Raw genomic sequence first — 113,590 nt, 5'->3', positions numbered from 1 at the left:
ATCACGCAGGGGCGGGAGGCGATGCACTCCTCGAAGACCTGTCGTACGGGGTCGATGCCCACGACCTCCTTGGCCTCCTCGTCGGTGAGGCGCATGTTGAGAAAGCCCTCGCCGCGAAGGGAGTTGAGGAGGAACCGGTTCTGGGCGACGGTGAGCAGGACGGACATCGGGTCGGGGAGCCGAGACTTCACCTTCAGGCCGAGGACGACGTCCTGGAGGTGTGCGCCCTCCAGCGAGTAGATGGACGTGTCGGCCTGGCCGAACTTCTCGGCGAAGTGCTCGCGGGTCCGGGAGCGGCCGCCCTCGCAGATGGCGAGGACGTGGTCCCCGGTCATGTGCTTCGCGTGCTCGACCGGGTCGAATCGCTCGGGGACCAAGCGGATGCGGCCCGTCTTCTCGTTGGCCAGCTCCAGGAGCGTGTCCTCCACGTAGGAGATCCGGATGTTGCGCGGATTGTGGCCGCGGATGGAGTCGGGGCCCGCGGGCCACATCTCGCTGTACGCGCCCTCCTTGAACAGCTTGTCCTGGACCTCCTGGGGCAGGCCCAGGTACTGGCGGCTCTGGACCGTGACGACCTGCATGCGCCGGACGTTGCCCTGCGTCGCGTCCTTCCAGACGATCTTGTCGCCGTCCCGGGTCCAGCGGCCGTCGTGGACGGTGATGAGGGCCCTGGGGCCGAGCAGCGACTCCAGGAGCAGGGCGAACGCGAGGCCCACGGGCCCGCCGCCCGACACGGTCACCTTGAGCACCGGGACGGACTGTTCGACCGGAGGCGGGGTGAGGGCCTCCAGGACGGAGAGGTCCATGATGGTCTCCATCGGACCGGCCGCCTCGAAGCTGAATGTCTCCTCACCGATCTCGATCACGTCGCCGGGCTGGAGCACGCGGGAGTTCATGCGCTCCCCGTTGACGAAGGTCCCGTTGCTGCTTCCCAGGTCGTACAGCATGAATCCGTGGCCCTCGCGGCGGACCTCGGCGTGGAACCGCGAGATGCTCACGTCGCGGATCACGACGTCGTTGGCCGCCTTGCGGCCGAAGGTGAGGGGCTTCGTCCCGATGCCGAACCGCTCTCCGGCCAGGGAACCTTGACGACCGACCATTTCAGGAGGCATGAGTCCTCGGATTCCGTTCGCGGAGTCAGCTCAGGACGTACGTCCGTCAAAGCTAGACGCGTCCGTGGAATCGGGAACCCTCGGCGGGCAAACCGGTCACCGCATACGACGAAGTGACTGATTGTGTGCCGCGCCTCAGCACTCGATGATGTTCACCGCGAGGCCGCCCCTCGCCGTCTCCTTGTACTTCACGTTTACGGATGCGGTCGCGTTCGTACCCGGCTTGACCTGCTCGTATGCCTTCCAGGTGATCTTGGGAGGGGGCTCTGGGGAGTATCTGGGGAGAATCGAAGGGCGGGGAGTCTCGAACCACCCGTTCATGACCTTCAGGCCGCGCGAGCCGGCCTCCGGCATGAAGTGCGCGTAGTGCCGCAGGGTGATCTCGGGGGAGGCGTGGCCGAGCCATTTGGAGACGGTGACGACGTTCTCGCCGGCTTCGAGCAGAGTGCTGGCGAACGTGTGGCGTAGGACGTGGAAGCCGTCGGCGCGGGACGTGTCGTAGACCGGGTAGCGGCGGATTCGGCCGCCGTGGCTCTGTTCCTTGTGCCGGAGGATCTTGAGTATGCCCGCTGCGGCGAGAGCGGGGTGCCAGGTGCGCTCGTTCCACGTGCGGTAGTAGATCCGGTTCCCTTGGGTGGTGGTGAGGAGGAGCGGGACCGTGACCGGGCGGCGCTGGCGTTCTTCGAGGTCGGTGGTCGGCGCCTCAGGGTTGAGCCAGGGCAGCGTGCAGTGGACTGCGGGGAACTTTTCGAGCGCCTGCGCTATGCGGTTCAGAAGGAGCGGCGGCGCTGGCACCTCTCGTGTCTTCGCTCCTTTCGGCAGGGAGAAGTACGGCCGCCCCTTGTCGTTCCATCGGAGTTGGCGTCTCACATGGACGATGCCTGCCGTGACATTGATGTCCTCCGTTCCCAGGCCGAAGACCTCGCCCTGGCGGAGCCCCAGGCCGACTCCCAGGTCGATGGCTACGCGATAGCGTTCCTGCACTGCGTCGCGTACTGCGTCGACGCGCCCGCGGTCCCACGGGACGGCCTTCGAGGTCGTGTTCTTCGGGGGCTTGATGCTCCGGTGGGCGCGACAAGGGTTCTTGGGTATCCGCTCGTCCTCGACGGCGGATTCGAGGATCGAGGAGAGGTGTCCCCAGATCACCTCGGCGGTGGACCCTTCCACGCGGGTGAGGAGTCCGGCCTTCCAGGTGCGCAGCGTGTCCGCGTTGATGGCGCGCAGGGGCTGGGAGCCGATCTGCGGAATGACGTGGTTCCATATGCGGCTTCGCATGGGGCCGCGGGACGAGTGCGCGACGATGCGGGTCGGCCACCAGTGCTGCTCGACGTACTCCTTGAGCGTGATGGCGCCGCGGCGAGGGTCGACGAAGTCGCCCTTACGGGCCTCGTGTTCTGCCTTCGCCTTCCACGTCTTCGCATCGGCGAGTGTCTCGAAGGTCCGGGAGCGGACTCCCGGGATGCCGGCGACCTTGTAGCGGTCGCCCTTCCCGTAGCGGGCGGTGCGCTTGCGTTTGCCGGTCTCGGGGTCGGGCCGTTTGTTCAGCCACCGGTCCTCGATGTATCCAGCCACTCAAGTTCCCTTCTGCGTATGCGGAGCCGGACGCGGAGCATGTGCTCGGTGACGCCCAGCTCGTGGGCGGCTTCCTCGCGGGAGGTCGCCCACACCAATGCCTCTTCGAGGTCCACGACGGGGATGAGCTTGCGGGCCGCTCCCTCGTCGGCGCGGATTTCCTGTCGTCGAGCCAGGACGGGGCTGATGAGCGAGGCGTTGCGACATTCGGTGTCCTTGTTCCGGGCGTGCTCGACCTCGTGCGCGAGGGCGCACCGTTCCTGTACCTGCGTGAGCCGGTCGGCCATGACGATCAGGCGATGCGCCGGCACCCACCAAGCCCAGGAGTCGCGCAGCGGGCCGTAGCGGATGTGGAGTTCGAGCTCCTCGGCCGCGTCCCAGGGGTTGTACGGAAGGTTCATGTGGGGGGTCTCGCGGCGCTCGATGGACGGGAGTCGGGTGCGCGGGGTTGAAGTTGAAGGGGATTGAGAGGTCCGGCAGGTGGTGGGGGTTGCCATGGCTCTCAGTGTCTCAGGGATTCGAATTTTTGTTCGAGTCAATGGGTGTGGCTATGCCGGGTGTGGGGTGCGGCGGCGTGTGGCGGGGTGGCTAATCCGTGTGCTGCTCCGCGCGGAAGCGTCGTACGACGTCGTCGACCACGGCGCGGTCGGTGTCGGGGCCGCCGTCGCTGCGTGGGGAGTGGGCCACGGCGGCGAAGTGGTCCTGGCCGAGGCCGGCCGCGCGCGCCTGGGCGGTGACCGCCGAGGAGAGGAGGGCTTCGGCGGCGGCGTCGAAGGCGGCGAGGCTGGCGGCATCGGCGCCCATCTCGGCGCAGATGCGGCTGAACTCGGTGGCCTGGCGTAGTGCGGCGACCGCGCGGCCGGTGGTGTCAGGGCGAGACGGGGTGAATCCCTGATTGCTCTCCGCTGCGGCCTGCGAGGGGAGCGGGTCGCCGCCTTCGAGGATGGCGTTCACGCTGCCGTCGGCCCAGCCCAGGGCGCGGGCGATGCGGTCCAGCGACGGGGGCATGCGGGTCGGCGGCTTGCCCGACTCGGCCGTGAGGGCGCTCTTGGTCGAGATGCCGGCGTGCTGGGCCAGTTCGGCCTGGCTCCAGCCCTTGCGTCCGCGATGCGCGCGGATCATCTCGCTGAGGCGTTGCCATGCGGCGGGATCGTGCTTCACCTGGGCTCCCAATCGGTGGAGTACCTCGCCCGTGTTGCTGCCGTGTGCGAGGCGTTGGGGTAGGTCCCGATGAGTGTGCAGCACTCTGACGCAAGATGCAACGCAGTGAAACGGCGGCCGTGAGGGAAGTGTAGTGAAGCGTTGTTTCGCTTCATCTTGCTGCCTAGTGTTGGCCTCTCGTTACGCATCGGCATATGCCGTTGCGGGTTGGGAGGGAGTTGCATGTCCGCACCGACACCCATGGCCACGCGCGAGCGGGTGCCCCAGCATCGGGCCGTCCCTGCGCTGTACAGCACGAAGGAGGCCGCCGCCTACCTCGGCGTCGCGGTCGCCACGATGCGTACCTGGCGACACCGTCGTCGCGGCCCGAAGTCCTTCCGTATGGAGGGGCGCATTGTGTATCGGCGGGTGGCGCTGGATGAGTTCATTGATGCGTGCGAGTCCGCGGACTCGCGGTCGAACCCGGCGCTCAACCCCTTGAACCGAGAGGTGGAGCGCAGTCTCGGGCGGAGTGTGGCGCAGCCGGTGGGCGGTGGTGTGCGATGACGTTGGAGCGGATCGAGACGGCGCGCGGTCACCGGTACGTACTGGACGGGGCACCGGTGATGGGCGTGACCACGCTCATCGGGGGCGGGCTGCCGAAGCCCGCACTCGTGGGGTGGGCGGCGAAGCGGGCCGCCCGGTACGCGGTGGACAACTGGCGTGGCCTCGCGCCGATGGTCGCCTCGGGTGAGGTCGAGGCGGCGTACGAGGAGATCCGTAAGGCGCCGTTTCGGGAGCGGAACCAGGCTGCGGCGCGGGGCACCGAGGTGCACCGGTTCGCCGACGCGCTGTCGCGGGACGCGGAGACCGAAGTGCCGGCGGAGCTGTATGGGTACGTCGCGGCGTGCGCGGACTTCCTCGACGAGTGGGGCGTGCGGCCGGTGCTCGCCGAGGCGGTGGTCGGGTCGCGGGAGCACGGGTACGCGGGGACGTTGGACCTGGTGGCCGAGCTGCCCAGCGGGCGGATGGCGTTGTTCGACTACAAGACGTCGGCGTCGGGGATCTGGCCGGAGACCGCGTTGCAGGCGGCGGCCTACCGGTACGCGGACTTCTACCTGGACGCGACCGGCGGCGAGGTGGCGATGGCGGGGCTCGGGATCGACGCCGCATACGGCGTGCACCTGCGGGCCGATGGGTTCGCCGTGCATCCGCTGGAGGCGGGCGAGCCGGAGGCGTTCCGGGGCAAGCCGCACGAAGTGACCGCGGCGATTTTGACGGGCAACGAGATGGGGCTCTCGCCGATGGCGGCGCTGCGCTCGTTCGACCTGATCAAGGGCACCCCGGCGATGCGGGCGCACGCCTTGCGCGCGCTGCTTCAGTCGCACGGGCACGCGGTCTGGGAGGAGGAATCCACCGCCGTACGTGCGGTGGTGTGTGGCCGGCGCGCGGGTGAGGCGGAGGTGCACCGCTCGGAGTGGACCATCGAGCGCGCGACGGATGCCGGGCTGAGTGGCAAGGACAACTGGAAGCGGCAGCCGCAGGCGATGCTCCTGGCCCGCGCGACCGCGGAAGCCTGCCGGCTGACCGCCGCCGACGTACTGCACGGCGTCCCGTACGCGGTCGAAGAGCTCGCCGACGGCGGCGCGATGGGGGAGACGCGGACGGTGCGGCGTCGGCGCAAGGCGGCGGCCGAGGAGCCGCCCGGGTCGGGTTCGGAGTCGGGCGCGACGCTCGCCGAGGCGGGCGGGCCGCTGTGGAGCGACGGCGCCACCACCGACGGCTGATCAACGCAGGGGAGGCGACGTCGTGAGTCAGGAAGCCATGGAGTGGGTGTGGGAGCAGTCCCGCGCCCGCGGCGTGGCGCGGTTGGTGTTGCTGGCCATCGCCTACCGGATGCCGGACGGCGGCGGCACCGTGTACGCCGGCACCACGATGTTGGTCCGTCGGACCGGGGCGTCGCGCTCGTCGGTCGTACGGGCCGTCGACTCGCTTGTTTCGGCTGGGGAGTTGGCGGTCGTGGACGGGCGGTGCGGGCCGCGTGGGGAGACCTGCTACCGGATCCCCGACCTTGCTACCGGTGGCGTTGTCGGCGGTCCCACTACGCCACCGGTAGCAGGATCGGACCCCCGACCTTCGGACCCCAGGGGTAGCGCCATGGGACCGGAGGGGTCTCACGGTGACACCGGTAGGGGTAGCACCACGACACCCCCAAGACAGATAGCTGATGAAGAAGAGGGAGAGATCAACAGCTCCCCCGCGCGTACGACGCCGACCAGCGGCGCCGCCGCGGCCCGGATACCGGCCGAGGCGCAGCCACTGATCGACGCCCTTCAGCGTGAACGGATCGCGGTCACCTGGGCGTTGGCGCCGAGCGAGTGGGCGCTGGTGCTCGCCGCGATCAACCGGTGGGGCGTGGAGGCCGTGGCCCGGGTCGCGGTCGAGAAGACCGCCGGGCGGGAGATCCGTTCGGCCCGCTACCTGCTCGCCATCTGGCGCGACGCCGCCAACTTCGGCCCCGCACCGAACTCGTGGGGGACTGTCGTCCCGCTGCGGCGGGCCCCGGCCCCCTCGTACACCGACAACCTCGCGGTCGGCCTGGCCCTGCTCGAAGGACGGGAGACGAACCACCGATGAACCCACGCGAGACCGCCGCCCTGCTGCGCCTGCTCGCCGCCCTGGACGGACGCCTGCGCCGCGCGATGGCCGACCCGCAGCAGGCCGCGCGCACCATCGACGAGTGGAACGAGGCCACCGCCCACATCCCTGCCGTCACCGCGGACGGCACTTGGGACGCCTCGCAGGCCGTGCGCCGCTTCTACGAGCAGCGGCGCGGCGACCACACCGCCCGGTACTTCGCGTACGAGCCGCACCACCTGCTCGCGGCCTGGGCCGAGCACCGCACGGAACGCATGGAGCGGCACACCGATCCGCTGCCGGCAGCCGACCCCAACGACGTGCATGCCTACCGGGCCGAGCTCGCCGCGACCCGTGCGGAGGTCGCGCATGGCCTGCGGGCGCCGGCTCCGTACCACCGCGCGATCGATACAGCCGGGCGGCGCCAACTCGGCCCGCTGGCGGACCGGATCGGCGCAATGCCGACAGCGGAGCCCGGGCCGTACATGCCGCCGCAGGTACGGGCCGAGATCTCGCCCCACCTGCCGGGCCTGCGGGCCCGACTGCCCGCGCTGAACGTCGCCTGCCCCGTCGAGGTCTGTCGGGCCGGAGCACGGCATCTGTGCACGTCCTCGCGCGGCAGAGAACTCCACACCGTGCACGGACGCCGGCGCGACGCCTGGGCGGTGACCACCGCGAACTGCCCGGAGTGCGGCGCCCTACTGGGGCAGCCGTGCACCGCCGCCCGTGATCCGCACGCGGCCCGGATACAAGCCGCCGAGACCGCCCAGGGGGCGCCCGCATGACCCACATCCCCGACGCGCACGGCCGAGCTGACTTCGGCGCCGGACAGGACGCGATCACCATCGGTGCGGGCTGGGCCGTGGCCGAGATCCTCGCTCACCTCGCCGTCGCGGACGCGCGGGCCCACAAGGGCGACGCCTTCCCGTACTACGGACCCGATCCCACGCCCGCCGCCACCGGGCACCGCATCATCGGTCGACTCCTGGACGCCGGGTGGCGACCACCGGACGACTCCCACGTGCTCGACCCGTGCGACGCCATGCACGCCGGCACCGACACGGCGAACGCGCCGACCCGAGGGAGCCGTTGGCGCCGAACCCTCTCGCGCACGTGGGGCGCCCGCGACCGGTCGCGCGGTCCCGCACGCCCCACCCTGAAGATCACTCTCGAAGGGGAGCGAACCCTCATGACGCCAGACCTCGACGACGCGGCCTGCCCGCACTGCGGCGAGCGCGACCTCCGGATCGAATTTCGGCTCACCGCGCGGCTGGACGCCGCGCTCGCCGGGACGCAGCCCAAGCTCGCGGCGGCGCCGTGGCCGTGGCTCGTCTGCGGTAACTGTCGTGCCGAGAGCCGCGGGAAGCCCGCCTGAACAAGCAGAAGGGGCGCGCCTGTTCGTCTGGCCGGACAGCCGGGCGCGCCCCTCGAGTGCCTCCACCGTACCGCCGGACAAACGGGAGCACTTGGAAAATGACCCGCCCCCTCGATGCCCTCCGCCACGAGACGGCCGGAGCTCTGCGATGCATCCGCACCCACTGGGGAACCCTCCGGCTCACCGTCGAGAGCCCGCCCGTAGACGTGTGGCCCCCGCGCCACCTCGCCGCCCTCCTCGCACCGGGACGCGACACAGCGGAGCCACTGCTGGAGAAGGCGCCGCTGACCCTGCGCGAGCACCCCGCGCCCCTCAACCTGGACGCCCTGGACACGAAGGTGGCCATCGAAGAGGCCCTCTACGAGCTCGCCGACGTGCTCGCCGCCGACGTACAACGGGCCGAGGCCGGCGACCCCTGGCGCTGGAACTTCCCCACCGCCACCGGCCCGGGCAGCCGCGCCCAGGGCCCGCACTGGGCCGCCCTCTACATCGAGCGCCGCGTACGCGACACCGACACCGAACCCGAGCAGCGCGAGGACGGAACCTGGGGACCGGCACCCTTCGGCCGACTCCCGGAGGCGCGACTGCGCGAAGCGCACCGCGTCGCCGGCGCCTGCGAGCGACGGCTGCTGCGCACCCTCGGCATCGACCAACGCTCTACGCCGATCCCGGACCGGCCGTGCCCCTGGTGCACCGGACAGCTCGTCCTCCACCAGCCCGACCCCGACGAGCCGCCCACGATCACGTGCGATACCGGACCGAGCTGCACCGCCCCCGTCATCACCGACGAGCGGGGGCGCCGCACCTGGCGCTGGCGCGACCTGCCGGCCCTCGCTGAGGCGCTGGAGGCAGGAGAGCGACGCGCTGCACCCAACTGGACGCAAATTAACTGAAGTTGCAGGCCATCAGGGCTCGCAGACCTCCAATGCAGTCATTACGGTTCCAGCCGCTGTAGGAGCTACGGCGCCGGACGCAACCCGGCATCCCTACGAGCCATAGGAGTATCCCTGTGCGCTACGCGACCACGACCGAGCACAACGAGCGACTGCACCGCCAGGACAGCGGCAACACCACCACGTACTGCGACATCCAGGCCCTCTACGACGTCGACCACGACACGGCGACCTTCGGCCTGATGGCCGGCACCCTGCACACCTGCCGGAGGTGCGACACGGTGGCCGTCCGCCGCAACGGGGCGCACGGCTACCGGCCCCAGCACGCCGGCAACGACGACGTGCGGGCCGCGGCCCGCATCCTGGCTCAGGCCGGCCACGAGCCCGCCCGCACCCTGGACGAACTCGGCGGGGCGACCGGCTACCTCGTCGAACCGTTCCGGCCCGGCTGCGTCCTGGTGACCCGCCTGACCCACGGCACGGTCGCCATCGCGGCCGATGCCCAGCCGGTCCTGCGCGCCTACAGTCGCACCCTGGCCAGCGCCGGATGGGACACCCGCGGCCACCGCGGGCGCAGCCTGAGCGGCAAGGACCGCGCGTTCACCGCGCAGCGCCCCGAGAGCGACGAACCCAGCGCCAACGTCATGTCCGACGAGCCCGATGGGCAGCGCGTCGCCTGAACTGCCGCCGCGCGGGCCGGACTCCGAGGTTCGGCCCGCGCCCGACCCCGATACGAGGAGCAGCCGCCCGATGGTCCACGTCGAACCGCCGCAGTACACCTTCGACGACGCGGTACGCATCCGCCGTGAGGCGAAGGCCCTTCAGCCGCAGGTGGGGCGCATCGTCACGGAGGCCCGCGCCGCCGGTCGCCGCGCCACCGAGATCGCGTACGAACTGGGCATGGTGGAAAGCCGCGTTCACCAGATCCTGCGCGCCCATCGCGCCACCGGAACGTCCCGCTAATGGATGGGCCCGCCTCAGCGACGCAACCGCTGGACGGGCCCTGACCGATCCGAGGAGTACCCCTCGCATGGCTATCGCCTACCGTACTGCGCCGCTTCCTGCGGCTGGTGTCCCGGGGCTGGCTCGTTGGCTTCCCCTATTCGCGTCGGCAACGATCACCACGGCCTTTGCCGTTCTCGCTTTCCGCCTCTCCTTTGCCGCCTTGACCGACCTCGCCGTGCAGCACGGCGTCGCGTCGGACGCGGCCTGGATGTTCGCTGCCCTTGTCGACGGCGGGGCTGTCGTCGGCACCGTGGGCGTGGTGGCCGCCGAGTGGTCGAGCCGTCGCGCCTGGCCGTACTGGCTCACGGTCGTGGCGTTCGCGTCCCTGTCGCTCGGTTTCAACATCGCGCACAGCGACGGCAGTACGGCCGGCGTCTTCATCGCGATCACGCCGCCGGCGGCGCAGCTCGTGGCGACGGAACTCCTCGTCCGGCTCCTGCCGACTCCGCAGCACGCCACGCCCGCCCCGGGCGCGGTGGACGTAGCTCCGCCGGAACCCGCACCGCTTGCAGCGACGGAAGAGTCCGACGGGGAAGCGGAGTTGCCGGGCAGGCCGGACTTGACGGCGCTCCTTGCCGCAGCCGAGGCCGAACCCGCCCTCCCGGCCGTGTTCGCTCCAGCGCGCGCCGAGCTGGAGGGGCCGCCCGAGCTGCCGATGACGGCCACGTTCAGCGCGCCGCCTGTCACCCCGGTGCCACAGTCCGCGGAGGCTGAGTCGACGGAATCCGGCGGCGCGGAGGAGGCGCCGCCCGAGGCGGTGACCGCCTACCTCAAACTGTGCGAGCAGTCCGGACGCCGCCCCACGGCCGAGGAGTTCGGCGCCGTCCTGGGCGTACGCCGCAGCCGCGGCGGCGAGTTGCGGCAGCTCGTCGAGGCGAACCTGGAAAACAACCCTTGCACCGTTACCGTTCCGTGACCTAAAGTCGGAGGCGCTTTCGGCATGCCCGGAAACAGCCCATCAACTCCATACGCCGGCCCCGCCACGCATCCCCCGTCGTGGCGGGGCTTCGCTTTGCCCTTTTGCCTTGGGAGGTGATCGCATGCCGACCAACTCCCAGGCCCTCTTCGACGAGTCCGCGCCTGCTCCGCGCACGCAGGGGCCGTTGCCCGGCATCCACCCGTTCTCGATTCTCCGAACCGACCTCGGCCCGTGGCGCCAGCGCCGCCGCTCCTGGCACGAGTTGGGCATGACCAGCCGCTCCGGGCGCGAGCACGTGACCACGTACGCCAGCAGCGGCCGGTTCGCCCAGGAGAAGCTCACCGCGATCAACGACGGGCTCTCCACCTTCGACCCGGTCCTGGCCGAGGCGTCGTACGAGTGGTACTGCCCCGAGGGCGGCCAGGTCCTCGACCCCTTCGCCGGTGGCTCCGTACGCGGCCTCGTGGCGGGCAACGGCGGATACCACTACACCGGCGTCGACCTGTCCCCGTCCCAGGTCGACGCGAACGAGGACCAGGCCGAAGCCTGGCGCGCGGCCGACCTCCTCGCCGCGTCCCCGTCGTGGGTCGTCGGGGACGCGGCCGAGGTGCTGCCCCGGCTCCCGGACGGCGGCTTCGACTACGTCTTCACCTGCCCGCCGTACTTCAACCTGGAGAAGTACTCGGACCACCCGGCGGACCTGTCCGCGATGAAGTGGAAGGAGTTCGCCGACACCTACCGCGAGGTCATCGCGGAGTCGGTGCGCTGCCTGAACGAGGACCGGTTCGCCACCTGGGTGGTCGGCGAGGTCCGCAACACCGCCGGCGCCATACGCGGCCTCATCCCACTCACGATCGCCGCGCACGAGGCGGCCGGCGCCAAGCTCTACAACGACGCCGTCCTGATGAACACCCTCGGCACCGTCCCCCTCCGTCTGGACAACCAGTGGCGCGCATCGAGGAAGATGGGCCGCCACCACCAGTACGTCCTGACCTTCGTCAAGGGCGACCCCAAGCGCGCCACCGCCCGCATCCGCGGGCAGGAGCGCGCGGCGTGAGGGGCCTCGACCTGCTTGCCCGCGCGCTCGCGGTGCCGGACTTCACCCCGCACGTGACGCCGATCGAGGAACACGACGGGGTTCTGGCCAAGCGGGAGGACGCCTGGGTGCGCGGCGGTGCCTCGGGCGCCAAGGCGCGCGCCCTGTTCACCGCCGCCGAGGACGCGGTGGGGCTGGTGAGCGCCGGCGCCCGCATCAGCCCTCAACTCGAACGCGCCGCCCTCGTCGCCCGCGCCCTGGACATCCCGGCCCGCCTGCACACCGGCTACGGGGCCGACACCGCGGAGACCGCACTTGCCGCCGCGGCCGACGCCACGGTGCTGCGCCACCGCCCTGCGCGCGTGTCGGTGATCCGCGCCCGCTACCGGATCGACGCCGAGACCCTGGCCGAACAGGGCTGGGCGGGCATGCCGTTCGGCATGGAACACCCCGCCTACCTCGAACAGGTCGCCGAACAGGCCGCCCAACTCCCGCGCGACATACGGCGGATCGTCGTCCCGGTCGGCTCCGGCATCACCCTCGCCGCGATCCTGCGCGGCCTGCACCGCGCCGGAAACCCCACCCCGGTCCTCGGCGTGCGCGTCGGCGGCGACCCCACCCGCACGCTGGGCCGCCACGCGCCCGGCTGGGCCGCCCACACCACCCTGGCCACCAGCCCCGCCGCGTACACCGACACCGTCCCCAACCGGCTCGGCAACCTCGCCCTCGACCCGCACTACGAGGCCAAGACGCTCCCGTGCCTGCGGCCCGGCGACCTGCTCTGGACGGTCGGCGTGCGCGCCTCCGCCCTCGCATAGGACCGGCACCAACCCGTGATCCACGGACCACGGAAACGAGTTCCTGCCACGGGGGCCACTGAGCTAACGTCCAGGTCAACGCCACCGGCACCCCCCATGACGCGGGAAGCCGCCGGGGCCAGCCCGCACGACCCCGAAAGGGGACGCGCACATGTACGTCACGTTCAACAGCGACCTGCACGCCTACGTCGCCGACATGACCGGCCAGGACCTCGCCGTCCTCCGCGACAGCGACAACGACGCGGACCGGCGCCTGATCGCCTACCTGGACACCGTCGCCGACCACCTGGACACCCTCATCCTCAACGGGGTCCCCGCCACGGCGCCGGCCGCCCGCCACTACCTGGACACCGTCGAGGGCACCATCGTGCACGTCGTCAACCAGTGGATCGCCGGCACCCTCGGCGACAAGGGCTTCGGACCGACCTGAACCACCCTCCGCACGGCCCCACCCGAGGCCGTGCGGTAGGCGCTGCTCCTCGTCGCCGAGCCGTTACCGGAGTCGTTACGGCAGCCCCTCGCAGACCCGCCGGCCTCTCCCTACTGTCACAGCTGCCACCAGGGCAAACACCCAGGTAGGCGCCTTGAAAAGTCAACAGAGGGAGACAGCGCGATGGACTTCACCGTGATCGCCGCATTCGAGATCGGCGCCAGGGAACTGCACGTCATGGTCGCCATACCCGGCGACCTGAAGGACGTCAATGAGCAGCACGACGAGCCCGTCATGAACGAGGGCCTGGTGCCCGTATGGACCACCGTCGCCGCCCGCACCGCCGACGAGGCCGCCGAGCGGTTCAAGGAACTGTTCTGGGCCATGAAGGCCGACGAACTCTGAGCGGGATCACGATCAGACGGCCCGCCCCTGAAGGAAGCAGGGGCGGGCCGTACCGCTGAGCATGCCACGCTCTGAGGCATTCTTACTCAGGTGACATGTAATCGAGTATGTCTTGCGGTTCGACTGGCCTGTCATCAGCGGCTTGTTGCCGTGCACGCGAGCGCTCAACTTTTCGCCATCGCATTCAAAAGCGCTTACCCGTACCGCCGAGCTTGAGTGGAGGAGTGTCTGATGGGGTGAAGTTCTTCTGTGGCAGCTCCCCGTCCGTTGTGCCAAGAGCGTGACAGACAGCTGCATGGAGGTCGGACTCCAGTGTCGAGAGATCCGCATCGTCGTGCGGTGTGGCACCCCCGTACGTGCTTGGCCATAGGCCGTCGACTACGTCATTTGCCCAGCTCAGCATCCACTCGAATACTTCCCTGGCTGCGTAGAAGCAGTCGCTGTCTTGGAGCATAACGAGGGCGCGATTGGCTCCGGCGCCAAGGTCTGAACAGCGTGCGACGAGCTCTCGGCGAGCCGCGTAGTCGCTCGCCTCGTACCCTGCCGTGCAATCGTGAGACGCGATGGTCCGGATGCTGATCTCCCAGGATTCGCGTGCGCTTTGAAAATATCGATAGGCGTCTAGCGTTCTGCTGTGCTGGAGGAAGCCGCTCTCTTCTACTGTGTCCAGCGGGAAGAGGCGAAGATTCACCTTGTACTGAAGCATCGCCTTTCGGTCGATTTCCCCTTTGTCGAATCTGGTGTGGCAGTTTGGGCAAAGCGCGATCAGATTCTCAAATTCGTGTTGGCGAACCTGGCGCCACGGGGTGATGTGCGCGATCTCGAGGGTTGTGGCTCGGCAGGTTGGAATGGCGCACCGATGGCCGGCCTCGACGAGGATGGACCTCGCCAACTCCCTTGGGATTGCAGGGCGGTTGTTGGGCATGGTGTGAGGCTACTAAATGTCCCTGACAATCGTGGTCTGCTCGTCAGTCAGTGCTGGAGGGGGCACGCTCAACTTGCAGTCGAGATCACGGCCGCACTGTCCGACGCACGCGGTGCTATCGGCTGACGCCTGTGGTGCGGGGCCACTCTGTGCCTGTAACCGGGTCCGGCCGAAGCTCCCATCCTGGGGGCGCCGTCGAGCGGCGGGCATCGACGAGCGGCTGGACGGGCGAACCCGCGTCTCCTCTGACTCAAGGAGCTGGCTCCCATGGTCGACCCTGTTTCGGACGCCGACCGCGAACAGGTGCGTCGCCTGCACGCCCAGGGCCTGACCCGTAACGCCGTCGCCCGGCAGATCGGCCGCAGCGCCTCCACCGTCACCAAGATCGCGAAAGCCGAGGGGCTCCGCTTCGACGGCGGCGCCCGGATGACCGGAGCGGCGACCGAAGCCCGCCGCCAGGACCTCGCCGCCGTGCGCACGGAGGCCCAACACCGCCTGTACACCCGCGCCCTGGCCAACCTCGCCCGCGTCGAGGCCAGCCACTACGTACGGGTCGAGCTGCTGCCCACCGGCCAGACCGTCGATGTCGTCAGCGACGACCCGCCCGCGCACGACGAGCGTCATCACGCCCAGGCCATCGCCTCCTATCTGGCCACCGCGCAGCGCCTGGCCGAGGTCGACGCCGGCCGTGACACGGACGGCGTGCGCTCCGCCCTTACCGACCTCGGCTCCGGTATCCGCCGGCTCCTGGCTCGCCCGCCCGACGATGACGAACGGCCGGCTGGGGACGGGTAATCCGAAGGGAGGCGAGCGTCTCTGTCGACCGGCCTCGACGCCCTCCCGCTGTCCCGCAAGCAACTTGTCTCGATCGCGCAGGCCACCGCGCGCATCAACCTGTGGCATGGCGCGGTCCGCAGCGGCAAGACCATCGCGAGCCTCCTGGCCTGGTTGATCGCCGTCGCGGACGCACCACCCTCCGGGCTCGTCGTTGTCGTCGGTCGCAGCCTTCAGACGATCGAGCGCAACGTCTTCGAGCCGCTGCAAGACCCCGTGCTCTTCGGCCCGGCCGCCGCCCAGATCCGCCACACCCGCGGTGCGACCACCGCCACCGTGCTCGGCCGCACCGTCCACCTGATCGGTGCCGCCGACGCCCGCGCCGAGGGCCGCCTCCGCGGTCTGACCGCCTCGCTCGCGTACGTGGACGAGGCCACCCTGCTCCCGGAAGGTTTCTGGACCCAGCTCCTGGCCCGCCTCTCGGTCCCCGGTGCGCGACTGTTCGCGACGACGAACCCCGACAGCCCGCGCCACTGGCTGAAGACCGGCTACCTCGACCGCGCCCACGAACTCGACCTCGCCACCTGGCACTTCAAGCTGGCCGACAACCCCTCGCTCACCGACGCGTACGTGAACGCCCTCGCCGTCGAGTACGTCGGCCTGTGGCGCAAGCGCATGATCGACGGGGCATGGGTCGTGGCCGAGGGCGCCGTCTATGACATGTGGGACGAGGAACGCCACGTCGTCGACACGCTGCCCGCGATGCGCCGGCACTGGGTGGGCATCGACTACGGCACCACCAACCCCTTCGCCGCGCTCCTCCTCGGCCAGGGCACCGACGACCGCCTGTACGTAGTCGCCGAGTGGCGCCACGACTCCCGCGCCGCGCACCGGCAGATGACCGACGCCCAGTACGCCACTGCCGTCCGCACGTGGCTCGACAATCTCGACGTCACCCCGGCGTGGACCTTCGTGGACCCTTCGGCCGCCTCGTTCATCACCCAGCTGTGGGCCGACGGACACCCCAACATTGCCCGCGCCCACAACGAGGTCCTCGACGGTATCCGCACCACCGCCACCGCCCTCGACTCCGGCCTCTTGTATGTCCACCGCTCCTGTACCGGTCTGCTGGACGAGATTCCCGGTTACGCCTGGGACCCGGACGCCTCGGACAAGGGCGAGGACAAGCCCCTCAAGCAGGACGACCACAGCGTCGACGCCCTGCGCTACGTACTGCACTCCACCCGACACGAGTGGCCCCACATCCGCCCGGCGCCCGGTCAGGAGGTCAGCGATGCCCCTGCCTGACCTCAACACCCCCTGGCCCCCGCCCCAGTACGCGGCCGAGCACGCCGCAATGCGCACGGACGACGCCTGGTACTCCGGCGACCGCACCCGACTCGACACGGCCCACGCCAGCGCCGGGGCACGCCGCCTGGACGGACCACGCCGCCTGTGGGGTCGACGCTCATCGTCTCCGGGCCGGCGCGACGAGCGCTTGCACATCCCACTGCCCGCCGACATCGCCGGCACCTCCGCCGCGCTGCTGTTCTCCGAACCACCCGTCTTCACCATCCCCGACGCCGCCACGCAGGACCGGCTCGACGAGCTCACCGAGGCCAACGGCCTCGCCAACACACTGCTCGAAGCGGCCGAGATCGGCGCGGCACTGGGCGGGGTGTACCTACGCGTCACCTGGGACACGACGCTGGCCGCGCGCCCACTGCTGACCGCCGTGCACGCGGACACCGCCGTACCGGAGTTCCGCTTCGGCATCCTGACCGCTGTTACCTTCTGGCACGAACTGCCGTCCGACACGGCCACGGTCTGGCGCCACCTGGAACGCCACGAACCCGGCGCCATCCTGCACGGCCTCTACCAGGGCGACCGCGACCGCCTCGGCGTCCGCGTCCCGCTCACCGAACACCCCGAGACCGCACCGCTCGCCGCCTCCATGACGGCCCCCGGCGACGCGATCCCCACCGGCCTCGACCAGCTCACCGCCGCGTACGTACCCAACATGCGCCCCAACCGGCGCCATCGCGGCAGCCCACTCGGCCGCTCCGACTACCAGGGCAGCCACGACCTCTTCGACGCCCTCGATACGACCTGGACGTCGTGGATGCGCGACATCCGCCTGGCCCGCGCCCGCCTGATCGTCCCCGACGGCTACCTTCGCGATCGCGGCCCCGGCCAGGGCGCGAGCTTCGACGCCGACCGGGAGATCTGGCAGACCCTGAACATCCCGCCCACCGAGAACGGCGCCGGCATCACCCTGTCCCAGTTCGCCATCCGCGTGGAAGAACACCGGGCCAGCGCCGAGGCCCTCGTACGCCAAGCGGTCGAGGCGGCGGGCTACTCCGCCCAGACCTTCGGACTCGGCGACACCGCCGCCGTCACCGCCACAGAGGTCACGGCCCGCGAACGCCGCTCGATGATCACCCGCGACGTCAAGGCCCGCTACTGGGCACCCGCCCTGGCCGACATGCTCCTGGCGATGCTGCGCCTGGACCGCGCCCTGGGCTTCTCGAACATCACCGCGACCGAGCGCCCGCAGATCCAGTTCGGCGACGCCGTCTCCGAGGACCCCAAGACCACCGCCGAGACCCTCGCCCTGATCACCCAGGCCGAAGCCGCCTCCACTGACACCAAGGTGCGCCTCCTGCACCCGGACTGGGCCGACGACCAGGTCGCCGCCGAAGTCGCTCGGATCCGCGACGAGATCGGGACCTCTGTCCCCGACCCAGTGCTCAGAGCGTCCGGACGGTGAACCGCGCTCAGGCCGAGTCTCGTTCACGCCTTGACCACACGCCCCCAAGGAGGCCGCACTTGTCCACGTGGTCCATCGCCTGGCTCTCCTGGCTCGCCGCGTTCCTGCTACTGGAAGCCGCCGCCCTGTTGTGGGGGCCTCATGGCGCGAGCCTGAGCATGCACATCTGGGAATGGTTCGGGTTCCACGACCACGGCCCGTGGGCCGCTGCACGCCGCGCCGCTTTCGGCGGTCTCCTTGGCTGGTTGGTGCTGCACTTCCTCACCCACGGCCGCGTATGAGGTGCCGACGCACGCCTCCGTCAGAAGACCAGGGCGATCTTCCCTGCCAGACCGCCCTGAAAGTAGCGGGCGTGCGCGGCTTGGATCTCGTGGAGGCCGAAGCTGGCGTGCATGCGCAAGCGCAGGGAGCCGTTGTCTACGAGCTTGGTCAGCTCGTCGAGTCCGGTGCCGTCCTCGCGTACCTGATTGACGGTGGTACGGACGCCACGCGAGGACAGATCGGGCACCGGGCCGGCCTGCGTGGCGACAGACGCGTACCGACCGCCGTCAGCTACCGCGTCGGTGACGAAGGCTCCGAAGGTGTCAAAGACCGCGTCATAGTGACGGGGTGCCAGCGCGCCGGCGTCGGTGGTGACGAAGTCGGCCCCGTGGCTGCGGGCGAAGTCGACCTGCGCGTCTCGGGAGACCAACGCGTCCACCGTGACACCCCTGGCGCGGGCGATCTGGAGCGCCAGCCCACCAACTGCCCCTGACGCGCCCGCGATCAGCAGTCGTTCCCCGGACGTCACCGCGAGCCAGTCCAGGGTCTGCCAGGCGGTCAGTCCGGGAAGCGGCAGGGTTGCCGCCTCCACGAGACTGACTGTCTGCGGTGCGGCGCCTACCGTGTGCGCCGGGAGCGCGACCAGGTCGGCCCATGTACCGCGGCCGGAGCTGAGCTGATGCGACATAGCGACCACGCGCTCGCCGGCGCGCAGGCCGCTGCCGCCCCCGTCGACCACCACGCCGGCCAAGTCCCAGCCGAGCGTCATCGGTAGCGTTGGAGTTCCCTCACCGATGGCCCCTTCCCGCGTCTTGTCATCGACGGGGTTGATGCTGGTCGCCACTGCGCGTATCAACACCTCACCCAGCGCCAGCTCGGGCCGGGGAACGTCGACGAGGCCGAGGACGTCGGGAGTGCCGAATCGATCGATCTGGATGGCGCGCACGGAGAGCCCTTCTCACAACTGCTGTACTGCTGCTGACGATCCGCGCAACCGGTGCGGCGATCATGAAATTCCCGCCCGCCCAGAACCCCTAACGGCGTGCCGTCGTCTCGCCGTCCGCTTCCTGCGGGTGCGGCCCGGCCGCATACGCCAGTGGGGGTGCGATTGCTTGAACATCCGTCCCCTCGCCGAGCCACAGGGCGATGAACAGCGCGGCGGTCGCCTCCAGGAGCCCCGCACGGTCGATACCGCCGCTGGCCACCGGCTCGCAGCCCACGTCCCGCACCAGATCGCGTACACACGCGAGGGCGGTTTCCTCGTCCCCGCAGATCGGAACGGCCAGTGGCCGCCCATCGAACACGGGCGGTCGCATGCGCCACACGTCTTCGTGGCAGAGGTTGAAGGCCTTGACCACGTGGGCTCCCGGTGCCGCCGCGGCAAGCCGCTGAGCAGCTGAAGACCCTCCTTCCGTCATCAGCCGGAACCCCGGCCCGACCGGGTTTGAGCAATCGATCAGTACTTTTCCCTCCAGGGCGGTACGCAGGTCCCGCGCCACGTCCGCGCCCACTCCGAACGGCAGCGCGGCCAACACCACCTGGCCGGACTCGGCCGCCGCGCGCAGGCTGGCGGGCCTGGCGCCGCCGCCGATGCGCGTCGCGAGCCGACGCGCCTTGTCCACGTCACGCCCGCCGATGATCACCTCGTGCCCGCCTCGTACCCAATGGGTGGCGAGCGCCTCGGCCATGCCAGCTGTTCCCCATACTCCGATGCGCATCACATGTGTCCTCTCCGCGCCTGCTTCGAGCGTTCACACCGACGCTAGGAGGCCGTTCGGGCACCATTTGGTACGTGACGACCGACGCCTTCCTCGCCGACTGCCGCGCCCGCCTCGCCTTCGACCTGCTCTCCAACACCTGGAACGCCGTGGTGATCTGGGCACTGCGCGACGGCCCCCGCCGCCCGGTCGAACTCCGAGAACGGATCGGGGGCATCAGCTCCAAGGCCCTCACCGAAACCCTGCGTCGGCTGCAGTCCAACGGGCTCGTCGCGCGGCACACGGACGTCGGCCATCCGTCCCGGGTCGAATACCAACTCACAGCCCTGGGACGGACCTTGCTCGCCCCCATCGATGCCGTCGGCGCCTGGGCCTTCGAACACGGCGATGCGGTCATGGCAGCACAGGAAGCAGCATGCACACCCGACCTGCAGGCCCCCGAGTAACCGGCCGCGCCGGCCGACCCCCAGCGAGACCGTGAGTGACGTCGATCAATTCAAGGTCCACAGCTGGAGAGGAGCGGAGTCTTGCCCGTGTCGCCCGAGCTGGTGGAAGACCTGTCGGCCTCAGTGCGCGACCTGTACGCGGGCGCCGAGGAACGGCTGCTTGGCCTCATCGCGCGGCAACTCGCCGACGGGTTCGAGGCGCCCGGTTGGGCGCGGCGCAAGCTCGCCGCGATCCAACCGCTACGCCGTGCGGCGCAGGCTGTCATCGACGAGCTAAGACGGGCCGTGTCGCTTGAGGTCTTCGACGTCGTGGCCGAGGCGTACAACCGCGGCCACCGAGCGGGCGTCGCCGAGCTCGGCGCGCTGCCGGACAGCGCGCGGCGGCTGGTCGAGGAGGTCATCCCGAACGCGCAGGCCGTCGACCGGCTCGCGGCCGAGGCCGTGCAGCTGGTGACCGCCACGCATCGCGGCATCCTGCGGGCCGTCGTGGACATCTACCGCGGCGTGGTCGCGCGCGTCACCGCGCTGCCCCTGCTGGGGGTGGCCTCACGCCGCCAGGCCACGCAGCAGGCGATGGGGTACTTCGCCGATCGCGGGATCTCGGGGTTCACGGACCGGGCGGGGCGGCGCTGGCAGTTGACCTCGTACGCGGAGATGGCCGTGCGCACCGCGACGGCCCGCGCGGCCACCGAGGCGCACGCCCGCACGTTGGCCGAGGCCGGCGTCGAGTTGGTGCGGGTCTCCGACGCTCCGCGCGAGTGCCCGCTGTGCCGTCCCTGGGAGGGCGCGGTGCTCGCCCTCGACGGGCCGGACGGACGCCGCACGGTCCGCGCCGAACGGGCCACCGAGGACGGTCGGATGGTCGACGTCCTTGTGGCGGGCACCCTGGACGAGGCGCGCCGCGCGGGATTCCAGCACCCCAACTGCCGCCACTCCGTCTCCGCCTACCTGCCCGGCGTCACCCCGCTCCCGGAGCCGGACACGTCTCAGCGCGGGGAGTACGAGGCCGGGCAGCGGCAGCGCGAGATCGAGCGGCACATCCGCAAGTACAAGCGCCGTGCCGCCGCCGCGCTCGGCGACGAGGACCGCAAGGTCGCGAACGTCAAGGTGCGCGCCTGGCAGAAGCGCATGCGCGAGCACCTTCACGCCCACCCCTACCTGCGCCGCGACCGCGTCCGCGAACAGCTCGGCGCAGGCAACCTGCCGTCGACCGACGCCACCCCGGCGGCCTGAACCGCCGCCCCGACTCCGGCACCCCACCCGACCCGTACGAGGAGACGCCCATGCCCGAATCCATCCTGCCTACCTGTCCGCGCACGGGGGTGCGCGCGCTCGGCCGGCGCCGTGATGGCCGCCCGATCTGGCCGATTCGAGGCGGCTCCGGTGCCGCCGACACCGGAGATTCCGGGCAGTCCACGCCGGCGGCGCCGCCGGAGGAGCAACTCACGCCGACCCGTGAAACCGGCGGCACCGCCACGCCCGAACCATCGGCCCCGGTGGACGACCGCGCCCGCGCCGATGCCGAGGAGCGCACCGCACAGGTGGTGGAGGAGCGGGACCGGCTGCGCTCCGCCCTGGACGCGGTGCAGCAGGCTCTCACCCCGGACAAGCCCGGCAGCGCAGCGGCGGACCCGGCGGCGCTCGCCGCCGCCATCGCCGACCGCGACGCCCAGGTGACCACCCTCGCGGAGCAGCTGCGCACCGCGCGGGTCGAACTGGCCGCGCACAAGGTGGCCGGCGAGCACGGTGCCCGCGCCGAGCGGCTCCTGGACAGCCGCGGCTTCCTCGACGCCCTGGCCAACCTCGACCCCGACGGCCCCAAGTTCGCCACCCAGCTCACCGAGCAGATCAAGGCGGCGGTGGAGGCCGACCCGGAACGCTTCGCCACGGCATCAGCCGGACCATCGCGCGGGGGAGCGGAGTTCAACGGCCCACCCACCACCGACAAGCGCCCGGCCACACTCCGCGAGGCCGTCGCCGCCCGCCTCGGCACCTGACCAACCCACCCGTGATGGAAGGAGGCCGACCGGATGGCGATCACGCTCGCCGACGCGAAGCTGAACACCCTCGACGACATCGACCTCACGGTGATCGACGAGTTCCGCAAGTCCAGCTGGCTGCTGGACAACCTGACCTTCGACGACGCCGTGAACCCGGCCGGTGGCGGCGCCACCCTCACCTACGGCTACACCCGCCTGGTCCTGGAGCGCGGTGCTGCTTTCCGCCCCTACAACACCGAGTACGGAGTCGAACAGGCCCACCGCGCCCGCTACACCGTCGACCTCGCCCCACTCGGTGGCGCCTTCGAGGTAGACCGCGTCCTGGCCGCCCTCGGCCCGGCCGCGACCAACGAGGTCGCCCTCCAGATGAGCCAGACCATCAAGTCCGCCCGCGCGTTCTTCGCCGACCAGGTCATCAACGGCCTGCGCTCGCGCGAACCGGGCCGCGAACATGGTTTCGACGGCCTCGACCTCGCCCTGGCCGGCTCCTCCACCGAGCTCGGCGTCGGCGAGGTCACCGACTGGACCGGCCCCGGCCTGGACGAACGCCGCGAAACCCACGAGGCGTTGGACCTCCTCGACGCGTTCATCGAGACCCTGGACGACACCCCCACCGCCCTGCTCGGCAATCAGCGCACCATCGCCCGTATCCGCTCCCTGGCCCGCCGCTCCGGGTACTACACCCGCTCCGAGGACGCCTTCGGCCGCACCGTCGAGTCGTACGCGAACATCCCGTTCGTCGACCTCGGCGCGAAGGCGGGCAGCAGCGAGCCGGTCATCCCCGTACAGGACCGCCTCATCACCCCTGACGCCGACGGCACGGGCACGACGGTCTCCGGCCTGTCTGACCTGTACGCGGTACGGCTCGGCCTGGACGGCTTCCACGGAGTCACCACTGCCGGCGGTCAGCTCGTACGCCAGTGGCTCCCCGACTTCGACACCGCCGGCGCTGTCAAGCGCGGCGAGGTCGAACTCGGCCCCGTCGCCGTCGCTCTGAAGGCGACCAAGGCCGCAGCGGTCCTGCGCAACATCAAGGTCAAGTAGAGGAGTCACGCCATCACTTACCGCATCACCGCCCCCACCCGCACGCTGTGCGGCGAGGTCGTCCCCGGCGTCCACTTCGCAGAAGGCGTCGCTGAATGCGTGCTCCCCGTCCCGCTCGGGGTGATCGAGTTCTTCCGCCGCCACGGCTACGACGTCGTCCACATCAACACCGAGACCGTGACGACGGTCGTCGACGTCGCGACGCCCGAACCGAAACCCGCCACGCGTCGCACCGGCAAGCATGGCGCCACGACCAACGAGACATAGAGCAGGGGGAGCCCCATGGCCTACGCCACCCCCGGACGGCTCGCCGAGTGGACTGGCCGCCCCGCCCCGCCCGACGTCGCCCGCCTGCTGGCCAGGGCGAGCGAGGACATTGACGCCGCCCTGCTCACCGCCGTCTACGAACCGGCCGCCGTGGCGGCCGCGTTGGCGGACGCGGTGTGTGCCCAGGTGGAGTACTGGCTGGCCACCGGCAGCGATGGCATCACCACTACCGACGTCTGGGACTCCGTATCCATCGGCCCCGTCTCCCTGTCCGGCCGCACCGGCGAGTCAACATCACCAGTGATTATCGCGGGAGTTGAGCTCGCACCCCGCGCCTACCGCACCCTGCGCCGTGCCGGTCTCCTGCCGGGGGAGGTGAGCGACGCCTGGTAACTCGCGTTCCTGGATGGCTTCTTCGGCACCGCGTCGCGATCGCCCCGTACCGCGGCGACACAGCGTACGGCCCGTCCTTCGATCCACAGGGTGTGGATATTCCGGCGCTGGTGGCCGCGGTGCGCAAGCAGGTCACCGACGGCGAAGGCCGCGCAGTGCTCGCAACCGCCCAGATCATTGCGGCCCCCGGCCTCGACTGCCCGCCCGGCTCGCGCGTCACCCTCCCCGACGGCCGTACCGCCACCGCCGTCAGCGTCGCCGAGCACACCGCACCCGGCCTGCCCGTCCCGGCCTGCACGGAGGTGATGTGCCAGTGACCGCACGCTCCCGCCTGCGCTGGAACGGCAACGCCGCGCTGCGCGGCACCCGCGAGGGCGCGGCGCGCGGCCTGCGCCTGGCCGCCGAGCACGTCCTCGGCGTCTCCCGTGCCCAAGTCCCCATCCGGGAGGGCACCCTGGAGCGCTCCGGCACGGCGAGTGTGGACGAGGTGGACCTGACGGCGGCGGTGTCGTACGACACCCCGTACGCGGTGCGTCAGCACGAGGAGACCACTTACCGTCACGATGCGGGCCGTAAGGCGAAGTATCTGGAAGATCCGCTGAACGAGCAGGCCGGCACGGTCGCCGAGTTGATCGCCGCCGAGGTGCGGAGGTCGTTGCGTGGCTGACGTGCCCGACTACCTCGACGCGCTCGCCCGCTACCTGCACGCGCGCGGCCTGCTCGTCTACGACCTGACCGGTACGCGAGGCGACTGCTTCATCGAGACCCTGCCGCCCGCGCCCGACGAGGCCGTCTGCCTGTCGTTGTACGGGGCCGGCGCGGTCGATGCCCGCAACGGCTGGGACGAGCGCAGCGTGCAGGTCCGCGTACGCGGCACCACCGATCCGCGTGTCTCCCGCCGCCGCTGCGAGCTCGTGTACTCCGCGCTGCACGGGCTGGCCGGCACCAGTCTGCCGGGCGGGATCTGGCTGGTGCTGGCCGCCGCGACCGCGGCCCCGGCCTCCATGGGGATCGACGAGCGCGGGCGGCACGAGCACGTCGTGAACCTACGCCTCGACATCGAGGCCCCCACCCTCAACCGACCCTCATAGCAGGGCAGAAGGGAAGTCATGCCGATGAACGGTCGCCCCATCGACGCCCGCGGCTGGATCTTCGAAGTGCTCGACCAGTCCCGCCCAGACGGCCGGTGGCTGCCACTGGAGAACCTCACCTCGTGGAAACAGAGCCTTTCCGAGAACGAGGAGACCGCCGAGACCATGCACTTCGGTTCCGGCGGCTGGTACGAGCAGGACGTGATGCAGCGCGGCGGACAGATCGAACTCGAAGCCCAGTGGGCCCTCGACCCCGTCACCGGCCGACAGGTCGAAGGGCAGGCCTACGTCGATTCGTACTGGGGCCAGCGCCTCGGCATCGACTCACGCAACCTCGTGCGCTGGCGCCACGAATCGCAAGACACATGGGTGATCTGGGAAGCCACCTGCACCCCCGACGAATCATCGGGCGAGGTCAACGACAAGGCCACCTGGACCGCGAGCTTCACGCAGTGCGGACCGCCCCGGTTCGAGCCCGTCTACCAAACCGCGAAGGGGCGTGAGGCCGCGTGAGCACCGACCACCAGGACGAGCCCGAGGTCGCCGACTTCGACGCGTTCTTCGCCGAGCAAACCGCACCGCGCTTCGGCGCGACGCTGCGCCTGTACGGCCGCGACTACCACCTGCCCTCGTCGCTCCCGCTGCTGTTCACGCTCCAAATGGAACGCGTGAAGAACAGCGAGGACCCCGACGATATCCGCCGCCTGCTCTCGTCACTGTTCGGGCCGCGCGCTTTGGACGAGTGGGCCGAGCACGGCATGACCGACAAGCAGCTCGGCGTCGTACTGCTGTGGGCCGCGGCCAACACCCGCGAGCCGGGCAGCCTCACCATCGCCGGCGCCGTCGCGCTCTACGACGAGCAGGAAGCCGACAAGGAAGCGGGCGGGGAGGGAAAAGACCAGGCGCCGACCCCGAAGACGATCGCGAACGCTTCTGGCGGACGATCCTGAACCACTGGGGCGTGGTCGAATCCGACCTCGCCCGCGCCTACGGCCTGACCGCCGAGCAGCTCGCGACCGTGAGCACTCGGCGGTTTCTCGTGCTGTTGTCCGGTCTGCCGCCCGAGTCGGCGTTTGTGCGCGCGTGGGCGCGCACGCCCCGCGCGGTCACGGACGCCAGCGAGATCGCCGCACTGACCGGCATCCGACAGCCGGACCGCGCACGGCCATAACCGCACCACAACTGCACAGGGGGTGAGTACGTGGCCCTCACGATCGGCGAACTCGTCGGGTACATCGACCTCGACGCCGACGGGGCCCGCCGCGGTGTCGACCAGACCGAGGGCGAACTGCGCCGACTGCAACGGCAGATCGCGAGCGCGGGCAACGCGTCGGGGGCGTCGCTGAGCGCGGGGATCTCCAGTGGCGTGGCGACGGCCGTTTCCGCGCTCGCCTCGCTCGGTCCGGCGGTGGGTGCCGCGGCCGCGGTCCTGTCCGTGGGCGCGCTCGCTACGGGCGGGGCACTGGCCGTGGTGCCCGCGCTGTTCGCGGGCATCGGTATTGCCGCGGCCAAACAGTCCGCCCAGGTCCAAGGGGCGTTCGGCGGGCTGAAGGACCATGTCGTCAGCCAGGTACGGGGCATGGTCGGGCCGATCGAGCAGCAGCTCGTCCACGTCGCGGGCACGGCGCGCGGCACGTTCGACCAGATCGCACCGGCGCTGTCGTCGGCGTTCGCGGCGGTGGCCCCGCAGATCGGTACGCTGGCCGACGGGGTGCTCGGCATGGTCGCTCAGCTCGCTCCTGCGCTCTCGCGCGCGGTGTCGGCCGCGGCCCCGGTCACGGACGCGATAGCGGGCGGCCTGGTGAAGCTCGGCGCGGGGCTCGCCGGGTTCTTCGACCACCTCTCGTCCGGCGCCGCCGGTGCGGCGGCCGGCCTGTCCGGCCTGTTCTCCGGACTCGCCTCGATCCTGTCCTCGCTCGGCTCACTGTTCGGCACGCTCGCCCAAGCCGGCGGCCCTGTCCTGGCAGCCCTCGCCACCACCCTGGCCGGGCTCGTACGGACCCTGGCCGGGGCCCTCGGCCCAGCCCTCGCCAAACTTGGCGGACCACTCAAGACCCTGGTCACCGCCCTGGGGGCCGGCCTACAGCCGATCATCGCGGCCCTGGGACCGGTCCTGTCGGCCGCGGCGAGCTCGGTCGGAGCGCTGATCTCCGGGCTCGCTCCGCTGCTACCCATCGTCGGGCAGCTTGCCGCCGCCCTACTGCCCGCGCTGACACCGATCCTCGCCGCGATCGGGAACCTCTTCCGGCAACTCGCGCCGGTCGTACAGCAACTCGCGTCCACGCTCATGACCGCTCTGGCGCCGGTGCTCGCTCAGCTCCCCGCGATCACGAAACCCCTGGTCGGTATCCTGTCGATGTTGATCTCCGCGGTGCTGCCAGTGCTGTCCAGCCTGATCACCGCCCTGTCGCCGGCGATCGCCACCCTGGGCCAGGCGTTCGGTCAGATCCTCGTCGCGCTCGGACCGCTGCTGACCGCGCTCGGCCAGCTCGTCGGCGGCGTGCTGCGCTCGCTCCTGCCGATCCTGACGCCGGTCATCGCGGTGATCGGCAAACTCGCCGGCATCCTGGCCACGGTCCTCGCCCGGTACATCACCGGCATCGTCGTCCCCGCCGTCAAGATCCTGACGAATCTGATGCGCGGCAACTTCTCCACCGCGTGGATACAGACGCAGGCCCTGGTCTCCAAGGTCGGAACCTTCCTGCGCGGCCTGTTCCTCAAGCTGGGCGTGTGGGCGGCCGTCGGCATCGCCAAGGCCGTGGCATGGCTGCAATCCCTGCCGGGTCGGGCCCGCGCCGCGCTCGTCGCCCTCGCACCCATCCTGCGCGCCGCCGCGGTGGCGGCCCTGGCCCGCTTCCGCGCGGCAGTCATCGCCGGTGCTCTACGGGCGGTCGCGTGGCTGCGCACAGTGCCGGCCCGCATCACGACCGCGCTCGCAGGCCTGGGTGCGTTGCTTGTCGGGAAGGGGCGGGCCCTGGTCACCGGGCTGTGGTCCGGCATTCGTTCGATGGGCTCATGGATCAGATCCAAGATCACCGGATGGGCCAAGTCCATGATCCCCGGCCCCATCGCGAAGGCACTCGGCATCCACTCCCCATCGCGCGTGATGGCACGGGACGTCGGCCGGTGGATTCCCGCCGGCATCGCCTCCGGGATCACCGGCGCGCAGGGCGCGGTCGCCGGCGCCATGCGAGGGCTCGTCCCCACACCCGCGCTCCCCGCCATCACCCCGCCCACCGTCGCCGCCCTCGCGCCGAATGCTGGACCCACAGCGAACAGGACACGGAGGCAGGGCGGTTGGGGCGAGTCGGGCATCCGCGGTGCGGGCCCGCTGGTGCACATCGGCACCTGGAACGCGGGCAACGCCAGTCCCGACCAGACCGCCGCGGCCCTGGCCTGGCGGATGAAAGCGAGGGGATAACCCGCATGGACAGAACCCTGGTCGACGTCACCGACGCGGCAGCGGGCATGCGGCCCGGACACATCCGGTTCGGGCCGCTGTTGCTCGGCCCCGGCACCCCGTACCGGTGGACGAAGTTGACCGGCTGGGAAGCCCTCCCGGAAGTCGACTCCGGGGACGTGCCACGCCCGGCCGCGCACGGGGCATGGCCTGGCCAACTCCTCTCCCAGTCCCGCACGCTCACGCTCGAGAACCTGATCATCCGCGCCCCTGCCGCCCAGTTCGGCGCGGTCATGGACGCGCTCACCGCGGCGACCGCGCTCGGCGAGGACGAGATACCGCTGCTCGTCAGCCTCGACGAGCGCGGACCGCTACTGAGCTGGGCCCGCGCCACCAAGCGCGACGTCCCCGCGAACGTGGGCTACGCGCTCGGCGTCGTCACCGAGGCCGCTCTCGAACTCACCGCGACCGACCCGCGCCGCTACATACCAGCCGTACAGACCACGGTCGTTGGCCTGCCCGAGCCATGCCTGCCCTGGCACCGAGACCACGGCCACGGGCCGCGCGGCATCCCCGCCTCCACCGGCGACGCTGTCGTGCGCAACCTCGGCGGCGCGCCCACGCACCCCGTCATCGAGCTGTGGGGACCCGTGGACACACCGCGGCTGGTGAACGAAACGACCGGCGCCGTCCTTGAGTACGAGCTTCTGCTCGACCCCGGCGAGCGCCTCACCATCGACACGTTCGCCGGTACAGCTCAGCTCGACAGCGGCGAGGGCCTGCTCACCGCCGCGAGCGGCGCCTCGTGGCCCGAACCGGCGTTCACGCTTGCCCCCGGCCGGAACGAGATCACGTTCCGGTCCGGCGACACGAGCCCCGATCCACGCGCTGCCGCCGCGCTGCGGTGGCGCTCCGCGCACTGGTAGTCGTCTATCCGACCTCGGCCACGACGAGCGTCGCTGTCTCTGTGTCGGCCTCCGCCAGCAACGCCCCGCCCGGAGCCCAGACAGAGGAACGGCCGCAGCCGGTCCACGGCCCTGCGGCGCCGACGTGGTTGGCCAGCACGACGTACGCGTTCACGTCCTTGGCGATGCTGGGGTAGACCGTCGTGAGTTCCTCAACTCCACCAGCCGTGCCGTACAGCGAGCTGGCGAGGTGCACCTGGCACCCGTCCGCGGCGCCGCGAGTGGTGAGGTCGGGGAAGTGGTTGTCGTAGCACGTGGCGAGCGCGAAGCGCAGCCCTCCGTACGCGAAACGCCCATCGTGCTGACCCGCCGCGAACGCCTCCTGCTCGTGCTGGAACAGGCGCTGCTTCTGATAGGTGGTGAGCAGCTCACCGTCGGCCCCGAAGACCAACGTCTCAATCGCGGGCCGCGGCCCGTTGGTGACTGCTACGCAGTTCACGACGGTGGCGAGGCCGCTCTCCCGGATCGGGTCCAGGCGCGGGTCGTCCGCCGCCGCCCACAGGCTCGGATCAGCGAGAACCTTCTCAAGTTCGTACCCGGTCAAGGCAAGCTCGGGGAACACCACCAGCTCTGCACCCCGCGCCTTGGCTTCGTCGGCGAGAAGAGCCATCTGCCGGACATTGCCGGCCACATCAGTCGGAACGCAGGTGAACTGACCTGCCGCGATCTTCATGAGGTTCCATCCTGCCACCCACAGTTTCCCGGCTCGCAGAGGGTGAAGCGCGCCGATCAGCAGGGCTGACACATCCTCCGATTCCGCGGCCACCATCTCCCGCAACTGTCCCGAGAGGGCCTCTACCTTGACTGCCTCCTCCTACCGGGTCCTCGTGTGCGACCTGCGCTCCGACCGCCTCCTCGACGTGCTGCCGCTGCACGAGGTCACGATCGAGGACTACATCGGCAAGGCCGGCAGCTTGCAGGGCACGGTGCCGATCCCGAACCGCGAACTCGCCGCCCGCGCCCGCGCCGCCCTCGCCCCGGCCCGCACCGCCCTGTGGGTCGAGCGAGACCGGCAAATTTGGTGGGGCGGCGTGCTCTGGTCGGTCAACCCCAAGACCGACGAACGCGGCAACATCACGGTCGAGGTGCAGGCCGGCACCTTCGACACCTACCTCGACCACCGAATACTGCGCACCGACCACAAGGCGCAGCGCGTGGACCAACTCGACATCGCACGGGACCTCGTCGACTACGCCCAAGCCCAACCCGGCGGCGACATCGGCATCCGCTACGACACCCACACCTCGGGCGTGAAGCGGTCTCGAAGGTTCTCAGCCTCGGATCAGCCGACGATCCGGGACCTGCTCGACAAGCTCGCCGGCGCCGACAACGGGTTCGAGTGGCGGGTCCGCTGCTCCCGAGACCTGGCCTCGGGCGAGCGCGTCAAGCTGCTCGACCTCGGCCATCCCAAGCTGCTCCGCAGCGGTGGCGACGTAGTGATCACTCACCCCGGCCGCGTGCTCACCTACAGCTTCGCGGCGGACGGCACGACCGTGGCGAACGTGTGGCAGGCCCGCGGCGCCACCAACAACCGCAACCAGGCCGCGGCGAGCAAGCCCCTTCTCTCCCCACTGCTCGTCGCCGACGACGATCTCGACGACGGGTGGCCCCGCCTGGACGGCATCAGCGATCACCAGAGCATCGACGATCCCGAGCAACTCGCCGAGCACGCCCGCGCCGAGGCCGCCCTGGCCCGCCGCCCGCAGGTGATCCCGGAAATCACCGTGCACCTGGACGACGAGATCAGCCCCGATCTGCTCGGCCGCCACGCGCGTATCCGCATCCGCGACCACTGGTTCGCCAACGGCCTCGACCAGCGGCACCGCATCGTCGGCATCTCCGTCACGCCCCCACAGCGCGGCGCCGGCGAGTCCGTGAAACTCACCCTCGAAACCCCGGAGAATCCAGCCGATGGCAACAGTCCGCAATGACCTCCTCGACCGCATCCGCAGCCTGGAACGACAGGTCAAGGAACTCGCCGGCCGAAGCCAGTCCCGACCCCCGCTCGACCAGATCCGCGACGGCGACGTACGCATCAGCGAAGGCGGACAGCTCGCCGTCGTCCCGCCCCACAAGGACTTCGCCACGTTCACCGTCGGCGCCTGGCCCGGAGGCGCCTACGGCACGGTCGCCCGCCGCATGGACGGCTCCTACGCGCTCACCATCGAGGGCGAGAAGGCCGACCGCGGCACCTGGCGCCTGTGGAGCCGGGACACCGCCGAACCCGACCGCGTGCTGCTCATGGACGACAAGCACAGCCCGCGCCACCTGGGCCGACCCTGGCTGCCGCTCCAACTCCACCCAACCGCGAACGCATCGACGAACGCGACGAGTTGGCAGCCCGCATGGGTCGGCATCACCCCCGTGCACAACCCCGTCGCGCACATCGAACTCACCAGCTACGCCGCTGCCGGCGGACGTGTCCGCGTGCGCATGCGCGTCGAGGGCGGCACCGCAACCACGCTCGACGAATGGGAGGTGCCCGAGGATGAGTGGACCGCCCACACCATCGAGGCCCCGCTCGACCGCGCCGGATTCCTCGACGACTTCGCACTGCAAGTCGAGCACTACACCCACGGCCCCCGGAAACCGATCGAAACCCGCCTCCTGACCGCGTACGCGCGCAACACCTACAGCGCCGACGAAGCACCCGAAGCCCCCGACGGCCGCGGACGCGACACCGGCCACCCCGACCCCACGCTGCCCATCGAGACCGACGACGGCGACCAGGACGACGACAGCGACACCTGACGAAGGGGGGCGCCGTGGCCCGACCCATCACCGCCCGCGTCCTCGTCGCCGCGCTCAAGGCCGAGGGCGTCAAGGTCAAGAACGAACGCTCCTGGCGCAGCCACAACCGCAACCACCGCGGCGCGTGGGGACCCGTCCACGGCGTGATGATCCACCACACCGCGACCCACGGCGCCGATCAGACCGTGCGCCTCTGCTACGACGGCCGCCCCGACCTCCCCGGCCCCCTCGCCCACGGCGTGATTACCAAGAACGGCACAGTCCACCTCATCGGCCACGGCCGCGCTAACCACGCCGGCACCGGCGACGACGACGTACTCGCCGCCGTCATCGCCGAACGTGCCCTCCCCGCCCCGAACGAGAACAACACGGACGGCAACCGCTCCTTCTACGGCTTCGAATGCGAAAACCGCGGCGACGGAACCGACCCCTGGCCCGAAGCCCAACTCGACGCCATCGAGCGGGCCTCGGCCGCGCTCTGCCGTCATCACGGCTGGCACGCCGCCTCCGTGATCGGCCACCTGGAATGGACGAACCAGAAGAGCGACCCGCGCGGCTTCCCCATGGAGCGCATGCGAGACCGGATCGCGCAGCGGCTCAGCCATTCGCCGGACGAACAACCCCGCAAGAAGCCCCGGCCGAAGCAGCCGAAGCACAAGCAGCCCCGGCCCTCCGCCCCGAAACCAGAAATCCGCTCGCCACAGAAGGAGGCCGCCCTCATGTCGGAAGCCGCCCGGCGAACCGTCCGGACCATGGTGCAGACCGGACTCAGCCTCGCCGCCGCCCTACCGATCCTCGTCGAGGCGGCTGACATCCCGCAGACCGCGGCCGGCGTCGGCACCGCCCTCGCCGTGGCCGGCGCGCTCACCCGCATCATGCAGACGGCACAGGCACAGAGGCTGCTGCCCAAGTGGCTCCGTACCGCTGTCCCGGAGCCCGACGAGATACCAGCGCAGCCCGCGCTCGACCGGTCTCGGGGAGGGGGCGCCGTGTGACCGACCCCGATCCGACCGACCTTGCTCTCGAAGTGGCCCAGCTTCGCGGCTCCGTCGAGGCCGGCTTTGCTCGCCTCGACGCCCGCCTCGACGGCAGGTACGACCTGCTCGCCCAACGCAGCGACCAAAGCGACCGACGCCACGACGAACACGACACTCGCCTCGACCAGATCGAACGCCGCCAATGGCCCTTGCCCAGCCTCGCAGCGCTGGTCGCCGTCGCCGCCCTCGCCCTGTCCTCATGGCAGGTAGTCCGTTGAACAACATCGCGCCCCCGTTCCCGGCTGCTTGCCGGGGACGGGGGCGCTTTCGTCGTTTCAGCTCCGCCGGGCCGCGCCCTCCGGCCACACCACATCGACCGGCAGTCCGGCCTCTCGAGCCTCGACGACGACGTCGGCGGTACCGCCGCCCTTGTTCGACGGTGGTGCTCCGTTCCACACCGCGACGAGCCGCTCGGCCCGCTCCAACAACGTCCGGTTCGCGGACTCGTACGCCTGTCGGTTCGCCGTCTCGTGTGGCATGACGAGAACCTCGTCGGCCGCCTCAACAAGACGGTCGAATGTCGCGGCGTGGTCCGGCTTGACCTTGGCCTGCCGGTAGTCCTGTGAGGGGAGTACGACGACGAGTCGGCCACCGGCATCGAGCACGGCCTCGGCGAACAGTGAGTCGGAACCAGCCGCGATGCAGGACACCCCGACCAACTCCCCGTTCCCGTACGTCTTGAGGAGATCATCCAGTGCGGCCCGTACCAGCGGCACGGATTCGCTCGTCAGGTCCATGTGCCCGGTCACGGCAATGGTGGTCACGCTCTTACCCCTCACGTCGACAGCAGATCGCGGATTCTAGTCCGCGCCTCCTCGACGACCTGCGGGACGCTCGACCCAACGGTGTACGGGTACAGCTCACCGAGCTGAGTGCGCACTCGGTTCGACTGCGTGTGGGCCGCCGCCTCTACCGCACGGTGCGCGTGCTCTCCGGCGACACGGACGTCGCCCATCAGGAAGTGGCATTCCGCAAGGCCGATCCAGTCGAGCGCGTGACTCCGGCTCGCCTCCGGGCCTCGTCGGGCGAGCGCCTCGTTGATCTCCTGAGCCGCCCGTTCGGCATGACGCCGGGGATCGCTGCGGGCGAGGTCGAGGAAGCGCCCGCCCGTGACGCCGGCGAGCTCGGCTTCGCCGAAGTACGCGATCCAGTACGGCTCCGCGTCCTGATCCCGGACGGCGTCGCTGAGCGCGTCCTCGGCCTGTCCGGTGGCGCGCTCGAAGGCGGACACTCGCCCCATAGCCGCGTACGCCCATGCCTCGCGCGTGTGGAGCATCGCGCGGACTCGTGGACCGGCCGCCTTGCGGGAACCATCCTGAGCGAGGCGGACGAGTTCGAGAGCGTCCTGCGGGCGGCCCTGGTAGAACATCTGCCGCGCCATGCCGGCCAGCACGTTGGCTCCGAACTGCATGTCCCCGCCGGCGTGCGAGGCGCGGAGCGCGAGCCGGTAATAGTCCTGCGCGCGCCGCTGCAAGCCGGAGTCCCAAGCCATCGTGGCGGCCGTGCCCGCGAGTTGGGCCATCACGCGATACAGGCGCAGTTCGATCTCGTCGGTCTGCTGCTCTTCGAGGCATCCGGCCACTTCGTTCAGCTGACCCACGACGGCCTTGCGCCTCAGCCCGCCGCCGAACTTGTGGTCCCAGGCTCTGAAGGCTCGGGCAGTGCTCTCCAGTTCGTCGACTTCCTGTCGCCCGAGCCGCCCTCTCTGCTTGGGTCGGTCATCCCTGGTAGCCGGCTTGAGCCATGCTTCCAGTTCATCGAGCAGCGTGGCGCCGCCGACGGCGGCGCCCGCCAGCGCGCGCGTTGCCGCGCGGCGGTCCATCACGAGATCGCTCCTAGTCAGATCCGCGGCCATTCCCACTGTGGCACTGGCCCGCCATGAACCACCGTCAGAGGCGGGCTGCACCTCCGATGGTTCCGGCTCCTGAGGCACGGCACGTTCCGCGCGTTCCCAGGACCGCGCGGCTAATCCAAGATGCCTTCCGGGAATCCGCAGCCCGTCCGCGATACGGCAGAGCACGTCGAAGCTCGTGACTCGTTGCGATCCGTTGATGATGTTCGAGACCTTGCCCGGAGTCAGCCCGCACAGCACGGCGATCCTGTTCTGCGACAGGCCGCCGTACTTCTTGGCCAAGGCGAAGACCGCAGTGAAGTCGTGCTCTTCCAGGGCTCGGCGCATGTCCTCCCGGTCGAGGACTTCGGACGCGAGCGGGCCGGGGGTGGTGGCTGCCATGGGGGCCAACTTCCGGAGTGATCCTAAGCGCGATCCAACATCACGCAGCACCAGCAACGAGTGTATTACCGCCTCGGTAACACCCGCTGGTCATAGGGGAATTGGCGTCGCGTGGCGATGCTCGAAGTGTTCGCAGCCAACACCACGCGTCGACCGAGGGGAACCGTCGTGCAGACCAGAGGCGAGGCCACCGACCCGGTGGAATCAGAAGCCGTCCGCACCGAAGTCGACTCTGGTGCGCTGACGCTCACCGAACTCTTCGTACTTGCTGACCAGTTGAAGGTTGAGATCGAGGAGCACACGCAGCGCGGGCAGGTGGCCAGGTGACGCGCGCGACCTTCCGGCACCGCACGTTCCGCATCATGCCGGACCACGAGCCCGACGCCGAACCGTGGACGTTCCAGCGCCACTGCGGAGTCTGTAACGCGTCCAGCGAGCCCACTGAGGCCCTCGACCAGGCCGAGGACTGGAACGAGGCACACCTCAAGGCCAACCCGGGCCACCTCTCGTACCGCGAAACGATCACCCGCCCCTACCGCGCCGAGCCCGGAGCCTGGCTATGACCGCTTCCCCCATGAGCCCGTGGCGCGACGTCCCCCACCCGGTCCCGGGATGTGACCGCTGTGCCGAACTCGACCAGCAGCGCGCCGCAGCCCGCCGCGACTACGACGGCAGCGCCGAATCGGACTACATCGTCCTCATGCGCAAGCACTTGGAAGAGGAGCACCTGTAGTTCGCCTCGCGCGCCTTCGGGCGCGCCAGCCCTCACACTCCCCGCTTCACCAGCCGTACGAGCAGCCCTGGTTGAAGAAGCGGGAGCAAGTCGGACCACCGTTCACACGACACGAAGGAATCCATATGACCACGGCACACAAGCCCGCCAAGATCGACGCCCGAACGCTCCTCGGCGAGGACATGCGCGGCACCCTGGTGGCGAACATGCTCCACAAGTTCCCCCAGCTCACCGAGGACCGGGCACACCGCGGCGTGGGCCAGATGCTCGCCTTCCTCGCCGCCTGCGACTACGCCGACCGCCCTCTCAGCCCGTCGCCGCTGGTCGACGACTTCTGGCATGCCTTCCTGCTCCACACCAAGGCGTATCGCGAGTTCTGCGAGGAGCAGTTCGGCCGGTTCCTCGACCACCAGCCCGGCTACCTCGACCCCGAGGAGCACGGCGGCGGCAAGGCGCTCCGCGCCCGCACCGTCGACGCGATCACCCTCGCCGGGTACGAGATCGACATGGAGTTCTGGCCCGAACTGGACCTCGCCGAGTGCTCGCAGTGCCACGCGAACTGCTCGGACAGCCCGAACCACCCGTAAGGACCCGCAATCGGCCCCCGGTCTGTGCCAGCGTGTGGCGCAGACCGGGGGCCGCCCTTCCGTTCCACCACCGCAGGAGAAGTCGTGAACCACCGCGCCGATTGGCACGACCTCCCCACCGAGACACGGGCTGCGGTCGAGCAGCACACGGGTCCGGTCCGGGAGGCACAAACCGCGCCCCACGGCGTCATGTCACGGCTCGCCTGCACCATCCGGACCGCGGCCGGCGCGACATTCGTCAAAGGCGTCCCGCACGACGACCCGCAAGCCTGGGTCTACCGCCACGAAGCCCAGACCACCCGGCACGCGCCCTACGCCCCGCGTGCGCTGTGGGAGGCAGAGGGAGGCGGATGGCAGCTGTACGGATACGAGTACATCGAGGGCCGCCACCCGGACCTGTCACCCAACTCCGATGACCTCGACGCCCTGGTACGCACGCTGACGGCCGTCTCCGAAACGCCGTGGCCCCACCACGTGAACAAGAAGCCGCTGCACGCCCGGTGGAGCGAGTTCCTCCCCGAGACGGATCCGCCCGGACTACTCGGCCGCGCACTCGCCCACACCGACATGTCCCCGCACAACATGCTTGTCACCCCCGATGGCGACCTGCTGCTCTTGGACTGGGCCCTGTCTTGCCCGGCCCCAGCGTGGGCGGACGCCGCGCTCGCCATCCCCCGACTCATTTCCGCTGGCCACACCGCCGAACAGGCCGAGGCACGTATGCGGGCTGTACCGGCCTACCGCGCCGCCGCGACCGACAGTGTCACCCTCTTCGCGTGCACGCTCCTGGCCGCATGGGAAACCTGGGAACGTACTCGCCCGATGCCTCACCGCTCCGAACTTACTGCGGCAGCCCGCGTGTGGGCGACGCACCGTGATCGCAAGATCGACCTTGCAGAGGACGGGTGCTCCTCGTAACGGCCTGGGGGCCGTAGGCGAACCATGGGTCGCTGGCTGCTGCCTCTGGCAAAGTAGGTGGCACTGCTTAGACGAATCTCGTGAGGAACCTTGTGAGCGCTCTCGGTAACTTCATCTGGTTGATCGCTGACCGGCTTCGGGGCCCCTATCGCCCCAACCAGTACGGGACAGTGATCCTCCCGTTCACCATCTTGCGACGGCTCGACTGCATCCTCGAGCCCGATCGAGCGACGGTGCGAGAGCTGGCAGAGAAGTACGAGAATCCGAACCGGCTCAAGATCGAGGTCAAGAAGGCCACAGGGCGGACGTTCTACAACACCTCCAACTACGAGTTCGCAAACCTGCTGGCCGATGCGGACGGGCTGGCGGACAACCTCGCCGACTACATCGATCGGTTCTCCGCCGACGTGGACGTGTTTGAGTACTTCGACTTCAAGAAGGAGATCCTGGCCCTGGAGAAGGCCGGGCTCCTTCGCGAGATCGTCAAGTCCTTCGGGGCCATTGACCTACACCCCGATGTGGTGTCGAACTCCGACATGGGCGACGCCTTCGAGTACATCATTCGCAAGTTCAACGAGGCCGCGAACGAGACCTCTGGAGACCACTACACACCGCGCGACGCGATCCGGCTCTTGGTCGACCTGCTCTTCGCGGAGAAGGACGTCGACCTCACCGAGGGTGGCATCATCCGGTCGCTATACGACCCCACTGCCGGCACCGGCGGCATGCTTTCCCTTGGAGAGGAGCACCTACTCGCTGAGAACCCCGACGCGAAGCTGAGTCTGTACGGCCAGGAGTACAACCCGCAGTCGTACGCCATCTGCAAGTCCGACCTGCTTGCCAAGGGCCACGACGCGACCAATATTGCCTTCGGTAACACGCTCACCGACGACGCCTTCAAAGGCCGCCAGTTCGACTACTGCATGTCCAACCCGCCCTACGGGGTGGACTGGAAGCAGTACGCCAAGGCGGTCCAGGCGGAGCGCGACTCCGCTGGCCCCTACGGTCGCTTCGCGCCTGGACTTCCCGCGACCTCGGACGGCCAGATGCTCTTCCTGCTTCACCTGGCCCACAAGATGCGCGCACCCGAGGACGGCGGTGGCCGCGTCGGCATCGTCATGAACGGCTCGCCGCTCTTCAACGGCGCTGCCGAATCTGGCCCCTCCAACATCCGCAGGTGGCTGCTGGAGAACGACCTCGTCGAGGCGATCGTCGCTCTGCCGGCCAACATGTTCTTCAACACCGGCATCGCCACCTACATCTGGATTCTCGACAACGCCAAGCACCGCGACCGTCAGGGCAAGGTCCAGCTTGTCGACGGCACGTCGTTCTGGACCAAGATGCGCAAGAACCTCGGGGCCAAGGGACGGGAGATCAGCGACCATGACCGCGCCGAGGTCGTGCGGTTGTACGCCGACTTCGAGGACGCCGACCCTGACTTCTCCAAGGTGTTGCGTAACGACGAGTTTGGCTATTGGACAATCACCGTCGAGCGACCCCTGCTCGATGAGGACGGGAATCCTGTCGTCGACCGTAAGGGCAACCCCAAGCCTGAGTCGAAGAAGCGTGAAACGGAAAATGTTCCCTTCGCTTATGGCGGCTCAACCGTTGGTGCGGCAGGGGAGCGCGAGGTCATTCAGGCATATTTTGACGCGGAGGTTAAGCCGCACGTTCCTGACGCCTGGATCAACTGGGGCAAGACTAAGGCCGGCTACGAGATCCCTTTCAGTCGCCACTTCTACAAATACGTGCCGCCCCGCCCTCTTGCCGAGATCGATGCCGACCTCGAGAAACAGGTTTCCAAGATTCTCGACCTGCTGAGGGAGGTAGAGAAGTGAAGCAAGCATCTGTCGCTTCGCTCGCTGTTTCGGGCGGTTTTCACGACGGCGACTGGGTGGAGAGTAAGGACCAAGATCCAGACGGCGAGATTCGACTCCTCCAATTGGCAGATGTCGGAGATGGTTTCTTTCGTGACCGGTCGGACCGGCGCATCAATGTAGAGACTTTCGGTCGACTCAACTGCTCGCCTGTGCGGGCTGGCGACGTCCTCATTGCCAGAATGCCCGACCCGTTGGGTCGGGCTTGCATTATCCCCCCTGGGATTGGGCGCGCCGTAACCGTCGTCGATGTTGCAGTGCTCCGTTGCGACGAAACCAAAGCGGACCGGCGCTACGTCACCCACGCTATCAACGCTGCACCAAGCCGTAGTTTCATGGAGAGCCTTCAGGATGGGGCCACACGCCAGCGCATCCCACGCAAACGCCTTGGACGGGTTCAGATCCCGCTCCCAGAGCTGCCGGAGCAGCGCGACATCGCTGATTTCCTCGATCGCGAGACGGCCCGCATCAGCACACTCATCGAGGAACAGAAGCGACTGATCGAGATGCTCAGCGAGCGGCGCGACGCAGAAATCGATGTTCTTCTGGGGGCGTCGGCTGTGGGGCGCCACACAACGGTCAAGCGGGTACTCCGGCCCCTCTCGCGCCCTGCGGTCGCGGGTCTAGGCGTCGTTACTGCCTTTCGGGATGGCGTCGTGACCCTTCGAAGTAACCGTCGGGAGGACGGTTATACCTTCTCTAATACCGAGCACGGATACCAAGAGATCCGGCCGGGAGACCTGGTGTTCCACGCCCTCGACGGGTTTGCGGGCGCTGTGGGAGTATCCGATAGCCATGGAAACGCCACGCCCGTTTATCACGTATGTGAAGCAACCGCTGGAGACGACCTGGTATACATCTCGCGCTTGCTCCGATATCTGGGGCATAGTGGCTTTCTCGCCACGCAGGCTCCGAATGTGCGTGAACGAAGCGTCGACTTTCGTAACTGGGCGACGTTCGGTCGGTTGCCTCTCACGCTGCCGCCGGTCGAAGAGCAGCACCGCATCGCAGCGCACCTGGCCGAGCAGGACCAGAAGACCGACACACTGATCGCTGAGTCCGAGCGGTTCATCGAACTCGCTCAGGAGCGTCGAGCGGCACTGATCACAGCAGCAGTGACAGGCCAGATCGACGTACGAGAGGCGGCGTAATGGCCGACCACAACGAGGCGGTCTTCGAGAGGGAGATCTGCGACTACCTCAAGGCGCACGGCTGGCTCCACTCGGTGAACGACCATGACGGCGGCGAGTACGACCGTGAGCGGGCGCTGTTCCCGGAAGATCTGTACGCATGGCTGGAGGCGACGCAGAAGCCGGCGTACGAGAAGGCGCTGAAGGCGGCGGGTTCGAAGGAGAAGTTCCTCGATGTGCTGACCGCGGCGCTCGACCGGCCGTTGGAACACGGCGGTGGGACGCTGAACATCCTGCGTAACGGAGTGCAGTACATCGGTGGCGGCCGGTTGAAGATGGCGCAGTTCCGCCCCGAGACCTCCCTCAACGCGACCACCACGGCGCACTACGAGGCCATGCGGGTGCGAGTAGTGCAGCAGGTGCACTTCTCCACCGCCGACCAGCGCACGTTCGACTTGGTGTTCTTCGTCAACGGGCTGCCGGTGGCCACGGTCGAGCTGAAGACCGACTTCACACAGTCGCTGGACGAAGCGATCAATCAGTACAAACAGAAGCGGAATCCGTTGACGAACGGGCGGCCGGAGCCGTTGCTGTCGTTCGGCCACCGGGCGCTGGTGCACTTCGCGGTCTCGAACGACCTGGCAGCGATGACCACGAGGCTGGAGGGGGAGAAGACCCAATTCCTGCCGTTCAACGTGGGATTCGACAGCGGCGCCGGCAACCCGCCGGGTGAGGACGGGCGGTCGTCGACGGCTTACCTGTGGGAACGAGTCTGGGAAAAGCACGCCTGGCTGAACATCATCGGTCGGTTGATGATCGTGCAGACCAAGGAGGAGTGGGACGTCACTACCGGCGCTTCGGTGCGGCGGACGAGCATGCTCTTCCCGCGGTTCCACCAGTGGGAGGCTGTGACGAGCATCGTCGACGCGGTGAGGGAAGAGGGTGTTGGTCAGCGGTATCTGATCGAGCACTCGGCCGGGTCGGGTAAGACGAACACCATCGCTTGGACGGCCCACCGGCTGGCTCGGCTGCATATCGAGGACGAGAAGGTCTTCGACTCGGTCATCGTGGTCGTGGACCGCACCGTGCTCGACTCCCAGCTGCAGGACGCGATTCGACAGATCGACGGCACCGGCAAGATCGTCGCGACGATCAGCCCCGAAGACGTCCGCAAGGCCGGTGCGAAGTCGAAGTCGGGTCTGCTGGCGCAGGCGTTGAAGCACGGTGAGCTCATCATCGCGGTGACGGTGCAGACCTTCCCGCATGCGCTGGACGAGATCCGGTCCGACGCGGGACTGAAGGGCAAGCGGTTCGCCGTAGTCGCCGATGAGGCGCACTCCTCCCAGTCAGGGCAGATCTCCTCGCGGCTGAAGCAGGTGCTGACAGCCGAAGAGGTCAAGGAGATCGAGGAGGGCGGCGAGGTCGATGTGGAGTCCGTGCTGGCTTCGGAGATGACCGAGCGGGCCGAGTCGGAGAACATCTCCTACTTCGCCTTCACGGCAACGCCGAAGAACAAGACCCTCGAACTGTTCGGCCGCAAGGGACCCGACGGGAAGCCGCGCGAGTTCCACCTGTACTCGATGAAGCAGGCGATCGAGGAGGGCTACATCCTCGATGTCCTCAAGGGCTATCAGTCCTACGACACTGCGCTGAAGATCGCCGGCAAGGCCGAGGCCGGCGATGGTGACGGAGGAGAGGTCGAGGAGGCCGCCGCTCGCAAGGGGCTGATGCGGTGGGTGCAGCTCCACCCGACGAACGTCAGCCAGAAGGTGCAGATCATCGTCGAGCACTTCCACGCCAATGTCGCCTACCTCCTCGAAGGTAAGGCGAAGGCGATGGTGGTGACGGACTCGCGTAAGTCCGCGGTCAAGTACAAGCTTGCGATAGACGCCTACATCGACAAGCGCCGCGCCGAAGACGCCTCTTACAACTACCGCACCCTGGTCGCCTTCTCCGGCGGGGTGACGATGCCCGAGAACGAGACCTGGCACAGCGACTGGGGCCCACAGCCGTCGAAGGATGACGAGTTCACCGAGGGCAACATGAACCCCGGTGCTGGGACCGATCTGGCGGCCGCGTTCAAGGGCGACACGTACAAGATCATGCTGGTCGCCAACAAGTTCCAGACCGGTTTCGACCAGCCCCTGCTCTCGGCGATGTACGTCGACAAGAAGCTGTCAGGCGTTACTGCGGTGCAGACGCTCTCGCGACTCAATCGCACCCACCGCACCGCGGGCGGGGAGCAGAAGCGCAAGACGTTCGTCATCGACTTCGTCAACAAACCTGAGGACATCAAGAAGGCCTTCGAGCCGTACTTCAAGAACGCGACCTTGGAGACCGAGACTGACCCGTACGTGGTCGTTCACCTGTCCAACAAGCTCGCCCAGGCCGGGATCTACACCGAGGACGACGTCCGCAAGGTCGCCGAGCTGTGGGTGGCTCGGAAGGGCAACAACGCGCTCTCAGCGGCGATCAGCCCGGCACAACACGACTTCCGGCGCCGCTACGCGCGGGCCATCGAGGAAGAGGACAAGGTCGCCCTCAATGCCCTCGACCTGTTCCGCAAGGACGTCTCCACCTACGTACGCCTCTACGACTTCATGTCCCAGATCGTCGACTACGGCGATCCCTACATGGAGATGCTCTCGATCTTCCTGCGCCTGCTGGAGAAGGTCATCGCAGAGTCCGCCTGGGCCGCCGACGTCGACCTCTCCAACGTGGTGCTGGTCGGGGTCAAGCACAACAAGGCGATCGCGGTCGACATCTCGCTCGCGGGTGAAGGACAGCTGAAGGGCATCAGCGGCGCCGGCACGGGGGCGAAGAAGGATCCGAAGTACGTCGCGCTCCAGGTCGTCATAGACAAGATGAACGACCTGTTCGGTGCCGATACGTTCGCCCAGTACCAGATCCGGGAGTTCGTGCAGGGGCTCGTCCAGCGGTTGCTCACCGATCCGGACCTGATCAACCAGACCAAGGTCAACTCCAAGAAGCAGTTCCTGGAGTCACCGGACTTCCAGGCGGCTGTCACGGAGGCGGTCGCGGACAACCAAGACGCCCACAACACGATGGCCGACTACTTCTTCACCGACGGGCCGGCGATCAACTCGATCATCGTCGCTCTCGCGGATGCCTTCTATGAAGCAGCGATCGGTCAGCAGGCGGAGTCGTAGGCGCGCCAGTACGTCGCCGGGGCCTGACTCGCAGCCGGGTCCCCACTGGAGCACTCAGCGTGACCGAACCATCTGCGTTTCCCCTGGTAAGCAGGGGCGGGAGGGGCACCGATCCGCCCCTCCCTGTGGGGGAGTCCCTGGGGAGAATCCGCCCGCCTGGGGAGCGATTGGGGAGTGCGAGCCCGATCTATCGATCAACGCCCGCAACTCCCCGAAACGCAGGAAACAGCAGCTCAGGCGGGCTGCCTCAGCACTCGATGATGTTCACCGCGAGGCCGCCCCTCGCCGTCTCCTTGTACTTGACGGACATGTCCGCGCCGGTGTCCCGCATCGTCTTGATGACCTTGTCGAGGGACACCTTGTGCGAGCCGTCGCCGCGCAGCGCCATCTTCGCGGCCGTGACGGCCTTGACCGCCGCCATGCCGTTGCGCTCGATGCACGGGATCTGGACGAGGCCGCCGACCGGGTCGCAGGTCAGGCCGAGGTTGTGCTCCATGCCGATCTCGGCCGCGTTCTCGACCTGCTCGGGGGAGCCGCCGAGCGCCTCGGCGAGGGCGCCGGCCGCCATCGAGCAGGCGGAGCCGACCTCGCCCTGGCAGCCGACCTCGGCGCCGGAGATGGAGGCGTTCTCCTTGAAGAGCATGCCGATCGCGCCGGCGGTGAGCAGGAGGCGGATCACGCCGTCCTCGTCGGCGCCCGGCACGAAGTTCACGTAGTAGTGCAGGACGGCGGGGATGATGCCCGCGGCGCCGTTCGTGGGGGCCGTGACGACCCGGCCGCCCGCCGCGTTCTCCTCGTTCACGGCCATCGCGTAGAGGGTGATCCACTCCATGGCGTGGGCCACGGGGTCGCCCTCGGCGCGCAGCTTGCGGGCGGAACTCGCCGCGCGGCGGCGGACCTTGAGGCCGCCGGGCAGGATGCCCTCGTGGGACATGCCGCGCGAGACGCAGGCCTGCATGACGCGCCAGATGTCGAGGAGCCCGGAACGGATCTCGTCCTCCGTGCGCCATGCCTTCTCGTTCTCCAGCATCAGCGCCGGGATCGACAGACCGGTCTCCTGCGCGATGCGGAGCAGCTCGTCGCCGGTGCGGAAGGGGTACTTGAGCACGGTGTCGTCGGGGACGATCGGGTTCTCACCCGCGACAGCGTCCTCGTCGACGACGAAGCCGCCGCCCACCGAGTAGTACGTCTTGGTGAGCAGTTCCTTGCCGGAGGCGTCGTACGCCCACAGCGTCATGCCGTTCGCGTGGTACGGGAGGGCCTTGCGGCGGTGCAGCACGAGATCGTCGTCGTACGTGAACGGGATCTCGTGCGCGCCGAGCAGGTTGAGGCGGCCCTGTTCCTTGATCGTCTCGACGCGTTCGTCGGCCTTCTCGACGTCGACGGTGCGCGGGGAGTCGCCCTCCAGGCCGAGCAGCACCGCCTTCGGGGTGCCGTGTCCGTGCCCGGTCGCGCCCAGGGAGCCGTAGAGCTCGGCGTGGACGGAGGCGGTGTGGGCCAGCAGGCCCTCGTTCTTCAGGCGCCGCGCGAACATGCGGGCCGCGCGCATCGGGCCGACCGTGTGCGAGCTGGACGGGCCGATGCCGATCGAGAACAGGTCGAAGACCGAGATGGCCACGGGACTCCTCCGGAGGGAAGGGTGGTACGTACATGGTGCGGGGCACCGCGCACTCTCCAGTGTGCGCGGTGCCCCGAGGTATGGGCCCGCTGTGTGCTACTTCCCGAGGTTCGGGTACAGCGGGTGCTTGTCGGCCAGGGCCGTGACCCGGGCCCCCAGCGCTTCGGCGTCGTAGGACGGCTGAAGCGCGAGCGCGATCACGTCGGCGACCTCGCGGAAGTCCTCGGCGGTGAAGCCGCGGGTGGCGAGGGCCGGCGTGCCGATCCGCAGGCCGGAGGTGACCATCGGCGGGCGCGGGTCGTTCGGGACCGCGTTGCGGTTGACCGTGATGCCGACCTCGTGGAGCCGGTCCTCGGCCTGCTGGCCGTCGAGCTCGGACTCGCGCAGGTCGACGAGGACCAGGTGCACGTCCGTGCCGCCGGACAGGACGTTGACGCCCGCCGCGCGGGACTCCGGGGTCGTCAGACGCTCGGCGAGGATCTGGGCGCCCTCGATCGTGCGCTGCTGACGCTCCTTGAAGTCCTCCGAGGCCGCGACCTTGAAGGAGACGGCCTTGGCCGCGATCACGTGCTCAAGGGGACCGCCCTGGAAGCCCGGGAAGACCGCCGAGTTCAGCTTCTTCGCGAAGTCCTTGTTGCGGGCGAGGATGATGCCGCCGCGCGGACCGCCGAGCGTCTTGTGCGTCGTGGACGTGACGACGTCGGCGTACGGGACCGGGTTCGGGTGCAGGCCCGCGGCCACGAGGCCCGCGAAGTGCGCCATGTCGACCCACAGGTACGCCTCGACCTCGTCGGCGATGCGACGGAACTCGGCGAAGTCCAGCTGGCGCGGGTACGCGGACCAGCCGGCGATGATCACCTTCGGCCGGTGCTCCTTGGCGAGGCGCTCGACCTCGGCCATGTCGACCAGACCGGCGTCGTCCACGTGGTACGGGACCACGTTGAACTGCTTGCCGGAGAAGTTCAGGCGCATGCCGTGCGTGAGGTGGCCGCCGTGCGCCAGGTCCAGGCCGAGGATCGTGTCGCCCGGCTTGGCGATGGCGAACAGGGCGGCCTGGTTCGCGGAGGCGCCCGAGTGCGGCTGCACGTTCGCGTACTCGGCGCCGAACAGCGCCTTCACGCGGTCGATCGCGATCTGCTCGGTGACGTCGACGTGCTCGCAGCCGCCGTAGTAGCGGCGGCCGGGGTAGCCCTCCGCGTACTTGTTGGTGAGGACCGAGCCCTGGGCCTCCATGACGGCGGCCGGGGCGAAGTTCTCCGACGCGATCATTTCGAGGGTCGACTGCTGGCGCTTCAGCTCGGCGTCGACCGCGACGGCGACCTCGGGGTCGAGCTCGTGCAGGGATTCGTTCAGTACGGACATCGGTGCGGTCAGCTCCCGGAGAAAGCGGTGTACTCGTCGGCGGAGAGCAGGTCCTTCGGCTCGTCGGCGAGCCGGACCTTGAACAGCCAGCCCCCCTCGAACGGGGCCGAGTTGACGAGCGCCGGGTCGTCGACGACGTCCTGGTTGATCTCGGTGACCTCGCCGTTGACAGGGGAGTACAGGTCGGAGACCGACTTGGTCGACTCGAGCTCGCCGCAGGTCTCGCCCGCGGTCACGGTGTCACCGACCTCGGGGAGCTGGACGAACACGATGTCACCGAGCGCGTTGGCCGCGTGCTCCGTGATGCCGATCGTGGCGACGCCGTCCTCGACGGCCGAGAGCCACTCGTGCTCCTTGCTGTAACGCAGCTGCTGGGGGTTGCTCATGATGCGAATTCTCCTGTACGCGGGAAGGTGCTGGTGACGGTGGGTGCGCCGACGGGCGGCCGGGCTGCTTCTGGCGCTTTGGAAGGAACTATTTCTGGCGCTTGTAGAACGGCAGGGCCACGACCTCGTACGGCTCGTGCTTGCCGCGGATGTCGACGCCGACGCCGGCCGTACCCGCCTCGGCGTGCGCCGGGTCGACGTAGGCGATGGCGATCGGCTTGCCGAGCGTCGGGGACGGGGCGCCCGAGGTGACCTCGCCGATGACCTGGCCGTCCGCGACGACCGACATCCCGGCGCGCGGGACGCGGCGGCCCTCGGCGATGAGGCCGACGAGCTTGCGGGGCGGGTTGGCCTCGGCCTTCGCGGCGGCCTCCTTGAGCGCGTCGTGGCCCACGAAGTCGTCGCCGTGCGAGGTCTTCTCGAACTTCACGACGCGGCCGAGCCCGGCGTCGAAGGGCGTGAGTTCGGTCGTCAGCTCGTGCCCGTACAGCGGCATGCCCGCCTCCAGGCGCAGCGTGTCCCGGCAGGACAGGCCGCAGGGGACGAGGCCGTACTCGGCGCCCGCCTCGGTCAGCGCCTGCCACAGCTTCTCGGCGTCGGCCGGGGAGACGAACAGCTCGAAGCCGTCCTCGCCGGTGTAGCCGGTGCGCGCGATGAGCGCCCGCACACCGGCGACGGTGCCGGGCAGACCCGCGTAGTACTTCAGGCCGTCGAGGTCCGCGTCCGTGACGGACTTCACGATCGCGGCGGAGGTCGGGCCCTGCACCGCGAGCAGCGCGTACGCGTCGTGGTCGTCGCGGACCTCGGCGTCGAAGCCGGCGGCGCGCTCGGTGAGGGCGTCGAGCACGACCTGCGCGTTGCCCGCGTTCGCGACCACCATGTACTCGGGGGCCTCGGTCTCGCCGAGCCGGTACACGATCAGGTCGTCGAGGATCCCGCCGTCCTCGCGGCAGATCATGGTGTAGCGGGCGCGGCCGGGGCCGACGGAGCCGATGTTGCCGACGAGGGCGTGGTTGAGCAGGTCCACGGCCTGTGGCCCGGTCACCGTGATCTCGCCCATGTGGGACAGGTCGAAGAGACCGGCCCGGGTGCGCACGGCGTTGTGCTCGTCGCGCTCGCTGGCGTAGCGCAGCGGCATGTCCCAGCCGGCGAAGTCGGTCATCGTCGCGCCGAGCGAACGATGCAGGGCGTCCAGTGCGGTGGTGCGGGTCATAGCTGGTGTGCTCCCGGTGGCATGACGGCGATGGCGGAGTCTCGAAAAAACGCGCGCGAGACGTCCTCCCCATCTGTCATCGGAACCTGAGAGGTTCGCCCCGAGGGGCTTGCACCTTGGGTGGGGGCGCCGCGTCACAAGGACGCCCCACTTTTCAGATCTGCCTCGCCCGCGCGGTACGGGGCCTGAGAGATTCAAGGGAGGGACTTGCTCCTTCGGCGCCCGGGCACTCGTCAATGGTTCTGTACGAGGCCCGGAACTCTCCCGCGCGGATTCAAGCGGCCGGTATGCAGTTTGCGCGCACATCATTGCATGCCTGTCCGACAGGGAAACCCCTTGAGGTGCATTACCTTCTCTTTACACTTGAGGGGCAACGGTGGCGTGACCGGAACGGGGAGGACGATCACGGTGCACAAGGCAGTCGCGGGGGCGTATGCGGTGTCGGGTTCGGCGTCCGTGGTGGCGGGGGTGCGGATCCCCGGGCAGCGCTCGGTGCGGGACCTGCGGGGCCGGCGCGGTCACACGCCGCACCGGCTCGCCTTCGCGGCGGGCGACCTCGTCGTGCTCTCGGGCCTGCCGGGCAGCGGCAAGTCGACGCTGATGCGGCGGGCCGTCACGGAGATCCGGATCGACTCGCAGGACACCCGCGAGCGCTGGGCCGCGCGCATGCCGCGCCGCGTGCCGTACGCGCTGTACCGCCCGCTGGTCCGGGTCGCGCACTACGTGGGGCTGCGCCGGGCGATGCGCTCGGGCGCGAGCGTCGTCGTGCACGACTGCGGTACGCAGGCGTGGGTGCGCCGCTGGGTGACCCGCACGGCGCGGCGGCGCGGGGCCGCCGTCCACCTGATGCTGCTCGACGTACCGGCGGACACGGCCCTTGAGGGGCAGCGGGACCGCGGCCGCGGGGTGTCCCGGTACGCGTTCGCCCGGCACCGCCGGGCGGTGGGCGCGCTCGTCAGCGCGACGGAGCGGGGGAACCTGCCGGCCGGGATGGCGTCGGCGGTGCTGCTCGACCGGGCGGCGATGGAGGCGCTGGGAGGGATCACGTTCGGCGACTGACGCCGGCGTCCCTGGTGCAAGCGGAAGGAACCGCACCGTGTCCCGTTGTGTGTACGAGTTAAGGTCGGGCGGGCACAGCAGCGGGCAGAACGGCAGAGGTTGATGGCAGTCATGGAGTTCCCAGGCACCCCGGAGCCGGGTCACGGTCACGCCCAGGGGCACGAGGGCGGCTTCGCCCACCCCGCGCAGGGCTGGCCCGTCAACGAGTTGGAGGAGGTCCTCGCCGCGGCCATCGGCCAGCAGGCGGGGAGCGCCGCCGGCGGCCGGATCGTCGAGGCGCTCGGCCGTAGCCACGTGTGGATCCCGCTGCCCCGGGGCGGTTCGAACGCCAGCAGGGACCTCGATCTGCCGAGCCTGGAGATCGGGGGCCAGGCCTACGTCCCCGTGTTCAGCTCCGAGCAGCAGTTCATGGCGGTCACCGGTGGCCGCATGGACTGCACGGTGGCCCCGGCCGTCGAGTTCGCGCGCGGCCTTCCGCCGCAGGTCGGCATCGCCGTCAACCCGGACGGCACGGTCGGCGTCCCGCTGCCGCCGCCGGCCGTCGCCGAACTGGCCCGCAGCGGGCGCACGCCGCTCGACGGCCCGGCGACGGGCGGCCGCGTGGTGCTGAGCGAGCCCGACTGGCAGGTCGACCCCATGGACTTCCTGGCCGCGGTGCGCGAGGAGTTCGAGGGGCTCGGCACGGTGCTGAGCGCCCGGCGCTGCCTCGCGACCGTGGAGGACGCGGAACCGTCCCTGTTCATCGGCGTGGAACTGGCGCAGGCGGCCGGCGCCGCGGGGGGCGCGCGGGAGCTTCCGCTGGACGCGCTGGGGCGGGCGCTGGGCCGTGCGCCGGTGGCCTGGACCGTCAACCTGGTGTTCCTGGATGTGACGCAGGACCCGGTCGCGGACTGGCTGCGTACACACGTACGGCCGTTCTACGTACGAGAAGGGTGACGGCGTCCGTCAAGTCGGTGTCAGTATCGCCGCTTAAGCTGGTTTCATGACGTGACCGGTCGGCGCTTCGCTCTCCGGCCACGTATGGGAACACGGACGTAGTTGAAGAGCCGAAGGGGCGGTTACGGGTGAGTGCGTCGGGCACGGCCGCGGCCGGACAGGTCGAGCACATGCTGCGCCAGGTGACGCCGGGACGCTACGACGCGTACGAGGCGCTCCTCAAGGCCCTCGCCGACCCCGCGGCCGGGCAGGTCTGGATGCTGCTCTGGCACGGCCAGGCCGGATCCCCTGACGCCCAGTACGGGAACATGGAGGTCGACGGCTTCTCGTACGCCCCCTGCGTCACGTCCGCCCAGGAGCTCTCCGCCTCCGGCTGGTCGCGGGCGTACGAGGTGGTGAGCGGGGTCGACGCGGCGCGCACGCTCTACCCGGACCACTACGGGCTCTGGCTGAACCCGCACGCGCCGGGCGGCGGCGTCGGCATCCCGTGGCTCGACCTGCGCCGCATCGCGGGCGGCCTGGACCGCCAGCCGGCGGGCCCGCTGCGCCTGTCCGAACCCGCGATCGAGATCCCCCAGTTCTACGCCGTCCTGACCCAGAACGCGCACCGTACGACGGCGATCCGCTCGCTGCGCCGCGCCTGGGTCCAGCCCACGCTGGGCGCGCCCTACCTGGCCATCGGCCTGGACGTCTACGACACGTCCCCGGCGTCCGTGGACGCGGTCCGCGCCATGATGCAGCAGTCCATCCCGGCGGTCCCCGAGGGCCTCCCGGTCTCCACGGTCGCGATGTCGGACGAGTACGACCCGGTGGCGATGTGGCTGCGGCAAGCGCGTCCGTTCTATGACCGGGAGGCGCACGCCGCCCCCGCGGGACAGGTCGGCGGGGGCTACGGGTATCCGCCGCCCTACGGCGCGACGTACTGAAAGCGGCGGGGCAACATAGCCGGTTCCGCCCCAACTCGACCGGTCAAAGGCGGGATTCGCCCCTCGCGTCCCAACTGCCCACCGTCCGGCCCCCGTTCACGGCAGTCCGGATAACGGAACACCCCAGCCTGCATCACGTTTAGGCATCCTTTCGCCGTCAAGTCTGGCAACAGATCACACCCAGGTTGAAGACTCCCGCTCCAAGGGGGCTTCGCCTCTGTGTACGACGGACTGAACCACGCCGCCACAGCGGCAAGTGCGGGCCGGTCACCGCCGGTTGAGAGGGGTCCCTGCCACGATGACGGCACCATTGCACGACACGAGCGCGGAAGCGGAACCGAGCGCACCGGTCGAGCCTGCCAAGGGAGACGGAGACCGCAAGGTCGAGGGACGGTCGCTCAAGCAGATCGCCTGGAACCGGCTGAAGCGTGACAAGGTCGCCCTCGGCGGTGGCATCGTTGTCGTACTCCTGGTCCTGGTCGCGGTCTTCGCGCCGCTCATCGTCAGCATGCTCGGCCACCCGCCGAACGAGTTCCACCAGGACAAGCTCGACCCGCTGACGAACCTGCCCCAGGGCGCGCTCGGCGGCGTGAGCAGCGACTTCCTGTTCGGCCTCGAACCGAACAAGGGCCGCGACATCTTCAGCCGCATCCTCTACGGCGCCCGGATCTCGCTGCTCGTCGCGTTCCTCGCGGCGATCGTCGCCGTCGCGCTCGGCACCCTGTTCGGCATCATCGCCGGCTACTTCGGCGGCTGGATCGACGCGGTGATCAGCCGCGTGATGGACGTGCTGCTCTCGTTCCCGCAGCTGCTCTTCATCATCTCCCTGGTCTCGGTGCTCCCGGACGACCTGCTCGGCCTGACCGGCAGCGGGGTGCGCATCGCCGTACTGGTACTCGTCATCGGATTCTTCGGATGGCCGTACATCGGCCGTATCGTCCGAGGACAGACGCTCTCCCTGCGGGAGCGTGAATACGTCGAGGCGGCACGGTCGTTGGGCGGTGGCTCGCGGCACATCCTGTTCCGCGAACTGCTGCCGAACCTGGTCGCGCCGATCGTCGTCTACATGACGCTCATGATCCCGACCAACATCCTCACCGAGGCGGCGCTCAGCTTCCTCGGCGCGGGTGTCCGGCCGCCCACGGCCTCCTGGGGCGGCATGCTCCGCGACGCCCTGGAGACGTACGAGCACGACCCGATGTTCATGGTCATCCCGGGTGTCACGATCTTCATCACCGTTCTCGCGTTCAACCTCTTCGGCGACGGGCTGCGCGACGCCCTCGACCCGAAGGGCACCCGGTAACGCCGTACAAGTCCAACTGGCTTTCACAGAACTGCCCCTGCAGCACCGTCAGGTGGCTTGACTCCATGGTTCTCCGGCAGGTGTCCGGGACCGCGATCTCGGAGGTTACGAGAAAATGCCCACAGGTTCCTCGAAACGACGGCTCGCAGCCGGTGCCGCCCTCGTGGTCGCGGCTCTGGTGTCGACCACGGCGTGCGGTGGCGGAGACGGCAACGACTCCAAGGACTCGTCGAAGGGCGCCGGTTACGACGCCGCGTACAACAAGATCGCCAACCCTTCGACGAAGAAGGGAGGCACGCTGCGCATGGTCGGCAAGCAGGACCTCGACTCCGCCGACCCGCAGCGCGCCTACTACGGCATGTCGTGGGACTTCATGCGGTTCTACACGCGCCAACTGGTGACCTACGCGCCCAAGCCGGGGGCGGCCTCCACCGAGCTCGTCGGTGACCTGGCCAAGTCCAAGGCCGACATCACCGACGGCGGCAAGACGTACACGTACCACCTGCGGGACGGGATCACCTGGGAGGACGGCTCGCCGATCACCTCCAAGGACATCAAGTACGGCATCGAGCGCAGCTGGGCGACGGACACCATCACCGGTGGCCCGCAGTACCTGAAGAAGAACCTGGACCCCAAGGGCGAGTACAAGGGCCCCTACAAGGACAAGTCCAAGGACAAGCTCGGCCTGAAGTCGATCCAGACGCCGGACGACCAGACCATCGTCTTCAAGCTGCCGAAGCCGAACGGTGACTTCGAGCAGTTCCTCGCCATGCCGACCGGCTCGCCGGTCAAGATGGCGAAGGACACGAAGGCCAAGTACACCTCGCACCCGTTCTCCGCCGGCCCGTACAAGTTCCAGTCGTACAAGGCCAACAAGAAGATCGTCCTGGTGCGCAACGACAAGTGGAAGAAGGCCTCGGACCCGATCCGTGCCGCGCTTCCCGACAAGATCGACGTGACGATCTCCGCCAACCTGGAGGAGAACGACAAGCGCCTGATGGAAGGCGACTACGACGTCGACATGAACGGCACGGGCATGACCCAGTCGGGTCGCGTCTCCGCCGTCGAGGACCACAAGGACAGCGTCGACAACATGCGGACGTCCTTCGTCCGCTACGTCGCCCTGGTGCACAAGGCCAAGCCGTTCGACAACGTCCACTGCCGCAAGGCCGTGTTCTACGCGACCGACTTCGCGGGCCTGCAGCAGACCCGCGGCGGCAAGCTGGCCGGCGGTGACATCGCCAACTCGACCCTGCCGAAGTCCATCAAGGGTCACAGCGATTACGACCCGTACGGCATCCTCGCCCGCAAGGGCAAGCCGGACGAGGCCAAGGCCAAGTCCGAGCTGAAGGAGTGCGGCAAGCCGACCGGCTTCTCCACGAAGATCACCGCCCGTACCAACAACCCGGGCGAGGTCGACACCGCCGAGGCGCTGCAGGAGCAGCTCGCCAAGGTCGGCATCAAGGTCGAGGTGGACTCCTTCGACGGAGCCGAGTCCGCCTCCGTCACCGGTTCCCCGAAGGTCGTCAAGTCGCGCGGCTACGGCATGATCATGAGCGGTTGGGGCCCGGACTTCCCGTCCGGCCAGGGCTTCGGCCAGCCGCTGTGGGACAGCCGCTTCCTCTCGCAGACCGGTAACTACAACGAGTCCGAGATCAACGACCCGAAGATCGACTCGCTGTTCGACAAGGCGATCGCCGAGACCGACACGGACAAGGCCGGCGAGATCTACAAGTCGCTCGACAAGCGGATCCTCGACCAGGCCGACTGGATGCCGTTCATCTACGAGAACAACATCACGTGGCGTGGCCCGCGCCTGACGAACGCCATGATGGCCGACGCCTACAGCGGTCGCTACGACTACGCCTCCCTGGGCGTCGTCAAGTAACACCCCTTGCCGGACGGCGGAGTCGATCCGCCGTCCGGTTCGCCCCAGCCGCCGAAACCCGCCAGTCCGAAGGGCAGGTGATGGCCCCGGGCGGTGACCGTGGACTCCCACAAGGAGCGCACGGGAATCGCCCCGGCCGCGCACAGTGCTTGCTTATCTCATCCGGCGCCTGTTCGCCGTAGTCATCATGGTGCTCGTCGTTCTGTTCGCGACCTTCACCATCTTCTTCATGCTGCCCAAATGGGCGGGTCAGGACATCGCCGTGCTCTTCGCCGGCAAGTCGTCCGGCGCCGAGCAGCTCGCGGGAATCCGGATCAAGCTGGGGCTCAACGACCCCCTGCTCGTCCAGTTCTGGGACTTCGTCAAGGGCATCCCGATGGGGCGCGACTACGCCAATGGCAATGACGTGACCCATTGCGCGGCGCCCTGCTTCGGGTACTCCTTCCGTACGGAGGAACCCGTCTGGAACACCCTGAAGGACGCGCTCCCGGTCACCGGCGCGCTCGCCCTCGGCGCCTGTGTGCTGTGGCTCATCGGCGGCGTCGCCACCGGTGTCGTCTCCGCCCTCAAGCGCGGCTCGATCTGGGACCGCTCCGCCATGACCATCGCCCTCGGCGGCGTCTCCCTGCCGGTCTTCTTCACCGGCATGGTCGCCATGGGGATCTTCGTGCACAGCCTCGGCTGGGTGCACATCGCCGACTCGCTCTCCACCGACGACTCGATCGGTACGTGGATCGAGACGCTGATCCTGCCGTGGATCGTGCTCGCCTTCCTCAACGCCGCGATGTACGCCAGGCTCACCCGCGCCACCATGCTGGAGATCCTCGGCGAGGACTACATCCGCACCGCGCGCTCCAAGGGCCTCGGCGAACAGGCCGTCATCACCAGACACGCCCTGCGGTCCGCGATGACCCCGATCCTCACCGTCTTCGGACTCGACCTCGGCGTGCTGATGGGCGGCGCCGTGCTCACCGAGTCCACGTTCAACCTGCCGGGGCTCGGCCTCGCGGCGGTCCAGGCCATCAGCAACAAGGACCTGCCCGTGATCCTCGGCGTGACGCTCATCGCGGCCCTCGCGATCGCCGTCGCCAACCTCGTCGTGGACCTCTTGTACGCCGTCATCGACCCGCGAGTGAGGCTGGGATGACCGAACTGAACAAGACCGGAGCGGCGGTCGGTGAACCCGTCACCGCCTCCGGCACCCCCAGCTCCTTCCTCGAGGTCCGTGACCTCAAGGTGCACTTCCCGACCGACGACGGCGTGGTCAAGTCCGTCGACGGACTCTCCTTCACGCTGGAGAAGGGCCGCACCCTCGGCATCGTCGGCGAGTCGGGATCCGGCAAGTCCGTCACCTCCCTCGGCATCATGGGCCTGCACACCACCGGCCAGTACGGCCGGCGCAAGGCGCGGATCGAGGGCGAGATCTGGCTGGACGGCACCGAGCTGCTCTCCGGCGACCAGGGCACCGTGCGCAGGCTGCGCGGCCGCGACATGGCGATGATCTTCCAGGATCCGCTGTCCTCGCTGCACCCGTACTACACGATCGGCAAGCAGATCGTGGAGGCCTACCGGGTCCACCACAAAGTCGACAAGAAGGTGGCGCGCAAGCGGGCCGTCGAGATGCTCGACCGGGTCGGCATTCCCCAGCCGGACAAGCGGGTCGACTCCTACCCGCACGAGTTCTCCGGCGGCATGCGCCAGCGCGCGATGATCGCGATGGCCCTCGTCAACAACCCCGAACTGCTCATCGCCGACGAGCCGACCACCGCGCTCGACGTGACGGTGCAGGCGCAGATCCTCGACCTGATCCGCGATCTGCAGAAGGAGTTCGGCTCCGCCGTCATCATGATCACGCACGACCTCGGGGTCGTCGCGGAGATGGCCGACGAACTCCTCGTGATGTACGGCGGCCGCTGCGTCGAGCGGGGCACCGCCGAGCAGGTCTTCACCACGCCCCAACACCCGTACACCTGGGGCCTGCTGGGCTCGATGCCGCGCATCGACCGGGAGCAGACCGAGCGGCTCACCCCGGTCAAGGGCTCGCCGCCCAGCCTCATCAACCTGCCGAGCGGCTGCGCCTTCAACCCGCGCTGCCCGTACGCGGACGTACCCAAGGACAACATCACCCGCACCGAGCGCCCCGAACTGCGCGAGCTCGGCTCCGGACACTTCTCCGCCTGCCACATGTCGGGCGAGGAGCGCGAGCGGATCTGGATCGAAGAGATTGCGCCGAAGCTGTGACGGATGACCAAGGATCGGACGCCAAAGGACCTGAAGCCCAGATGACGACCCCTTCGCCCCCCTCGATCCCTCAGCAGGCGACGACCTCCCCGGACGCCGCGGCCGGCGAGCCGCTGCTCAAGGTGGACGGCCTGGTCAAGCACTTCCCCATCCGCAAGGGACTGCTCAAGCGGCAGGTCGCCGCGGTGCAGGCGGTCGACGGGCTCTCCTTCGACGTCCGCGCCGGAGAGACGCTCGGCGTCGTCGGGGAGTCCGGCTGCGGCAAGTCGACCATGGGCCGCCTGATCACCCGCCTGCTCGAACCCACGGGCGGCCGCGTCGAGTTCGAGGGCCAGGACATCACGCACCTGAGCACCGGCGGCATGCGTCCGCTGCGCCGCGATGTCCAGATGATCTTCCAGGACCCGTACTCGTCGCTGAACCCGCGCCACAACATCGGCGCGATCGTCGGCGCCCCGTTCCGGCTGCAGGGCGTCAAGCCCGAAGGCGGCGTGCGCAAGACGGTGCAGGAACTCCTGGAGAAGGTCGGCCTCAACCCCGAGCACTACAACCGCTACCCGCACGAGTTCTCCGGCGGGCAGCGTCAACGCATCGGCATCGCGCGGGCGTTGGCCCTGCGGCCGAAGCTCGTGGTCGCGGACGAGCCGGTGTCGGCGCTCGACGTCTCGATCCAGGCCCAGGTGGTGAACCTGCTGGACGACCTCCAGGACGAGCTCGGCCTCACCTACGTGATCATCGCGCACGACCTCTCGGTCATCCGGCACGTCTCGGACCGGATCGCGGTCATGTACCTCGGAAAGATCGTCGAGTTGGCCGACCGCGACGATCTGTACGCGACGCCGATGCACCCGTACACGAAGGCGCTGCTCTCGGCCGTGCCGGTCCCCGACCCGAAGCGCCGGGGCGCCAAGAGCGACCGCATCCTGCTGCGCGGCGACGTCCCGTCGCCGATCGACCCGCCCACGGGGTGCCGCTTCCACACGCGCTGCTGGAAGGCGACGGAGCTCTGCAAGACGACGGAGCCCCCGCTGATCCCGCTCGCCACGGCCCACCAGGTCGCCTGCCACCACCCGGAGAACGCCCCGGACCAGGCCCCGGAGGACTCCACCCTCCTCCAGGTGGCGAAGGAAGCGATCGACGTGATCACGGTCCCGGAATCGGTGGAGTCCGCGGAGGACGACACTTCGAGCCCAGCCGGCGACTGAGGTACGGGGGCCGGGGCGGAACTCCCGCCTAGTGGCGTGTACATGGCCCAAAAGGGTCATGTACACGCACAGCGCCGACCGGCAGAGTTCCGCTGTCCGTTACACCGGAACCCGCTCGAAGGGACGCCCATGGCACTCTCCCGTTCGGCACGCCTGGCCGCGCTCACCGTAGCCGCCGCCTCCTCCTTCTGTCTGATAGCCGCCGCACCCGCCCCCACCCCCGGCTCCGACGGCATCGGCGACCCGTACTTCCCGCAGCTCGGCAACGGCGGTTTCGACGCCGACCACTACGCCCTCGACGTCGCGTACAACCCCGACACCGACCGCCTCGACGGCCGCACGACCCTCACCGCGCGCGCCACCCAGAACCTCTCCGCCTTCGACCTCGACCTGCAGAAGCTGACCGTCACCAAGGTCGAAGTGAACGGCAGACGCGCCGAGTTCACCCGCAGCGGGGACGAACTGCGCATCACGCCGTCCGCCTCGCTCCACAAGGGCAAGACCTTCACCGCGACCGTCACCTACGGCGGCGTCCCCGAACCCCTCAGCGGTCCCATCGTCTTCGGCTCCGACTACGGCTGGATGAAGACTGCGGACGGCGTCTTCGTCGCGTGCGAGCCGAACGCCGCCTCGACCTGGTTCCCGTCCAGCGACCACCCGTCCGACAAGGCCACGTACGACATCCGTATCAAGGCCCCGAAGGGTCTGACCGGCGTCTCGAACGGCCGCCTCGTCGACACGTACGACACCGACAAGGGCAAGCAGACCGTCAACCACTGGCGCGAGTCGAAGCCGATGGCCTCGTATCTGGCGACCGCCAGCATCGGCAAGTTCGACGTGAAGACCGGCAAGACGCCCGCCGGCACCCCCATCTACGTGGCCATCGACCCGGTCCTGGCCAACAGCAACAACGTCGACGTGTACGCGGTGACCGCCGAGGCCACCGATTACTGGTCGCAGGTCTTCGGCCCCTACCCCTTCGAGGAGACGGGCGCGGTCGTCGACGACATGCCGCAGGCCGGCTTCTCCCTGGAGACGCAGACCAAGCCCAGCTACTCCGCCGTCCGCTCCGAGTCGACCATCGTGCACGAGCTGGCCCACCAGTGGTTCGGCGACTCCGTCTCCGTCGAGCAGTGGAAGAACATCTGGCTCAACGAGGGCTTCGCCACGTACGCCCAGTGGCTGTGGACCGAGCACAAGGGCGGCGCCTCCGCCCATGACTCCTTCCTCGCCGGCTACAACTCCCGCCCGGCGACCTCCTCGTTCTGGCAGACGAAGGTCGGCGACCCGCAGCGCGACACGATGTTCGCCTCCGCCGTCTACCAGCGCGGCGCGATGACGCTCCAGATGCTGCGCGAGCGCATCGGCGACAAGGCGTTCTTCAAGCTGCTCCCCGCCTGGACGAAGATGCACCGCTACGGCAACGCCGATACGTCCGACTTCATCGCCCTCGCCGAGCGCGTCTCGGGCCAGCAGCTCGACGACCTCTTCGACACATGGCTGTTCACGACGGGCAAGCCCAGCCTGTAAGGACCCCGCGGCCGCGGCAGGTAAGAATGTCGCGTGATCCAGGAACTGTTCACCCCCTCCGTCCAGCATTGGCTCGACCTCATCGGGATCTTCGTCTTCGCGATCTCCGGTGCCCTGATGGCCGTCCGCAAGAACTGGGACGTCTTCGGGATCGCCGCGCTCGCGGAGGTCACCGCGCTGGGCGGAGGGGTCTTCCGCGACCTGGTCATCGGCGCCGTGCCACCGGCCGCGTTCACCGACCTCGGCTATTTCGTCACGCCGCTGGTCGCCGCCGCGCTCGTCTTCTTCCTGCACCCGGAGGTCGAGCGCACCCAGGTCGCGGTGAACGTCTTCGACGCGGCGGGCCTCGGCCTGTTCTGCGTCACGGGCACGACGAAGGCGTACGACTACGGGCTCGGGCTCACCGCCTCCGCCGCGCTCGGCCTCGCCACCGCGGTCGGCGGCGGCGTGACGCGCGACATCATCGCCAACGAGGTGCCGTCCCTCGTGCGCTGGGACCGCGACCTCTACGCGGTGCCCGCCATGGTCGGCGCCGGGGTCGTCGTCCTGTGCATCCGCCTCGACGCCCTGAACGGCTACACCAGCAGCCTCGCCGTCCTCACCGCCTTCATCCTGCGGCTGCTCGCGATGCGCTTCCACTGGCGGGCGCCGCGCGCGTGGAACCGCAGGTCGGCCGGGGTGGAAGTGACGGAGGAGACGCCGTAGCCGGGGGCTGGGGAGCGGACAGGGAGCGGGCCGGGGAGCGGTGAAAGCTACCGCTTAGTAATTTCCTGTTGTACGTTTCCGTGTATGGGAGACGCAGTATCCACGCAGAGCCGTCCGGCGACCATCGGTGACAGCGAGTTCGACCGCGACACCGCCGTCACGCGGCGCCCGGGCGAGCCCGGTGTCTACGACATCGACCTCTCCGCGGGCTGGACGATCATCAACGCCCTCAACGGCGGCTACCTCCTCGCCGTGCTCGGCCGCGCCCTCGCGGACGCCTTGCCGCACGACGACCCGTTCACGATCTCGGCGCACTACCTGACCGCGTCCGCGCCGGGCCCCGCCGTGATCAGGACCGACGTGGCCCGCACCGGCCGCACCCTCTCCACAGGACAGGCCTCCCTCTTCCAGTTCGCGGAGGACGGCGGCGAGGTCGAGCGGATCCGGGTCATCGCCTCCTACGGCGACCTGGACACGCTCCCCGACGACGTGCGCACGAGCGCCGAGGCGCCCGTCATGCCCTCCGCCGACCAGTGCTTCGGCGCGGGCGACGCCCCCGATGGCGCGCCGCCCGTGCCCGGCAGCTCCGCGATCTCCGACCGGCTGCACCTGAAGCTCGACCCGGCCACGCTGGGCTGGGCGCTCGGCGCGCCGTCCGGCAAGGGCGAGATGCGCGCCTGGTTCGGCCTCGCCGATGGCCGCGACATGGACCCGCTGTCGCTGCTGCTCGCGGTGGACGCGCTGCCGCCGACCGCCTTCGAGATGGGCCTCAAGGGCTGGGTGCCGACGGTCGAACTGACCGTCCACGTGCGCTGCCGCCCGGCCCCCGGCCCCGTCCGCGTGTCGATCACGACGCGGAACCTGGCCGGCGGCTTCCTGGAGGAGGACGCCGAGGTCTGGGACTCGCGGGACCGCCTGGTGGCCCAGTCGCGCCAACTCGCGCGCGTACGGCTCGGCTGAATCTCCTACGGACGCAGGAACTCGCCCAGTACGGCGGCGAGTTCCGCGGGCGCGTCCTCCTGGACGAGATGCCCGGCGCCCTCGATGATCCGCAGCTCGGCGCCGGGGATCAGCTTGGCCAGCTCGTGCGCCCGCGCGACCGGGATCCAGGTGTCCTCGGCGCCCCAGCAGACGAGCACGGGCAGGTCCAACTCCCCGTAGCGGTCCTGGATGTCGTCGGTGCCGTCGTGCGGGGGGTTCTGCGCGATCTGCCGGTAGAAGGAGTCCTTCCCGGCCTCGGTCAGCCAGGGCGCGACCACGCGCGCGTGCGTCTCGGGGTGCAGTCCGCGGTGGCTGCCGGAGGCGATGTAGCGGTGCACGAGCGCCTCGTGGAGATCCGGCGGCAGCTGCCGGAACACGTCGGAGTGCGTGCCGAGCAGCCGGTACGTGGGGGAGCCCCACGGCCGGACGGCCACCGGGTCGACCAGGGCGAGGCGCGCGTACGCGGCGCCGTGCACCAGGTGTGCGCGCAGCGCGACGCATCCGCCGAAGTCGTGGCCCACGACGGTCGGCAGCTGCTCAGGACTGCCGCCGGTGAGGCCCCAGTGGTCTAGGAGTTCGGTCAGGACGCGGGCCTGGGCGTCGAGCGAGAGGTCCTGGCCGGGGCCCGTCTCGGAGACGCCGTAGCCGGGCAGGTCCCATACGTGGACGCGGTGTTGGCGCGCGAGGGCGCGGGCCGGTTCCCGCCAGACGTACGACGAGAAGGGCGTGCCGTGGACGAGGACGACGGGCGGCGCGTCGGCCGGCCCCAATGACGTCCAGCGGATCTCGCCGGACGAGCTGGAGAAGCTTCGGTCGAGGTTCCAGTCGGCTGCTGTCATGACCGTAACGCTAGTTGCTCATGACATGTCGAGCCAGTGTTTTCGGCCGATGGTCACCAGGCGCAGCTGCCGCTCGGCCCGGTCCGCGACCCGCTCGAACTCCTCGGTGGGCGTCGTGAGCAGCACTGATGCCGTCATCAGCATGTGATCGACGTACAGATCCGCCAGCATCCTCAGATCGTCCTGACTCCAGCCCGCCGCGTCGGGGTCGTGCTGGAGCGCCTCCCGCACCTCGTCGGCGAACTGCGCCAACTGCTCGCCGATCGCCTCGCGCACCCGCTGCACCCCGCCGTGCCGCTCGCGCGCGATGAAGCGGACGTGCGCGGGATACGCGTGCACATGACGGGCGATCAGCTCGACGGTGCGGGTGATGCGCTCTTCGCTGTCCCAGGTCGCCGTCAGCGCGTCGCGTATCACCGCGTGCAGGCTGCCGAGCGCCTCTTCGACCAGGGCGACGCCGAGGTCGGCCGTGCTCTCGAAGTGCCGGTAGAACGCGGTCGGGGTCACGCCCACGGCGCGCGTCACCTCGCGCAGTCCGAGGCTGCTGAGGCTCTGGTCCTCCAGCAGCTCCAGTGCTGCCTCCAGTAGCGCCTGCCGGGTCTTCTGTTTCTGCGCCTGGCGGGCGCCGAGGATGTGACTCATGTCATCCAGTTAACAACTGTTCTCTGTAATCGGGAAGTCGGGAGGCGAGCTAGACTCGGTAGTCAGTGAACAGTTGTAACCCAACTTTTCGAGAGGCTTCCATGCTGTTCCTCGTAGCGGCCCTCCTGCTGCTGGGCTTCGCGCTCGGCACCGTGGCCCACGCCCCGCTGCCCATCACGCTCGTCGCGGCCGCCGTCATCGGCGTCTGGCTGGCCGTCTTCGCGGTCCGCGAGCGCCACGCGCGCCGCAGGCACCAGCACTGAACCGTCAGCAGTTCACGCTCTCAGGGGGTATCACCGTGCAACTCACCGCAGAACCGGACACCAAGACCCGAACCGACGACAAGGCCGAGGTCCGGACACAGGGCAAGACCGAGGCCCGCCCCGTCGGCCGGCGGGACACCGACGGCATGGCCGTCGCCTCGTTCGTCCTCGGCCTCGTCGGGCTGCTCGTCATGAACGTCTTCCTGGGGCCCATCTCGATCGTCCTCGCGTCGATCGCCCTGTGGCGCGGCACCGAGCGGCGCGGCCGCGCCTTCCTCGGCCTCGGTCTCGGCATCGCCGACCTCGTCGTACTCGGCGCCCTGATCGCCGCCGACGGCACGATGTCCTGGAGCATTACGGGCTGACCGTCGGAAGCGCGCGCGGGGGCTCGTAGAATCGAGCCCACCATGGCTTACCTCGACCACGCCGCGACCACTCCGATGCTCCCGGAGGCCGTCGAGGTGATGACCGCCCAGCTCGCCGTCACCGGCAACGCCTCGTCCCTGCATGCCGCGGGGCGCCGGGCCCGCCGTACCGTCGAGGAGTCCCGCGAGACCCTCGCCGAGTCGCTCGGCGCCCGACCCAGCGAGGTCGTGTTCACCTCCGGTGGCACCGAGGCCGACAACCTCGCCGTCAAGGGCCTGTACTGGGCGCGCCGTGCCAATGACCCGGCCCGCACCCGGGTCCTCTCCAGCCCCGTCGAGCACCATGCCGTGCTCGACGCCGTGCACTGGCTCGCCGAGCACGAGGGCGCGACCGTGGAGTACCTGCCGGTCGACGCGTACGGCCGGGTGCACGCCGAAGCGCTGCGCGAGGCGATCGAGCGGAACCCGGACGACCTGGCGCTCGTCACGGTCATGTGGGCCAACAACGAGATCGGCACGATCCAGCCGGTGCGTGAACTGGCCGACGTGGCAGGGGAGTTCGACATCCCGCTGCACGCCGACGCGGTGCAGGCCTACGGGCAGATCCCGGTCGACTTCGCCGCCTCCGGGCTCGCCGCGATGACCGTGTCGGGCCACAAGGTCGGCGGTCCCTACGGCATCGGCGCCCTCCTTCTCGGTCGTGAGTACACCCCGGTCCCCGTGCTGCACGGCGGCGGGCAGGAGCGGCACGTCCGCTCCGGCACGCTCGACGTCCCGGCCATCGCGTCCTTCGCCACGGCCGGCCGGATCGCGACCGAGCAGCGCGAGTGGTTCGCCCGCGAGATCGGCGCGCTCAGGGACGCCCTGGTCACGGCGGTCCAGTCGGCCGCCCCTGAGGCGATCCTCGGCGGCGACCCGGCGCCCGGCGGCCGGCTGCCCGCCAACGCCCACTTCACCTTCCCCGGCTGCGAGGGCGACTCGCTCCTCCTCCTCCTGGACGCCCAGGGCATCGAGTGCTCCACGGGCTCGGCCTGCACCGCGGGCGTGGCCCAGCCCAGCCACGTCCTCCTCGCGACCGGCACGGACCCGGACCTGGCGCGCGGCACACTCCGCTTCTCCCTCGGCCACACCACCACGAAGGCCGATGTGGAAGCGGTGGCGACGGCGATCGGCCCCGTAGTGGAGCGGGCACGCTCGGCGGGGCTGACCTAGGGCCTGTCTGGGGTTGTGATCTGGGCTCGCGGGGCCCTGGCCGCCGCGACCACCCTCACGCCTTCGCCGAGCCGTCCCGCTCGTACGCCGCCTTCACCAGGCGTATGTACCGGTCCCAGTCCCAGTTCGGCCCCGGGTCGGTGTGGTCGGTGCCCGGCACCTCGACGTGCCCGATGATGTGCTTCCGGTCGACCGGCATGTCGTAGCGCCTGCATATCCGGGCGGTGAGCCGCGCCGACGCCTCGTACATCGCGTCCGTGAAGTCCTCCGGCCGGTCCACGAAGCCCTCGTGCTCGATGCCGACACTGCGCTCGTTGTACTCCCGGTTCCCGGCGTGGAACGCGACGTCCAACTCCCGGATCATTTGCGCGATGTGCCCGTCCTGGCGGACCACGTAGTGCGCGGCCGCCCCGTGCCACGGGTCCTTGAAGACCTTCAGGGTGCCCTGGTAACTGCCCTGGGTGACGTGAATGATGACCCGGTCGATGGTGTAGTCGGCGGGACGGTCCGCCCGCCGCCAGTTCGCCGACGCCGCGGCCACCCACTCCGCGCCCTTGAAGTCCACCGCGCCGGCCTCGCGCGGCTTGTCGACCCCCGGCATCTGCCACCACATGCGGGAGAGGTCACCGCGCGCGAGCAGCCCGACGCCCACGGCCGAAGCGGCCCCGCCGATGATCAGGGTCCGCCGACTGATTCCGCGATCCCCGTCCCGGGCCTTCCCCGATCCTTGCTTCCCCACGTGACGCCCCCGTCCCGTACTGCCCGTACGAGATCCACAACGCATATCCGGGGGATTCGGTTCCCGCGGGCCCGTACCCTGTTAGTGCTATGACTTCCCAGACTCCGCAGCGCCCCGCGGGCCCCGAAAAGGCCGAGACCGAGAAGACGGCCCGCCCCCTCCGTGTCCTGGCCGCCATGTCCGGCGGCGTGGATTCCGCGGTCGCCGCGGCCCGCGCCGCCGAAGCGGGCCACGACGTGACCGGCGTGCATCTCGCGCTCTCGGCGAACCCACAATCGTTCCGCACGGGTGCCCGCGGCTGCTGCACCATCGAGGACTCCCGCGACGCGCGCCGCGCGGCCGACGTCATCGGGATCCCGTTCTACGTCTGGGACCTCGCCGACCGCTTCCGTGAGGACGTGGTGGAGGACTTCGTCGCCGAGTACGAGGCGGGGCGCACGCCGAACCCGTGCCTGCGCTGCAACGAGAAGATCAAGTTCGCCGCGCTCCTCGACAAGGCCCTCGCCCTCGGCTTCGACGCGGTCTGCACGGGCCACTACGCGCAGGTGATCGTCAACGAGAACGGCGACCGCGAGCTGCACCGCGCCGCCGACATGGCCAAGGACCAGAGCTACGTCCTCGGCGTCCTGGACGACCGTCAGCTCGCCCACGCGATGTTCCCCCTGGGGGACACGGAGACGACCAAGGAAGAGATCCGCGCGGAGGCCGAGCGCCGCGATCTGGCGGTCGCCAAGAAGCCCGACTCCCACGACATCTGCTTCATCGCCGACGGCGACACCCAGGGCTTCCTCGCGAACCGCCTCGGCAAGGCGGAGGGCGACATCGTCGACGAGTCGGGCGCCAAGCTCGGCACCCACGAAGGCGCCTTCGGTTACACGATCGGCCAGCGCAAGGGCCTGCGCATCGGCAGGCCGGCGCCCGACGGCAAGCCGCGCTACGTCCTCGACATCTCCCCGGTCGACAACACGGTGACGGTGGGCCCGGCGGAGGCCCTCGACGTCACGGCCCTCACCGCCATCAAGCCCCGCTGGTGCGGCGCCGCCCCCACCGCCCCCGGCACGTACACCGCGCAACTGCGCGCGCACGGCGGCGAGACCGAGGTGTCGGCGGAGCTGGTGGACGACGAGCTGCGGGTGAGCTTCACGGAGGCCGTCCGCGGCGTCGCCCCCGGCCAGGCGATCGTCCTGTACGACGGCACGCGCGTGGTGGGCTCGGCGACGATCGCCACGACGGAGCGGGTCGCGGCGGTCGCCTGAGCGTCAGCGCCCCTGAAGGTAGTGGTGCAGCACCGCCGCCAGTTCCGTGTGCCACTGCGTGGCCTGGGACTTGCGGCGGGCCCGGACGCGGCACTCGTAGACCGCGCTGTCCGACATCACCGCGGTCACGGAGAGCCCCTCCGGCAGCGGCTGGAAGTTCACCGTGCGCACGTGCGCCCACGGCAGGTCGATGGCGTGCGGCCCCTGCTCGAAGTGCACGCCGTCGACGTCGACGACCAGGCCGTTGTACTGGTCGGCCGCGATGAACTCGGGACCGGCCGCGACCGGGGGACCGGGCGGCGGCGCGGGCGCGAACTGCGGCGGGGCCGCGGGCGGGTGGGGCGGTGGTGCCGGAGCGAACGGCGGCGGGGGACCGCCGAACCCTCCCGTCGGAACGTTCTGCTGCCCGTCTCCGTGAGCCATGCCCGCCTCACCCTCCGTCTTGCCCTGCCGTACCTCCTCATTCGACCACGCGCGCGTGGCTACGCGGCGTCGACCTGCGTCTCGTAGAAGCACAGGTGGTCCTTGATGGCGGCCACCTCGGCCTTCGGCTCCGGATACGCCCACACCAGGTCCTGCGCGTCGGGCAGCGACCAGTAGGAGGCGTCGCCCTTGAAGGGACAGTGCGTAGTCGTGTTCGAGGGCGTAAGCAATTCGGTCCGTACGTCGTCCGGCGGGAGGTAGTACCGCACCGGACAACCGGTCTCCTTCAGCACCAGCGGACGCGCACTCTCGGCGAGCACCCGCCCTTCATGAACGACCCGCACGCGCTGCGAGCCCTGCTCGACGGTGATCGTGTGTCCTTGAGTCATACCTGTGTCAGCGCCCACAACGGACGACTTCTTCCCGACGCACCCGCACCTTTGGAAGGATCAAGCCCTACGAGAGGACCGCCATGGCACTCGACCCCGCCGACCGGACCGCCATCACCGAACTGCTCTCCCTGCACGGCCACTTGATCGACTCCGGACAGCTGGACCGGCTCGACGAGCTCTTCACCCCGGACGTCGTGTACGACATCTCTGACCTCGGGCAGCCGCCGCTCCTCGGCCCGGACGCCATCAAGGGCGCCGCGCTCGCCCTGGGCGCGGGCAATCCGGTCGCTCACCACGTCACGAACGTCGTCCTGACCGAGGTCTCCGCGGACCGCGTGCACGCCCTGTCCAAGGGCATCGGCATCAGCGCGGACGGCACCGTCGGCAGCGCCACCTACGAGGACACCGTGGTGCGCGGCGAGGGCGGATGGCGCATTGCCCGCCGCAAGGTGATCGCGCGACGCGTGCCGCTCGGGGGGCGGTGACCGTGGGGCGGTGGTGTCCGTGGCGAGCCGTACGGTAGGTGGCATGAACATCTGTGTCTTTCTTTCCGCCGCCGACCTCGACGAGCGCTACACCCGACCCGCCCGCGAATTCGCCGAGCTGCTCGGCAAGGGCGGGCACACGCTCGTGTGGGGCGGTTCGGAGAGTGGGCTCATGAAGGTCGTCGCCGACGGGGTGGCGGAGGCCGGCGGGCGGCTCACCGGGGTGTCCGTGGACTTTCTCGCGGCCAAGGCGCGCGTCGTCGCCGAGCCCGACCAGATGGTGATCGCCAAGGACCTCGCGGAGCGCAAGGCGCTGCTCCTGGAGAAGTCCGACGCGATCGTGGTCATGGTCGGCGGCACCGGCACGCTCGACGAGGCCACCGAGATCCTGGAGCTGAAGAAGCACGGCAAGACCGACAAGCCGATCGTGCTGCTCAACTCCGCGGGCTTCTACGACGGCCTGAAGGAACAGTTCCGGCGCATGGAGGACGAGGGCTTCCTCCCGATCCCCCTCACTGACCTCGTGTTCTTCGCCGAGGAGCCGGTCGGCGCCCTGGCCTACCTGGAGGAGTCGCGCGGCGTCGAGTAGTGCGAGCATGGCGGGCATGGCTACACATGTGATCACCGGCGCCGGTTCAGGAATCGGCGCCGCCGTCGCCCGCCGGCTCCACGAGCGCGGGGACGAAATCTTCCTCCACGCGCGCGACGCGGGCCGCGCCAAGGAACTCGCCGCCGAGTTCCCCGGCGCCAGGACGCTCGTCGGCGACCTCGCGGACCCGGACAAGCTGTCCTGGGCCTTCTCGCACCAGACGCTGCCCGACCGGATCGACTCGCTGCTGCACATCGCCGGCGTCGTCGACCTGGGCAAGGTCGGGGAGCTCACCCCGAAGTCGTGGCGCAACCAGCTCAACGTCAACCTCATCGCCCCGGCCGAGCTGACCCGCCACTTCCTGCCCCAACTCCGCGTCGCCCAGGGGCACGTGGTCTTCGTGAACTCGGGCTCCGGCCTCAACGCCCACGCGGGCTGGTCCGCGTACGGCGCCTCCAAGCACGGCCTGAAGGGCCTCGCGGACGCGCTGCGCGAGGAGGAGCACGGCAACGGCGTGCGCGTCACGTCCGTCTACCCGGGCCGCACCGCGAGCGCCATGCAGGCCAAGGTGCACCAGCAGGAGGGCAAGAGCTACGACCCGGAGCGCTGGATCGACCCCGAGTCGATCGCCACGACGATCCTCATGGCGCTCGACCTCCCGCGCGACGCCGAGGTCAACGACCTGACGGTGCGCCCCGGCCGCTGACGGCGCCGCCCGCCCCGTGGCCGGCGTTACGTACCCTTCCTGGGTGGATGAAAAGAGCGACTTCAGGTGGGGGCCGGCCACGGGCGTCGGTTCGATGCCCGGTGGCGATGCCCGCGAGGCCGCCAAGACCGTGACCGGCAGCTTCGACGGCCCGGAGCAGGGCATGCCGTTCCTCGCGGAGCTGCCCGCGCGCGGCCCCGGCGCCGACATGATCGGCCGTACGGCAGGAATGCTGGTCGACCTCTACGCGCGCGTGGAGCCCAGCGGCTGGCGGATCGGCGACCGGCCGGGCCGGGACACCAAGCGCGCCAGGTCCTGGCTCGGCGAGGACCTCGACGCGCTCGAGGAGTTCACGCAGGGATACGAGGGGCCGCTGAAGGTCCAGGCCGTCGGGCCGTGGACCCTCGCGGCCGCCCTGGAGCTGAGGAACGGGGAGGCCGCCCTCTCCGACCTCGGCGCCTGCCGCGACCTCGCCGCGTCCCTCGCCGAGGGCTTGCGCGAACACCTCGCCGACGTACGCCGCCGGGTGCCCGGCGCCCACGTGGTGCTGCAGCTCGACGAACCCTCCCTCATCGCCGTACTGCGCGGCCAGGTCAAGACCGCCAGCGAGTACCGCACGCACCGCTCCGTCGACCGCCAGCTCGTCGAGAGCGCGCTGCGGGACGTCTTCTCCGTGATCGAGGACGGGCCGCGCCTCGTGCACTCCTGCGCCCCCGACGTCCCGTTCGCCCTCCTGCGCCGGGCCGGCGCGGACGCGGTCTCCTTCGACTTCTCGCTGCTCACCGAGCGTGACGACGACGTGATCGGGGAGTCCGTCGAGGCCGGCCTGCGACTCGTCGCCGGTGTCGTGCCCGGCGTGGACGGCCCATTGTCAGACCCTGCCGGTAGCGTCATGGGTGTCAGGACGCTGTGGCGCAGGCTGGGGCTGAATCCGGGTTCGCTCGCGGACTCGGTGGTGCTCACGCCGTCGTGCGGACTCGCGGGTGCCTCGCCCGCGTACGCCCGCGCGGCGCTCGCCCACTGCGTCCGGGCGGCGAGATCACTCGCGGACAACCCTGAGTGACCGTGGACGAAGGCGAACGGGAGGACGAGACGGTGGCTGACGAACTGCAGAGCGAGGGCACGGTACCCGCCGAGGTGCGGGACGAGCACGCCCAGCTGGCGGAGCAGATCGAGGAGCACCGCTTCCGCTACTACGTGAACGACGCTCCGGTCGTCTCCGACGCCGAGTTCGACAAGCTCCTGCGCTCCCTCGAGGCGCTGGAGGAGAAGCACCCCGAGCTCCGCACTCCGGACTCGCCGACCCAGAAGGTCGCGGGCCAGTACGAGGCTGTGTCCTCTACGTTCGCCTCCGTCGAGCACCGCGAGCGCATGCTCTCCCTCGACAACGCCTTCGACGACGCCGAGTTGGCGGCCTGGGCCGACCGCGTCGCCAAGGACGTGGGCGCGCCCGGGTACCACTTCCTGTGCGAGCTGAAGATCGACGGCCTCGCGGTGAACCTGACGTACGAGCACGGGCGGCTCACGCGCGCGGCCACGCGCGGGGACGGCCGGGTCGGCGAGGACATCACGTCCAACGTCCGCACGATCACGGAGATCCCGAACCGCCTGAAGGGCGACAACATCCCGGCGCTCGTCGAGATCCGCGGCGAGGTCTTCTTCCCCATGGACAAGTTCGAGGAGCTGAACGCCCGGCTCGTCGAGGCCGGCGACAAGCCCTTCGCCAACCCCCGTAACGCGGCGGCGGGTTCGCTGCGCCAGAAGGACCCGCGCGTCACCGCGACGCGCCCGCTGCACATGGTCGTGCACGGCATCGGCGCCCGCGAGGGCTTCGACATCGACCGTCTCTCCGAGGCGTACGACCTGCTCCGCGAGTGGGGCCTGCCGACCACCAAGTACAGCAAGGTCGTCGAAGACCTCGAAGGCGTACGGAAGTTCATCGCGTACTACGGAGAGAACCGCCACTCCGTGGACCACGAGATCGACGGCGCGGTCATCAAGCTCGACGAGATCCGGCTCCAGGGCCGCCTCGGCTCCACGGCGCGCGCCCCGCGCTGGGCCATCGCCTGGAAGTTCCCGCCCGAAGAGGTCAACACTAAGCTGATCAACATCCGCGTGGGCGTGGGCCGCACCGGCCGCGTGACGCCGTACGCGCAGGTGGAGCCGGTCACGGTGGCGGGCTCCGAGGTCGAGTTCGCGACGCTGCACAACCAGGAGATCGTCAAGAAGAAGGGCGTGTTCATCGGGGACACCGTCGTCATCCGCAAGGCCGGTGACGTCATCCCCGAGATCCTCGGCCCGGTCGCCGACCTGCGGGACGGCAGCGAGACCGAGTTCGTGATGCCCGCCGAGTGCCCCGAGTGCGGCACCCCGCTGCGGGCCATGAAGGAGGGCGACATCGACCTCCGGTGTCCCAACGCCCGCACGTGCCCGGCCCAGTTGCGCGAGCGTCTCTTCTACCTGGGCGGCCGCCAGAGCCTGGACATCGAGAACTTCGGGTACGTCGCCGCCGCCGCGCTCACTGGGCCGCTCGAGCCGGCGCAGCCGCCGCTCACGGACGAGGGCGACCTGTTCAACCTCACGATGGACCAACTCCTGCCCATCAAGGCGTACGTCCTCGACCAGGACAGCGGACTGCCCAAGCGCGATCCGAAGACGGGCGAGGAGAAGATCGCGGACATCTTCGCCACCAAGGCGGGCGAGCCGCGCAAGAACGCCGTGTCGATGCTGGAGCACATCGAGGCGGCCAAGAGCCGCCCGCTGGCCCGGGTCATCAACGGACTGTCGATCCGGCACGTGGGCCCGGTCGCCGCCGAGGCGCTCGCCCGCGAGTTCCGCTCCATCGACCGCATCGACCAGGCCACCGAGGAGGAACTCGCCGCCACGGACGGCGTGGGCGGGATCATCGCCGCCTCCGTGAAGCAGTGGTTCGCCGAGGACTGGCATCGGGAGATTCTGCGGAAGTGGCGTGAGGCCGGTGTGAGGATGGAGGAGGAAGGGTCCGGTGAGGACGAGGGGCCGCGGCCCCTCGAAGGACTCACCGTGGTGGTCACCGGGACGCTCCAGAACTTCACGCGGGATGGCGCGAAAGAGGCCCTGCAGACCAGAGGCGCCAAGGTCACGGGTTCCGTTTCCAAGAAGACGTCCTTCGTGGTCGTGGGCGACAACCCGGGCTCCAAGTACGACAAGGCCATGCAGGTCAAGGTTCCGGTTCTGGACGAGGACGGGTTCGCCGTCCTGCTGGAACAGGGGCCGGAGGCCGCCGCCGACGTGGCGCTTCCCCCGGAGCAGGAGACCGGCGAGTAGCGGTCGCGGGTCACTCGATCGGCGCATACCAGACGCAGACGGAACGCCGGGGTCATTCGGGCAACCGTGCCCGGGCGCGTCCGTCTGGTGCCCGTGGAAGCCTTCTGCGGCCTACTGTTGAGGTGTGCGCCTGCCGAGTCCTGCTGCGGATGGGGCGGATCCCCGCTCACCGGAAGCGAGGAGAGCGGGCAGCGGACGCAGGCACCGCCGGCAGTGAGAGGGACGGGAATGGAACCGACCGAGAGCGCCGCCCCGGACTCACGCCTGCGCCCGCGTCGACGTGCGCGGCGCGAAGCGGCACTCCGCCCCGACCGCGGCGGGGGAGTCGGCGGCAGCGACAGCGGTCACGGGGAGAGCGAGCGCGGTGGTGTGGTGAACTGGCGCAAATGGTGGCGCGCGGCCGGATTCGGCGCCGGCCGGACGAACGGAACGCCGGTCCCTGACGCGCCCGGGACCGAAGTGGCGGGCCACGAAGGGCTGCTGAAGCGCGGGGTGACGGATCACCCTGCGGGCGGCGGCAGTTCGGCGGAGACCCACACAGCGTCCGGCCCGGAGGAACCCGCCCCTGCCCGGCCCCGAGGAACCGACGAGCAGCCCCGGCGCAGCCTGCCGGCCCGCCTCCCGAAGATCGAAGGCGCGCTCCGCGGGCGGATATCCGCCGAGCGCGGAACCAGCGCGCGTCCGCAGGCCGACGGCGCACCCGACTCCCGCCCCTCGGGCGCCCGCCCGGCAGACGAAGGCGCGAGTGGCGGGCGCGGGCCCGGCGAAGAAGTGTCGAACAGCCGTGCGGCCGGGGTTCGTCCGCTCGGCGACCTTGCGCGCGAGGGCCTGACCGTGCACGGGCGCACCGTGGACGGCCGGCCCGGCGCCGTCGTCGGAGGCGCCCGGGCCGACGGGACCCGCCGCGCCGCCGGCCCCGGCAGGGCCACGGGCCCGCTTCCCGGGACCGTCCCCGCGGGCGGCCGGGTCGGGGTGGCGACGCCCGCCCGCAATCAGTCCGCGGCGCAGGGGGAGACCTCGCGGGCCGCGCTCGTGCCGCTGCTGCCCGGCGTCGTGGTGGCGCTCGCCGCCGTCCTGCTCGGCGGCGGGTTCTCCTGGTCGCTCCGGGAGGGCCACGCGCTCTTCCCGTCCGGCACGGTCGGCTGGTGCCTCGCGATCCTGACCGGGATCATCGTCGGCCACCTCGTCGCGCTCGGCCGCGACCGCTGGTGGGGCGGCACCGGATCCGGCGCGGCCCTCACCCTCGCCGTGCTGCTCCTGTACGGCTGGGTGCCCGCGGGCATGGTCAGCCTCACCGTCGTCGTCCTCGTCGGCATCGCCCGCAGGCACTCCTGGCGCCAGGGCCTGCTGCACGGGGCGATCGACATCATCGGCATCGGCGCGGGCGCCCTCGTCCTCGCCGCGTTCGGCCGCGTACCGTCCGTCGAGGTGCCGTGGAAGCCCGCGAGCTGGAGCCTGTCCACCGCGGCCGAGGTGGCCCTCGCGGCGCTTGCGTATCTGCTGGTCACCCGAACCCTGCTCTGGTACGTGCATGCGCCACCGAACTCCGGGCTGCCGACCGTCGCCCGTACCTCGCTCGTGCGACAGGGCCTGGTCGCCGTCGCGCTGCTCGGCATCGCGCCGCTGATCTGCGTCGTCGCCATCGCGCTTCCCGTACTGCTGCCGCTGTTCGCGATCCCGTTGATCGCGCTCGACTCCACGCTGTGGATCGCGCGGGCCCGCGCCGAGGAACAACTGCGCGACCCGCTCACCGGACTGCCGAACCGGCAGTGGCTGCTCGAGCGCACCTGGAGCGCGCTCGACGACGCCGAGCGGATCGGGGTGCGCAGCGCACTGCTGCTGATCGACCTCGACCGGTTCCGTTCGGTGAACGACACGCTCGGTCATCTCGCCGGGGACCGGCTCCTGTTGCAGATCGCGGACAGGCTGAGAGCGGCGCTGCCGCGCGGCGCGGAGGTCGCGCGCCTCGGCGGTGACGAGTTCGCCGTGCTGCTGCCCGTCGCCGACTCCACGACGTCCGCGACACGCGTCGCCCGCAACCTCGTGGCGACCCTCGGCTCCCCCCTCGACCTGGACGGACTGACCCTCGTACTGGAGGCGAGCGCGGGACTCGCCGTCTTCCCCGACCACGCGCTGGACGCCGAGGGGCTGCTGCGCCGGGCCGACGTCGCGATGTACCAGGCCAAGCGGGACCGCACCGGCGTGGAGGTCTACGAGTCGAAGCGGGACTCCAACACACCCGACCGGCTCGGCCTGTTGGGCGACCTGCGGCGCGCGCTCGACGCGGGCGAGGTGGAGCTGCACTACCAGCCGAAGGTCCGGTTCGACGGGCACGTCGCGGGCCTGGAGGCGCTCGTACGGTGGGTGCACCCGGAGCGCGGAAGGGTGCCACCGGACGAGTTCATCGCCATCGCCGAGTCGTCCGGGCTGATGCCGCATCTGACCGAGTACGTCCTGGAGACGGCGCTCGGGCAGGTCGCGCGCTGGCGTGCGCAGGGGCTGTACGTGCCGGTCGCGGTGAACGTGTCGCCGCGTGATGTGCACACGCCCGGCTTCGCGGGAGCGGTCGCCGCGCGGCTCGCCCGGCACGGGGTCCCGGCCGGATCCCTGCAACTGGAGATAACGGAGCACGTACTCCTGGAGGACCCGCAGCGGGCGGCCGACACCCTGGCCGGGCTCACCGGGCACGGCGTGAAGATGTCGCTCGACGACTTCGGCACCGGGTACTCGTCCCTCGTGCACCTGCGGCGGCTCCCGGTCAGCGAGCTGAAGATCGACCGGTCGTTCGTGGCCCGGCTCGCCGTGGACAACGAGGACGCGGAGATCGTCCGCTGCACCGTCGACCTGGCGCACTCGCTCGGCCTGCTGGTCGTCGCGGAGGGCGTCGAGGACGACGAGACGTGGGAGCGGCTGCGGGACCTCGGCTGCGACGCGGTGCAGGGCTGGCTGGTCGCCGCCGCGATGCCGCCCGACGAGACGACGGCCTGGCTGCGGGCCCGCGGCGACCGCGGCTGGCGCCCGCCGGCGGCCCTCCCGGCGGCCCAGTCCGACGACTGCGGGCCCCTCGGCTGACCGCCCCGGCGGTTTCCCGGGGCCCGGGTGGGCATCTTGGGGGCGCGGGGAACTGCGCGCCCGGCCCCGTACAACATGCACGCGGGGTGCGGCCCCACCCCGCCCCCGCAAACCCGTTCCGCGGCACGCCTCCGCGCCCCATAGGATTGGGCCCAAACCGAGAACACGCACCCCGTGAGGATCCGCATGCCTGGCATCACGCGCGAGGAGGTCGCCCACCTCGCCCGGCTGGCGCGTCTGGAGCTGAAGCCCGAAGAGCTCGACCACTTCGCAGGCCAGCTCGACGACATCATCGGCGCGGTCGCCCGCGTCAGCGAGGTCGCCGACCAAGACGTACCGCCGACTTCGCACCCGCTGCCGCTGACGAACGTCATGCGCAAGGACGAGGTCCGTCCGTCGCTCACCCCCGAGCAGGCGCTCTCCGGCGCCCCGGCCCAGGAGCAGCAGCGTTTCAAGGTGCCGCAGATCCTGGGGGAGGACTAATCACCATGACGGACACCAACGTCAACATCATCAAGCTGACCGCCGCCGAGATCGCGGCGAGGATCGCTTCCGGTGAGCTCACCGCCGTCGAGGTCACCGAGGCCCACCTGGCCCGGATCGACGCCGTCGACGAGAAGGTGAACGCCTTCCTGCACGTCGACCGGGAGGGCGCCCTGAAGCAGGCCGCCGCCGTCGACGCGAAGGTCAGGAACGGCGAGAAGCTCGGCCCGCTGGCCGGCGTCCCGCTCGCGCTGAAGGACATCTTCACCACGGAGGGGATCCCGACCACGGTCGGCTCGAAGATCCTCGAAGGCTGGATCCCGCCGTACGACGCGACGCTGGTCAAGAACCTGAAGGCCGCCGACGTCGTCATCCTCGGCAAGACCAACATGGACGAGTTCGCCATGGGGTCCTCCACCGAGAACAGCGCCTACGGCCCGACCGGCAACCCGTGGGACCTCACCCGCATCCCGGGCGGCTCCGGCGGCGGCTCCTCCGCCTCCCTCGCCGCGTACGAGGCCCCGCTCGCCATCGGCACGGACACCGGCGGCTCGATCCGCCAGCCCGCGGCCGTCACCGGCACCGTGGGCGTCAAGCCGACCTACGGCGGCGTCTCCCGCTTCGGCATGGTCGCGTTCTCGTCCTCCCTCGACCAGGGCGGCCCCTGCGCCCGCACGGTCCTGGACGCGGCGCTCCTGCACGAGGCCATCGCGGGCCACGACCCGCTCGACTCCACGTCCATCGACGCCCCGGTCCCCGCGGTCGTCGAGGCCGCGCGGAACGGCAGCGTGCAGGGCATGCGCGTCGGCGTCGTCAAGCAGTTCCGCGGCGAGGGCTACCAGGCCGGTGTCGTGCAGCGCTTCGACGAGTCCGTCGAGCTGCTGAAGTCGCTCGGCGCCGAGGTCGTCGAGCTGGACTGCCCGTCGTTCGACCTGGCCCTGTCGGCGTACTACCTGATCGCGCCGTCCGAGTGCTCCTCGAACCTCGCCCGGTTCGACGCCATGCGCTACGGCCTGCGCGTCGGTGACGACGGCAGCCACTCCGCCGAGGAAGTCACCGCGCTGACCCGCGAGTCCGGCTTCGGCGACGAGGTCAAGCGCCGCATCATCCTGGGCACGTACGCGCTGAGCTCCGGCTACTACGACGCGTACTACGGCAGCGCCCAGAAGGTGCGCACGCTCATCACCCAGGAGTTCGAGGCCGCGTTCGAGCAGGTCGACGTGATCGTCTCGCCGACGACGCCGACCACCGCCTTCCCGATCGGCGAGCGCGCCGACGACCCGATGGCGATGTACCTCGCGGACCTGTGCACCATCCCGACCAACCTGGCCGGCAACGCCGCCATGTCGCTCCCGTGCGGCCTGGCGCCCGAGGACGGCCTGCCGGTCGGCCTGCAGATCATCGCCCCCGCCATGAAGGACGAGCGCCTGTACAAGGTCGGCTCCGCCGTCGAGGCCGCTTTCGTGGAAAAGTGGGGACACCCGCTGCTTGAGGAGGCTCCGTCGCTGTGAGTGCCATGGCAAAGAAGGCCAAGAACTTCAAGAAGTCCAAGACCGGCGTCTACGTCTCGCTGGCCAGCACCGCCTTCGGCGCGATCAGCGTCGCGAAGCAGGCGAAGATGGCCAAGAACGACAACGACACCCTGCGGCTGATCGACGCCGCGGTGTCCGCCGCCGCCATCGCAACCGGCCTGGCGATCCTCTACCGGGAGCTCAAGCGCCTGGGCGACGACGACGTCCTGCTGGGCTGAGAGGGAAAGTTTCACCGTGACTGTCACGACTGATTTGGTGGCGTACGAGGAAGCCCTCGCGACGTACGACCCCGTCATGGGCCTCGAGGTCCACGTCGAGCTCGGCACCAAGACCAAGATGTTCTGCGGCTGCTCCACCGAGCTGAAGCAGGACGCCAACAGCCAGACCTGCCCGACCTGTCTCGGCCTCCCCGGCGCGCTGCCGGTGGTGAACGAGATCGGCGTCGAGTCGGCCATCAAGATCGGCCTCGCGCTCAACTGCTCGATCGCCGAGTGGTGCCGCTTCGCCCGGAAGAACTACTTCTATCCGGACATGCCGAAGAACTTCCAGACCTCCCAGTACGACGAGCCGATCGCCTTCGACGGCTACCTCGACGTACAGCTGGAGGACGGCGAGGTCTTCCGCGTGGAGATCGAGCGCGCCCACATGGAGGAGGACACCGGCAAGTCGACGCACGTCGGCGGTGCCACCGGCCGCATCCAGGGCGCCTCGCACTCGCTGCTCGACTACAACCGCGCGGGCATCCCGCTCATCGAGATCGTCACCAAGCCCATCGAGGGCGCGGGCGAGCGGGCCCCCGAGGTCGCGAAGGCGTACGTCGCCGAGCTGCGCGAGGTCATCAAGGCGCTCGACGTGTCCGAGGCCCGGATGGACAAGGGTCAGATGCGCTGTGACGTGAACCTGTCCCTGCGCCCGCACGGGCGCAAGGAGTTCGGTACGCGCTCGGAGACGAAGAACGTCAACTCGCTGCGTTCCGTGGAGCGCGCGGCGCGCTTCGAGATCCAGCGCCACGCCGCCGTCCTGAACGACGGCGGCACGATCGTGCAGGAGACCCGTCACTTCCACGAGGAGGACGGCTCCACCACGTCGGGCCGCATCAAGGACAACGCCGAGGACTACCGGTACTTCCCGGAGCCCGACCTGGTGCCCGTCGCCCCGACCCGCGAGTGGGTCGAGGCGCTGCGCGCCGAGCTCCCCGAGATGCCGCTCGCGCAGCGCAACCGGCTGATCGAGGAGTGGGGCATCACCGCCCACGACATGCAGTCGATCCGCAACGCCGGCGCGATCGGCCCGATCGTCGCCACGATCGCCGCCGGCGCCGACTCGGCGTCCGCCCGCAAGTGGTGGATGGGCGAGCTGGCCCGCTCCGCGAACGACCAGGGCGTCGAGCTCGCCGCCCTGCCGATCACGCCGGAGCAGGTGGCCCGCGTGTCCGAGCTGGTCGCCGCGGGCGACCTCAACGACAAGCTGGCCCGCCAGGTCATCGACGGCGTCCTCAAGGGTGAGGGCACGCCGGACGAGGTCGTCGAGAAGCGCGGCCTGAAGGTCGTCTCGGACGAGGGCGCGCTCACCACCGCCGTGGAGGAGGCGATCGCGGGCAACGCGGCGATCGCCGACAAGATCCGCGGCGGCAAGATCGCGGCCGTGGGCGCCCTCGTGGGCGCGGTCATGAAGGCGACCCGGGGTCAGGCCGACGCGGCCCGCGTCAAGGAACTGATCCTGGAGAAGTTGGGCGTCAGCGAAGGCTGACAGCGTCTGGGCGGCGGGGCATCGGGTTGCCGGTGCGCCGCCGCCTTTCCGTGTCCGACATCGCGGGGCGCTGCCCCGGACCCCGCCGGCTCTCGTCCGAAAGGCGGGGCTTGAAGGCCGTCCCCGGGCCCCCCGCCGGCTCTCGTCCCTGAACGGGGCTCGATCGTGCTCGTCTCCGTAGCCCTCCTCACCGTCACGCTCGTCTTCGCTGTCCTACGGCCCCGTAAATGGCCGGAGGCGGTCGTCGCGCTGCCCGCGGCAGGCGTGGCCATGGCTACGGGAGAGGTGTCGCCCGCCCACGCCTGGGCCGAGACCCAGGAGTTGCTCCCGGTCGTCGGCTTTCTCGCCGGGATCCTGCTCCTGGCTCAACTCTGCGCCGACGAAGGCCTGTTCCGAGCGGCAGGCGACCTCGTCGCCCGCGCCTGTCACGGCAGCCCGAAGCGGATGCTCGGCGGCGTCTTCGCGGTGGCCGCCGGGATCACCGCCGTACTGAGCCTCGACGCCACCGTCGTCCTGCTCACCCCGGTCGTCTTCGCGACAGCGGCCCGCATCGGCGCACGCCCGCGCCCGCACGTCTACGCGAGCGCCCACCTCGCCAACTCGGCGTCCCTTCTGCTGCCCGTGTCGAACCTCACGAACCTGCTGGCCTTCGCGGCGAGCGGACTCACGTTCACGCACTTCGCCGGGCTCATGGCGCTCCCGTGGCTGGTGGCGATCGGCATCGAGTACGCGGTGTTCCGCCGCTACTTCGCCGACGACCTGGCCGCGCCCGCGCACGAGCCGGACCCCGAAGAGCCGCCCGGCGTCCCGCTGTTCACCCTCACCGTGCTCGCGCTGACGCTCGCCGGATTCGTCGTCACGTCCTTCGTGGGCGTCGAGCCGCTGTGGGCCGCCTTCGCGGGCGCGGCCGTGCTCGGTACCCGGGCCCTCGCCCGCCGCCACAGCACCCCGGTGGAACTGCTCAAGGCGGCCAACCTGCCGTTCTGCCTCTTCGTCCTCGCGCTCGGCGTCGTGGTCAAGGCGGTGGTCGACAACGGGCTCGGGGACGCCCTCGGCCGCTTCCTGCCCGACGGTTCGTCCCTGCCCGCGCTGCTGGCGATCGCCGGGGTGGCGGCGCTCCTCTCCAACGTCATCAACAACCTGCCGGCGATCCTCGCCCTGCTCCCGGTCGTCACGCCGATGGGCCCCGGGCCGGTGCTCGCCGCCCTGATCGGCGTCAACCTCGGGCCCAACCTCACGTACGTCGGCTCGCTGGCGACCCTCCTGTGGCGGCGCATCGTGCACGACCACGGCACGGAGCCCGAGCTGGGCGAGTTCACCCGCCTCGGCCTGCTCACGGTCCCCGCGACGCTGGCGGCGTCGACGGTGGCGCTGTGGGCCGGGCTCTCCCTGTGAGTAAGGACACGAAAGGGACAAAGGATCATTTCCTCCTGTAAGAGTGTCCCCTCATTGCTCATGTGTTCTTTGCGGGCGGTTCACGCACCAAGCGGATGTTCCCGGTCAAAGATCAACAAATGACTCAGGGAGCGCGTCCATGGCCGCACTTGCCCGCTGGTGTGTCAGTCACCGGCTCGTGGTCGTACTTCTGTGGTTGACCGCTCTTGTCGGCACCAGCGCCGCCGCGGCCGTCGCGGGATCCGCGTACTCGAACGACTACGAGGCGCCCGGCACGGAGTCGGGTCGCGCCACGCAGCTCCTGGACGAGAACTTCTCCGGGCTCGGCGGCGACAGCGACACCGTCGTCTGGCACGTCGAGGGCTCCACCGTGCGCGCCGCCGACGTCGAGAAGACGATGAGCAACACCCTGGGCGAGCTCGCCGGGCTCCCCGGCGTCGCGTCCGTCGGATCGCCGTACGAGGCCGATGGCACGGGACAGATCAGCGCCGACGGACACACCGCGTACGCCACGGTCACCTTCGACAAGCAGGCCGACGACATCCCGAAGGGTCAGGCGCAGGCCGTCGTCGACACCGCGCAGGCCGCCGAGGACGACGGGCCCGACGGGCTTCAGGTGGAGCTCGGCGGCAGCGCCGTCGCGCTCACCGAGTCGACCTCGGCCCACACGTCCGAGATCATCGGCGTCGTCGTCGCGGCCGTCGTGCTCTTCCTCGCCTTCGGCTCGCTCGCCGCGGCCGCGCTGCCCATCGCCACCGCGCTGGTGAGCGTCGGCACCGCGTACGCGGGGATCGTGCTCCTCGGGCACGCCATGACGGTCGCGGACTTCGCGCCGATGCTCGGCATGCTCGTCGGGCTCGGCGTCGGGATCGACTACGCGCTGTTCATCGTGACCCGGCACAGGAGAGGGCTGAAGCGGGGCCTTCCGGTGGCCGAGGCCGCCGAGCGGGCCGTCGCCACCACCGGGCGGGCCGTGGTGTTCGCCGGGGCCACCGTGTGCATCGCGCTGCTCGGCATGCTGATGCTGGGCCTGAGCTTCCTGAACGGCGTCGCGATCGCCGCCTCCGTGACCGTGCTGCTCACCGTGGCCGCGTCCGTGACGCTGCTGCCGGGGCTCCTCTCGTTCATCGGGATGCGCGCCCTGTCGCGGCGCGAGCGGCGGCGGCTCGTCGAGCACGGGCCCGAACCCGTGTTGCCCACCGGGTTCGCCGCCCGCTGGGCCGCCTTCGTGGAGCGCCGGCCGAAGCTGCTGGGCGCGCTCGCCATCGCCGTGATCGCGGTGCTCTCGCTGCCCACCTTCTTCCTCCACCTGGGCACGTCCGACCAAGGCAACGGTCCGGCGAGCAGCACGACCCGGCAGGCCTACGACCTCCTTGCCGACGGTTTCGGGCCCGGTGTGAACGGGCCGCTCACCCTCGTCACCCAGGTCGACGGCGCCAAGGACAAGGCCGCGCTCGCGGAGCTGACGAGCGAGCTGCGGGACACCGACGGGGTCGCCTCCGTCTCGCGTGTTACGTATAACGCGGACGACAGCGCCGCCCACGTCACCGTCGTACCGACCTCCTCGCCGCAGTCCGAGCGGACCAGCGAGCTCGTCGACCGGCTGCGCGCCGACGTCGTACCGGCCGCCGAACAGGGCAGCACCCTCGATGTGCAGGTCGGCGGCGTCACCGCGAGCTACGACGACTTCGCGGAGGTCATCGTCGGCAAGCTGCCCCTGTTCGTCGGGGTCGTCGTCGGACTCGGCTGCGTGCTGCTCCTGCTCGCCTTCCGGTCCATCGGGATCCCGCTCAAGGCCGCCGCGATGAACATCGCCGCCGTGGCCGCGGCCTTCGGGGTCGTCGTCGCGATCTTCCAGTGGGGCTGGGGGAGCGAACTGCTCGGGCTCGGGCGGTCGGGGCCCATCGAGCCCTTCCTCCCCGTGATCATGGTGTCGGTCCTCTTCGGGCTCTCCATGGACTACCAGGTGTTCCTCGTGAGCCGGATGTACGAGGAGTGGCTGGAGACCGGAGACAACCGGCGGGCCGTGCGGGTCGGGCTCGCCGAGACCAGCCGCGTGATCAACTCGGCGGCTGTGATCATGATTTCGGTGTTCCTGGCGTTCGTGCTCAGCGGGGACCGGGTGATCGCCATGTTCGGCATCGCGCTCGCCGTGGCCGTCGCCGTCGACGCGTTCATCCTCCGTACGCTCCTCGTGCCCGCCCTGATGCACATGCTCGGCGGCGCCAACTGGTGGCTGCCCAAGTGGCTCGACCGGCGCCTGCCGCGTCTGAGCATCGAGCCTCCCGAGTGCCGCGCCGCCGCGGATGCGAGGATCCCGGTGCAGCGCACGGCCGGCGAGGACGCGCTGGACGAGCTGTTGACGAAGGAGACCGATGTACGCGATCCCGCTGGGTGAGGCCGACGCCGAACTGCGGCCCCTGGAGCCCTGGCACGCCGAGGAGTTCCTGGCCCACCTGGACCGCGGCCGGGAGTTCATCGGACGGTTCATCCCGTTCGGCTCCACGGCGACCGACCTCGCCTCCACCCGGGAGCTGCTCCAGCAGTTCGCGGACGCGCGGGCCGCCGGCACGCGCGCGTACCACGGCATCTGGCTGGACGGACTGCTCGTCGGCGGCGTACTGGCGCTCAACTTCGACGAGGACCACGGCAACTGCGAGGTCGGCTGCTGGCTGGAGCCGGCCGGCGCCGGACGCGGCCTCGTCACGCGCGCGATGCGGCACCTCATCGACTGGGCCGTCGAGGAGCGCGGAATCCACCGCGTGGAATGGCTCGCCGCGTCCGGAAATGTCGCGAGTCTCAACGTGGCCCGGCGCCTCGGGTTCACCAAAGAGGGAGTCCACCGGGAAAGTTTTCCCTGGCGGGGGAAGCGCCATGACATGGAGATTTGGTCCGTGCTCGGGCCCGAGTGGCGTAGCGCACGGAGCGGGCACAGGGAACGTTAAGACACCTCTCAGACTCCGTCCGTACGGTGCGCAGCATGACTACGAAGACTGAAGCGCAGCGCGACGCCGAGACGCGGGAGGAGGACGCGGAGGCCAAGGACGCCAAGGCGACCGGGACGACCGAGGAGCCCAAGGCGACCGAGACGACGGAGGAGCCCAAGGCGGCCGAGGAGGCCACCGAGGACGTGCAGGACGACGACGCGGCCGCCGAGGCCGCCGCCGAGGCCGAGCTCTCGGCCCTCGCGAAGGCCGAGGCCGACAAGCCGTCCGGCGTCGGCCAGGGCGCCGGCGCGATCGTCTCCGTGGCCCTCGCCGTCGTCGGGCTCAGCGGCGGCTGGCTCGGCACCATCGCCTCGGCCCGCGCGCAGCTCAAGGGCCAGCTCACCACCGCGCAGAGCGCGGGCATCGCCAAGCAGGTCTCCGCGATGTACGGCGACGCCTGGCACTCCGCCGCCCTGGTCGGCGGGCTCTTCTCGCTCGTCGCCCTGGTGATCGGCGCCGCCGTCCTCGCCCGGCCCGCGTTCGGCGCGCCCGGCAAGCCGCAGGCACTGTGGATCAAGTCGACCGCGTGGGCGGGTCTCGCCGTCGGCGTCATCGGGCTGCTGCTCGCCGTCGCCAAGTACACCGACCTCATCATGGGCCTGCCGAGCACCAGCGCCTGAGGCACTCGCACAAGGGCGGCCGAGCCGCCTAAGGCACACCGTGGGCCGCGCCTAAGGAGGCGCGGCCCACGAACATGCGGCACTCTCCCGATGTGCCGCACCCCCCTGGGAGACGAGAGTCGAGGCATCGCGGAGAACGCTCCGCGAGAGCCGAGGAACCGTCACCAGGGAGACGACATGTTCGAGTACGAACTCCACCAGCTCCGCTCCGCCGAACTCATCGAGCAGGCCGAGCGGTACCGCCTCGCGAACTCCGCCCGCAAGCAGGCGAAGGCGCACCGTGCGGAGCGGCGCGCGCTCCGGCACAACAGCCAGGACGCCGAGAGGCCGGTGAATGCCGACCGCTCCGACCGACGCCGCGCCCCGCGCACGGCGTGAGCGCGACCGCCGCGGTCCGCGGGGCCGAAATCCCGGCCCCGTTGTCAGACCCGTGTGCGATGCTCAGCGATGTGGAGACCAGGTCCGTCAGTCCCGTTTTCGTCGGCCGAGCCGATGAACTGGGTGTACTGAGCAAGGCCCTTGAGCGGGCCGAGGCCGCCGAGCCGCAGGCGCTGCTGCTCGGCGGCGAGGCCGGCGTGGGCAAGACGCGCCTCGTCGAGGAGTTCGGCGCGGCCGCCCGCGAGCGTGGCGCCGTCGTCGTCACCGGCGGCTGCGTCGAGATCGGCGCCGACGGACTGCCGTTCGCGCCGTTCTCCACCGCCCTGCGCGCCCTGCGCCGCACACTGCCCGGCGAGGTGGACGCCGCGGTCGCGGGCCGCGAGGACGAACTCGCGCGCCTGCTGCCGGAGTTGGGTGACCACGAGGCCAGGGGTTTCGACGGGCGCGGTGACGACAGCGCCACGGCCCGCCTCTTCGAACTCACCGCCCGGCTCCTGGAGCGCGTCGCGGCCGAGCGCACCGTCGTCGTCATCCTCGAAGACCTGCACTGGGCGGACGCCTCCACCCGCCACCTGCTCAGCTACCTGTTCCGTACGCTGCGCAGCGGCCGTATCGCCGTCATCGCCAGCTACCGCGCGGACGACGTGCACCGCCGCCACCCCCTGCGCCTCCTGCTCGCCGAACTCGACCGGCTGCGCACCGTCACCCGCATCGAACTCGGCCGCCTCAGCCGTGACGAGGTCGCCCGCCAGATAGCCGGAATCATGGCCGCGGAACCCGAACCCGCCGACGTGGACCACATCTTCCGGCGCTCCGACGGCAACGCGTTCTTCGTCGAGGAGCTCGCCGTGTCGGCCGCCGAGGGCTGCGCCATGGGCCTGACCGACTCGCTGCGCGATGTCCTCCTCGTCCGCGTCGAATCGCTGCCCGAGTCCGCCCAGCGCGTCGCCCGGATCTGCGCGGAGGGCGGCTCCACGGTCGAGTACCCGCTGCTCGCGGCCGTCGCCGGGCTCGGCGAGGACGAGCGCTCATCGAGGCACTGCGCGCGGCCGTCGGCGCGAACATCCTGCTCGCCTCGCCGGACGGAGACGGATACCGGTTCCGCCACTCCCTGGTCCGCGAGGCCGTCAGCGACGATCTGCTGCCCGGCGAGCGCTCCCGGCTCAACCGGCGCTACGCCGAGGCACTGGAGGCCGAGCCGTCGCTGGTGCCCGCCGACGCGCGCGTGACGCGCCTCGCCAGCTACTGGTACCACGCCCACGACGCGGCGAAGGCTCTGCCCGCCGTCCTCGACGCCTCCGTGGCGACCCGCAGGCGGCACGCGTTCTCCGAGCAACTGCGGTTGCTGGAGCGGGCGATGGAGCTGTGGGACACCGCTCCGGAGGAGGTGCGCGCCGGGTTGCGCATGGGGGACTACGCCATCGCGTTCAGCTCCTGCGGCTGCGACCCCGCCGAGACCCCGCTCGACTACCTCGACCTGCTGTCCGAGGCCGCCGTCGCGGGGCGCCTGTGCGGCGAGCGGGAGCGCGCCCTGAAGATCGGCAAGCGTGCGATCCGCATCCTGGACGAGGCCGCGGCGAGCGGCGCGGGCGACCCCCTGCGCGCCGCCTGGTTCCACGTCCAGAACTCCCGGATCGTCCCGCACATCGGCCGCGGCGACGGCTGGGACGAGATCGCCACCGCGCAGGAACTCGTCCGTGGCCTGCCGCCGTCCGCGGTGCACGCGGAGGTCCTCACGAACGTGGCCATCTGGGGCATGCTGCACACCCCCGGCCCCGAGGCACTGGCCGCCGCCGAGCGGGCCGTCGAGTACGCGCGCATGGTCGGAGCCGAGGAGATCGGACTGCACGCGCGCCTGATCCTCGGCGGCCTCCTGGTCGACGCCGGAGACCTCGACCAGGGCTTCGCCGAGCTGTACGCCGTGCGCGAGCGCTCCATGGAACTCGGGCTGTTCGCCCGGATGAGCAACGTGAACGTGAACCTGCCCTCCCATCTGGAGGGCGTGGGCCGATCCGCCGAATCCGCCCGGATCTGTGACGAGGCCATCGAGCTGTGCCGCCGGTACGGGCTCACCGACAACGAGGGCTGGGTCCGTTCCAACCAGGCCGAGTCGCTGGTCTCCCTCGGCCGCTGGGACGAAGCGGTGAAGGCCGCCGGCTGGGTCCGCCGCTCCGGCCTCAGCTCGAAGCCCCGCTCCGGCGGCTGCGCCCATCTCGCGATGATCGCCCTCGGACGCGGCGCCTTCCAGGAAGCGGCCGCCCTCATCGCCGAGGCCGACGAGCTGTACGGTGCGCACGACCTTCAGCCGCAGTACGTGCTGCCCCGCGCCCACCTCGCCCTCACGCTCGCCGCCGCCCAGGGCCGTCTCCTGGACGCCCGCGCCGAGCTCGACCGGCTGGTCGCAGTGGGGCTGCCGGCCTCCATGCACCGCTACTTGTGGCCCCTCCTGCGCACCGCCGCCGCGGCCGAGGCGGACGCCCGCGGACTGCCCGCAGCCGACACGGGCCGCGTCGAGGCGGTGGCTCGTATCCGGGACGCCGCCAAGCGTCAGGCCACCCCGGTCCCCGTCTGGCAGGCCCATGAGCAGTGGGTGCGCGCCGAGCTCCTGCGCGCGGAGGGCCGCGACACCCCCGACGACTGGTCCGCCACGGCCACCGCGTTCGAACCCCTCGACCGTCCCTACGATCTGGCGCGCGTCCGGCTCCGCCTCGCGGAAACCCTGGTCGCGCGGGGCGCGGAGGACGACCGGGACCGGGCCACCGGGCTGCTCCGCCTCGTCGGCGCGGTCGCCGAGCAGCTGGGCGCGCGCCCGCTCGCCGAGTCCGTCGCGCTGCTCGCCCAGCGCGCGCGGCTGACCCTGGCCCGCGAAGCGCCGCGACAGAGCGCTCCGGCCGACCCCGCGCAGGAGTTCGGCCTCACGAGCCGCGAGCGGGACGTGCTGTGCCTGGTCGCCGCGGGGCGCAGCAACCGGCAGATAGCCGAGGAGCTGTTCATCTCGCCGAAGACGGCCAGCGTCCACGTCTCCAACATCCTCGCGAAGCTGGGAGTCGCGGGCCGCGGCGAGGCGGCGGCCCTGGCTCACCGCCTGCGCCTCTTCTCTGCGGAGCGGGCTCCCGTACGCTGAGGGGGAGGGCCCGGTCGGGCCACGCCCAGGGAGGCGCCGTGTTCAACATGTTCGAGGAACTGTTCTCGCCCGGCCGCAAGCACACCAACGACGAGCGCAAGCGCCTGGAGCTGACCCGCGTCGACATGAACGACGGGGATCCGGGCCGCGGCCCGATAGACCTCACGTCGGGCAAGGTCGTCGTCCGCCCGCCGCAGGCCACCGAGGCGGAGCCCGGGGAGTCCACGGAGGCGGAGCCCCGGGAGCGCCAGGAGCCCGCTGAGCCGGGCGAGGACGTCAGCTGACCTTCAGCTCCAGAATCCGGTCGTCCCCCTTCTCGGGCGTCCCGCGCGTGTCCGTCTCGCTCGTCGTCAGCCACAGCTTGTCGCCGCCCGCCGCGACCACGGTGCGCAGCCGCCCGTACTTCCCCTCCAGGAACGCCTGCGGGTCGTGGGCCGCCTTCGCGCCGTCGAGCGGGATCCGCCAGAGCCGCTCGCCGCGCAGCCCGGCCATCCAGATCGACCCCTTCGCGTACGCGATGCCGCTGGGCGAGGCGTCCGAGGTGTGCCACTGGGCGATCGGGTCGTGGTACTTCTTGTCGCCGCTCCTGCCCTCGGCGTCGGGCCAGCCGTAGTTGTCACCGGCCACGATGTGGTTCAGCTCGTCCCAGGTGTCCTGCCCGAACTCCGAGGCCCAGAGCCGCTTGTCCTCGTCCCAGGCCAGACCCTGCACATTGCGGTGCCCGTACGAGTACACGGGGGAGTCGCCGAAGGGATTGCCCGGCGCGGGCTCGCCCTCCGCGGTCAGCCGGAGGATCTTGCCGCCCGTCGACTTCTTGTCCTGCGCCAGCGGCTTGTCGTACGTCTCGCCGGTCCCCACGTACAGCAGCTTGTCCGGGCCGAACGCGATCCGCCCGCCGTTGTGGTTCGTGCCCTTGGGGATGCCGCGGAACACCGTGTCGGGGGCGCCCAACTGCTCGCCGGAGGGCTTCTTCTCGTCGTAGATCATCCGTACGACGCGGTTGTCCGACTCCGTCGTGAAGTACGCGTAGACCATGTGGTCGGAGGCGTACGAGGGGGAGAGGGCGAGGCCGAGGAGACCGCCCTCGCCCTCGGGTGCGACGCCGGGCACCTCGCCGAGCACCGTCTTCTTCCCGGTCTTCGTGTCGACACGGGTGATCGTCCCCTCGTCGCGGGACGAGACGAGCAGGTCCCCACCGGGCAGCTCGGCGAGCCCCCATGGCGACTTGAGGCCGGACGTGACGGTCCGCTCGACGCTCACCGAGCCCTTCGCCGGAGGCACGTCGCCCTTGGGGGACGAGGAGCCGCCCGAACCGCCCCCGCTCGGCGCGGACGTCGATTCCCTGCTCGACGCGGGGGAGTCGTCACCGGAGGAGCACCCGGCCGTGAGCAGGAGCGCGGCACAGGCGGTGAGGGCCAACGCGGGCCGCACAGCTGGTCGTTGCACGATCAGGATCCCTTCGACGCGAAGCTCTGCCGTTCACACACCGCTCTACCGTTCAAACACCTCGCGCGCCGCTCAGGTTCCCGAACCCTGAGTCCCTAAGCGCGCGCCCCGAGCCCCGGCCCCGGTCGCTCAGTCCCAGGATCCCTGCGCCGGCGGAAGCCCCGCGATCTCCGCGAAGTCCTCGGCGGTGAGCCGCAGTTCCGCGGACGCGGCGTTCTCCAGCGCCCAGCGCTCCTGCTTGGTGCCCGGGACCGGCACCACGCCCGCACCCTGCGCCGCGACCCAGGCGAGCGCCACCTGGGCCGGTGTCACGTGCTCGCCGTGCCGCGCGGCGACGCGGCGCAGGCCCGCCACGATCGGCTGGTTGGCCGCCATCATCTCGGCGGTGAAGCGGGGGTGGCGGGCGCGCAGATCGTCCGGCTCGAAGCCCCCTCCGGGAGTGAGCGTGCCGGTCAGGAACCCGCTGCCCAGCGGCATCGCGGCGAGAAACCCGACGCCGCGCGCCGAGCACCACGGCAGCAGCGCTCCGAGCGCTTCCGGCGACCACACCGACAGCTCGGCCATGACCGCGCTGACCGGGAACACCTGCTGCACCCGCTCCAACTGGCGGATCGTTCCGGCATGCCGCGCGGCCCGGCCACCGCGCCGCGAGCCCCGCGCGCCCACGGCGCAGAACCCCAGCGAGCGCACCTTGCCCGCGCTCACGAGCTCCGCCATCGCGCCCCACGTCTCCTCGACGGGAACCTCGGGGTCCTCGCGGTGCAGTTGGTACAGGTCGATGACATCGGTCTGCAGGCGCCGCAGCGACGCGTCACAGGCCCGCTTCACATAGCCGGGCCTGCCGTTGGCGACGATGTGCTGTTCGCCGACGAGCAGCCCCACCTTCGTCGACACGAAGGCGTCCGCCCGCCGCTCTTTGAGCACGCGGCCGAGCAGCAGCTCATTGGTGAACGGCCCGTACATGTCCGCGGTGTCGACCAGGCTGCAGCCCCGGTCCAGGGCGGTGTGCAGGGCGCGCAGGGACTCCTCGCCGCGCTGCCGCGAGCCCGTGTACGCCCAGCTCATCGGCATGCAGCCGATCCCGACGGCACCCACGTCGAGCCCCGTCGCACCGATCGCCTTGCGCGCGCCTTGCTTCACGTGCCCGTGACCCTCCCTGGCCCTCCGGCCCCTCCTGCCGAGGTCCCCAACCTAACCTCTGTACCTTCACTGGGCTGACATAGCCTCCTGGCCATGACTGGTGATGTATGGCTGCCTTTCCGCGCCGATGAGATTCCGGGCCTTCCGCAGGGGCTCGACTACCGCTTCTGGAACGGCGAACCCGAATTCCCCGCGGACCCCGCCGACTGCGCGTACTACGTCGTCCCCTACATGAAGCCGCCGGGCGTCGGCGTCCGGCCGATGCCCGAGATGACGTCCCTGCGCGCCGTGCAGACGCTCTCCGCGGGCGTCGACCACGTACAGGGCGGGCTGAAGTACCTGCGCCCCGGTGTCCAGTTGTGCAATGCGCGCGGCGTGCACGACGCCAGCACCGCAGAGCTCGCGCTCACCCTGATCCTCGCCTCCCTGCGCGGCATCCCCGACTTCGTCCGCGGGCAGGACCGCGGCGAGTGGCGCGGCGGATTCCGGCCCGCGCTCGCCGACAAGCACGTCCTCATCGTGGGGTACGGCGCCATCGGCGGCGCCATCGAGGACCGGCTCACGCCGTTCGAGGTCGCGCGGGTGACACGCGTCGCGCGCTCCGCCCGTACAACGGAGCGCGGGCCCGTGCACCCGCTCGCCGAGCTGCCGGAGCTGCTGCCGCAGGCCGATGTCGTCGTCATGGTGACCCCGCTCACCGAGGACACCCGCGGCCTCGTGAACGCCGAGTTCCTCGCGCGCCTCAAGGACGGCGCGCTGCTCGTGAACGTCGGCCGCGGCCCGGTCGTCGACACCAAGGCCCTCCTCGCGGAACTGGAGACGGGCCGCATCACGGCGGCCCTCGACGTCACCGATCCCGAACCGCTGCCCCAGGAGCACCCGTTGTGGCAGGCTCCAGGGGTGCTCATCTCGCCGCACGTGGGCGGCCCCACATCCGCCTTCCTGCCGCGCGCCAAGCGGCTCCTCGCCGCCCAGCTCACGCGGTTCGCGGCGGGGGAGCCGCTCGAGAACGTCGTGCTCACCGTCGACGGACACAGCGACTGACCCCCGGTCCCCCGAGGCTCCGCACACCCCGCAGACCTCGCGAACCACACCGGCCCCGCGGGTAACTCCCGTACGGCCGCACGGCGTTCGTCGGGCACGCTGTGCGCCCGTCCGGATGCACCCCGTGCCCGCTCCGCGCCCGCATCGTGCCTGGTCGTCACGGAGAGTAGAGGAACTATGTCCCTGAGTGACGAGACTGGTGTATCGTCCCGACTGGGGCAGCGCCGTGTCAGCACGCGGCGCCGGGGAAGAGTGACGGACTGCGAGGGGGGCGACGGGCGATGCACGGCCTATGGGCGAACGATCCGACGCGGCGGGGCCGCCGGCGGCTGTCTTGTGCGGTGACCCGCGCGACGATGCGGGGCCGAAGTCCGGGCTGTCGAAGGACACATGCGCATCGAGCGGGCCCGCGCGGCGGTCGCAGAAGGCATCAGCAGGCGGGGCAGGGGAAGGCGGAGGCGGGGGCCGCCCGGCGGACCGGGGCGGTCCGGTGAGTACGCACCCCACGCCGACGACAGCACTGGGCGCCTCGATGTACTCCGGCGGCCAGGCCCCCGTCCGCGCGCCGCAGCGGGGAGGCTCGGGAGCCCAGTTGCTCCTCGCCCTGCTGTGTGCCGGCTTCGCGGTGGGGTCCGCGGTCGGCTGGGGGTCCGACCGGCTCGCCCTGATCATGGGCGACTTCGGCCTGAGCATCGCGGCGGCGATCGCCGCCGTATCGAATTTCGTGTACGCGCGCAGCAGTCGCGGCCGCTTTCGACCCGCCTGGCTCCTGTTCGCCTTCTCCTCGCTCATGGCCAGCTTCGGCAACGGCGTGTGGGGTTGGTACGAGGTCGTCCTGCGTGAGCCGGTGCCCACGCCGAGCCTCGCCGACCTGTTCTTCCTCTGCTTCGCGCCCCCGGCCATCATCGGCCTGCTCGTCCTCGCCCGGCGGCCCGTCACCAAGGCCGGCTGGATCTGCCTCGCGCTCGACGCCTGGCTCATCGCCGGCTCCCTGGTCACGCTCTCCTGGAGCCTCGCCCTCGCGCACACCGCCGAGTTCGAGGGCCAGAGCGTCACCCGCACCGCCCTCTCCCTCGCGTATCCGCTGCTGGACATCGCCCTGGTCAGCATGGTGCTCGCGCTGCACTTCCGGCGCTCTCCCGGGAGTCGCACGGCGGTGAACACCGCGATCGGCGCGCTCGCCCTCACCGTGTTGTGCGACGCCCTGTTCACCTCGCCGCTGCTGCACGCCAGTTACCGCTCGGGCGAGATCCTGGACGCCGGCTGGTTCGCCGGCTCGCTGCTGCTCGCGTACGCGCCGTGGGTGGGGGCGCGGCGCGGTGTGCGCGAGGAGGACCGCCCGCTCGGGCCCGGTGGCCGCTATCAGGTCAGTTACACCCGGCCGATCTCCGGCTCGCTCGCCGCGCTCACCCCTTATCTGGCCGCCGCCGTCTGCACGTTGGGCATTCTCTACAACGTGCTGAACGGGCATCGGGTCGACCGCGTCGTGCTCTTCACGGCCTGCACCGTCGTCCTCGCGCTCGTCATGCGCCAGGGCATCATGCTGCTCGACAACATCACGCTCACGCAGGAGCTGGCGCAGAAGGAGAACCACTTCCGCTCGCTGGTCCAGGGTTCCAGCGACGTCATCATGATCGCCGCGCCGAACGGGACGCTGAGATACGTCAGCCCCGCCGCCGCGGGCGTCTACGGGCGGGACGCGGAGGATCTCGTCGGCTCCGAGCTCGCGTCGATCATCCACCCCGAGGACCTCGGGCGTGTGATGCACGAGGTGCGCCGGTTCCTCGCCGCGAGCCAGATCGAGGAACCCACTACGCGCATCGAATGCCGCTTCCGGTCCGGCACGGGCACCTGGCTGAACGTGGAGTCGACGATCAACCGCCACCACGGCGGCCTGATCCTCAACAGCAGAGACGTGACCGAACGGGTGCGCCTCCAGGCCCAGTTGCAGCACAACGCGGAGCACGACCCGCTGACCGACCTGCCCAACAGGTCGCTGTTCACCAAGCGGGTCGGGCAGGCCCTCGCCGGGCGCCGGTCCGGCGACCTGGGCACCGCCGTGCTCTTCATCGACCTCGACGGCTTCAAGCAGGTCAACGACACGATCGGCCACCAGGCGGGCGACGAGCTGCTCGTCCAGGCGGCGCGGAGGCTGGCCGAATCCGTGCGCGCCTCGGACACCGCGGCCCGGCTCGGCGGTGACGAGTTCGCGGCGCTGATCGTCGGCGACGGGGGACGCGACCACTCCGCGAGAGAGCAGCAGATCTACGAGCTGGCCGACCGGCTCAGAATCACCCTCTCCCAGCCGTACTCGATCGATGGGCACGACGATGTGCGGGTCGCCGCCTCCATCGGCGTCGCCTTCGCCGAGCCGGACATCGGGGCGGGGGAGCTGCTGCGCAACGCCGACCTGGCGATGTACCGGGCCAAGGCGGCGGGCAAGGGCCGCGTCGAGCTGTACGCGCCGCAGATGCAGGCCGATGTCGTACGCAAGGCGGAGCTGGCGACGCGGCTGCGATCGGCGCTGCACGAGGGCGAGTTCGCGCTGCTCCACCAGCCGATCGTCTCGCTCGACGACGGCCGGATCACGGCGGTCGCCGCGCAGGCCCGATGGCGCAGCGCGCAGGGCATCCTGTTCACGCCCGCCGAGTTCCTGCGGGTGGCCGACGACAGCGAGCGCACCGCGGAGCTCGGCCGCTGGATGCTGGAGGAGGCCGTCGAGCAGGCCGCCGAGCGCGGGCACAGCGGGCACGCGACGCCGGTCGCCGTGCGGATCAGCGCCCGCCGGCTCCTCGACCGGGCCATGCCGCTCGGCTCGATAGAAGCACTCCTCACGCGGCACGGGCTGCCCTCGGGCGCGCTCGTGATCGAGCTGGCGGACAGCGACCCCAGAGTCCCGCTGGACGAGCTGGAGCGGCGTCTGACGGCGCTGCGCCGTCTCGGCGTCCGGATCGCGCTGGACGGATTCGGCAGCGGCTATGCGGCCATCACGGCGCTGCGCCGCCTCCCCGTCGACGTACTGAAGCTGGACCGCTCGCTGATCGAGGGCGTCGTCGAGTCCGCGCGGCTGCACAAGATCACCAGTGGGCTGCTGCGGATCGCGGGCGACCTCGGGCTCAACTCCGTGGCGGACGGTGTGGACCTGCCCGAGCAGGTCGCGGCGCTGCGCTCGATGGGGTGCACGCACGGGCAGGGCATGGCGTTCTCCGGTCCGCTCGACGAGTATCGGCTGCGTCGCGCGCTCACCTCGGGGGAGTATCCGGTCCCCACGGGCCCCGCCGAGCCGGTGTTCGCGGGCTTCACCACCCTGCGCTCACATAATGAGACGCCCGTCCCACCCACTTGACACGCCCTACGCGCCGGGGGGAGGGTCAGTGCCATGCGCACCCGAATTCTCGTACTTGGAAAGCGCGTCGGCTGAAGCTGGGACCACCGGTGGAGAACACCGGAATCCCCAGCGACCGCACCCGGCGCGCTCCCCTCGCTTGCCTCACGGCACGAGGGGTTTTTTGTTGCACTGGTGCGGGTTCAGATCCGCCGCCGACCGCCCGACACACACGTAAGACCCTGCAGAACCCTCGCAAAAACCCTCAGCATCGAGAAGAGAATGCCGATGACCGAGCAGGCCACCGGGGCCAGCCAGCCGCAGCCGCGGCCCCGTTCCGGAGGACAGCAGTCCGCCCCCGTCGAGCACGTCACGGGTGCGAAGTCCCTCATTCGCTCGCTTGAGGAGGTCGGGGTCGACACCGTATTCGGCATCCCCGGCGGCACGATCCTTCCCGCGTACGACCCGATGATGGACTCGAGCCGGGTGCGCCACGTGCTCGTCCGCCACGAGCAGGGAGCGGGACACGCGGCCACCGGTTATGCGCAGGCGACCGGCAAGGTCGGGGTCTGCATGGCCACTTCGGGCCCGGGCGCGACCAACCTGGTGACGCCGATCGCGGACGCGATGATGGACTCGGTTCCGCTCGTCGCCATCACCGGCCAGGTGGTCTCCAAGTCGATCGGTACGGACGCCTTCCAGGAGGCGGACATCGTCGGCATCACCATGCCGATCACCAAGCACAGCTTCCTGGTCACCAAGGCCGAGGACATCCCGAAGGCGATCGCCGAGGCGTTCCACATCGCGGCCACCGGCCGTCCCGGCCCCGTCCTCGTCGACATCCCGAAGGACATCCTGCAGGCGCAGACGACGTTCACCTGGCCGCCGCAGCAGGACCTGCCCGGCTACCGCCCGGTGACCAAGCCGCACGCCAAGCAGATCCGCGAGGCCGCGAAGCTGATCACGAATGCGAAGCGGCCCGTCCTCTACGTCGGCGGCGGTGTCATGAAGGCAGGTGCCACCGCCGAGCTGAAGATGCTCGCCGAGCTCACCGGAGCGCCCGTCACCACCACCCTGATGGCGCTCGGCGCGTTCCCCGACAGCCACCCGCTGCACGTGGGAATGCCGGGCATGCACGGTGCGGTCACCGCCGTCACCGCGCTGCAGAAGGCCGACCTGATCGTCGCCCTCGGAGCCCGCTTCGACGACCGCGTCACCGGCAACCTCGACAGCTTCGCCCCGTTCGCGAAGATCGTGCACGCCGATATCGACCCGGCGGAGATCGGCAAGAACCGCGCCGCCGACGTGCCGATCGTCGGGGACGCCCGAGAGGTCATCGCCGACCTGATCCAGGCGGTCCAGAAGGAGCACAGCGACGGTCACGCGGGCGACTACAGCGCCTGGTGGAACGACCTGAACCGCTGGCGCGAGACGTACCCGCTCGGCTACGACCAGCCCGCGGACGGCTCGCTCTCCCCGCAGCAGGTCATCGAGCGGATCGGTGAACTCGCCCCCGCGGACACGATCTTCGCGGCGGGCGTCGGCCAGCACCAGATGTGGGCCGCGCACTACATCCAGTACGAGAAGCCGGCCACCTGGCTGAACTCGGGCGGCGCCGGGACCATGGGCTACTCGGTGCCCGCGGCGATGGGCGCCAAGGCCGGCGCGCCGGGCCAGACGGTCTGGGCGATCGACGGCGACGGCTGCTTCCAGATGACCAATCAGGAGCTGACCACCTGCGCCCTGAACAACATCCCGATCAAGGTCGCCATCATCAACAACGGCGCCCTCGGGATGGTCCGCCAGTGGCAGACGCTGTTCTACAACCAGCGCTACTCGAACACCGTGCTGCACGCGGGCCCGGACGGCGAGACCCCGCCCAACAAGGGCACCCGCGTCCCGGACTTCGTGAAGCTGTCCGAGGCCATGGGCTGCTACGCCATCCGCTGTGAGCGCCCCGAGGACCTCGACAAGTGCATCGAGGAGGCGAACTCGATCAACGACCGCCCGGTCGTGGTCGACTTCATCGTCCACGAGGACGCCATGGTGTGGCCGATGGTCGCCGCCGGCACCTCCAACGACGAGATCATGGCCGCTCGGGACGTCCGCCCCGACTTCGGCGACAGCGACGACTGAGCGACGACGAGACGTAGAGAGAGACCAAGAGATATGTCCAAGCACACGCTCTCCGTCCTGGTCGAGAACAAGCCCGGTGTCCTCGCCCGGATCACCGCCCTCTTCTCGCGCCGCGGCTTCAACATCGACTCGCTCGCCGTCGGCGTCACCGAGCACCCCGACATCTCGCGCATCACCATCGTCGTGAATGTCGAATCGCTCCCGCTCGAACAGGTCACGAAGCAGCTCAACAAGCTGGTCAACGTCCTGAAGATCGTCGAGCTGGAGCCCGACTCGGCCGTGGCCCGCGAGCTGGTGCTCGCCAAGGTCCGCGCCGACAACGAGACGCGCTCGCAGATCGTCGAGATCGTCCAGCTGTTCCGCGCCAAGACCGTGGACGTCTCCCCGGAGGCCGTCACCATCGAGGCCACCGGCTCCAGCGACAAGCTGGAGGCGATGCTCAAGATGCTGGAACCCTTCGGCATCAAGGAGCTCGTCCAGTCCGGCACCATCGCGGTCGGCCGCGGCTCGCGCTCCATCACCGACCGGAGCCTGCGGGCGCTCGACCGCACCGCGTAGCGCTTCGGCGCGCCCCCTCTCGGATACCGAGACCCGAAAACCTTTGTTCCGCACCCCGCCGTACGGTGGGACGCAACACCAGCACACCAAGGAGAACCCCAGTGGCCGAGCTGTTCTACGACGACGATGCCGACCTGTCCATCATCCAGAACCGCAAGGTCGCGGTGATCGGCTACGGCTCCCAGGGCCACGCCCACGCGCTCTCGCTGCGTGACTCGGGCGTCGACGTGCGCGTCGGCCTGCACGAGGGCTCCAAGTCCAAGGCGAAGGCCGAGGAGCAGGGCCTGCGCGTGGTCACGCCGTCCGAGGCCGCGGCCGAGGCCGACGTCATCATGATCCTGGTCCCGGACCCGATCCAGGGCAAGGTCTACGAGGAGACCATCGCGCCGAACCTGAAGGACGGCGACGCGCTGTTCTTCGGCCACGGCCTGAACATCCGCTACGGCTTCATCAAGCCGCCGGCCGGCGTGGACGTCTGCATGGTCGCCCCGAAGGGCCCGGGCCACCTCGTGCGCCGTCAGTACGAGGAGGGTCGCGGCGTTCCGTGCATCGCGGCCGTCGAGCAGGACGCCACGGGCAAGGGCTTCGAGCTCGCCCTCTCCTACGCGAAGGGCATCGGCGGCACGCGCGCCGGCGTCATCAAGACGACCTTCACCGAGGAGACCGAGACCGACCTGTTCGGTGAGCAGGCCGTTCTCTGCGGTGGCACGGCCGCGCTGGTCAAGGCCGGCTTCGAGACGCTGACCGAGGCCGGTTACCAGCCGGAGATCGCGTACTTCGAGTGCCTGCACGAGCTGAAGCTCATCGTCGACCTCATGTACGAGGGCGGCCTGGAGAAGATGCGCTGGTCGGTCTCCGAGACCGCCGAGTGGGGCGACTACGTCACCGGCCCGCGGATCATCACGGACGCCACCAAGGCCGAGATGAAGAAGGTCCTCGCCGAGATCCAGGACGGCACGTTCGCCAAGAACTGGATGGACGAGTACCACGGCGGTCTGAAGAAGTACAACGAGTACAAGAAGCAGGACGAGGACAGCCTGCTCGCCACCACCGGCAAGGAGCTGCGCAAGCTCATGAGCTGGGTGGACAACGAGGAGGCGTAAGCCTCGTGACAACGGGCCGCGGCCGATGCCGCGGCCCGTTGTCCATTCCGTCCAGACTCGGACGGGTGATCCTTCCGGGGAGGCGTAAGACGCCCTCCCCAGCGCCACTACACTGCTGACTACATTCGCGTCGGGCCCACAGCGTCGTGCGTCTTCCACGCGGCACCCACCCTCCACCGCCTGCGGCCGTCGGGACGGCCGTCCGCAATGGGACTTGTGAGGACTCACGTGAGCACTGCTGCCAACGGCAAACCCGTCGTACTCATCGCCGAAGAGCTGTCGCCCGCGACGGTCGACGCCCTGGGCCCGGACTTCGAGATCCGCCAGTGCAACGGCGCGGACCGGGGCGAGCTGCTCCCGGCCATCGCCGATGTCGACGCGATCCTGATCCGCTCGGCCACCAAGGTCGACGCCGAGGCGATCGCCGCCGCGAAGAAGCTGAAGGTCGTCGCACGAGCCGGCGTCGGCCTCGACAACGTCGACGTGTCCGCCGCCACCAAGGCAGGCGTGATGGTCGTCAACGCGCCGACCTCGAACATCGTGACCGCCGCCGAGCTCGCCTGCGGTCTCCTCATCGCCACCGCGCGCAACATCCCGCAGGGCTCGCAGGCCCTCAAGGGCGGCGAGTGGAAGCGCAGCAAGTACACGGGCGTCGAGCTCGCCGAGAAGACGCTGGGTGTCGTCGGCCTCGGCCGCATCGGCGCGCTCGTCGCGCAGCGCATGTCCGCCTTCGGCATGAAGGTCGTCGCGTACGACCCGTACGTGCAGCCCGCGCGCGCCGCGCAGATGGGCGTGAAGGTCCTCTCCCTCGACGAGCTGCTCGAGGTCTCGGACTTCATCACCGTCCACCTCCCGAAGACCCCCGAGACGCTGGGCCTGATCGGCGACGAGGCGCTGCACAAGGTCAAGCCGAACGTGCGCATCGTCAACGCCGCGCGCGGCGGGATCGTCGACGAGGAGGCGCTGTACTCGGCGATCAAGGAGGGCCGCGTCGCGGGCGCCGGCCTCGACGTGTACGCGAAGGAGCCCTGCACGGACTCCCCGCTGTTCCAGTTCGACCAGGTCGTCTGCACCCCGCACCTCGGCGCCTCCACGGACGAGGCGCAGGAGAAGGCGGGCGTCGCCGTCGCCAAGTCGGTGCGCCTCGCGCTCTCCGGTGAGCTCGTGCCCGACGCGGTGAACGTCCAGGGCGGCGTCATCGCCGAGGACGTCAAGCCGGGCCTGCCGCTCGCCGAGCGCCTCGGCCGGATCTTCACCGCGCTCGCGGGCGAGGTCGCGGTCCGCCTCGACGTCGAGGTGTACGGCGAGATCACCCAGCACGACGTGAAGGTGCTCGAACTCTCCGCGCTCAAGGGCGTGTTCGAGGACGTCGTCGACGAGACGGTGAGCTACGTCAACGCCCCGCTGTTCGCGCAGGAGCGCGGCGTCGAGGTCCGCCTCACGACGTCCTCCGAGTCGCACGAGCACCGCAACGTCGTGACGGTGCGCGGCACCCTCGGTGACGGCGAGGAGGTCTCGGTCTCCGGCACGCTCGCGGGCCCGAAGCACCTTCAGAAGATCGTCGCCGTCGGCGAGTACGACGTGGACCTGGCGCTCGCCGACCACATGGTCGTCCTGCGTTACGAGGACCGTCCGGGCGTCGTCGGCACGGTCGGCCGTGTCCTCGGCGAGGCGGGCATCAACATCGGCGGCATGCAGGTGTCGCGCGCGGACGTCGGCGGGGAGGCCCTCGCGGTCCTGACCGTGGACGACACGGTGCCGCAGTCGGTCCTGAACGAGCTGGCCGCCGAGATCGGCGCGACCTCGGCGCGGTCCGTCAACCTCGTCTGAGGTCTTTGCTTCAGCTGGAGGGCCGGGTCACCCGTGGTGGGGTGGCCCGGCCCTCGTGCGTTCAGCCGCGGGTGCTGGTCTCCGGTTCGATCAGGCCCTCGCGGTAGGCGATGCCCACGGCCTCGGTGCGGCTCGCGGCGCCGAGTTTGGCGAGGATGTTCGAGACGTGGACGCTCGCGGTCTTGGCGCTGATGAACAGCTCCTCGCCGATCTGGCGGTTGGTGCGCCCCCGGCCGAGCAGCCGCAGCACGTCGCTCTCCCGGGCGGTCAGCGCGGCGATACGGTCCCCGGCGGCCGGGGCGTCGGCGAGGCGGCCCCGCCGGATCAGGGTGTCCAGGGCCTCGCGCAGTGGCTCGGCGCCGAGCAGGACGGCGGCGTCGCGGGCCGCGTACGCCTGCTCGGCGGCCTCCTCGCGGCGGTCGTCGGTGAGCAGGGCCTCGGCCAACCTCCGGCGGCAGCGGGCCAGTTCGTACGGATCGCCGTAGTCGAACGCCGTCACGGCCCGCTCCCAGGCCGCGGCGTCGGGGCCGCTCGCGGCGCGCATCCGCTCGGCCTCGGCGCGGGCCAGCCAGGCCAGGCCCTCGGGGCCCTGCTCCGTGCCGTCCTCGCCGCGGGCCGCCGTTTCGCGGGCCAGCTTCACCAGTTCGGTGGCCGTCGCCGCCCAGCGGTCGGCGCCCGCCGTGTCCCCGGACAGGCGGGCCTCCTCCGCCGCGTCCGCGACGGCCGCCAGGGCCAGGGCGGCGAGCCGCACCACGGCGTCGGGGCGCGCGCCGCCCGAGACGTCGGTGAGTGACTCGACCGACGCGTGCATCTGTCGTACGCAGTCCTCGGCGGAGCCGCGCAGCGCCGCCGCGTCGGTCAGCACGATCGCGGCGACGAGCGCCGCCATCCAGTCGAAGTGACGGTCGAGCAGGCCCCGGGCCCCGGTGACGGCCGTGTCGTGGTCGCCGCGGGCCAGCGCCACGTACAGCGCGGGCGCGATCGCGAACCCGCCCGCGGGCGGCAGCAGTTCGGTGTCGGCGACGGCCGCCCGCGCGCACTCGTCCCAGCGGCCCAGCGTGTAGAGCAGCAGGGATTGCAGGTAGCGCAGTTCAAGGGCGTACGGAGAGGTGAGGAGGCCGGCGCGGCGGGCGCGGTCGAGGCCGTCGGCGAGCCAGGGCAGACACGCGTCCAGGTCGCCGGACTCGTAGCAGCCGATGGCGAGGTTGTAGAGCGCCCGCATCTCCACCGCGAGGTTCCCGGCGGCGCCGGCCAGTTCGCGGGCCCTGACCAGTCGTTCCCGGCCCTGTGGGGTACGCCGGTTGTGTGCCCTCTCCAGGCCGACCAGTGAGATCGTCAAGTCGGCCTGGGCGTCGGCGAGTTCGAGTCGCTCGGCGACGTCGAGCGCCTGCCGGGCGACGCGCTCGGCGTCCTCGTTCCGGCCCACGTGCCGCGCGGCCAGGACGTGGGTCGCGGCGGCCCACACCCAGGTGCCCGAGGGCGGTTCGGCCGGGATCAGCGCGAGTGCCTCGCTGCTGTACGTGAACGCGGCCTCCAGGTGGTCGATCCGGATCAGGTTGCCCGCGAGGGTGTAGCGCACGCGCGCCGCGAGTTCGGAGTCGGCGTCGGATCCGGCCCGGGCGAGCGCGGAGCGGGTGAGCTGGACCGCGCGATGGGGGTCGCCCGCGCGGGCGGCGGCGGCCGAGGCGCGCAGGGTGAGGGTGGTCGTGTCGCCGTCCTCGGGGCGTGCGGGGGCGTCCACCACGGCCAGTAGTTCGAGCGCGGTCTCCAGGTGCCGAAGCTCCTCGGCGGGGGCGCCGACGCGTTGCGCGTGGTCGGCGGCTTCCAGGGAGGCCGCGAGGGCGTCGGGCAGGTCGTGGCTCTCGCGCGAGTGGTGGGCGCGCTCCGCCGCGCTCTGCGGCGAACGGCCCTCGCCCGCGAGGAGCGCGGCGAACCGCCCGTGCAGCCGGACCCGTTCGCCGGGCAGCAGGTCCGCGTAGACGGCCTCGCGGGTGAGGGCGTGCCGGAACGAGTACGTCGTGTCGTCGCCCGGCACGAGGAGTTGGCGTTCGACGGCCTCGCGCAGCGCCGACTCCAGCTCTCCCTCGGGCAGTTGTACGGCGGCCCGCAGCAGGTCGTGCCCGACGCGGCGGCCGGCGACGGCCGCCGTGCGCAGGACCTGCTGGGCGGTCTCGGTGAGCTGCTCGACCCGGATGAGCAACACGTCGGCCAGACCGCCGAGGCCGCTGGGCATGCCGGGGTCCCCCGTGTCGTCGCCGGGCAGCGCGGCGAGCAACTCCTCGGCGTAGAAGGCGTTTCCCTCGGCGCGGTCGACGATGCGGCGGACCGTGCCGTCGGGCACGGGGCCGGTGCGGCGGGCGCGGACGAGCCGGGCCATGTCCGCGTCGGCCATCGGGCGCAGTTCGAGGCGGTCGACGGCGGGGAGCCTGATCAGCTCGGCGAGCAGTGGCCGCAGGGGGTGGCGGCGGTGCAGGTCGTCCGAGCGGTACGAGGCGAAGACGGCGAGGCGGCGGGGCGGGCCGCCCCGGCTGAGCAGGAAGCGGAGCAGGTCGCGGGACGACTGGTCGGCCCAGTGGAGGTCTTCGACGACCAGGAGGAGCGGGGTCAGGTCGGCCAGGTCGGCGAGGAGTCCGGCGACCCCCTCGAAGAGCTGGAGGCGGCTGCCCGGGTCCGGCGCGGGTCCCGCGCCCGAGGCCGCGCCGATGAGCCGGTCCACCGCGGGGTACGCGGCGAAGGCCGGGGCGAGCCGGTCGTCGGCGGCCGCCGCGCCGAGGATCTCCGTGAACGGGAGGTACGGAAGGCCCACGTCCCCGAGGTCCACGCAGTGGCCGGTCAGGACGGTCAGGCCGGTGGCGGCGGCGTGCGCGGCGGCCTCCGTCAGAGCCCGCGTCTTGCCGACGCCGGCGTCCCCCGCCACGAGAACGGCGCGCGGCTCACCGCCCACGGCCCGCTCCAGAACACCGGTGAGCCGGGCGAGTTCGCCCGCCCGACCGACGAACGGCGTATCGAATGTCTGCGCCACGCCCCCATCCTGGCACGGCCCCTCACGACCGGCGGACGCCTCCGACGAGCTGCCGAGGCCGCCGGTCGGGCGGAGTTGTCGGGGCCGCCCGGTCGGGCGGAGCCGTCGGGGCTGCCGGGCGGCCCCGACCGGCCCGGGTGCTCGGGCTGCGGGGTTGTGCGTGCTGCCTGTGCTGCCGGGGCGCCGGGGTTATCGAGTTGCATGAGTCGCCGGGCTGCCGGGCGGCACGAACCGCCCGGCAGCTGTCTGCGCTGCCGGGCGGTTGAGTTGGCCGAGTTGCCGGAGCTGCCGGGCTGCCCGGCCGGCCAGAACCGTCCGAGCCGCCCGAACCTGCCCGTCCCGTCAAGCCGGCGTCCTCTCGGTCGGTGTCGCGTCCGGGTTCGTCGGCTCGTCGATCGGTGGGGTCGCGTGCACCGTCACCTTGCGCAGGGTCGTCGCGGAGAGGATTGCGGCGGCCAGGAGGAGGATCGCGCCCGCGATCGACGCCGCCTGCATGCCGTCGGTGAAGGCTTGGCGGGCCGTGGCTGTCAGGGTGTGGGCCGCCGCGGACGGTAGCTGGCCCGCCGCCGCGAGGGCGCCGCCCAGGGTTTCGTGGGCCGCGGCCGGGGCGTCGGTGGGGATGCCGTGGCGGTAGACGGCCGTGCCGATGGAGCCCAGGACGGCCATGCCGAGGGCGCCGCCGAATTCGGCTCCCGTCTCCAACAGGGATGCCGCGGAGCCCGAGTTGGCGGCCGGGACCGTGCCGAGCGCCAGGTCCATCATCTGGGACATCACGGTCACGATTCCGGAGGCGAGGACGCCCGCGCCGGCCAGGACCAGCCAGAGCGAGTCGGTGTCGGCCAGGGCAAGGAGCGCGTATCCGCAGGCGGCGACGGCGAAGCCGCCGGCGACGACGTGGGCGCGGTGCACGCCCTTCGCGACGAGTTGGGCCGAGACGGGAGCCGCCACACCGACCAGGACGGTGGGAAGCAGTGACCAGAGGGCGGCCGCCATGGAGCTCTTGCCGAGCACGGACTGGAGGTACTGCGTGGTGAAGTACGCCGAGCCCATCATGCCGAAGGACGAGACGAGGTTCAGGACGACTCCGGGGGCGAACCCACGGCCGCGGAAGAGCGCGGGGGAGACCAGCGGCGACTTCGTGGTGCGCTGGCGGTGCACGAAGAGGGCGGCGAACAGCAGGCCGACGGTGATCGAGACGACGTAGCGCACGTTCCAGCCCTCGGACGGGATCTCCTTGATGCCGTAGATGACGGGCAGTACGGCGGCCATCGACAGCGGCACGCTGAGCAGGTCGAAGCGGCCGGGCTCCGGGTTCCTGGACTCCGGCAGCAGGAACGGGCCGAGGACCAGGAGCAGCACCATCGCGGGCAGGTTGACCAGGAAGACCGAGCCCCACCAGAAGTGCTCGACGAGGACGCCGCTCATCACCGAGCCGAGGGCGACGCCGCCGGTCATGACGCCCGACCACAGGCCGATCGCCTTCGCGCGCTGGCCGGGGTCGGTGAACATCGTGCGGACGAGCCCCATGGTGGACGGCATGAGGGTCGCGCCGCCGACGCCGAGGAGCGCGCGGGCGGCGATGAGCGTCTCGGCGCTGTTCGCGTACGCGGCCAGCAGGGACGCGGTGCCGAAGGCGGCGGCCCCGATCAGGAGCAGCTTGCGGCGCCCGATCCGGTCGCCGAGCGAGCCCATCGTCATCAGCAGGCCGGCGAGTACGAACGCGTAGACGTCGAAGATCCACAGCTGCTGGGTGCCGGTCGGCGCCAGGTCGGCGCTGATCTCGGGGATCGCGAAGTAGAGGACGGAGACGTCCATCGAGACGAGGAGCAGCGGCAGCATCAGCACGCCGAGTGCGGTCCACTCGCGGCGCCCCGCAAGGGATGCGGCGGGTGGGGTGGTGCTCGTCGGGTTCGTCATGCCAGGAACTGTACGAGCGTCTTAAACGCTTGTCTAGTACGAGTGTTTAAGACGCTCGTCTGGATTCCGGCTAGGGTGGGCCCATGGGACATCGTGAGGATCTGCTCGAAGGCGCCAAGCGCTGCCTGATGGAGAAGGGGTTCGCGCGCACGACGGCGCGCGACATCGTCAAGGAGTCCGGGACCAACCTGGCCTCCATCGGCTACCACTACGGCTCGAAGGACACGCTGCTCGCGCAGGCCTACCTGGAGCTGGTGGAAGGCTCGGCCGACGCCTTCGACCAGGGCGGCCTCACGACCCCGCCCGGCTCTCTCGAGCGCTTCCAGGAGGTGTGGGGCAACGTCATCGAGAGCATGGGCAAGCCCGGCTCCATCTGGCATCTGGGCATGGAACTCGTGGTGCTGGGCGACAAGTTGCCCGGCGTGCGGGAGATCGTGGCGAGCGCCCAGAGCGAGGGCGGTCGCGGCGTCATCCCCATGTTCATGGGCGGCGAGGAGCCGCCCGCCGACCACCCGAGCGTCGGCACGCTCGGCAAGTTCTACATGACGCTGATGAGCGGGCTCATCGCCGAGTACATGCTCGACCCGGAGAGTGCGCCCAGCGCCGAGGAGCTCACCGACGGGCTGCGGCGCATCATCACCGCGTCACAGGCGTGACGCCTTCAGCCCCATGTGCAGGAGCAGCCGGTCCTCGCCCTCGTCCAGGTCGAGCCCGGTGAGCTGTTCCACCCGCGACAGGCGGTAGTACAGCGTCTGGCGGTGGATGCCGAGGGCCGCGGCCGTGCGGCCCGCCTGGCCCGCGCAGTCGAGGAACACCTCGGCGGTGCGCGCCAGTTGGCGGTGGGCGGGGGAGAGCAGGGGCGCGACCACGGGGTCGTGCGCGGCCTCCGCGGGGAGCGCGGTAAGCAGCCGGTACGGGCCGATCGACGACCACTGCGCGTCCGGGCCGAGCCGCGGGTCGGCCAGCGCCGCGCGCGCCGCCGCCGTCGCCTCCTGCCAGGCCGTCGCCAGTTCGGCGAGGTCGTCGCGCGCGGCGCCGACGCCCGCCGCCACCGGCGAACCCGCGCGGGCGCGCAGCTTCGCCGCCGCGGTCAGCGCGGGCGCCAGCGCCTCGCGCGAACGCAGCCGCACCAGCAGGGCGAGGCACTGCCCCGTCGCGCCCCACGGCACCGTGCACAGCGCGTCCGCCGCCGGGAGGGTGCGCACCGACGGCGCGTTGTCCGGGTCCGCCGAGGGCCACGGCGCGACACAGACCACCGTGTGCAGGCCCGGCGCCCGGCTGCCGAGCGCCGTGCGCAGCGCAGCCACCGCCATGTCCCGCTGCCAGCCCCGCTCCGCCGTGAGCACGGAGTGGAACTCGCGGGTCAGGTCCGCGCCCGCCTGCGCCTCGTCGGCGAGCTGCGCGCCGATCCGGCCCGTCACCTCCATCGCCGCGTCGAGCTGCTCCCGCGTGGGACCCGGATCGTCGTCGAGCAGCCATACGTAGCCGAGGACGAAGCCGTGATGGCGTACGGGCAGACAGATGCGGCCGCGGTAGACGCCGGCCTCCGGGGTCGCCGGGATCCGGACGGGGTCCTTGGCGCTCGCGATGCCGAAGCCCTCGAACCAGGAGCGGACCGCCGACGTCGAGCCGCGCGTCAGGATCGAGCGCGTGCGTACGGGGTCGAGCGCGGCCTCGTCGAAACCGTCGGCGTCGTCGTCGGCGCTGGCCTGGGCGCCGAAGGCGATGAGGCGGAAGTCGCGGTTCTCGAGGGTCGCAGGGGCGCCGAGCAGCGCCGAGATCTCGTCGACCAGGTCCTGGTAATCGCCCTTCACCCCGCCATTCTCGCCCATCCCGGGCCCCTCTTCACGCCCCTCTTCATACAGATGTCTGAGGTGGGGGCCACAGATGCGTGACAGGTGTCGATGGCACAGGATCGGAGGGATCCTTAGATTTCTGAGTGGTTCTCCGTGCCGTCCCCGTCTGTACGGGAATGGCCATATTTGACGTAATCAATCAGTGATCCGTGGAGGTGCCCCGTGCTGGCTCCCTTGATCCTCGCCGCGTCGCGCAGCGACAAGATGCGCGCCTTCGTGTCGGCGGCGCCGGGCACCAAGCAGGTCGTCGACCGCTTCATCGCCGGTGAGTCGGTCGACCAGGTCGTGCCGATCATCGAGGACGCCGCCGCCAAGGGCCTGGAGGTCACGCTCGACGTCGTCGGTGAGGACATCACCACCGTCGAGCAGTCGCAGGCCGCGCGGGACGCGTACCTGACCCTGGTCGAGCGTCTCAAGGACCTGGGCCTCGGCACGAAGGCCGAGATGTCCGTGAAGCTGTCGATGTTCGGACAGGCGCTGGACGGCGGCCACGAGCTGGCGCTCGCCAACGTCCGCCCGGTCGTCGAGGCCGCCGCGGCCATCGGCACCACGGTCACCCTCGACGCCGAGGACCACACCACCCTCGACTCGATGTTCGCCATCCACGAGGAGCTGCGGAAGGACTTCCCGCAGACCGGCTGCGTCATCCAGGCCTACCTGTTCCGCACCGAGGACGACGCCCGCCGCCTCGCCGCCGCCGGCAGCCGCGTACGCATCGTGAAGGGCGCCTACAAGGAGCCCGCCGAGGTCGCGTACCAGGACAAGGCCGAGATCGACAAGGCGTACGTCCGGATCATGCGCATCCTCATGGAGGGTGCCGGGTACCCGATGATCGGGTCACACGACCCGCGACTCGTCTCCATCGCGCAGGAGCTCGCCCGGCAGGCCGGGCGCAAGCTGGACGAGTACGAGTTCCAGATGCTGTACGGGATCCGCAGCGACGAGCAGCTGCGGCTCGCCGCCGAGGGACACCGGATGCGTGTCTACACCGCATACGGCACCGACTGGTACGGATACTTCATGCGCCGCCTCGCGGAGAAGCCGGCCAACCTCCTCTTCTTCGCCCGCTCGGTCCTCACCAAGGGCTGACCCACAAGCTTCCCGTTCCGTCCCCAACTCCCCGACCCCCGAAGGAGATACGGACCCATGACCCTCGACGCCGTGACCCAGGTCCCCGCCCCGGTCAACGAGCCGGTGCACGGCTACGCCCCCGGTTCCCCGGAGCGTGCCCGCCTGGAGGCCAAGCTCAAGGAGCTGGCCGACAACCCGATCGAGCTGCCCTGCACCATCGGCGGCGAACGTCGTTTGGGTGGCGGCGAGCGCTTCGACGTCGTGCAGCCGCACAACCACAAGTCCGTCATCGGTACGTACGCCAACGCCACCGAGCAGGACGCCCAGGACGCGATCGACGCCGCCCTGGCCGCCGCCCCGGCCTGGCGCGCGACGTCCTTCGACGACCGCGCCGCGATCATCCTGCGCGCCGCGGAGCTGCTGTCCACGAAGTGGCGCGAGACGCTGGCCGCCTCGACGATGCTCGGCCAGTCGAAGACCGCGCAGCAGGCCGAGATCGACACTCCCTGTGAGCTGATCGACTTCTGGCGCTTCAACGTCCACTACGCCCGCAACCTGCTCGCGGAGCAGCCGCCGGCGAACTCCACCGGCGTGTGGAACCGCATGGACCACCGCCCGCTCGAGGGCTTCGTCTACGCGATCACGCCGTTCAACTTCACGGCCATCGCGGGCAACCTCCCGACCGCGCCCGCCCTCATGGGCAACGTCGTCGTGTGGAAGCCGTCGCCGACGCAGACGCACGCGGCTGTGCTGCTGCTTCAGCTGCTTGAGGAGGCCGGTCTCCCGAAGGGCGTCATCAACCTGGTGACGGGCGACGGCCTCGCGGTCTCCGAGGTCGCGCTCAACCACCGCGACCTCGCCGGTATCCACTTCACCGGTTCGACCAAGACCTTCCAGCACCTGTGGAAGACGGTCGGCAACAACATCGAGAAGTACCGCACCTACCCGCGGCTCGTCGGCGAGACCGGCGGCAAGGACTTCGTCGTCGCGCACCCGTCCGCGGACCGCGCCGTGCTGAAGACCGCGCTGACCCGCGGCTCCTTCGAGTTCCAGGGGCAGAAGTGCTCCGCCACCTCGCGCGCGTACATCCCCGCCTCCATCTGGAACTCCGGTTTCAAGGAGGAGTTCGCGGCCGAGGTCGACGGCATCAAGATGGGTGACGTCACCGACCTGTCGAACTTCATCGGCGCCCTCATCGACGACCGCGCGTTCGCCAAGAACAAGGCGGCGATCGACCGGGCGAAGGCGGACCCGAGCTGCACGATCGTCGCCGGCGGCACGTACGACGACTCCGTCGGCTACTTCGTGCGGCCGACCGTCGTCGAGTGCACGGACCCCGCCAACGAGGTGTTCTCCACCGAGTACTTCGGCCCGTTCCTCGCCGTGCACGTCTACGAGGACGACCAGTACGACGCCATGCTGGAGCAGATGGAGTCGGCCTCGGACTACGCGCTGACCGGCTCGGTCGTCGCGAACGACCGCGCCGCCGCGGCCCACACGATGGAGAAGCTCCGCTACGCCGCGGGCAACTTCTACATCAACGACAAGTCGACGGGCGCGGTCGTCGGGCAGCAGCCCTTCGGTGGTGGGCGTGCGTCCGGTACGTGTGACAAGGCGGGTGCGCCGCAGAACCTTCAGCGGTGGACGCTGACGCGTGCCATCAAGGAGACGCTGGTTCCGCCGACGGACTACGTGTACCCGCACATGGGCTGACGCCCCTGCAGCGGTTGCCGCCCCCGGTCGAGGTTTTCTCCTCGGTCGGGGGCGGTTTCGTGTGGGCCGGTCCTACGCCACGGGGCTCCGCCCCGGACCCCGCGCCTCAATCGCCGGCGGGGCTTGATTTGGTCGACTGAGCCTTGCCCACCCTGCCGCCTTGGGCGGCAGGGTGCTCAGGGAACCGTCAGGACGATCTTGCCCTGGGTGCGGCCCGAGGCGCCCAACTCATGGGCCTTGGCGGCCTCTTCAAGGGGGAGTGTCGCCGAGACGTGGGCGCGCAGGCGGCCCGCCGCCAGCAGGGCCGCGACCTTGCGCAGCGTGGCGCCCGAGGGCTGGACCGAGATGGGGGCGAAGCGGACGCCGCGGGCCTCGGCGTCCTCCTTGGTGACGCCGGGGTCCCAGAGCACCGCCGAGGCCAGGAGGCCGCCCGGGCGCAGGGTGACCAGGGTGCGCGGGCCGTAGTCGCCGCCTATCAGGTCGAAGGCCACGTCCACGTCGCGCAGGGAGTGGGCGAAGTCCGTGGTCGTGTAGTCGATGGGCTCGTCGACGCCGAGTTCGCGCAGGAATTCGTGCTTGTCGGCGCGCGCGGTACCGATCACGTACGCGCCCTCGGCCTTGGCGATCTGCACCGCCACATGCCCGACACCGCCGGCCGCCGCGTGGATCAGGACCCGGCGGCCAGGACCGATCTGCGCGGTGTCGACGAGCGCGAGCCAGGAGGTGAGCGCCGCCGAGGGCACCGCCGCCGCGTGCACGTGGTCGACATTGCCCGGCTTCGGCGCCAGGTGCTCGGTGCGGACCACGACGTACTCGGCGTAGCCGCCGCCCCGGATCATCGTGAACACCTCGTCGCCCGGCCGGAATTCGGTGACGTCCTGGCCCGCCGACTCGACGACGCCCGAGACGTCCCAGCCGAGCGTGAACGGCGGGTCGCCGAAGAGCGGCGCGGAGCCGGAGCGCGCCATGCGGTCCACCGGGTTCACCCCCACGGCCCGGACCCGGACCAGTACCTCGCCCGCCCGCGGCTCGGGCCGCGGAGCCTCCACCACTTCGAGCACCTCGGGTCCGCCGAGCCGACGCTGACTGATCACGCGCATGGTGGGACTCCTCCCCAGGGCCGGCCGGGCCACCGCGGCCCGGCCGGTAGGGGACCCATCGTGGTGCGTGGACGGCTGCCGCGCCATGGCCCGGCCCGCCCACACCACAGGACCCGGCCACCTCTGTGACGGCTGTGGCCAAAGGGGCCTGCGGGGAACGAGATGTGGGTCCCGTCTCAGATAGTAGGAAGTCCGAGTAATTGTGGAGACAGAAGCAGAGACCTGTCCTAGCTTTGTAGGAGCCGAACGACTCGCCCGATCCGGCGAATGGCGGCCGCGAGCCGGAGCACCCCGCAGGCAACCCCTGCAGCTCCTCGCTCCCCGCCCTTCCGGCGCCTCGAAATCCCCCTGCGCGCACGGCGCGCGAGGATTCCCACGGATTCTCAAGGAGTCGATCCCTCATGGCCACTGCGACGCCCGCCCGCCGCCGAGTCCGTCACGTCTCCCCGTCGAGCGAAGCCGACCGCCAGGCCGCCAGGACCGCGGCCGCCGCCCTCCAGCGCGCCCTCGACCGCAGGGACAACGGCGGCGAGACCGGTCACTGAGACCGGTCCCCGAACCACTTCAAGAAGCCTGCTTCACAAGCAGAAGCCTGCTTCACGAGCCCCGCTTCACCTCGAAGTGGTCGATCCGCTCGCCGGTCTCGGCCAGCGCCGACACCTTCATCCGGCCCTTCTCCACCTCCACCGCGAGGAACGAGAAGCCGGTGTACCGCACCCGGGACCACTCGACGGTGTCCGGGTCGGGCAGGCGTGACCTCGTCCAGTGGAAGGTGACGATCGAGTCGCGATCGTGCACGTTGCCTTCGTAGCTGTCGGGCACGCCCGGCCCGAAGCCGTAGAGGTCCTTGCCGGCGCCGCCCGCGGTGACGTACACGATGCCGTCGCGCGTCGGATCGGTCGACGCGCCGACCGGCACCGGCTTGCCGACCTCGCCGTTCCCGGCGCCCCGAATCGCGTCGGTGCGCTCGTAGACGTGGTTGTGCCCGTTGATCACCAGGTCCACCTGGTGCTTGGCGAACAGCGGCACCCAGGCCTCGCGCACCCCGCCGTCCGAGGCGTGCGTCGACGTCGAGTACGCGCAGTGGTGGAAGAAGACGACCACGAACTCGATGTCGTCCCGCGCCCGCAGCTCACCGAGCCGCTTGTCGAGCCAGGCGGTCTGCTTCCCGTCCAGGTAGCCCTTGTTGGCGGGTATCTCGAACGAGACGTCGTTCGCGTCGAGCGCGACCACGCCCACGTTCCCGTACGTGAAGGAGTAGACGCCGGGCGCCTTGTCGGGGTCGGGCCCGTTGGCGGGCAGCGACCAGCGGGCGCTCTGGCCGCCGTAGCCGTTGGGCGAGTACCAGGCCTCCATGTCGTGGTTGCCGGTCGTCACCATCCACGGCACCGACTTGGCGACGGTCTCCGTCTGCGCGAGGAACTGGTCCCACACGCGCGCGTCGTACGTGTCCGACTCCTTGCCGTGGCCGCTGCTGTCGGCGTAGCAGATGTCGCCCGCGTGCAGGTGGAAGGACGGGTTCTGGCCGAGGATCACCTGGTCGTTCGCGAGCGCGTCGTAGCTCACCCCCTGGTCGCCGAAGGCCGTGAAGACGAACGGCTGCGGGGCGGCCGGCGCCGTACGGAAGGTGCCGAGCGTGCCGAGGCGCTCCGCGTCGGCCGGGTCGAAGCCGTCGTGGCCGACGCCGTAGTAGTACGTCGTGCCGGGCCTGAGGTTGTCGAGCGCCGCGTGCAGATAGAGCTGCTCGACCTCGGGGAGCTTCTTCGACAGGGACGGCGTGTGCAGGGCGCGCACCTCCGCCGGGATCTTCCGGCTCAGCTCCCAGGGCTTCGACCCCACCCGCAGATACGGGTTCTTCACCGCGAACGGCACCTGCCACGAGATCCGCATCTGCGTCTTCGGGTCGGCGCCGAAGGCGAGATGCCGGCCGAAGGGGGCGACGAGGGAGCCGTCCACCTGGGCGGCGGCCGCTCGCGCCGAGAGGAGGGGCGTCGCGTACGCGCCGGTCGCCGAGCCGCCGCCGAGCAGCGCGGCCCCGCCCACCGTGGCCGCGGCCCCCGTCAGGGCGCGGCGCCTGCTGAACCTCGTCCGCAGGTACTCGTGTTGCTCGGGCATGCTCAGGCGTCTGGCGAGCTGTTCGGGGATGCCGACATTGGGGGTGTCGTTGGCAGGGCTCATGGGAGGGAACTTCCCAGTAACTTCCAACTCCCGCCATACATACGGGTGAACAACTTCTGGCCACGAGGAGACCATGCCCGGCGCTGTCCGGATGGTGGACGCCGCGTGTCATCCCATGGGACGAGAGGTACGGTGCTGGCATGTCTCGCAGCATCAATCTCGCAGTGATCCCCGGTGACGGTATCGGCCAGGAGGTCGTGGCCCAGGGTCTCAAGGTCCTCTCCGCCGTCCTTCCGCAGGATGTGAAGCTGGAGACCGAGGAGTACGACTTCGGCGCCAAGCGTTATCACGCCTCCGGTGAGACCCTCACGGACGCCGACCTCGACTCGCTCAAGAAGCACGACGCCATCCTGCTCGGCGCCATCGGCGACCCGTCGGTGCCGTCCGGCGTCCTGGAGCGCGGCTTCCT

At 70.3% G+C, this 113,590-nt stretch carries 110 protein-coding genes, 2 pseudogenes and 2 riboswitches (2 of these 114 cut by a window edge); of the genes and pseudogenes, 86 read left to right on the top strand and 26 right to left on the bottom strand.

Annotated features, from left to right (window positions below):
- The 4 genes from ACP4E5_RS16450 to ACP4E5_RS16435 all read right to left on the bottom strand — a co-directional run.
- A protein-coding gene (locus ACP4E5_RS16450) for an FHA domain-containing protein (RefSeq protein ID WP_425829353.1) crosses the window boundary here: on the bottom strand, positions 1-1,112 show its 5' portion. The gene continues 766 nt to the left of window position 1, outside the view; 1,112 of the gene's 1,878 nt are visible here — the first part of the coding sequence; the start codon lies at positions 1,110-1,112; the stop codon falls past the left edge of the window.
- Positions 1,113-1,247: 135 nt separating this feature from the next.
- On the bottom strand, positions 1,248-2,684 hold the full coding sequence (locus tag ACP4E5_RS16445) for a tyrosine-type recombinase/integrase (protein WP_425829351.1): 1,437 nt from the start codon (positions 2,682-2,684) through the stop codon (positions 1,248-1,250).
- Positions 2,654-3,181: an ImmA/IrrE family metallo-endopeptidase gene (locus tag ACP4E5_RS16440; RefSeq protein ID WP_425829349.1), complete on the bottom strand. Its 528-nt coding sequence runs from the start codon at positions 3,179-3,181 to the stop codon at positions 2,654-2,656. The genes ACP4E5_RS16445 and ACP4E5_RS16440 overlap by 31 nt, the downstream gene beginning before the upstream one ends.
- A gap of 91 nt (positions 3,182-3,272) precedes the next feature.
- Entirely contained in the window at positions 3,273-3,845 is a 573-nt protein-coding gene (locus tag ACP4E5_RS16435; RefSeq protein ID WP_425829347.1) for a helix-turn-helix transcriptional regulator, read from the bottom strand.
- Between the two features lie 222 nt (positions 3,846-4,067).
- Here ACP4E5_RS16435 and ACP4E5_RS16430 point away from each other — a divergent pair, with 222 nt between their 5' ends.
- The 13 genes from ACP4E5_RS16430 (at position 4,068) to ACP4E5_RS16370 (ending at position 13,342) form a co-directional block, all read left to right on the top strand.
- Entirely contained in the window at positions 4,068-4,391 is a 324-nt protein-coding gene (locus ACP4E5_RS16430; protein ID WP_425829345.1) for a helix-turn-helix domain-containing protein, read from the top strand.
- Positions 4,388-5,611 (top strand): hypothetical protein, encoded by a 1,224-nt coding sequence (locus tag ACP4E5_RS16425; protein WP_425829343.1) that lies wholly within the window; start codon positions 4,388-4,390, stop codon positions 5,609-5,611. The genes ACP4E5_RS16430 and ACP4E5_RS16425 overlap by 4 nt, the downstream gene beginning before the upstream one ends.
- A 22-nt stretch (positions 5,612-5,633) precedes the next feature.
- Positions 5,634-6,461 carry a helix-turn-helix domain-containing protein gene (locus ACP4E5_RS16420; protein ID WP_425829341.1) on the top strand — a complete coding sequence of 276 codons (828 nt, stop codon included), beginning with the start codon at positions 5,634-5,636 and terminating at the stop codon, positions 6,459-6,461.
- Positions 6,458-7,246 (top strand): zinc finger domain-containing protein, encoded by a 789-nt coding sequence (locus tag ACP4E5_RS16415; protein ID WP_425829339.1) that lies wholly within the window; start codon positions 6,458-6,460, stop codon positions 7,244-7,246. Before ACP4E5_RS16420 ends, ACP4E5_RS16415 begins: the two co-directional genes overlap by 4 nt.
- Positions 7,243-7,836 carry a hypothetical protein gene (locus ACP4E5_RS16410; protein ID WP_425829337.1) on the top strand — a complete coding sequence of 198 codons (594 nt, stop codon included), beginning with the start codon at positions 7,243-7,245 and terminating at the stop codon, positions 7,834-7,836. Before ACP4E5_RS16415 ends, ACP4E5_RS16410 begins: the two co-directional genes overlap by 4 nt.
- Before the next feature lie 98 nt (positions 7,837-7,934).
- Positions 7,935-8,729, top strand: a complete 795-nt coding sequence (locus ACP4E5_RS16405; RefSeq protein WP_425829335.1) for a hypothetical protein — start codon at positions 7,935-7,937, stop codon at positions 8,727-8,729.
- 116 nt (positions 8,730-8,845) lie between these two features.
- Entirely contained in the window at positions 8,846-9,409 is a 564-nt protein-coding gene (locus tag ACP4E5_RS16400) for a hypothetical protein (protein ID WP_425829333.1), read from the top strand.
- Positions 9,410-9,479: 70 nt separating this feature from the next.
- Positions 9,480-9,692 carry a hypothetical protein gene (locus ACP4E5_RS16395; RefSeq protein WP_425829331.1) on the top strand — a complete coding sequence of 71 codons (213 nt, stop codon included), beginning with the start codon at positions 9,480-9,482 and terminating at the stop codon, positions 9,690-9,692.
- A gap of 67 nt (positions 9,693-9,759) precedes the next feature.
- Positions 9,760-10,650 carry a DUF2637 domain-containing protein gene (locus ACP4E5_RS16390; RefSeq protein WP_425829329.1) on the top strand — a complete coding sequence of 297 codons (891 nt, stop codon included), beginning with the start codon at positions 9,760-9,762 and terminating at the stop codon, positions 10,648-10,650.
- 124 nt (positions 10,651-10,774) lie between these two features.
- On the top strand, positions 10,775-11,710 hold the full coding sequence (locus tag ACP4E5_RS16385) for a class I SAM-dependent methyltransferase (protein ID WP_425829327.1): 936 nt from the start codon (positions 10,775-10,777) through the stop codon (positions 11,708-11,710).
- Entirely contained in the window at positions 11,707-12,507 is an 801-nt protein-coding gene (locus ACP4E5_RS16380) for a PALP domain-containing protein (protein ID WP_425829325.1), read from the top strand. Before ACP4E5_RS16385 ends, ACP4E5_RS16380 begins: the two co-directional genes overlap by 4 nt.
- A 151-nt stretch (positions 12,508-12,658) precedes the next feature.
- Positions 12,659-12,937: a hypothetical protein gene (locus ACP4E5_RS16375; protein WP_425829323.1), complete on the top strand. Its 279-nt coding sequence runs from the start codon at positions 12,659-12,661 to the stop codon at positions 12,935-12,937.
- Between the two features lie 183 nt (positions 12,938-13,120).
- Entirely contained in the window at positions 13,121-13,342 is a 222-nt protein-coding gene (locus tag ACP4E5_RS16370; protein WP_425829322.1) for a hypothetical protein, read from the top strand.
- A gap of 184 nt (positions 13,343-13,526) precedes the next feature.
- Here ACP4E5_RS16370 and ACP4E5_RS16365 read toward each other — a convergent pair whose 3' ends face one another.
- A complete protein-coding gene (locus ACP4E5_RS16365; protein ID WP_425829320.1) occupies positions 13,527-14,267 on the bottom strand; it encodes an HNH endonuclease in 741 nt (246 codons plus the stop codon).
- Between the two features lie 267 nt (positions 14,268-14,534).
- Here ACP4E5_RS16365 and ACP4E5_RS16360 point away from each other — a divergent pair, with 267 nt between their 5' ends.
- From ACP4E5_RS16360 to ACP4E5_RS16345, 4 genes are read left to right on the top strand one after another with little or no spacing between them, the layout of a single operon-like run.
- On the top strand, positions 14,535-15,062 hold the full coding sequence (locus tag ACP4E5_RS16360; protein WP_425829318.1) for a helix-turn-helix domain-containing protein: 528 nt from the start codon (positions 14,535-14,537) through the stop codon (positions 15,060-15,062).
- 21 nt (positions 15,063-15,083) lie between these two features.
- The gene (locus ACP4E5_RS16355; RefSeq protein ID WP_425841387.1) at positions 15,084-16,349 is read left to right on the top strand and encodes a PBSX family phage terminase large subunit; all 1,266 of its coding nucleotides are present in this window, start codon (positions 15,084-15,086) and stop codon (positions 16,347-16,349) included.
- A complete protein-coding gene (locus tag ACP4E5_RS16350; protein ID WP_425829316.1) occupies positions 16,336-17,811 on the top strand; it encodes a phage portal protein in 1,476 nt (491 codons plus the stop codon). The genes ACP4E5_RS16355 and ACP4E5_RS16350 overlap by 14 nt, the downstream gene beginning before the upstream one ends.
- A gap of 59 nt (positions 17,812-17,870) precedes the next feature.
- Positions 17,871-18,092, top strand: coding sequence for a hypothetical protein (locus ACP4E5_RS16345; protein ID WP_425829314.1), 222 nt, complete (start codon positions 17,871-17,873; stop codon positions 18,090-18,092).
- Between the two features lie 20 nt (positions 18,093-18,112).
- Here the strand turns inward: ACP4E5_RS16345 and ACP4E5_RS16340 are convergent, their stop codons facing one another.
- The gene (locus tag ACP4E5_RS16340; protein ID WP_425829312.1) at positions 18,113-19,018 is read right to left on the bottom strand and encodes an NADP-dependent oxidoreductase; all 906 of its coding nucleotides are present in this window, start codon (positions 19,016-19,018) and stop codon (positions 18,113-18,115) included.
- An 88-nt stretch (positions 19,019-19,106) separates the two neighbouring features.
- On the bottom strand, positions 19,107-19,790 hold the full coding sequence (locus ACP4E5_RS16335; RefSeq protein WP_425829310.1) for an NADPH-dependent F420 reductase: 684 nt from the start codon (positions 19,788-19,790) through the stop codon (positions 19,107-19,109).
- A gap of 74 nt (positions 19,791-19,864) precedes the next feature.
- Here ACP4E5_RS16335 and ACP4E5_RS16330 point away from each other — a divergent pair, with 74 nt between their 5' ends.
- The 14 genes from ACP4E5_RS16330 (at position 19,865) to ACP4E5_RS16265 (ending at position 29,357) form a co-directional block, all read left to right on the top strand.
- Positions 19,865-20,236, top strand: coding sequence for a winged helix-turn-helix transcriptional regulator (locus ACP4E5_RS16330; protein ID WP_425829308.1), 372 nt, complete (start codon positions 19,865-19,867; stop codon positions 20,234-20,236).
- Positions 20,237-20,323: 87 nt separating this feature from the next.
- On the top strand, positions 20,324-21,469 hold the full coding sequence (locus ACP4E5_RS16325; protein WP_425841384.1) for a phage minor capsid protein: 1,146 nt from the start codon (positions 20,324-20,326) through the stop codon (positions 21,467-21,469).
- Positions 21,470-21,519: 50 nt separating this feature from the next.
- Complete coding sequence (locus tag ACP4E5_RS16320) at positions 21,520-22,233, top strand: hypothetical protein (protein WP_425829306.1); 714 nt, start codon at positions 21,520-21,522, stop codon at positions 22,231-22,233.
- A 33-nt stretch (positions 22,234-22,266) separates the two neighbouring features.
- Positions 22,267-23,280 carry a major capsid protein gene (locus ACP4E5_RS16315; protein WP_425829304.1) on the top strand — a complete coding sequence of 338 codons (1,014 nt, stop codon included), beginning with the start codon at positions 22,267-22,269 and terminating at the stop codon, positions 23,278-23,280.
- Positions 23,281-23,379: 99 nt separating this feature from the next.
- Entirely contained in the window at positions 23,380-23,547 is a 168-nt protein-coding gene (locus ACP4E5_RS16310; RefSeq protein ID WP_425829302.1) for a hypothetical protein, read from the top strand.
- Positions 23,548-23,562: 15 nt separating this feature from the next.
- Positions 23,563-23,940, top strand: a complete 378-nt coding sequence (locus ACP4E5_RS16305) for a hypothetical protein (protein WP_425829300.1) — start codon at positions 23,563-23,565, stop codon at positions 23,938-23,940.
- A 92-nt stretch (positions 23,941-24,032) separates the two neighbouring features.
- Positions 24,033-24,257 carry a hypothetical protein gene (locus tag ACP4E5_RS16300; RefSeq protein WP_425829298.1) on the top strand — a complete coding sequence of 75 codons (225 nt, stop codon included), beginning with the start codon at positions 24,033-24,035 and terminating at the stop codon, positions 24,255-24,257.
- A complete protein-coding gene (locus ACP4E5_RS16295; protein ID WP_425829296.1) occupies positions 24,254-24,607 on the top strand; it encodes a minor capsid protein in 354 nt (117 codons plus the stop codon). Before ACP4E5_RS16300 ends, ACP4E5_RS16295 begins: the two co-directional genes overlap by 4 nt.
- Positions 24,600-25,031 (top strand): minor capsid protein, encoded by a 432-nt coding sequence (locus ACP4E5_RS16290; protein WP_425829294.1) that lies wholly within the window; start codon positions 24,600-24,602, stop codon positions 25,029-25,031. The genes ACP4E5_RS16295 and ACP4E5_RS16290 overlap by 8 nt, the downstream gene beginning before the upstream one ends.
- An 18-nt stretch (positions 25,032-25,049) precedes the next feature.
- Complete coding sequence (locus tag ACP4E5_RS16285) at positions 25,050-25,544, top strand: phage tail tube protein (protein ID WP_425829292.1); 495 nt, start codon at positions 25,050-25,052, stop codon at positions 25,542-25,544.
- Positions 25,541-25,981 carry a hypothetical protein gene (locus ACP4E5_RS16280; RefSeq protein ID WP_425829291.1) on the top strand — a complete coding sequence of 147 codons (441 nt, stop codon included), beginning with the start codon at positions 25,541-25,543 and terminating at the stop codon, positions 25,979-25,981. The genes ACP4E5_RS16285 and ACP4E5_RS16280 overlap by 4 nt, the downstream gene beginning before the upstream one ends.
- 11 nt (positions 25,982-25,992) lie before the next feature.
- Positions 25,993-26,202 (top strand): hypothetical protein, encoded by a 210-nt coding sequence (locus tag ACP4E5_RS16275; RefSeq protein WP_425829289.1) that lies wholly within the window; start codon positions 25,993-25,995, stop codon positions 26,200-26,202.
- A gap of 30 nt (positions 26,203-26,232) precedes the next feature.
- Positions 26,233-28,452 (top strand): phage tail protein, encoded by a 2,220-nt coding sequence (locus ACP4E5_RS16270; protein WP_425829287.1) that lies wholly within the window; start codon positions 26,233-26,235, stop codon positions 28,450-28,452.
- Positions 28,453-28,457: 5 nt separating this feature from the next.
- The gene (locus ACP4E5_RS16265) at positions 28,458-29,357 is read left to right on the top strand and encodes a phage tail family protein (protein ID WP_425829285.1); all 900 of its coding nucleotides are present in this window, start codon (positions 28,458-28,460) and stop codon (positions 29,355-29,357) included.
- 4 nt (positions 29,358-29,361) lie between these two features.
- Here the strand turns inward: ACP4E5_RS16265 and ACP4E5_RS16260 are convergent, their stop codons facing one another.
- Entirely contained in the window at positions 29,362-30,069 is a 708-nt protein-coding gene (locus ACP4E5_RS16260; RefSeq protein WP_425829283.1) for a carbon-nitrogen hydrolase family protein, read from the bottom strand.
- 127 nt (positions 30,070-30,196) lie between these two features.
- Here ACP4E5_RS16260 and ACP4E5_RS16255 point away from each other — a divergent pair, with 127 nt between their 5' ends.
- The 4 genes and pseudogenes from ACP4E5_RS16255 (at position 30,197) to ACP4E5_RS16240 (ending at position 33,402) form a co-directional block, all read left to right on the top strand.
- Entirely contained in the window at positions 30,197-31,327 is a 1,131-nt protein-coding gene (locus ACP4E5_RS16255) for a hypothetical protein (RefSeq protein WP_425829281.1), read from the top strand.
- The gene (locus ACP4E5_RS16250; protein WP_425829279.1) at positions 31,308-32,147 is read left to right on the top strand and encodes a hypothetical protein; all 840 of its coding nucleotides are present in this window, start codon (positions 31,308-31,310) and stop codon (positions 32,145-32,147) included. Before ACP4E5_RS16255 ends, ACP4E5_RS16250 begins: the two co-directional genes overlap by 20 nt.
- Positions 32,148-32,161: 14 nt before the next feature.
- Positions 32,162-32,746, top strand: a pseudogene (locus tag ACP4E5_RS16245) (N-acetylmuramoyl-L-alanine amidase); the annotation flags it as partial.
- Between the two features lie 392 nt (positions 32,747-33,138).
- The gene (locus ACP4E5_RS16240) at positions 33,139-33,402 is read left to right on the top strand and encodes a hypothetical protein (protein WP_425829277.1); all 264 of its coding nucleotides are present in this window, start codon (positions 33,139-33,141) and stop codon (positions 33,400-33,402) included.
- A gap of 57 nt (positions 33,403-33,459) precedes the next feature.
- Here ACP4E5_RS16240 and ACP4E5_RS16235 read toward each other — a convergent pair whose 3' ends face one another.
- Together ACP4E5_RS16235 and ACP4E5_RS16230 are read right to left on the bottom strand one after the other, a co-directional pair.
- Entirely contained in the window at positions 33,460-33,948 is a 489-nt protein-coding gene (locus ACP4E5_RS16235) for a hypothetical protein (protein ID WP_425829275.1), read from the bottom strand.
- Positions 33,949-33,959: 11 nt separating this feature from the next.
- Positions 33,960-35,417, bottom strand: a complete 1,458-nt coding sequence (locus ACP4E5_RS16230) for a helix-turn-helix domain-containing protein (RefSeq protein ID WP_425829273.1) — start codon at positions 35,415-35,417, stop codon at positions 33,960-33,962.
- A gap of 111 nt (positions 35,418-35,528) precedes the next feature.
- On the opposite strand from ACP4E5_RS16230, the gene ACP4E5_RS16225 reads away from it, so the two are divergent.
- The 8 genes from ACP4E5_RS16225 (at position 35,529) to ACP4E5_RS16190 (ending at position 43,832) form a co-directional block, all read left to right on the top strand.
- A complete protein-coding gene (locus ACP4E5_RS16225; protein WP_425829271.1) occupies positions 35,529-35,744 on the top strand; it encodes a hypothetical protein in 216 nt (71 codons plus the stop codon).
- Positions 35,741-35,980, top strand: a complete 240-nt coding sequence (locus tag ACP4E5_RS16220) for a DUF7848 domain-containing protein (protein ID WP_425829269.1) — start codon at positions 35,741-35,743, stop codon at positions 35,978-35,980. Before ACP4E5_RS16225 ends, ACP4E5_RS16220 begins: the two co-directional genes overlap by 4 nt.
- Positions 35,977-36,150, top strand: a complete 174-nt coding sequence (locus ACP4E5_RS16215) for a hypothetical protein (protein ID WP_425829267.1) — start codon at positions 35,977-35,979, stop codon at positions 36,148-36,150. Before ACP4E5_RS16220 ends, ACP4E5_RS16215 begins: the two co-directional genes overlap by 4 nt.
- A gap of 125 nt (positions 36,151-36,275) precedes the next feature.
- Positions 36,276-36,737 carry a glycine-rich domain-containing protein gene (locus tag ACP4E5_RS16210; RefSeq protein ID WP_425829265.1) on the top strand — a complete coding sequence of 154 codons (462 nt, stop codon included), beginning with the start codon at positions 36,276-36,278 and terminating at the stop codon, positions 36,735-36,737.
- A gap of 84 nt (positions 36,738-36,821) precedes the next feature.
- Positions 36,822-37,655 carry a protein kinase family protein gene (locus tag ACP4E5_RS16205; RefSeq protein ID WP_425829263.1) on the top strand — a complete coding sequence of 278 codons (834 nt, stop codon included), beginning with the start codon at positions 36,822-36,824 and terminating at the stop codon, positions 37,653-37,655.
- Between the two features lie 92 nt (positions 37,656-37,747).
- Complete coding sequence (locus ACP4E5_RS16200) at positions 37,748-39,493, top strand: type I restriction-modification system subunit M (protein WP_425829261.1); 1,746 nt, start codon at positions 37,748-37,750, stop codon at positions 39,491-39,493.
- Complete coding sequence (locus ACP4E5_RS16195) at positions 39,490-40,683, top strand: restriction endonuclease subunit S (protein WP_425829259.1); 1,194 nt, start codon at positions 39,490-39,492, stop codon at positions 40,681-40,683. Before ACP4E5_RS16200 ends, ACP4E5_RS16195 begins: the two co-directional genes overlap by 4 nt.
- Positions 40,683-43,832, top strand: a complete 3,150-nt coding sequence (locus ACP4E5_RS16190; protein ID WP_425829257.1) for a type I restriction endonuclease subunit R — start codon at positions 40,683-40,685, stop codon at positions 43,830-43,832. Before ACP4E5_RS16195 ends, ACP4E5_RS16190 begins: the two co-directional genes overlap by 1 nt.
- A gap of 247 nt (positions 43,833-44,079) precedes the next feature.
- Here ACP4E5_RS16190 and ACP4E5_RS16185 read toward each other — a convergent pair whose 3' ends face one another.
- The 4 genes from ACP4E5_RS16185 to gcvT all read right to left on the bottom strand — a co-directional run bounded on the left by ACP4E5_RS16185 (position 44,080) and on the right by gcvT (position 48,411).
- A complete protein-coding gene (locus ACP4E5_RS16185; protein ID WP_425829255.1) occupies positions 44,080-45,450 on the bottom strand; it encodes an L-serine ammonia-lyase in 1,371 nt (456 codons plus the stop codon).
- A gap of 96 nt (positions 45,451-45,546) precedes the next feature.
- Positions 45,547-46,812, bottom strand: a complete 1,266-nt coding sequence (gene glyA / locus ACP4E5_RS16180; RefSeq protein WP_425829253.1) for a serine hydroxymethyltransferase — start codon at positions 46,810-46,812, stop codon at positions 45,547-45,549.
- Positions 46,813-46,820: 8 nt separating this feature from the next.
- Entirely contained in the window at positions 46,821-47,198 is a 378-nt protein-coding gene (gene gcvH / locus ACP4E5_RS16175; RefSeq protein ID WP_425829251.1) for a glycine cleavage system protein GcvH, read from the bottom strand.
- 88 nt (positions 47,199-47,286) lie between these two features.
- Entirely contained in the window at positions 47,287-48,411 is a 1,125-nt protein-coding gene (gene gcvT / locus ACP4E5_RS16170; RefSeq protein ID WP_425829249.1) for a glycine cleavage system aminomethyltransferase GcvT, read from the bottom strand.
- Positions 48,412-48,474: 63 nt separating this feature from the next.
- A riboswitch (glycine riboswitch) is annotated at positions 48,475-48,575 on the bottom strand.
- Positions 48,576-48,688, bottom strand: a riboswitch (glycine riboswitch). It abuts the riboswitch before it with no gap.
- Between the two features lie 161 nt (positions 48,689-48,849).
- Between gcvT and ACP4E5_RS16165 the strand changes: the two genes are divergently transcribed.
- The 11 genes from ACP4E5_RS16165 to ACP4E5_RS16115 all read left to right on the top strand — a co-directional run bounded on the left by ACP4E5_RS16165 (position 48,850) and on the right by ACP4E5_RS16115 (position 61,164).
- The gene (locus tag ACP4E5_RS16165; RefSeq protein WP_425841381.1) at positions 48,850-49,470 is read left to right on the top strand and encodes an AAA family ATPase; all 621 of its coding nucleotides are present in this window, start codon (positions 48,850-48,852) and stop codon (positions 49,468-49,470) included.
- A 111-nt stretch (positions 49,471-49,581) separates the two neighbouring features.
- Positions 49,582-50,406, top strand: a complete 825-nt coding sequence (locus ACP4E5_RS16160; protein WP_425829247.1) for an enhanced serine sensitivity protein SseB — start codon at positions 49,582-49,584, stop codon at positions 50,404-50,406.
- A 128-nt stretch (positions 50,407-50,534) separates the two neighbouring features.
- Positions 50,535-51,332, top strand: coding sequence for an enhanced serine sensitivity protein SseB C-terminal domain-containing protein (locus ACP4E5_RS16155; RefSeq protein WP_425829245.1), 798 nt, complete (start codon positions 50,535-50,537; stop codon positions 51,330-51,332).
- A 298-nt stretch (positions 51,333-51,630) separates the two neighbouring features.
- Positions 51,631-52,635, top strand: a complete 1,005-nt coding sequence (locus tag ACP4E5_RS16150; RefSeq protein ID WP_425829243.1) for an ABC transporter permease — start codon at positions 51,631-51,633, stop codon at positions 52,633-52,635.
- Between the two features lie 115 nt (positions 52,636-52,750).
- Complete coding sequence (locus ACP4E5_RS16145) at positions 52,751-54,523, top strand: ABC transporter substrate-binding protein (protein ID WP_425829241.1); 1,773 nt, start codon at positions 52,751-52,753, stop codon at positions 54,521-54,523.
- A 145-nt stretch (positions 54,524-54,668) separates the two neighbouring features.
- On the top strand, positions 54,669-55,670 hold the full coding sequence (locus ACP4E5_RS16140) for an ABC transporter permease (RefSeq protein WP_425829239.1): 1,002 nt from the start codon (positions 54,669-54,671) through the stop codon (positions 55,668-55,670).
- Positions 55,667-56,764, top strand: a complete 1,098-nt coding sequence (locus ACP4E5_RS16135) for an ABC transporter ATP-binding protein (RefSeq protein WP_425829237.1) — start codon at positions 55,667-55,669, stop codon at positions 56,762-56,764. The genes ACP4E5_RS16140 and ACP4E5_RS16135 overlap by 4 nt, the downstream gene beginning before the upstream one ends.
- A gap of 41 nt (positions 56,765-56,805) precedes the next feature.
- The gene (locus tag ACP4E5_RS16130) at positions 56,806-57,969 is read left to right on the top strand and encodes an ABC transporter ATP-binding protein (protein ID WP_425829235.1); all 1,164 of its coding nucleotides are present in this window, start codon (positions 56,806-56,808) and stop codon (positions 57,967-57,969) included.
- 129 nt (positions 57,970-58,098) lie between these two features.
- Positions 58,099-59,499, top strand: coding sequence for a M1 family metallopeptidase (locus ACP4E5_RS16125; RefSeq protein WP_425829233.1), 1,401 nt, complete (start codon positions 58,099-58,101; stop codon positions 59,497-59,499).
- 33 nt (positions 59,500-59,532) lie between these two features.
- Positions 59,533-60,204, top strand: coding sequence for a trimeric intracellular cation channel family protein (locus ACP4E5_RS16120; RefSeq protein ID WP_425829231.1), 672 nt, complete (start codon positions 59,533-59,535; stop codon positions 60,202-60,204).
- 84 nt (positions 60,205-60,288) lie between these two features.
- On the top strand, positions 60,289-61,164 hold the full coding sequence (locus ACP4E5_RS16115; protein WP_425829229.1) for a thioesterase family protein: 876 nt from the start codon (positions 60,289-60,291) through the stop codon (positions 61,162-61,164).
- 5 nt (positions 61,165-61,169) lie between these two features.
- Here the strand turns inward: ACP4E5_RS16115 and ACP4E5_RS16110 are convergent, their stop codons facing one another.
- Both ACP4E5_RS16110 and ACP4E5_RS16105 read right to left on the bottom strand, forming a co-directional pair.
- Positions 61,170-62,024 (bottom strand): alpha/beta fold hydrolase, encoded by an 855-nt coding sequence (locus tag ACP4E5_RS16110; RefSeq protein ID WP_425829227.1) that lies wholly within the window; start codon positions 62,022-62,024, stop codon positions 61,170-61,172.
- Positions 62,025-62,042: 18 nt separating this feature from the next.
- Positions 62,043-62,666, bottom strand: coding sequence for a TetR family transcriptional regulator (locus ACP4E5_RS16105; RefSeq protein ID WP_425829225.1), 624 nt, complete (start codon positions 62,664-62,666; stop codon positions 62,043-62,045).
- A gap of 101 nt (positions 62,667-62,767) precedes the next feature.
- On the opposite strand from ACP4E5_RS16105, the gene ACP4E5_RS16100 reads away from it, so the two are divergent.
- Genes ACP4E5_RS16100 through ACP4E5_RS16090 form a run of 3 tightly spaced genes read left to right on the top strand, consistent with a single transcriptional unit; the run spans position 62,768 to position 64,506 of the window.
- On the top strand, positions 62,768-62,929 hold the full coding sequence (locus ACP4E5_RS16100; protein WP_403851320.1) for a hypothetical protein: 162 nt from the start codon (positions 62,768-62,770) through the stop codon (positions 62,927-62,929).
- A gap of 35 nt (positions 62,930-62,964) precedes the next feature.
- A complete protein-coding gene (locus tag ACP4E5_RS16095) occupies positions 62,965-63,294 on the top strand; it encodes a hypothetical protein (protein ID WP_425829223.1) in 330 nt (109 codons plus the stop codon).
- A gap of 42 nt (positions 63,295-63,336) precedes the next feature.
- Positions 63,337-64,506: a cysteine desulfurase family protein gene (locus tag ACP4E5_RS16090; RefSeq protein ID WP_425829221.1), complete on the top strand. Its 1,170-nt coding sequence runs from the start codon at positions 63,337-63,339 to the stop codon at positions 64,504-64,506.
- Positions 64,507-64,561: 55 nt separating this feature from the next.
- On the opposite strand, the gene ACP4E5_RS16085 is transcribed toward ACP4E5_RS16090, so the two are convergent.
- A complete protein-coding gene (locus ACP4E5_RS16085; protein WP_425829219.1) occupies positions 64,562-65,290 on the bottom strand; it encodes an N-acetylmuramoyl-L-alanine amidase in 729 nt (242 codons plus the stop codon).
- Between the two features lie 44 nt (positions 65,291-65,334).
- Here ACP4E5_RS16085 and mnmA point away from each other — a divergent pair, with 44 nt between their 5' ends.
- Positions 65,335-66,501 carry a tRNA 2-thiouridine(34) synthase MnmA gene (gene mnmA, locus ACP4E5_RS16080; protein WP_425829217.1) on the top strand — a complete coding sequence of 389 codons (1,167 nt, stop codon included), beginning with the start codon at positions 65,335-65,337 and terminating at the stop codon, positions 66,499-66,501.
- Between the two features lie 3 nt (positions 66,502-66,504).
- Here mnmA and ACP4E5_RS16075 read toward each other — a convergent pair whose 3' ends face one another.
- Complete coding sequence (locus ACP4E5_RS16075; protein WP_425829215.1) at positions 66,505-66,924, bottom strand: hypothetical protein; 420 nt, start codon at positions 66,922-66,924, stop codon at positions 66,505-66,507.
- A gap of 59 nt (positions 66,925-66,983) precedes the next feature.
- The gene (locus ACP4E5_RS16070) at positions 66,984-67,313 is read right to left on the bottom strand and encodes a DUF427 domain-containing protein (protein ID WP_425829213.1); all 330 of its coding nucleotides are present in this window, start codon (positions 67,311-67,313) and stop codon (positions 66,984-66,986) included.
- An 83-nt stretch (positions 67,314-67,396) separates the two neighbouring features.
- Between ACP4E5_RS16070 and ACP4E5_RS16065 the strand changes: the two genes are divergently transcribed.
- The 17 genes and pseudogenes from ACP4E5_RS16065 (at position 67,397) to ACP4E5_RS15985 (ending at position 88,026) form a co-directional block, all read left to right on the top strand.
- A complete protein-coding gene (locus tag ACP4E5_RS16065) occupies positions 67,397-67,801 on the top strand; it encodes a nuclear transport factor 2 family protein (RefSeq protein ID WP_425829211.1) in 405 nt (134 codons plus the stop codon).
- 43 nt (positions 67,802-67,844) lie between these two features.
- Positions 67,845-68,390, top strand: coding sequence for an LOG family protein (locus ACP4E5_RS16060; RefSeq protein WP_425829209.1), 546 nt, complete (start codon positions 67,845-67,847; stop codon positions 68,388-68,390).
- A 7-nt stretch (positions 68,391-68,397) separates the two neighbouring features.
- Positions 68,398-69,096 carry an SDR family oxidoreductase gene (locus ACP4E5_RS16055; protein ID WP_425829207.1) on the top strand — a complete coding sequence of 233 codons (699 nt, stop codon included), beginning with the start codon at positions 68,398-68,400 and terminating at the stop codon, positions 69,094-69,096.
- A gap of 43 nt (positions 69,097-69,139) precedes the next feature.
- Positions 69,140-70,159, top strand: a complete 1,020-nt coding sequence (locus ACP4E5_RS16050) for a methionine synthase (RefSeq protein ID WP_425829205.1) — start codon at positions 69,140-69,142, stop codon at positions 70,157-70,159.
- A gap of 32 nt (positions 70,160-70,191) precedes the next feature.
- Positions 70,192-72,402: an NAD-dependent DNA ligase LigA gene (ligA, locus tag ACP4E5_RS16045; protein WP_425829203.1), complete on the top strand. Its 2,211-nt coding sequence runs from the start codon at positions 70,192-70,194 to the stop codon at positions 72,400-72,402.
- Positions 72,403-73,173: 771 nt separating this feature from the next.
- Complete coding sequence (locus ACP4E5_RS16040) at positions 73,174-75,474, top strand: putative bifunctional diguanylate cyclase/phosphodiesterase (protein WP_425841379.1); 2,301 nt, start codon at positions 73,174-73,176, stop codon at positions 75,472-75,474.
- A 186-nt stretch (positions 75,475-75,660) separates the two neighbouring features.
- Complete coding sequence (gene gatC, locus ACP4E5_RS16035; protein WP_016432511.1) at positions 75,661-75,957, top strand: Asp-tRNA(Asn)/Glu-tRNA(Gln) amidotransferase subunit GatC; 297 nt, start codon at positions 75,661-75,663, stop codon at positions 75,955-75,957.
- A 5-nt stretch (positions 75,958-75,962) separates the two neighbouring features.
- A complete protein-coding gene (gatA, locus tag ACP4E5_RS16030; protein ID WP_425829201.1) occupies positions 75,963-77,468 on the top strand; it encodes an Asp-tRNA(Asn)/Glu-tRNA(Gln) amidotransferase subunit GatA in 1,506 nt (501 codons plus the stop codon).
- 5 nt (positions 77,469-77,473) lie between these two features.
- Positions 77,474-77,707 carry a hypothetical protein gene (locus ACP4E5_RS16025; RefSeq protein ID WP_425841376.1) on the top strand — a complete coding sequence of 78 codons (234 nt, stop codon included), beginning with the start codon at positions 77,474-77,476 and terminating at the stop codon, positions 77,705-77,707.
- A 16-nt stretch (positions 77,708-77,723) separates the two neighbouring features.
- Positions 77,724-79,238, top strand: a complete 1,515-nt coding sequence (gatB, locus tag ACP4E5_RS16020) for an Asp-tRNA(Asn)/Glu-tRNA(Gln) amidotransferase subunit GatB (protein ID WP_425829199.1) — start codon at positions 77,724-77,726, stop codon at positions 79,236-79,238.
- Positions 79,239-79,403: 165 nt separating this feature from the next.
- Positions 79,404-80,633, top strand: a complete 1,230-nt coding sequence (locus ACP4E5_RS16015) for an arsenic transporter (RefSeq protein ID WP_425829197.1) — start codon at positions 79,404-79,406, stop codon at positions 80,631-80,633.
- Between the two features lie 139 nt (positions 80,634-80,772).
- Positions 80,773-83,031, top strand: a complete 2,259-nt coding sequence (locus ACP4E5_RS16010; protein WP_425829195.1) for an MMPL family transporter — start codon at positions 80,773-80,775, stop codon at positions 83,029-83,031.
- The gene (locus ACP4E5_RS16005) at positions 83,009-83,578 is read left to right on the top strand and encodes a GNAT family N-acetyltransferase (protein ID WP_425829193.1); all 570 of its coding nucleotides are present in this window, start codon (positions 83,009-83,011) and stop codon (positions 83,576-83,578) included. The genes ACP4E5_RS16010 and ACP4E5_RS16005 overlap by 23 nt, the downstream gene beginning before the upstream one ends.
- A 35-nt stretch (positions 83,579-83,613) precedes the next feature.
- Entirely contained in the window at positions 83,614-84,240 is a 627-nt protein-coding gene (locus tag ACP4E5_RS16000) for a hypothetical protein (protein WP_425829191.1), read from the top strand.
- A 177-nt stretch (positions 84,241-84,417) separates the two neighbouring features.
- On the top strand, positions 84,418-84,618 hold the full coding sequence (locus ACP4E5_RS15995; protein ID WP_425829189.1) for a hypothetical protein: 201 nt from the start codon (positions 84,418-84,420) through the stop codon (positions 84,616-84,618).
- A 59-nt stretch (positions 84,619-84,677) separates the two neighbouring features.
- Positions 84,678-87,742, top strand: a pseudogene (locus ACP4E5_RS15990) (helix-turn-helix transcriptional regulator).
- 47 nt (positions 87,743-87,789) lie between these two features.
- A complete protein-coding gene (locus ACP4E5_RS15985) occupies positions 87,790-88,026 on the top strand; it encodes a DUF6191 domain-containing protein (protein WP_425841373.1) in 237 nt (78 codons plus the stop codon).
- Here ACP4E5_RS15985 and ACP4E5_RS15980 read toward each other — a convergent pair.
- Positions 88,019-89,188 (bottom strand): PQQ-dependent sugar dehydrogenase, encoded by a 1,170-nt coding sequence (locus tag ACP4E5_RS15980; protein WP_425829187.1) that lies wholly within the window; start codon positions 89,186-89,188, stop codon positions 88,019-88,021. The genes ACP4E5_RS15985 and ACP4E5_RS15980 overlap by 8 nt on opposite strands.
- Positions 89,189-89,317: 129 nt before the next feature.
- Positions 89,318-90,259, bottom strand: coding sequence for an aldo/keto reductase (locus ACP4E5_RS15975; RefSeq protein ID WP_483030480.1), 942 nt, complete (start codon positions 90,257-90,259; stop codon positions 89,318-89,320).
- Between the two features lie 162 nt (positions 90,260-90,421).
- Here ACP4E5_RS15975 and ACP4E5_RS15970 point away from each other — a divergent pair, with 162 nt between their 5' ends.
- The 6 genes from ACP4E5_RS15970 to serA all read left to right on the top strand — a co-directional run bounded on the left by ACP4E5_RS15970 (position 90,422) and on the right by serA (position 100,324).
- Complete coding sequence (locus ACP4E5_RS15970; protein WP_425829183.1) at positions 90,422-91,372, top strand: 2-hydroxyacid dehydrogenase; 951 nt, start codon at positions 90,422-90,424, stop codon at positions 91,370-91,372.
- A 532-nt stretch (positions 91,373-91,904) separates the two neighbouring features.
- A complete protein-coding gene (locus ACP4E5_RS15965; RefSeq protein WP_425841370.1) occupies positions 91,905-94,718 on the top strand; it encodes a putative bifunctional diguanylate cyclase/phosphodiesterase in 2,814 nt (937 codons plus the stop codon).
- A 267-nt stretch (positions 94,719-94,985) separates the two neighbouring features.
- Positions 94,986-96,833, top strand: a complete 1,848-nt coding sequence (locus ACP4E5_RS15960; protein ID WP_425829181.1) for an acetolactate synthase large subunit — start codon at positions 94,986-94,988, stop codon at positions 96,831-96,833.
- Positions 96,834-96,866: 33 nt separating this feature from the next.
- Complete coding sequence (ilvN, locus tag ACP4E5_RS15955) at positions 96,867-97,391, top strand: acetolactate synthase small subunit (protein ID WP_425829179.1); 525 nt, start codon at positions 96,867-96,869, stop codon at positions 97,389-97,391.
- A gap of 101 nt (positions 97,392-97,492) precedes the next feature.
- Positions 97,493-98,494 carry a ketol-acid reductoisomerase gene (ilvC, locus tag ACP4E5_RS15950; protein ID WP_425829177.1) on the top strand — a complete coding sequence of 334 codons (1,002 nt, stop codon included), beginning with the start codon at positions 97,493-97,495 and terminating at the stop codon, positions 98,492-98,494.
- Positions 98,495-98,701: 207 nt separating this feature from the next.
- Positions 98,702-100,324, top strand: a complete 1,623-nt coding sequence (gene serA, locus ACP4E5_RS15945) for a phosphoglycerate dehydrogenase (protein WP_425829175.1) — start codon at positions 98,702-98,704, stop codon at positions 100,322-100,324.
- Between the two features lie 61 nt (positions 100,325-100,385).
- Here serA and ACP4E5_RS15940 read toward each other — a convergent pair whose 3' ends face one another.
- On the bottom strand, positions 100,386-103,346 hold the full coding sequence (locus ACP4E5_RS15940; protein ID WP_425829173.1) for a helix-turn-helix transcriptional regulator: 2,961 nt from the start codon (positions 103,344-103,346) through the stop codon (positions 100,386-100,388).
- Between the two features lie 342 nt (positions 103,347-103,688).
- The gene (locus ACP4E5_RS15935) at positions 103,689-105,263 is read right to left on the bottom strand and encodes an MFS transporter (RefSeq protein WP_425829171.1); all 1,575 of its coding nucleotides are present in this window, start codon (positions 105,261-105,263) and stop codon (positions 103,689-103,691) included.
- A gap of 83 nt (positions 105,264-105,346) precedes the next feature.
- Between ACP4E5_RS15935 and ACP4E5_RS15930 the strand changes: the two genes are divergently transcribed.
- The gene (locus ACP4E5_RS15930) at positions 105,347-105,919 is read left to right on the top strand and encodes a TetR/AcrR family transcriptional regulator (RefSeq protein ID WP_425829169.1); all 573 of its coding nucleotides are present in this window, start codon (positions 105,347-105,349) and stop codon (positions 105,917-105,919) included.
- On the opposite strand, the gene ACP4E5_RS15925 is transcribed toward ACP4E5_RS15930, so the two are convergent.
- On the bottom strand, positions 105,908-107,095 hold the full coding sequence (locus tag ACP4E5_RS15925; RefSeq protein ID WP_425829167.1) for a PucR family transcriptional regulator: 1,188 nt from the start codon (positions 107,093-107,095) through the stop codon (positions 105,908-105,910). The genes ACP4E5_RS15930 and ACP4E5_RS15925 overlap by 12 nt on opposite strands.
- A 186-nt stretch (positions 107,096-107,281) precedes the next feature.
- On the opposite strand from ACP4E5_RS15925, the gene ACP4E5_RS15920 reads away from it, so the two are divergent.
- Both ACP4E5_RS15920 and pruA read left to right on the top strand, forming a co-directional pair.
- Positions 107,282-108,208: a proline dehydrogenase family protein gene (locus ACP4E5_RS15920; protein ID WP_425829165.1), complete on the top strand. Its 927-nt coding sequence runs from the start codon at positions 107,282-107,284 to the stop codon at positions 108,206-108,208.
- Positions 108,209-108,265: 57 nt separating this feature from the next.
- Positions 108,266-109,903, top strand: coding sequence for an L-glutamate gamma-semialdehyde dehydrogenase (gene pruA, locus ACP4E5_RS15915; RefSeq protein ID WP_425829163.1), 1,638 nt, complete (start codon positions 108,266-108,268; stop codon positions 109,901-109,903).
- Between the two features lie 176 nt (positions 109,904-110,079).
- On the opposite strand, the gene ACP4E5_RS15910 is transcribed toward pruA, so the two are convergent.
- Positions 110,080-111,003, bottom strand: a complete 924-nt coding sequence (locus ACP4E5_RS15910; RefSeq protein WP_425829161.1) for an NADP-dependent oxidoreductase — start codon at positions 111,001-111,003, stop codon at positions 110,080-110,082.
- Between the two features lie 401 nt (positions 111,004-111,404).
- Here ACP4E5_RS15910 and ACP4E5_RS15905 point away from each other — a divergent pair, with 401 nt between their 5' ends.
- Positions 111,405-111,548 (top strand): hypothetical protein, encoded by a 144-nt coding sequence (locus ACP4E5_RS15905; protein WP_425829159.1) that lies wholly within the window; start codon positions 111,405-111,407, stop codon positions 111,546-111,548.
- 52 nt (positions 111,549-111,600) lie between these two features.
- Here the strand turns inward: ACP4E5_RS15905 and ACP4E5_RS15900 are convergent, their stop codons facing one another.
- On the bottom strand, positions 111,601-113,181 hold the full coding sequence (locus ACP4E5_RS15900; protein ID WP_425829157.1) for a purple acid phosphatase family protein: 1,581 nt from the start codon (positions 113,179-113,181) through the stop codon (positions 111,601-111,603).
- 140 nt (positions 113,182-113,321) lie between these two features.
- Here ACP4E5_RS15900 and ACP4E5_RS15895 point away from each other — a divergent pair, with 140 nt between their 5' ends.
- Positions 113,322-113,590: the start of a 3-isopropylmalate dehydrogenase gene (locus ACP4E5_RS15895; RefSeq protein ID WP_425829155.1), read on the top strand. The gene runs 775 nt beyond the window's last position; 269 of the gene's 1,044 nt are visible here — the first part of the coding sequence; it begins with the start codon at positions 113,322-113,324; the stop codon falls past the right edge of the window.

The sequence above is a fragment of the Streptomyces fractus genome (assembly GCF_049844455.1).
GTDB lineage: Bacteria > Actinomycetota > Actinomycetes > Streptomycetales > Streptomycetaceae > Streptomyces > Streptomyces fractus.
Note: the sequence above shows the minus strand (reverse complement) of the source record. Positions and strands in the feature narration are given on the sequence as shown.

Excerpts from the sequence above, each read along its gene's own strand:
- ACP4E5_RS15960 (WP_425829181.1), top strand. The coding sequence starts at position 94,986 with ATGACCGAGCAGGCCACCGGGGCCAGCCAGCCGCAGCCGCGGCCCCGT.
- ACP4E5_RS16430 (WP_425829345.1), top strand. The coding sequence starts at position 4,068 with ATGTCCGCACCGACACCCATGGCCACGCGCGAGCGGGTGCCCCAGCAT.
- ACP4E5_RS16440 (WP_425829349.1), bottom strand. The coding sequence starts at position 3,181 with ATGGCAACCCCCACCACCTGCCGGACCTCTCAATCCCCTTCAACTTCA.
- ACP4E5_RS15970 (WP_425829183.1), top strand. The coding sequence starts at position 90,422 with ATGACTGGTGATGTATGGCTGCCTTTCCGCGCCGATGAGATTCCGGGC.
- serA (WP_425829175.1), top strand. The coding sequence starts at position 98,702 with ATGGGACTTGTGAGGACTCACGTGAGCACTGCTGCCAACGGCAAACCC.
- ACP4E5_RS15910 (WP_425829161.1), bottom strand. The coding sequence starts at position 111,003 with ATGCGCGTGATCAGTCAGCGTCGGCTCGGCGGACCCGAGGTGCTCGAA.
- ACP4E5_RS16130 (WP_425829235.1), top strand. The coding sequence starts at position 56,806 with ATGACGACCCCTTCGCCCCCCTCGATCCCTCAGCAGGCGACGACCTCC.
- ilvN (WP_425829179.1), top strand. The coding sequence starts at position 96,867 with ATGTCCAAGCACACGCTCTCCGTCCTGGTCGAGAACAAGCCCGGTGTC.
- ACP4E5_RS16060 (WP_425829209.1), top strand. The coding sequence starts at position 67,845 with ATGAACATCTGTGTCTTTCTTTCCGCCGCCGACCTCGACGAGCGCTAC.
- gatC (WP_016432511.1), top strand. The coding sequence starts at position 75,661 with ATGCCTGGCATCACGCGCGAGGAGGTCGCCCACCTCGCCCGGCTGGCG.
- ACP4E5_RS15995 (WP_425829189.1), top strand. The coding sequence starts at position 84,418 with ATGTTCGAGTACGAACTCCACCAGCTCCGCTCCGCCGAACTCATCGAG.
- ACP4E5_RS16415 (WP_425829339.1), top strand. The coding sequence starts at position 6,458 with ATGAACCCACGCGAGACCGCCGCCCTGCTGCGCCTGCTCGCCGCCCTG.
- glyA (WP_425829253.1), bottom strand. The coding sequence starts at position 46,812 with ATGTCCGTACTGAACGAATCCCTGCACGAGCTCGACCCCGAGGTCGCC.
- ACP4E5_RS16315 (WP_425829304.1), top strand. The coding sequence starts at position 22,267 with ATGGCGATCACGCTCGCCGACGCGAAGCTGAACACCCTCGACGACATC.
- ACP4E5_RS16090 (WP_425829221.1), top strand. The coding sequence starts at position 63,337 with ATGGCTTACCTCGACCACGCCGCGACCACTCCGATGCTCCCGGAGGCC.
- ACP4E5_RS16350 (WP_425829316.1), top strand. The coding sequence starts at position 16,336 with ATGCCCCTGCCTGACCTCAACACCCCCTGGCCCCCGCCCCAGTACGCG.
- ACP4E5_RS16425 (WP_425829343.1), top strand. The coding sequence starts at position 4,388 with ATGACGTTGGAGCGGATCGAGACGGCGCGCGGTCACCGGTACGTACTG.
- ACP4E5_RS15935 (WP_425829171.1), bottom strand. The coding sequence starts at position 105,263 with ATGACGAACCCGACGAGCACCACCCCACCCGCCGCATCCCTTGCGGGG.
- ACP4E5_RS16370 (WP_425829322.1), top strand. The coding sequence starts at position 13,121 with ATGGACTTCACCGTGATCGCCGCATTCGAGATCGGCGCCAGGGAACTG.
- ACP4E5_RS16070 (WP_425829213.1), bottom strand. The coding sequence starts at position 67,313 with ATGACTCAAGGACACACGATCACCGTCGAGCAGGGCTCGCAGCGCGTG.
- ACP4E5_RS16320 (WP_425829306.1), top strand. The coding sequence starts at position 21,520 with ATGCCCGAATCCATCCTGCCTACCTGTCCGCGCACGGGGGTGCGCGCG.
- ACP4E5_RS15975 (WP_483030480.1), bottom strand. The coding sequence starts at position 90,259 with ATGCCGATGAGCTGGGCGTACACGGGCTCGCGGCAGCGCGGCGAGGAG.
- ACP4E5_RS15925 (WP_425829167.1), bottom strand. The coding sequence starts at position 107,095 with ATGGGCGAGAATGGCGGGGTGAAGGGCGATTACCAGGACCTGGTCGAC.
- ACP4E5_RS16385 (WP_425829327.1), top strand. The coding sequence starts at position 10,775 with ATGCCGACCAACTCCCAGGCCCTCTTCGACGAGTCCGCGCCTGCTCCG.
- ACP4E5_RS16115 (WP_425829229.1), top strand. The coding sequence starts at position 60,289 with ATGGGAGACGCAGTATCCACGCAGAGCCGTCCGGCGACCATCGGTGAC.
- ACP4E5_RS16260 (WP_425829283.1), bottom strand. The coding sequence starts at position 30,069 with ATGAAGATCGCGGCAGGTCAGTTCACCTGCGTTCCGACTGATGTGGCC.
- pruA (WP_425829163.1), top strand. The coding sequence starts at position 108,266 with ATGACCCTCGACGCCGTGACCCAGGTCCCCGCCCCGGTCAACGAGCCG.
- ACP4E5_RS16010 (WP_425829195.1), top strand. The coding sequence starts at position 80,773 with ATGGCCGCACTTGCCCGCTGGTGTGTCAGTCACCGGCTCGTGGTCGTA.
- ACP4E5_RS16125 (WP_425829233.1), top strand. The coding sequence starts at position 58,099 with ATGGCACTCTCCCGTTCGGCACGCCTGGCCGCGCTCACCGTAGCCGCC.
- gatA (WP_425829201.1), top strand. The coding sequence starts at position 75,963 with ATGACGGACACCAACGTCAACATCATCAAGCTGACCGCCGCCGAGATC.
- ACP4E5_RS16410 (WP_425829337.1), top strand. The coding sequence starts at position 7,243 with ATGACCCACATCCCCGACGCGCACGGCCGAGCTGACTTCGGCGCCGGA.
- ACP4E5_RS16110 (WP_425829227.1), bottom strand. The coding sequence starts at position 62,024 with ATGACAGCAGCCGACTGGAACCTCGACCGAAGCTTCTCCAGCTCGTCC.
- ACP4E5_RS16055 (WP_425829207.1), top strand. The coding sequence starts at position 68,398 with ATGGCGGGCATGGCTACACATGTGATCACCGGCGCCGGTTCAGGAATC.
- gcvH (WP_425829251.1), bottom strand. The coding sequence starts at position 47,198 with ATGAGCAACCCCCAGCAGCTGCGTTACAGCAAGGAGCACGAGTGGCTC.
- ACP4E5_RS16210 (WP_425829265.1), top strand. The coding sequence starts at position 36,276 with ATGACCACGGCACACAAGCCCGCCAAGATCGACGCCCGAACGCTCCTC.
- ACP4E5_RS16215 (WP_425829267.1), top strand. The coding sequence starts at position 35,977 with ATGACCGCTTCCCCCATGAGCCCGTGGCGCGACGTCCCCCACCCGGTC.
- ACP4E5_RS16005 (WP_425829193.1), top strand. The coding sequence starts at position 83,009 with ATGTACGCGATCCCGCTGGGTGAGGCCGACGCCGAACTGCGGCCCCTG.
- ACP4E5_RS16105 (WP_425829225.1), bottom strand. The coding sequence starts at position 62,666 with ATGAGTCACATCCTCGGCGCCCGCCAGGCGCAGAAACAGAAGACCCGG.
- ACP4E5_RS16305 (WP_425829300.1), top strand. The coding sequence starts at position 23,563 with ATGGCCTACGCCACCCCCGGACGGCTCGCCGAGTGGACTGGCCGCCCC.
- ACP4E5_RS16230 (WP_425829273.1), bottom strand. The coding sequence starts at position 35,417 with ATGGCAGCCACCACCCCCGGCCCGCTCGCGTCCGAAGTCCTCGACCGG.
- ACP4E5_RS16025 (WP_425841376.1), top strand. The coding sequence starts at position 77,474 with ATGGCAAAGAAGGCCAAGAACTTCAAGAAGTCCAAGACCGGCGTCTAC.
- ACP4E5_RS15930 (WP_425829169.1), top strand. The coding sequence starts at position 105,347 with ATGGGACATCGTGAGGATCTGCTCGAAGGCGCCAAGCGCTGCCTGATG.
- ACP4E5_RS16135 (WP_425829237.1), top strand. The coding sequence starts at position 55,667 with ATGACCGAACTGAACAAGACCGGAGCGGCGGTCGGTGAACCCGTCACC.
- ACP4E5_RS16375 (WP_425829323.1), top strand. The coding sequence starts at position 12,659 with ATGTACGTCACGTTCAACAGCGACCTGCACGCCTACGTCGCCGACATG.
- ACP4E5_RS16160 (WP_425829247.1), top strand. The coding sequence starts at position 49,582 with ATGGAGTTCCCAGGCACCCCGGAGCCGGGTCACGGTCACGCCCAGGGG.
- ACP4E5_RS16190 (WP_425829257.1), top strand. The coding sequence starts at position 40,683 with ATGGCCGACCACAACGAGGCGGTCTTCGAGAGGGAGATCTGCGACTAC.
- ACP4E5_RS16145 (WP_425829241.1), top strand. The coding sequence starts at position 52,751 with ATGCCCACAGGTTCCTCGAAACGACGGCTCGCAGCCGGTGCCGCCCTC.
- ACP4E5_RS16365 (WP_425829320.1), bottom strand. The coding sequence starts at position 14,267 with ATGCCCAACAACCGCCCTGCAATCCCAAGGGAGTTGGCGAGGTCCATC.
- ACP4E5_RS16100 (WP_403851320.1), top strand. The coding sequence starts at position 62,768 with ATGCTGTTCCTCGTAGCGGCCCTCCTGCTGCTGGGCTTCGCGCTCGGC.
- ACP4E5_RS16265 (WP_425829285.1), top strand. The coding sequence starts at position 28,458 with ATGGACAGAACCCTGGTCGACGTCACCGACGCGGCAGCGGGCATGCGG.
- ACP4E5_RS16065 (WP_425829211.1), top strand. The coding sequence starts at position 67,397 with ATGGCACTCGACCCCGCCGACCGGACCGCCATCACCGAACTGCTCTCC.
- ACP4E5_RS16085 (WP_425829219.1), bottom strand. The coding sequence starts at position 65,290 with ATGCGTTGTGGATCTCGTACGGGCAGTACGGGACGGGGGCGTCACGTG.
- ACP4E5_RS16075 (WP_425829215.1), bottom strand. The coding sequence starts at position 66,924 with ATGGCTCACGGAGACGGGCAGCAGAACGTTCCGACGGGAGGGTTCGGC.
- ACP4E5_RS15965 (WP_425841370.1), top strand. The coding sequence starts at position 91,905 with ATGTACTCCGGCGGCCAGGCCCCCGTCCGCGCGCCGCAGCGGGGAGGC.
- ACP4E5_RS16405 (WP_425829335.1), top strand. The coding sequence starts at position 7,935 with ATGACCCGCCCCCTCGATGCCCTCCGCCACGAGACGGCCGGAGCTCTG.
- ACP4E5_RS16335 (WP_425829310.1), bottom strand. The coding sequence starts at position 19,790 with ATGCGCATCGGAGTATGGGGAACAGCTGGCATGGCCGAGGCGCTCGCC.
- ACP4E5_RS16150 (WP_425829243.1), top strand. The coding sequence starts at position 51,631 with ATGACGGCACCATTGCACGACACGAGCGCGGAAGCGGAACCGAGCGCA.
- ACP4E5_RS15905 (WP_425829159.1), top strand. The coding sequence starts at position 111,405 with ATGGCCACTGCGACGCCCGCCCGCCGCCGAGTCCGTCACGTCTCCCCG.
- ACP4E5_RS16285 (WP_425829292.1), top strand. The coding sequence starts at position 25,050 with ATGCCGATGAACGGTCGCCCCATCGACGCCCGCGGCTGGATCTTCGAA.
- ACP4E5_RS16390 (WP_425829329.1), top strand. The coding sequence starts at position 9,760 with ATGGCTATCGCCTACCGTACTGCGCCGCTTCCTGCGGCTGGTGTCCCG.
- ACP4E5_RS16395 (WP_425829331.1), top strand. The coding sequence starts at position 9,480 with ATGGTCCACGTCGAACCGCCGCAGTACACCTTCGACGACGCGGTACGC.
- ACP4E5_RS16360 (WP_425829318.1), top strand. The coding sequence starts at position 14,535 with ATGGTCGACCCTGTTTCGGACGCCGACCGCGAACAGGTGCGTCGCCTG.
- ACP4E5_RS16250 (WP_425829279.1), top strand. The coding sequence starts at position 31,308 with ATGGCAACAGTCCGCAATGACCTCCTCGACCGCATCCGCAGCCTGGAA.
- ACP4E5_RS15985 (WP_425841373.1), top strand. The coding sequence starts at position 87,790 with ATGTTCGAGGAACTGTTCTCGCCCGGCCGCAAGCACACCAACGACGAG.
- ACP4E5_RS16000 (WP_425829191.1), top strand. The coding sequence starts at position 83,614 with ATGACTACGAAGACTGAAGCGCAGCGCGACGCCGAGACGCGGGAGGAG.
- mnmA (WP_425829217.1), top strand. The coding sequence starts at position 65,335 with ATGACTTCCCAGACTCCGCAGCGCCCCGCGGGCCCCGAAAAGGCCGAG.
- ACP4E5_RS15900 (WP_425829157.1), bottom strand. The coding sequence starts at position 113,181 with ATGAGCCCTGCCAACGACACCCCCAATGTCGGCATCCCCGAACAGCTC.
- gcvT (WP_425829249.1), bottom strand. The coding sequence starts at position 48,411 with ATGACCCGCACCACCGCACTGGACGCCCTGCATCGTTCGCTCGGCGCG.